Genomic DNA, 115343 nt, shown 5'->3' on the forward strand with positions numbered 1-115343 from the left:
ATGCCCGACGTGGAAAGTTTTTGGCATAGCCTTGAAGAAGCCTATCAAGCGATTTTGTCGGCGCCAAGTTTTGATGCTTGGATTAAAACCACACGCCCTTTGAAATTAGACAACAATCAATTGTGGCTAGAAGTCCCTTCTGCAGTTCATCGTGATTACTGGGAAAAAAATCTTTCGGCAAAAATTGTCGAAACTGGATTTAAATTGACCGGTGCAGAAGTGATGCCCCATTTTGTTGTTGCCGATGAAAAAGACGCAGCACTGGCACAAGAACTCGAAGAACCTGCCGAAGAAGAAATTGTTTTTAGTGAACAAAGTAAAAAAGCGATGCTTAATCCTAAGTACACTTTCGACACCTTCGTTATTGGTAAAGGAAACCAAATGGCGCACGCTGCAGCGCTTGTTGTTGCCGAGGATCCGGGTTCGATTTACAATCCCCTTTTCTTCTATGGTGGTGTAGGGTTAGGGAAAACCCATTTGATGCATGCTATTGGTCATCAAATGTTAGTGAATCAACCAGATGCCAAAGTCAAATATGTTAGTAGCGAAACGTTTACGAATGAATTTATCAACTCAATTCAAACAAAAACATCCGAACAATTTCGGAAAGAATATCGCAATGTTGACTTATTATTAGTCGATGATATTCAATTTTTGGCGGAAAAAGAAGCGACATTGGAAGAATTTTTCCATACCTTCAACGATCTTTACAATGAAAATAAACAAATTGTTTTAACAAGTGATCGCCCGCCGAATGATATTCCAAAATTACCTGAACGATTAGTTTCTCGCTTTGCTTGGGGTTTGTCTGTCGATATCACCCCGCCTGATTTAGAAACACGGATTGCAATTTTGCGCAAAAAAGCAGATGCCGAGCGTTTAGAAATTCCGGATGATACACTAAGTTATATCGCTGGTCAAATTGATTCCAACATCCGTGAATTAGAGGGTGCTTTGGTCCGTGTTCAAGCCTTTGCAACTATTAATGGAGAAGATATTACCACTAGTTTAGCGGCGGACGCCTTGAAATCTCTAAAATCAGTTGGTAGTAAAAATCAATTGTCCATTTTACAAATTCAAGAAGAAGTATCCAAATATTATCATGTGCCTCTTAAAGATTTAAAAGGGAAAAAACGGGTGAAAACAATTGTGGTTCCTCGTCAAATCTCAATGTATCTTGCTAGAGAAATGACCGACAATTCCTTGCCAAAAATTGGTGCCGAATTTGGCGGCAAAGATCATACAACGGTGATTCATGCGCACGAAAAGATTCAGCAATTATTGGAAAAAGATCCAGCGATTCAAAAAGAAGTCAGTGAAATTAAAAATTTATTGAACTCTTAGGATGTGGAAAACTAAACAAAAAAGAACAAAGTTATCCACAACTTATACACAAGTGGATAACTTAGTAAAATCAATGCTCTTTTGACTTTTCCACAGAATCAACATGCCCTATTACTTTTATTATTTATTTATATATAATATACAAAACAGTGGCGTACAAAATTAGAACGTATTGAAAATACTTAAAAAGGAGTTTACATTATGAAATTAACGGTCAAACGAAGTGTCTTTTTACAAGAATTACAAACTGTTCAACGAGCAATTTCTTCTAAAACAACGATTCCAATCTTAACAGGTGTTAAAATTGTGTTATCAGAAGATGGCTTATCACTTACTGGGAGTAACGCGGATATTTCAATTGAAAGTTTTTTAAGTAAAGATGATGAAAAAGCTCAAATGACGATTGAACGCACAGGTAGCATCGTTTTACAATCTCGTTTCTTTGGCGAAATTATTCGTAAATTACCAGAAGATATGTTCACAATGGAAGTTCTAGATAACAATCAAGTTGCAATTACTTCAGGAAAAGCTGATTTTACGGTTAATGGATTAGATGCTGACAATTATCCGCACTTACCAGTAATTGATACTCAAAACCAAATGAAATTACCTGTTCATTTATTGACAAAAATTATTAGTGAAACAGGTTTTGCTGTCTCGATGCACGAAAGTCGTCCAATTTTAACTGGGGTCCACTTTATTTTAGAAAATCAAAAATTACTTGCCGTTGCGACAGATTCACATCGTTTAAGTCAACGTGTGATCCCGACAGAACAAGCAGTAGAAGACTTTAACATTGTAATTCCAGGAAAAAGTTTAACTGAACTTTCTCGTTCATTAACCAATGAAGAAGAAATGGTTGAAATCAGCATTATGGAAAACCAAGTGCTATTTAAAACAGAAACAATGTACTTCTATTCTCGTTTGTTAGAAGGAAATTATCCTGATACCAACCGTTTAATTCCAACTAGCCATAACACGCAAATTGAATTTTATGTACCAGAATTGCTTTCAGCAATCGAACGTGCCTCTTTACTTTCTCATGAAGGACGTAACAATATTGTTCGCCTTTCAATTTCACCAGATTCTGTTGTTTTATATGGAAATTCACCTGAAATTGGAAAAGTCGAAGAAGCGTTAAACTATGAAAATGTTTCTGGTGAAGCGTTGGATATTTCTTTCAACCCAGATTATATGAAAGATGCATTGCGAGCGTTTGGCGATATGAATATTACCGTGAAATTCCTTTCCCCAATTCGTCCGTTTACATTGGAGCCAACCGAAACAGAACTAGATTTCATTCAACTAATTACACCGGTTCGTACAAATTAATCATGTTTAAAAAAGACCTTCGGAAAATCACTATGATCGCCGAAGGTTCTTTTTTGTCGTCTGTTTAAAGCCGATAAACGCTGCTAGATAAGCTTTTTAAAACTGGAATAGCTTTTACGCTAATATGATTGTGAATGTTTGAACTATCGTTTGACGAATAAATTCAGCTTTTTTTTTCATGGATAAAGAAAAAAGCCCTTTAATTTTTCGTTTAAGAGCTGTTCATTTTTTTATGAACATTTCCTAGTGAAAGAAGTTTACGTTGCTTAAAACGACGCTCAGACCTCTACAAGCTACTTTTCTTCAATGCATGCCCTCTTCGTTTGTCTTTGAGTTACCCCAAATTGTTTTTTAGTTAAACGCTACTCGTCATTTCTGCCAAATCAGGCCCCTTTTTTCTCAAGAAAATATCAATTTCCGTTTTAAAATGCTTTTTAAGAGTTTTTTTATCCTAATAATATTTTCGGTCATTTAGAATTAAAATTGCTTAGAATGAAAATTAGACAGATAAATTTGTTTTCTCTTATGAAAAAGGGTATAATATATATGAGAACGTATTAGAAAAAAGAGGGATGCACATTGAAAAAAACGTTTGTTTTAGCAACTGAGTATATAACGCTTGGTCAGTTTCTTAAAGAAATCAACGTCATTGGTAGTGGCGGCCAAGCCAAATGGTATTTGGCAGATAATAGCGTGTTTGTTGATGGCGAGTTGGAAAATCGTCGCGGACGGAAACTTTATGCGGGCATGATGATTGAGATACCTGAAGAAGGTACTTTTTTTATGGTGAAAAACGGAAACGAGTCCGACGATGCGGCTGAATGAGCTGACACTTCAGCATTATCGTAATTATGAAACAGTCAGCTTAGATTTTCCAAAAACGTTAAATCTTTTTTTAGGCGAAAACGCCCAAGGAAAAACCAACTTGTTAGAAAGCATTTATGTTCTAGCAATGACACGAAGTCATCGAACCAGCAATGAAAAAGAATTAATTGGCTGGGAACAAGCAGCAGCTAAAATTAGCGGCGTGGTTGAAAAAAAGACAGGCACCGTGCCGTTGGAAATTTTAATTTCCAACAAAGGACGTAAAACCAAGGTTAACCACATTGAGCAAAAAAGGCTCAGTGCGTACATTGGGCAACTGAATGTTATTTTATTTGCCCCAGAAGATTTATCTTTGGTGAAAGGCTCACCTCAAGTCCGCCGGAAATTTATTGACATGGAACTCGGACAAGTGAGTCCTATTTATCTTTATGATCTTGTCCAATATCAGTCTGTTTTAAAGCAACGGAACCAATACCTAAAACAACTAGCTGAAAAGAAACAAACAGATACTGTTTATCTGGATATTTTGACAGAGCAGCTAGCTGAATTTGGCGGGAAAGTTCTATACGCTCGGTTAGGTTTTCTTAAAAAATTAGAACACTGGGCAAACTTACTCCATCAAAAAATTAGTCATGGACGCGAAACGCTCACCATTGACTACGCATCAAGCATCCCAATTGACAACACGGATCTTTCCTTAGAAGCACTTCAAAATCAATTGCTCCAACAATTAATGAACAATCGTAAGCGTGAATTGTTTAAAGCGAATACTTTTTTAGGCCCTCATCGTGACGATTTGCTATTTATTGTCAATGGTCAAAATGTTCAAACGTATGGCTCACAAGGCCAACAGCGAACGACAGCTTTAAGTATTAAATTGGCAGAGATTGATTTGATGCATTCAGAAACAGGAGAATATCCTGTGTTATTACTAGATGATGTCATGAGTGAATTAGATAATGAACGTCAAATTCACTTGTTAGAAACGATTGAAGGCAAAGTTCAAACGTTCTTAACGACAACTAGTTTAGATCACATAAAAGACAAGCTAACAGTTGAACCAGATATTTTTTATGTTCAACAAGGCAAGATAGAAAGGAATTCAGCGACATGACAGAAGAAGAAAAAAACATGAGAGAACGTGCGCAAGAATATGACGCTAGTCAGATTCAAGTTTTGGAGGGCTTAGAAGCTGTCCGGAAACGTCCTGGTATGTACATAGGTTCTACTAGTGGCGAAGGGTTACACCACTTAGTATGGGAAATCGTTGACAACTCTATCGACGAAGCCTTAGCAGGATTTGCTAAATCAATTCAAGTAATTATCGAACCAGACGATAGTATTACTGTTATCGATGATGGTCGTGGAATTCCAGTCGGGATTCAAGCCAAAACAGGTCGCCCAGCTGTGGAAACAGTGTTTACAGTGCTACATGCCGGCGGGAAATTTGGCGGTGGCGGCTATAAAGTATCAGGTGGCTTGCACGGTGTTGGTTCCTCTGTTGTTAATGCTTTATCGACCAGTTTAGATGTTCGTGTTTATAAAGATGGCAAAGTGTACTACCAAGAATATCGTCGTGGTGCGGTTGTTGATGACCTAAAAGTTATCGAAGAAACGGATCGCCACGGAACCACTGTTCACTTTATTCCAGATCCTGAAATTTTTACAGAAACAACCGTTTATGATTTTGATAAATTAGCAACACGGGTTCGTGAATTAGCCTTTTTAAATCGAGGCTTACACATTTCAATTGAAGACCGTCGTGAAGGACAAGAAGATAAAAAAGAGTATCACTATGAAGGCGGGATTAAGAGTTATGTTGAGCATTTAAATGCCAATAAAGACGTTATTTTCCCAGAGCCAATCTTCATTGAAGGAGAGCAACAAGATATTACAGTGGAAGTGTCAATGCAGTATACAGATGGCTACCACTCAAATATTTTAAGTTTTGCCAACAATATTCATACTTATGAAGGCGGAACGCATGAATCTGGTTTTAAAACTTCTTTAACACGTGTGATTAATGACTATGCACGTAAACAAAAATTGATGAAAGAAAACGATGAAAAATTAACTGGGGAAGATGTTCGTGAAGGCTTAACCGCAGTGGTTTCCATCAAACACCCAGATCCTCAATTTGAAGGACAAACCAAAACGAAATTAGGAAACTCAGAAGTACGGACCGTCACGGATCGTTTATTCTCAGAATACTTTACAAAATTCTTGATGGAAAATCCAACAGTCGGTAAACAAATTGTCGAAAAAGGCATGTTGGCCTCAAAAGCTCGTTTAGCCGCTAAAAGAGCCCGTGAAGTCACTCGTCGTAAAGGCGCTTTAGAAATTAGCAACTTGCCAGGGAAGCTGGCTGATTGCTCAAGTAAAGATCCGGAAAAATGCGAATTATTTATCGTCGAAGGAGACTCGGCCGGCGGTTCAGCAAAACAAGGCCGTAGCCGTGAATTCCAAGCCATTTTACCAATTCGTGGGAAAATCTTGAATGTCGAGAAAGCCAGCATGGATAAAATTTTAGCCAATGAAGAAATTCGGTCATTATTTACAGCTATGGGAACAGGCTTCGGCGAAGATTTCGATGTTTCTAAAGCACGTTATCACAAACTAGTGATTATGACCGATGCCGATGTCGATGGTGCGCATATTCGAACGTTGTTATTAACCTTGTTCTATCGCTTCATGCGGCCAATTGTTGAAGCTGGTTATGTGTATATTGCCCAACCACCACTATATGGTGTGAAACAAGGGAAAAACATCACCTACGTCCAACCGGGCAAACATGCTGAAGAGGAACTAGCAAAAGTGTTAGAAGAATTACCTGCTTCACCAAAACCAAGTGTTCAACGTTACAAAGGGTTGGGTGAAATGGATGATCACCAACTTTGGGAAACAACAATGGACCCAGAAAAACGATTAATGGCGCGAGTGAGTGTCGATGATGCCATTGAAGCTGACCAAATTTTTGAAATGCTAATGGGCGATCGTGTAGAACCACGTCGTGCGTTTATCGAAGAAAATGCCCATTACGTGAAAAACTTGGATATTTAATGTGTCGCAACGTTGTAAGAGACGCTAGAACATATATTTAGAGGGGAAAAAATTCATGAGTGAAGAAATTAAAGAAAACATTCAAGACGTCAATCTGACCAGCGAAATGAAAGAATCTTTCATTGACTACGCAATGAGTGTTATCGTAGCCCGCGCGTTACCTGATGTTCGTGACGGTTTAAAACCTGTTCATCGCCGAATCTTATATGGAATGAACGAATTAGGGGTAACCCCTGATAAACCACACAAAAAATCAGCCCGGATTGTTGGGGATGTTATGGGTAAATATCACCCCCATGGGGACAGTGCGATTTACGAATCAATGGTGCGGATGGCACAACCTTTTAGTTATCGGGCTATGTTAGTTGACGGCCACGGAAACTTCGGTTCTGTCGATGGTGACGGCGCTGCCGCTATGCGTTATACCGAAGCACGTATGAGTAAAATTGCTTTAGAAATGCTACGAGATATTAACAAAAATACAGTCGATTTCCAAGGAAACTATGATGATTCAGAACAAGAACCAGTAGTTTTACCTGCTCGTTTTCCAAACTTACTAGTTAACGGAACAACGGGGATTGCGGTGGGGATGGCAACAAATATTCCACCACACAATTTAAGTGAAGTGATTGATGCAACAAGTTTATTGATGGACAATCCTGATGTAACGACGAATGAATTGATGGAAGTGTTACCTGGACCAGATTTTCCAACAGGCGGTTTAGTGATGGGGAAATCAGGGATTCGCCGAGCATATGAAACGGGGAAAGGTTCGATTACAGTTCGTGCAAAAGTTGAATTGACTGAAATGCCGAATGGAAAAGAACGTATTTTAGTAACTGAATTGCCTTATATGGTGAATAAAGCCAAATTAATCGAACGAATTTCTGAATTACACAGAGATAAACGAATTGAAGGAATTACCGATTTGCGGGATGAATCTTCTCGTGAAGGCATGCGGATTGTCATCGATGTTCGTCGAGATGTGAGTGCCTCTGTTGTGTTAAACAACTTGTACAAAATGACTGCCTTACAAACATCTTTTGGTTTTAACATGTTAGCCATTGAAAAAGGTGTACCGAAAATTTTAAGCTTGAAACGTATTTTAGAAAACTACGTCGAGCATCAAAAAGAAGTCATTACTCGCCGGACGATTTTTGACAAAAACAAAGCAGAAGCACGGGCACATATTTTAGAAGGTCTCCGAATTGCCTTAGATCATATCGATGAAATCATTGCCATTATCCGTGGATCACAATCAGATGACGAAGCAAAAGCAACGTTAATTGAACGCTTTGAATTTTCAGATCGTCAAGCGCAAGCGATTTTAGATATGCGTTTACGCCGTTTAACAGGCTTAGAACGCGACAAAATTGAAAATGAATATCAAGAGCTATTGAAATTCATTGCGGACTTAGAGGACATTTTAGCCCGTCCAGAACGCGTCATTGAAATCATTAAAACAGAGTTAAATGACGTTCGTACAAAATTTGGTGATGCACGACGCACAGAATTATTAGTAGGTGAAGTCTTAAGTCTTGAAGATGAAGATTTAATCGAAGAAGAAGAAGTCGTGATTACGTTAACCAATAACGGCTACATTAAGCGGATGGCAAACTCTGAATTCCGGGCGCAACGCCGTGGCGGACGTGGTGTCCAAGGGATGGGCGTTCATGATGATGATTTCGTGAAAAACCTAGTTTCTTGTTCAACACACGACACGTTATTATTCTTTACGAACACTGGGAAAGTTTACCGAGCAAAAGGTTACGAAATCCCTGAGTACGGTAGAACAGCAAAAGGAATTCCAGTGATCAACTTACTGGGAATTGATTCTGCAGAAAAAATTCAAGCGATTATTTCTGTTGAGGGCAAAGCGGAAGCAGGTAAATACTTGTTCTTCACAACCTTAAAAGGAACCGTCAAACGGACAGCCGTAACAGCCTTTTCTAATATCCGTAGTAATGGATTAATCGCCATTAGCTTAAAAGAAGATGATGAGTTAGTTAACGTGGTAACGACTAATGGCAATCAGAAGATGATTATCGGAACACATGCAGGATACTCTGTCACATTTGATGAAAATACTGTACGTGATATGGGCCGGACAGCATCAGGTGTTCGGGGAATCCGTCTCCGCGAAAATGATTATGTGGTCGGCGCAGCGATTCTGGATGAAAATAAAGAAGTCCTAGTCATTACTGAAAATGGTTATGGTAAGCGTACAAAAGCTTCTGAATATCCAGTTAAAGGACGTGGCGGTAAAGGGATTAAGACAGCAAATATCACTGAGAAAAATGGTCCATTAGCTGGTTTAACCACGGTCAATGGGGATGAAGATATCTTATTGATTACGAACAAAGGCGTCATTATCCGCTTTAACGTTGATTCTGTTTCTCAAACAGGACGCGCAACATTAGGGGTTCGTTTAATGAGAATGGAAGATGGTGCCAAAGTGGTAACAATGGCTGTTGTAGAACCAGAAGAAGTGGAAGAAGAAATCGTTGAAGTTGTAGAAACAACAGAAAACGAAACAACATCAGAAACAGAAGAATAACATAAAAAAGTTTCGCCAGTTGGCGAAACTTTTTTATTGGGGCTTTTCAAAACTATTTCTTGCTTTTGTCCATCAATTAGCATATAATTAGAGATTGTGAACTACCTTTTTAGGTATGTTCTCCTTGCTCTTAGCCAACTAAGAGCCTTGAAGTCCATAGGGAGGTGAAAATCAATGAGTCAAGATACGAAGTACGAAATCATGTACATTATTCGTCCGAACATTGATGAAGAAGCAAAAACTGCTTTAGTAGAACGTTTCGACACAATCTTAAAAGATAACGGAGCAGAAGTTATCGAATCTAAAGATTGGGAAAAACGCCGCTTAGCATATGAAATGAACGGATTCCGTGAAGGCATCTATCATATCGTTAACGTTACTTCTCCATCAACAGCTGGCGCAATCAACGAGTTTGATCGTTTAGCAAAAATCAATGACGATATTATCCGTCATATGATCGTGAAGGTAGAAGCATAATTTGTTTCACATGAAACATTTATTGACGAAAGGAGATGTTTTGAATGATTAATAACGTTGTATTAGTCGGAAGATTGACAAAAGATCCTGACTTACGTTACACCGCTAGTGGTTCAGCTGTTGCGACCTTTACACTTGCTGTAAACCGTAACTTTACGAATCAAAATGGTGACCGTGAAGCAGACTTTATCAACTGTGTGATTTGGCGTAAACCCGCAGAAACAATGGCTAATTATGCCCGTAAAGGTACATTATTAGGTGTTGTCGGAAGAATTCAAACTCGTAACTACGAGAACCAACAAGGTCAACGTGTCTACGTAACTGAAGTGGTTTGTGAAAACTTCCAATTGTTAGAATCTCGTTCTGCTTCAGAACAAAGAGGAACTGGCGGCGGTAGCTTTAATAACAACGAAAATGGTTATCAATCACAAAATCGTAGCTTTGGTAATAACAATGCCGGTTCTGGATTTAATAACAACAACAATAGTTTCAATCCATCATCTTCTCAGTCGCAAAACAATAACGGTATGCCTGATTTCGATAAAGATTCTGATCCATTTGGTGGCTCAGGTTCATCTATCGACATTTCAGATGATGATTTACCATTCTAAACGAATTTGATAGGAGGGAACAAGAATGGCACAACAAAGAAGAGGCGGACGTAAACGTCGGAAAGTCGACTATATCGCAGCAAACCACATCGAATACATCGACTATAAAGATACTGAATTGTTAAAACGATTCATTTCAGAACGTGGCAAAATTTTACCACGTCGTGTTACAGGTACTGGCGCTAAAAACCAACGTAAATTAACGATTGCTATTAAACGCGCACGTATCATGGGATTATTACCATTCGTTAGTGACGAACAATAATTTTATGACAATTTCCAGAACCAAAGAGCTTGCTCTTTGGTTCTTTTTTATCTTGACTAGTGTTTCACGTGAAACATAACAAGGTTCGCAGAATGAAGTGTTTTGTGATAAAATAAAGGATGAAATAACTAGTGAATCACCAGAGCAATATGCTCGTTGGAACAAGTCGCCTCAAAGGTCTGCAGAAAGATTGGAGGCAAAAAAATGCAAAAGAAGAGAATTCAAAAAAACGGTTTCTTAATTGTTGTGGGTCTTCTCTTAGTAGAATTTCTCCTCTATTTCTTACTAACAAATAAATGGCTGCTATTGGCGGTAATTATCGCATTAGATATCTTTCTCTTAGTGGTTATTCGGCTGTTGATTAGAGATGTAGAAATTACAAACGTAGAAAAGATTCAAGAAGCAAGTTCCATTGCTGAACAATCGTTGGATTATGTTGTAAATGAAGTACCTGTGGGAATTATTACGTATAACGGGGAAACACGCGCGGTAGAATGGCTTAATCCTTATGCTGCTTCTATTTTTAATAAAGACAATCAGCTAACGTTAACCGCTAGCCAAGTTACGTCTTATTTAGAATTAGCAGAACGAAACCAAGATATTTTTACGATTGACGAAAATACCTATCGCTTTAGCGTCAATAAAGAACAACATACAATTACTTTTGAAGATATCACTAAAGAAAGTAATTTGTATCAAGAAAAAGTCGAAATGCAAACGGCTATTGGCATTGTGTCTGTCGATAATTATGATGATGTCACCGATACAATGGATGAGAAAGAAATTTCTTATTTGAATAGTTTCATTACGACGATGGTTTCTGATTGGATGGACCAATACAAAGTTTTTTATAAGCGAATCAACGCAGAACGTTATTTTTTCATTGCCCAATGGGAAGATATTCAAAAAATGATGGACGAAAAATTTTCTATTTTGGATACGATCCGTAAGGAATCAGCTAACCATGAAGTAGCCATTACGTTAAGCATGGGGATTGCTTATGGGGGGCCAACCTTAGATCAAACCGGGACCACGGCTCAAACAAACCTAGATACAGCTTTAGTACGTGGCGGCGATCAAGTGGTTGTAAAAGAAGCCAAAGATGAAGCGAAGCCGTTATTTTTTGGTGGAAAAACGGCAGTAACGACGAAACGTTCCCAAGTACGTTCTCGCGCAATGAGCATGGCAATTAAGGGAATTATTGCGGAATCTGCTGACATCTATATTATGGGCCATCGTTATCCAGATATGGATGCGTTAGGTTCAGCATTTGGTGTTGCTCGTTTAGCCTCGTTTAATAATCGAAAAGCGTGGATTGTTTTAGATGAAAATGAAATCATTCCCGATGTCAAAAGAGTGTTAGAGGCGATTAAAGAGTACCCAGAATTAGAAGAGCGCATTATTAGTCCTAAAGAGGCCGTGAAGCGCAAGAAAGAAAGTAGCTTATTAGTTATGGTAGATTACCATAAACCGTCTCTATCGATCTCACAAGAGCTCTATGAGCGTTTTGATAAAGTGGTAATCATTGATCACCATCGACGAGGAGACGAATTTCCAGCAAAACCCTTGCTTTCTTATATTGAATCTTCTGCCTCTTCTGCTTCAGAATTAGTCACAGAATTGATCGAATACCAAAGTAATAGCGCAAATAAACTGCAGGCCTTTGAAGCAACCATGATGTTGGCGGGAATTGTGGTTGATACGAAAAGTTTCAATACACGAACGACGGCGCGAACATTTGATGTGGCTAGTTATTTACGAACTTGTGGAGCAGACTCATCTTTAGTACAATATCTATTAAGTTCTGATCTTACAAGCTATCTGGAAATGAACAATTTAATCTCTAAAAGCGAATATGTCACAAAAGATACCGTCGTTGTTGCCGGGAGTGAAGACAAAGAATATGATAGTGTCACAGCTGCCAAAACAGCGGACACATTACTTTCTATGGCAGGGATTAATGCAGCATTTGTCATTACCAAGCGGACGGATCAACAGATTGGCATTAGTGCTCGGAGTAATGGTTCAATTAATGTCCAAATCATTATGGAAAATTTAGGTGGTGGCGGTCACTTTACTAATGCGGCAGTACAATTATCAAACGTAACAGTAGCAGAAGTAAAAGAGCAACTACTTGATGTAATTCGTCAAAATATTAATGAAATGTATGAACAGGAGTGAAGGAAATGAAAGTCATTTTTTTACAAGACGTTAAAGGAAAAGGAAAAAAAGGGGACGTAAAAGAAGTGCCAACTGGTTACGCCCAAAACTTTTTAATTAAAAATGGTTATGCGAAAGAAGCCAATAAAGGGAGCATGAGTGCGTTAGCGGGTCAAAAGAAAGCCCAAGAAAAACATGAAGCAGAAGTTTTAGCACAAGCAAAAGAAATGCAAGCCTTTTTAGAAGATGAAAAGACTGTTGTAGAGATCAAGGCAAAAGCTGGAGAAGACAGCCGGTTATTTGGCTCAATTCCTTCAAAACAAATTGCAGAAGCCTTAAATAAACAATACAATGTAAAATTGGATAAACGCAAAATCGAATTAGCCAACCCAATTCGTTCTCTAGGTTACACTAACGTACCAGTCAAACTACATCATGAAGTTACAGCGAAAATTAAGGTTCATGTCGTAGCGGAATAATACAATTGATAAAAAAGAAGCCGATTTCTCCGGCTTCTTTTTTATACAAAATAAATTACTGTAATTATTTTTATGAAGTTTAGAAATCAAATGCACAACATTTCAAATTAATAAAAAAATTATATTTTTATTAATTGTGTATTTTTTAAAATTGGAAAGTGAACTAAAAATAGAGAAATCAGCAGAGAAAAAATGTACTTTTTTTAATGAAATTGTGTTAAAATGGATAGACTAAATGAACCAGAAAGTAAGACATCGTGGGAGAGAACAAAATGAATGAATTATTGCAAGATAGGGTACCGCCACAAAATATTGAAGCGGAACAAGCCGTTTTAGGTTCTATTTTCTTAGATGCAGATGTGCTAATAGAAGCGATGGAATATGTGGAACCTAAAGATTTCTATCGTCGTAGTCATCAGTTGATTTTCCAAACGATGATGACCTTAAGCGACCGAAATGAAGCGATTGATGTGGTAACAATCAAAGATCGCCTAGAACAAGAGAATTTGTTAGAAGATGTTGGTGGACTAAGTTATCTGTCAGATTTAGCTTTAGCTGTACCGACAGCTGCCAATGTCATTTATTATGCAAAAATTGTTGAACAAAAATCGTTGCTGCGCAACTTAATCCAAACCGCTACAGAGATTGTAACTAAAGGCTTTGAGCAAGGTGAAGATGTTGAATCTATTTTGGATGATGCAGAACGAAGCATTTTAGAAGTCTCCGAAAAGCGGAATCGTAGTGGCTTTTTATCAATTTCAGATGTTCTAAATACAACTATTGCGAATATTGACCAATTATACCAAAATGATGAAGAGATTACTGGTTTACCTACAGGCTATCAAGCATTGGATAAAATGACTGCCGGCTTGCAAGCGGAAGAGCTAATTATTTTAGCGGCCCGTCCAGCGGTAGGGAAAACCGCTTTTGCATTAAATATTGCCCAAAATGTCGGCACCAAAACAGATAAAGCTGTCGCTATTTTTAGTTTAGAAATGGGGGCAGAATCATTAGTGAACCGGATGCTTTGTGCAGAAGGATCCATTGAGGCCAGCCATTTAAGAACAGGGCAATTATCTGAAGAAGAATGGCAAAACTTAATTATTGCGATGGGTAGTTTGTCCCGTGCGAATATCTATATTGATGACACACCAGGGATTAAAATTACCGAAATTCGTGCGAAATGTCGTAAATTAGCACAAGAAAAGGGCAACTTAGGTCTAATTTTGATCGACTACCTACAATTGATTGAAGGAACTGGAAAAGAGAACCGCCAACAGGAGGTTTCTGATATTTCACGTCAATTAAAAAAATTAGCGAAAGAATTAAAAGTCCCGGTTATCGCTTTGTCACAGCTTTCTCGTGGCGTGGAACAACGTCAAGATAAACGTCCTGTGTTAAGTGATATTCGTGAGTCAGGTTCCATTGAGCAAGATGCCGATATCGTTGCCTTTCTTTATCGTGATGATTACTATGATCGTGGTGAAGGAGAAGACGGCGATCATGAGCCACCAGAAGTTGACAATGTTGTAGAAGTCATCATTGAGAAAAACCGTAGTGGTGCGCGTGGAACGGTCGAATTACTTTTCATTAAAGAATATAATAAATTTTCTTCGCTTTCGCCGAGGACAGAATTTTAAAAAACGAACTCATTTTTTGAGTTCGTTTTTTTGCTTATTAAGGGATTAAAATCAGAGAGTAAAACACGAACAATATTCGTATATTTTATTATTTTACAAAAACATAGCTAAAAATGTTCGTATTTTTGACAGAAACGCTTTTGATTGTGAAAGAATATTCGATTTTTACCCTTGAAAGGGACTGGTTTTACTGGTACAATGATTCAGGACAAAAAAATTATGAACGAGGTGTTCGAATGTCATCAGTAGTAGTTGTTGGAACGCAATGGGGCGACGAAGGTAAAGGAAAAATTACAGACTTTCTAAGTGAAAACGCAGAAGTGATCGCTCGTTACCAAGGCGGAGATAACGCCGGACATACCATTAAATTCGACGGCGTAACGTATAAATTACATTTAATTCCTTCAGGGATTTTCTATAAAGAAAAAATTAGTGTAATTGGTAACGGCGTAGTTGTGAATCCAAAATCTTTAGTAAAAGAATTAGCTTATTTAAAAGAAAATAATGTTGCCACTGATAATTTACGTATTTCAGATCGTGCCCATGTCATCTTGCCGTATCATATTAAATTGGATCAATTGCAAGAAGATGCGAAAGGTGAAAACAAGATTGGGACAACGATTAAAGGAATTGGCCCAGCCTACATGGATAAAGCAGCACGGGTGGGAATCCGTATCGCTGATTTATTGGATAAAGAAATTTTTGCGGAACGTTTGAAAATTAACTTAGAAGAAAAAAATCGTCAATTCGTTAAAATGTTTGATAGCGAAGCCATTGAATTTGATGATATTTTTGAAGAATACTATGAATACGGACAACAAATTAAACAATATGTTACAGATACTTCGGTTATTTTAAATGATGCATTAGATGCTGGAAAACGGGTTTTATTTGAAGGGGCACAAGGTGTCATGTTGGATATCGATCAAGGAACCTATCCATTTGTTACTTCCTCTAATCCAGTAGCTGGTGGCGTAACTATCGGTAGTGGCGTTGGTCCATCAAAAATTAATAAAGTGGTTGGTGTCTGCAAAGCGTACACTTCACGTGTCGGTGACGGCCCATTCCCAACAGAATTATTTGATGAAACAGGAGAAACCATTCGTCGTGTCGGTAAAGAATACGGAACAACAACAGGACGTCCGCGTCGTGTCGGTTGGTTTGATTCAGTAGTTATGCGTCATTCAAAACGTGTATCAGGGATTACGAACTTGTCATTAAACTCGATTGACGTGTTAAGTGGTTTAGAAACGGTGAAAATTTGTACAGCTTATGAACTTGATGGTGAATTAATTTATCATTACCCAGCAAGCTTGAAAGAATTAAGCCGCTGTAAACCAGTTTATGAAGAATTACCAGGTTGGTCTGAAGATATCACTGGTTGCAAAACTTTAGCTGATTTACCAGCTAATGCTCGTAACTATGTGCATCGGATTTCAGAATTAGTTGGTGTGCGCATTTCAACATTCTCTGTAGGTCCAGACCGTAACCAAACGAACGTTTTAGAAAGCGTTTGGGCACAAATTTAAGCAGATTTTTAAGGGAACGTAAAGGATGGCTTATGCCAGTTCAGCCTTTACGTTCTTTTTTAATTTTATATAAAAATGAAAAACTATGGTAAAATAAAAGAAAACATGAAGGGGGCAATTGTCCGTGAATTATCAATTAGTGACAGATTCTTGTTGTGACTTGCCGTATACATACTTAAAAGAAAACCAAGTACCTTTTATTAGCATGAATATTCAAATTGACGGGAAAGAATATCGCGATGATTTAGGCGAAACGTTTGATTATCAGAACTTCTTAACGGCCATTAAAAATGGAAGTATGCCCACTACCTCTCAAGTTAATGTGGGACGCTACAATGAATTTTTCCGTCCTTTTGTGGAGCAAGGGTTACCGGTGATTTATTTAGCTTTTTCATCTGGGTTAAGTGGCTCTTATCAAAGTGCGTTGCAATCAGTAGAGATGTTAAAAGAAGAGTACGATAATGTAGAAATTCATATTATTGACACAAAAGCAGCTAGCTTAGGTCAAGGGATGTTAGTCCGAGAAGCCATTCGATTACAAACAGATGGTCATTCATTAGGAGAAGTTGTTGCCTATCTTGAAGAGCAAAAAATGAAACTTCACTCGTGGGTAACGGTAGATGATTTAAAACATTTAGAACGTGGCGGACGGATTTCTAAAACAGCGGCAGCACTTGGTGGCTTAATGAACATTAAACCAATTATTCGCGTGGATGCGGCAGGCAAACTAGCATCCGTTGGTAAAACTCGTGGACGAAACAAGTCCTTGCAAAAGATTGCGCAAGAAACGATTCAAGGCATTGTAGAGCCAATGAAACAAACACTGTTGATTGCATATGCGGGAACGAAAGATGACGCGGAAAAAGTCAAAGAATTAATTGAAAAAGAAATAGAGGTTAATGAGATACTGATTTATCCTCTAGGACCCACCATTACTAGTCATACTGGAATAGGTTGTATTGCTGTGTTTTCTTTTGGTGAAAAAAGAAAATAAAAAATAGAGAAGTCATTTTTTAATGACTTCTCTATTTTTTTAATAATCTGAACTGAATAAAACGTCCATTTGTTTTTGAATTTCTGGGTTTTCCAAGAATTCATCATAGGTTGTTTCTGCCCGATCAATGACCCCTTTATCAGAAACAGCAATAATTCGGTTCGCTAATGTTTGGATAAATTGGTGGTCATGTGAAGCAAAAAGAATTGAACCAGTGAAAGCCATCAACCCATCATTTAATGCAGTGATTGATTCTAAGTCTAAGTGGTTCGTTGGATCATCTAAAACTAAGACATTGGCTTTGGAAAGCATTAATTTTGAAAGCATGACACGCACTTTTTCGCCTCCGGAAAGAACATTGACTGGTTTTAGTACCTCTTCACCAGAGAATAACATCCGACCTAAGAAACTACGTAAGAACGTATTGTCATCTTCTTCTTTACCAGCAAATTGACGTAACCAATCTAAAATGGTTAATGGCTCTTCAAAGTCTTTGCTGTTGTCTTTTGGTAAATAAGCTTGGCTAGTTGTAACGCCCCAACGAACAGAACCTGTATCGGGAGTAATTTCGCCCATAATCACTTTGAATAACGTAGTCGTTGTAATATCTGAGTCAGCGATGAATGCCACTTTATCATCTTTTGTTAAGTTGAACGAGATATTATCTAAGATTTTTTTGCCATCAATCGTTACAGAGACATTTTCAACTTGTAATAAGTCATTGCCGATTTCACGTTCTGGTGTAAAACCAACGAATGGATAACGACGAGAGGAAGGTTGAATGTCATCTAAGGTAATTTTATCTAACATTTTTTTACGAGACGTTGCTTGTTTTGATTTTGAGGCATTGGCGCTAAAACGAGCGATAAAGTCTTGTAATTCTTTGATTTGTTCTTCTTTTTTGGCATTAGATTGTGCTTGCAATTTTGTCGCTAGTTGGCTTGATTCCAACCAGAAATCATAGTTACCAACGTAAAGTTTGATTTTACTAAAGTCTAAATCTGCCATGTGAGTGCAGACTTTGTTTAGGAAATGACGGTCATGGGAAACCACGATAACGGTATTTTCAAAGTTGATTAAAAATTCTTCTAACCAATTGATTGAGCGGGTATCTAAACCATTTGTCGGCTCGTCTAATAGTAAGACATCTGGTTTACCAAAAAGAGATTGAGCTAATAATACTTTGACTTTTTGACCAGCTGTTAATTCGCTCATTTTTTGATCATGTAATTCTTCTGGAATGTTTAGCCCTTGGAGTAAAACAGCTGCTTCAGGTTCTGCTTCCCAACCGTCAAGTTCAGCAAATTCGCCTTCTAGTTCTGCGGCACGAATCCCATCTTCATCTGAAAAATCTTCTTTCATATAGATAGCATCTTTTTCTTTCATTACTTCGTAAAGACGTTTATGTCCCATAATTACAGTTTCTAAAACAGTGTAGTCTTCGTAGTCAAAGTGATTTTGTTTCAGCGTCGCTAGTCGCTCATTAGGACCCATTGAAACCACGCCAGTTGTCGGTTGAATCTCACCTGATAAAATTTTAAGAAACGTTGATTTTCCTGCACCGTTTGCGCCGATTAAGCCGTAACAGTTGCCAGGAGTAAATTTAATATTCACTTCTTCAAAAAGTTTACGATCTGGAAATTGTAAACTTACATCATTAACAGTAATCAATTGTTTTCCTCGCTTTTAATATATTCTTGAACCTCTCTGCATTATATCGGCTACAGAACCTTTTTTCAAGGAGTTTCAATCTTTTTACAGAAACGAATAAAAAGGTGGGTTTTTTATAGAAAAAAAGGCGTTTTTTTAAAATGTTTCATGTGAAACAGAATTTTTTTTCATGAAAGGGTTTTTAGTGTATTTTTTTAATGATACACTGTATCATGTAAATTAATTAGTGTATCGATTAAAGGAGCCATCAAAAATGAAGCGGATTGAAAAAATCTATCAATATGTTAAAGAGCAAACGAAGAATTTAACGCCAATGACCTTAACAAGTGATGCGGGAGTCACGACACAAGAAATTTCAGAACGTTTAAACATTCAGCGGACCAATGCTAGTAAAGATTTGAATCAACTCGTTCGTGAAGGGCGCTTGAAAAAATTATCTGGTCGACCAGTAAAATATGTCGCGCAGGTGGCGTTTCAGCATCGACCATTAACCAAGCCAGTTAAAAGTTATCGGGAAAAATCAATGGATCACTCCACAAAAACTTTTATCGAACCATTGGTTGAACCAGTAGTCACGACCAGCAAAACCCCAGAAGTTGAAGATATTTTCAAAAAAATTATCGGTTCAGCTGGAAGCATGAAAACGCCGGTTGAACAAGCCAAAGCAGCGATTTTATATCCGCCAAAAGGCTTGAATTGTTTAATTACTGGACCAACAGGTTCTGGGAAAACTTATTTTGCTCATGCCATGTTTCAATTTGCGAAGCTGAACCAAATTGTGGCCAAAGAAAAAGAGTTTGTGGTGTTTAACTGTGCAGACTATGCGCATAATCCAGAACTTTTGATGTCGCATTTATTTGGGTATGTAGAAGGGGCCTTCACAGGCGCTACGAAAGCGAAAGAAGGGATTATTGATGAAGCAGATGGCAGCATTCTGTTTTTAGATGAAGTACATCGGTTACCACCCGAAGGACAAGAAATGATTTTTTATTTTATGGATCACGGCGTGTACGCGCGTTTAGGTGAAACAGTGAAATCACATCATGCGGATGTTCGGATTATTTGTGCTACGACGGAGAATCCTACTTCTTCTTTATTGAATACTTTTGTGCGACGCATTCCGATTATCATTCAATTACCGAACTTTAGTGACCGTCCTGCAAAAGAAAAAATTGACCTCCTAAAAGTGATGGTTTCAATGGAAGCAGCGCGGATTCAACGGCGAATCTCTTTGTCAGAAGATGTGGTCAAAGCGTTAATTGGAAGTGTTTCTTATGGAAATGTCGGTCAGCTAAAATCGAATGTGCAACTTGTGACTGCGCGAGGGTTCCTTAATCAGATGGAACAAGAGGAATTAATGATTACGATGGACGAATTAACGGACAATATTAAAGAAGGCATTATGCAACTTGCCAGTAATCGAGAAGTATTGTCGGAGTTATCGAAATATCTGGAACCGCAATTAGTGGTATCACCAAATGAATCTTTAGTAGCTATTCAGTCAGATGCCTATGAATTGCCTTACAATCTATATGAGATTATTGGAGATAAAGCGGCTCTCTTAAAAGCAGACGGCTTGGACCAAGAACTAATTAATAATTTTATTACAACGGATATCAATGTTCATTTAAAATCTTTCTACAAAGATTATGGATTCACCTTTGATACAGAAAATAAATTGGCCGAAATTGTGGACCAACGAATTATTGATGTCACTAAGAAAATTTATAATTTTGCAGCGAAGCGGTTATCGTATTCGTTTCAACCCAATTTTATTTATGCAATGAGTTTACACATTAGTTCTTTCTTGAAACGCATCCAATTAGGCAAAGATCCTAAGCATCCTTTAAATGAAAGTATTCGAAATATGGTTTTAGATTATCCAACAGAGTTTGAAACAGCGAAAGAAATTAAAAATATTATTGAAAGTAGTTATCAGATGGAGATTCCTGAATCTGAAAGTTACTATTTAGCTGTTTTGCTCATTTCTTTAAGAGAAAATCCTGAGGCTGGCCGGATTGGCATTGTCGTGGCTGCGCACGGAAATAGTACCGCTAGCAGTATGGTACAAGTGGTTTCTCAATTGTTAAATGTTGATAATTTGAAGGCTGTGGATATGCCGTTAGATATGCCACCGAAAGAAGCTTTGCGTAAAATCGTTGAAGCAGTTGGTGAAGTGAATGAAGAAAATGGCGTACTATTATTAGTGGATATGGGTTCATTAAGCACGTTTTCAGAAGAAATTGTACGCCAGACAGGCATTGATGTGCGAACAGTAGACATGGTGACCACGCCAATTGTTCTTGAAGCGGCCCGCAAAACCGCATTAATTGATACGCAATTGGAAACACTTCACGAGTCTTTAAAAAACTTTCATGGCTATGCCGATATTCGCCAAAGTGAAACGAAACAAATCATTGAAAATTGGAAAACAAGAGCAATTATTGCTATCTGCGCTTCTGGAGAAGGAACTGCGCGCCGAATGAAAGAGCTTATTGAGGAAGCTGTCTTGCCACAAATAGACTGGCATTTAGAAGTGATTCCTTTGTCCATTGTAAATATGAAAGAAGTCTTGCCTAAAATTCAAGAAGACTATGAAATTATTGCGACAACTGGGATTACCAATCCCAAAATTGGTGTTCCTTATATTTCCATGGAAAATTTCTTTTCCGGTGAAGCAGAAAAAATTATTCAGCAATTACTAGCAGAGCGGAAAGAAGAAGTAATGAATAAGCCGTTGGACGAAGCGGCAGCAAAAGAAATTTGTCTAAAATATATGGAGCAAAGTTTCACTTTTATTAATGGAAAAAAAATCATTGATCTGTTGTGGTCATTCGCTAAAAATATCCAAACCCAATTAGCGATGCCAGAAGAGTACACATTTTACATCAATTTGATTATGCACACATCGGGCATGTTGGAGCGTATTTTACGGAATGATACACTGACGGTTTCAGAAAAGGAACTTGGTCGATTGGTTCAAGAACCAATTTATCCAGTGATTGTGGCCTCAATTGAGACTATGGAAGAAGCTCTTAATATGGATGTTCCAGCGGAAGAAGTTTATTTTATCGCACAGTTAGTCAAAAATGCCCAGTGTATCGAAGATAAAATCACCGAAATTGATACACTAGATTAATACAGAAAAATCGATACACTATTTATTAGTGTATCGATTTTTTGATTTTCTTAAAAAAACCTATAATTTTCTAGGTTTCGAACCGATACACTAAAGTTGGCACGAAACTTGCTTATAATAAGGTGTCCCTTTTTACCTAAAATTTTTAAGTAAAAAGACAAAGGTCCTAACCTTTAAAAATGAATTTAAAGGAGCATTCCCGATGGTAATGGATATTCGTTTAGCTCGAATTGATGATCGATTAATTCATGGCCAAGTAGCAACTGTTTGGGCAAAATTGACGAACATTAATCGCATTTTAGTGGTTAGTGATTCCGTTGCTCATGACAATTTGAGAAAAGCCTTGTTGGTTCAAGCTGCTCCACCTGGTGTCAAAGTAAATGTCATCACTGTTCAAAAAATGATTGATGTTTACCCTGATCCTCGTTTTGATTCGTTTCGAGCCATGTTGTTATTCACTAATCCTTTGGACGTGAAACGAGTGGTCGAAGGCGGTGTACAACTAACTTCTGTGAATATTGGCGGAATGAGTTTCAGCACAGGCAAGCGAATGATTACGAATGCAGTCGCAGTGGATGCCAACGATTTAAAAGCATTTCTGTTTTTAAATGAACAAGGTATTGAATTGGAAATTCGAAAAGTCGCAGCAGACAGCCAAGTGAATTTGATGGATTTACTGAAAAAAGAGCGTAGCAAAGAAAATAACGCCAGCTGACGTTAATTTTTACAGACGAAAGACATTGAAAGGATGTGGTGGCCTAGGACCAACATCATTGCTTCATGAACTGTATTGATAAAGGCAAGTGCTGATGTTGAAAAAAATCAAGAACTATTGAAATTTTTTCATTTATTTTTGTCAGAATCTGATTTATCTGATTTTTTTCAAAAAGTGAAAGCGTTTAGCAGTACAACCATGAAAAAAAACATCAATTATACAGGAGGTATAAAAATGGTAGGAATTATCCTAGCAAGTCACGGTGAATTTGCTGAAGGGATCTTGCAATCTGGTGCAATGATCTTTGGCGAACAAGAAAATGTAAAAGCAGTTACGTTAATGCCTAGCGAAGGTCCCGATGATGTAAAAGCAAAAATGCAAGAAGCCATTGCATCGTTTGACAATCAAGACGAAGTACTATTTTTAGTTGACCTATGGGGAGGAACACCATTTAACCAAGCGAACTCATTGTTAGAAGATCATAAAGACAAATGGGCAATCGTTGCAGGTATGAATTTACCAATGGTTATTGAAGCATATGCTTCTCGTTTCTCTATGGAATCAGCACAAGAAATTGCGACACATATTCTTGAAACAGCAAAAGATGGTGTCAAAGTTAAACCAGAAGAGTTACAACCAGCAGAAGCACCAAAAGCTGCTGCGACAGAAGATGCACAGCCAAAAGGTTCGTTACCACCAGGTACAGTTGTTGGCGATGGCAAAATTAAATTTGTGCTAGCACGTATTGATTCACGTTTATTACATGGTCAAGTAGCAACAGCTTGGACAAAAGCAACACAACCAAACAGAATTATTGTTGTTTCTGATGCCGTTGCAAAAGATGACTTACGTAAGAAATTAATCGAACAAGCAGCTCCTCCAGGAGTAAAAGCCAATGTTATTCCAATCAGTAAAATGATTGAAGTAGCGAAAGATCCACGTTTTGGCAATACAAAAGCATTATTATTATTTGAAAATCCTGAAGACGTCTTAAAAGTGGTTGAAGGCGGCGTAGAAATCCCAGAAGTAAACGTTGGTTCAATGGCTCACTCTGTTGGAAAAGTCGTTGTAAGTAAAGTATTATCAATGGGTCAAGAAGACGTTGATACGTTTGATGAATTAAAAGCCAAAGGCATCAAATTTGATGTGCGTAAAGTGCCAAATGATTCAAAAGCGAATATGGACGAAATTTTGAAAAAAGCAAAAAATGAGTTAGCAAACGCGTAACTCGCCAAATACAAATCAAAATAGGAGGCTTATCATGTCTGTTATATCAATTATTTTAGTTTTACTCGTTGCCTTTCTAGCTGGTATGGAAGGGATTTTGGATGAGTTCCAATTCCACCAACCGTTAGTAGCATGTACATTAATCGGATTAGTTACTGGTAATTTAGAAGCCGGAATTGTTTTAGGTGGTACTTTACAAATGATCGCGTTAGGTTGGGCGAACATCGGGGCTGCCGTTGCACCGGATGCCGCTTTAGCATCTGTTGCCTCAGCAATTATTTTAGTTTTAGGTGGCCAAGGTGTTAAAGGTGTTCCTTCAGCGATTGCCATCGCAGTTCCTTTAGCGGTTGCAGGTTTGTTCTTAACAATGATCGTTCGGACAGTTGCGGTTCCAATCGTTCACATGATGGATGCGGCTGCTGAAAAAGGCAACATTAAACAAGTTGAAATGTTACACATTTTCGCTGTATGTTTACAAGGTATTCGTATTGCGATTCCAGCAGGTGCTTTACTATTCATTCCTGCTGACACTGTTCGTAATTTCTTAGAATCAATGCCAGCTTGGTTAACTGATGGTATGGCTATCGGTGGTGGTATGGTCGTTGCCGTAGGTTATGCATTAGTAATCAACATGATGGCAACAAAAGAAGTATGGCCATTCTTCATTATCGGTTTCGTAGTCGCAGCGATTTCTCAATTAACATTAATCGCATTAGGTGCTTTAGGTGTCGCTTTAGCTCTTATTTACTTGAACTTATCTAAAATGGGCGGTTCTTCTAACTCAAATGGCGGAGGCAACTCTGGCGACCCATTAGGCGATATTTTAAACGACTACTAATTCTGAAGGAGGAGCAAAGAAAATGGCAGAAAAAATTCAATTAACTAAAAAAGATCGTTTAGCTGTGGCTTGGCGTTCAACATTTATCCAAGGTTCTTGGAACTATGAACGTATGCAAAACGGCGGCTGGGCATTCTCAATGATTCCAGCAATCAAAAAATTATATAAAACGAAAGAAGAACGTTCAGCGGCGTTAAAACGTCACTTAGAGTTCTTTAATACACACCCATACATTGCCTCACCAATTCTTGGTGTAACATTAGCTTTGGAAGAAGAACGTGCCAATGGCGCACCAGTTGATGACGTAGCGATTCAAGGGGTTAAAGTTGGGATGATGGGTCCTTTAGCCGGTGTCGGTGACCCAGTTTTCTGGTTTACTGTTCGTCCAATGTTAGGAGCTTTAGGTGCTTCCTTAGCAATGGGTGGTAACATCTTAGGCCCAATCTTATTCTTCGTTGCTTGGAACTTAATTCGTTGGTCATTCATGTGGTATACACAAGAGTTTGGTTACAAAGCAGGTTCTAAAATTACTGATGACCTTTCAGGTGGTTTACTACAAGATATTACAAAAGGTGCTTCTATTTTAGGGATGTTCGTACTGGCCGCATTAGTTCAACGTTGGGTATCGATTAAGTTCTTACCAATTGTCTCACAAGTTAAGTTAGACAAAGGTGCTTATATCGAGTGGGATAAACTTCCTGCTGGCGGTGAAGGAATGCATAAAGCCTTTGAACAAGTGAACCAAGGCTTGGCGCTTTCACCAACGAAAGTTACTACTTTACAAGATAACTTAGATCAATTGATTCCAGGTCTAGCACCATTACTACTTACATTCTTATGTATGTGGTTATTGAAGAAAAAAGTTAGCCCAATCGTTATCATTCTTGGTTTATTCGTAGTCGGCGTAGTCGGCCACTTAATCGGCTTATTATAAGAATGACGAGGTAAGTTTATTACTTCTAATCAAAAAAAGCGGAAGAGAAGTCGAGAAACTTTTCTTCCGCTTTTTTAAACAAAGATGTAATTTTGTTTGTTTCGATCAGGAAAGAAACGTATAATAAAGTGGAATTAGTCGAATGAAATGGAGCAGATAACATGGTACAATCATTAAACACAAAAGTTGATTTAGTTATAGATGCGACGGCATTTACAGGATTAACAGATTATGGACAAATTATGATAGGTGACCGCGGGTTTGAATTTTACCATGCCAAAGATCCACGTAAGTTTATCCAAATTCCGTGGGAAGAAGTCGATTACGTGTTGGCTTCAGTAATGTTCAAAGGAAAATGGATTCCTCGTTATGCGATTCAAACCAAGAAAAATGGGACGTATACGTTTGCTTCAAAAGAGCCGAAGCGAGTGTTACGAGCTATTCGTGAATATGTTGACCCAGATCATATGGTCCAATCTTTGAGTTTCTTTGATGTCATAAAAAGAGGGATTCTCTCGATTGGGAAAAAGAAAAAATAATTTATAACTGTTACTTTTTTATAAACTAGATGAAAAAGTAGCGGTTTTTTTGTGGGAAAACGATGGACTTATTTATACAAAAAAGGCACAATTGTGCACCAAAAAAGAGACAATCAAGTGATACGTTGTTTTTAATGGAGTTATCATTGAAATGGTTTTCAGAAAGCACGATGAAAATATTTGACACCTTGTAAAATAGTAGTAACATAATAAGTGTAATAAATTATTTTATAGAGGAGTGAGTGTCATGGAACAACGACAACATCATGGAATGGACTGGGGTTCATTAGTATTAGGAATTCTATTTGTTCTGACTGCATTAATTTCTTTCCAAAATCCTGCCGGTAATTTAATTGCCATTGTGATGGTTTTTGCGATTTTTGCTATTATTAAAGGGATTTTCGAAATTTTTGTACGTAATCGTATGAAAGAATTGCTAGGCTACAAAGCTTATGCACCAATCATCTTAGGGATTATTGATATCCTAATTGGTGTTTACTTATTGTTTAACTTAAATATTGGTGTCGCTGTGTTACCATTTGTTTTTGCAATTTGGTTTTTATTCGACTCAATTTTCGGCTTATTTACTTTAGATTTTGCTAAACGAGTAAGCACAGGTTACTTCTGGTTCACATTAATTGTTGACGTTTTAGGGATTATCTTAGGTGTAATGTTATTATTTAATCCATTGTCTTCAGCATTAACTCTAAGCTTCTTAGTTGGCTTCTACTTTATGATGTTTGGTATTAGCAATATTGTATATGCTTTTAGATAAAAGAAGTAAAAAAACAGGTTTTCCGAAAAGGAAAACCTGTTTTTTTTTTTAATAACGACGGCGGCAGTTGCCATTATTTCCCGAAATTGTTCGAACAAGCCACACGATAATCGCTACGGGAACTAAAATTTTTACTGCTAGCCACAATAAGCTTCCCACGATACCGACAACGGCACTAAAGAGTGAACCGACAACTAAAAATAAAAGGACCACTAAAAGAATATTTATAAACATTGGTCGTTGATTATTCATACGTACTACCTCCAAATTTTTCCTGTTTTCTATATACAGAGTATAGCAAGAAAGCGCAACAAACACCTCCATCGGAAGGCTGATTTTTTTCTCTGGCGAATGATGGAGCCGCTGTTGGTTATTTTGGACTTTCTTATTGAAATAATCAGAATATTCTGGTGTATAATTATAAAAAAGGATTTAAAGTGAGGGATTGGATGTCGACTGAGGGATTAATCGCTTTGTTAGAAAAGAAACGAAATCATTTAAGTAAAATTGAAAATCAAGTACTGGATTATATTTTGACGCATATGACGGAAATTAGTTCACAAACCATTTATGAGGTGGCGCAGGCGTTGTTTGTCTCAACAGCCACTATTTCTCGAACAGCAAAACACTTAGGTTATCGAGGCTTCCAAGAATTAAAATACGCGATCGTCCAATCGGTGCAGAGCGAGAGCACAGAAAGCGATAGTCGTAGTTTTCAAGCCATTACACAACAGTTGATCGCCAATGTGCAAGACAGTTTTCAACAAATGGATGAAGCCAAAGTCGCGGAAATGCTTAAAATGATTGAGCGTGCGAATACGATTGAAGTGTTCGGTGTTGGTGGCAGTTTTCCTATTTGTACTGATTTTGCACGAAAGCTAACATTTTTAGGAAAAAAAGCCTATGCACGATCTGATTGGGATGAACAAGCGGCAGCAGTTAAGAATCTGGATGGACAGGATTTAGCCATTTTTGTCAGTTATACAGGAGAAACTAAGGGGATTTTAGCGTATGCACGTGTAGCGCAGGAACAGCAAGTGCCGATGATTAGTTTGATTTCGACTAAAGGAAGCACCTTGGAAAAATTGTCGACGACGACGTTATTTGCCAAAGGGACGACACGTTATCATCAGCGCGTGGATTTAAGTTCAAGAATTGCTGTCATTTGTTTGTTCGATACGGTTTTATTAATGTATGCAGAGGCAAAGCAGCCGCGGTAATTTTATGCAACACCATACTAAATGATGTAAGGGGATACATAAAGAGTGTAGCCTCTTTTTTCTTTGTTTTGGGCTAGTTATAATGAGGGTAATGAATGTAAACGCAATCATTTTTAGTTTTGTAAAGAATGAATGGAGGAGTTAAGAAATGGCAGTAAAGAAAAAGAAAGCGACTTTCTGGGAGTTTTTCCAAGGATTAGGTAAAACGTTTATGTTGCCAGTGGCTTTATTAGCTTTTATGGGGATTTTGTTGGGATTAGGAAGTTCTTTTTCCAGTGAATCCATGATTGAAACGATCCCGTTTTTAGGAAAGCCCGCAGTAAAAATTATTTTCCAATTTATGTCGACAATTGGTGGTTTTGCGTTTGCCTATTTACCTGTCATGTTTGCAATGGCCATTCCGTTGGGGTTAGTTCGGAAAGAAAAAGGAATTGCTGCGTTTTCAGGTTTCGTAGGCTATACGGTGATGAATTTAGCGATTAATTTCTATTTAGTGCAGACGAATCGCCTTGTGGATCCTGAACAGTTGCGGGAAGCCGGCCAAGGAATGGTTTTTGGGATTCAAACGATTGAAATGGGCGTTCTTGGTGGAATTATCGCTGGGCTTATTGTATATAAGTTGCATAATCGATTTTATACGGTACAACTACCAGATAGTTTTGCCTTCTTTTCTGGCGCACGGTTTGTACCAATTATTACTTCATTAGTGATGGCATTCGTGGGCTTAGTAATTCCGTTAGTTTGGCCACTTTTCGCGCTAATGATTATGGCGATTGGCCAACTTATCCAACGTTCTGGTATTTTTGGGCCTTTTCTGTTTGGGTCAGGGGAACGTCTACTGTTACCGTTTGGGTTGCATCATATTTTGGTTTCCATGATTCGTTTTACTGAAGCAGGGGGTTCAGCGGTGGTGGCTGGCAAAGAAGTGTTTGGTGCGTTAAATATTTTCTATGCAGAATTGCAAAATAATTTACCGATTTCACCAAGCGCAACAGCTTTCTTGTCACAAGGGAAAATGCCGACCTTTATTTTTGGCTTACCAGCGGCGGCACTTGCGATGTATCATACTGCAGCTCCGGCGAATCGACATAAGATTAAAGGCTTACTCCTTTCGGGTGTAATTGCTACGGCTATCACTGGCATTACAGAACCAATTGAATTTTTATTCTTATTTATTAGTCCATTATTATGGCTGTTTCATGTCATTATGACTGGTCTAGGTTTCATGGTAATGGCTTTATTAGGTGTTGTGATTGGGAACACTGATGACGGGCTACTGGACTTTGTTATTTTTGGCTTGTTACAAGGAACTTATACAAAATGGTGGTGGGTTCTCATTGTCGGCGCTATCTGGTTTGTTGTTTATTATTTCGTCTTTAAAACAGTCATTGTAACCTTTGATTTAAAAACACCTGGACGAGACAAGGTCTTAGATGAGACTGAATATACCGATCAAGAAGTTCAATATAAGAAAACGGGTGGCTATGATGCGCCTGGGATTTTAGCGGCTTTGGGTGGGCAAGAGAATATTCAAGCTATTGATAATTGTATTACGCGTTTACGTTTAGTGTTAGCAGATGCTAATAAAGTAGATGATGACAAATTAAAGCAATTAGGGGCTTTAGGCGTTGTACATTTAGATGCGCAGAATGTACAAGTGATTATCGGAACCAAAGTGACAACGGTCCGTAATCAATTAGAGATGATTTTAGGTTAGAAAAAAGACAGAAGGTGAAGAGTGTGTCGTTTGATAAAGCAATTGATCGACGAGGAACGTATTGTACACAGTGGGATTTTGTAGAAGACCGATTTGGGGAAGCGGACTTGCTTCCCTTCACTATTTCCGATACGGATTTTGCTGTGCCAGAGGCAGTTCTGGCAACATTACAGGAGCGTTTGAAACATCCCGTATTTGGCTATACGAGGTGGAACCATCCGCAATTAAAAGAAGCAATTCAAACGTGGTACCAGACAAGATTCCAGACGAAGATTGAAGAACACTGGATTATGTATACCCCGACTGTTATCTATGGTATTTCTGCTTTGATTCAATTATTGACTAACGAAGGGGAGGGCATTATTTTACAAACACCTGCCTATGATGCATTTTTTAAAGTTATTCAGGAAAATAAGCGGCAAGTAGTGGCGAATGAACTGCTTTATCAAGAGAAGCGCTACAGCATTGATTTTATTGATTTAGAAAAAAAACTAGCGCAACCAGAAAATCGCTGTTTGCTTTTATGTTCCCCGCATAATCCAACAGGACGTGCTTGGGAGCAATGGGAATTAGAGCGAATGGTTTCATTGTGCCAACAGTATGATGTGTTTTTACTTTCTGATGAAATTCATATGGATATCGTTAATAAAGGCCAAGTTCATCGACCAATTACGCAATTTGGTTATAAAAAATCTGCCATTATTACCAGTGGCACGAAAACCTTTAATTTTCCAGGGCTGATTTTTGCTTACGCCCTAATTCCAGATAACGAATTACGTGACGCTTTTCAGCTCAAATTAAAAAATGCCGATGGTTTATCATCAACAAGTATTTTGGGAATGCTAGCAACCATGACGGCCTATCAAAAATGTGGTACTTGGGTTGACGAGTTGAATGATTATTTAGCGGAGAACCAACGTTACGTGAAAGATTTTTTACAGACATATTTGCCAAAAATTAAAGTGACGGAGCTGGAAGCCACTTACTTAATGTGGTTGGACGTATCAGCGGCAGTTCCAGATGTGGCCCGCTTACAAGAGGCTTTAGTTTCTGTGGGGAAAGTCGCCATTATGGACGGCTCGATTTATGGCGGTAATGGACAGCGATTTTTACGGTTAAATATTGGCTGTTCGCAAGCAAAACTACACGAGGGACTTGAAAGGATGCGCCAAGGTTTTGAAGCTGTTTTACAAAAGGATGGCACAACATCAGCGCTTGGGAATAATTGAGAAAAGATAGCATTCCGAAAATGGTTGCAGTACAATGGAAAAATAGAAACAAATAAAATAACAAAAAGTAACAACTTGTCATTTACTGGGGGAAAAGAAATGAAAACAATTAAAACAAAGCAAGCACCACAAGCAATTGGGCCATATTCACAAGCAAAAATTGTGAATGGTTTATTGATTACTTCTGGTCAGATTCCACTGGATCCTGAAACAGGCAAGGTGGTTGGTACAACGATTAAAGAACAAACCAATCAAGTACTGAAAAATATTCAAGGAATTTTAACAGAAGCTGGTAGTGATTTTGCTCATGTAGTCAAAACGACATGCTATTTACAAAATATGGCAGATTTCACGGCATTCAATGAAGTCTATGCTGAGTATTTTAGTGCGGAATATCCTGCACGCACAACGATTGAAATCTCTAAATTACCGATGGATGTGTTGGTGGAGATTGAGATTATCGCAGAAGTAGTGGCGTAAAAATACAGATAAAAGAGTGAGAAAAAAATCGTCTTAGATTTTTTTCTCACTCTTTTTTTCAATAAAACAATACGATTCAGCCAAAATGTCTAGCCGTGCTGGAAAATTTTCAGCAAATAGGCTACCATGGAAGAAAATCGATAAAACGAAAGTTAAATGAATAGAAAAGAGATATGAAAGAGGCTATAAGATGAAAAAAAATATTAGCCAACTAACGCAGTGGTTGAAAGAACACAGTTTATTATTGAAACTAATTTTTCTTGGTTCTGTATTAGTTTTCGTGGCTAACCAAGTGACACATATCGCTCAAGGCATGACCTGGGCGGATATTTTTTCCACGATGGAACAACAAAGTACGGGGCGTTTAATTGGCATGGTCTTGGCAGGACTGTTAGGGGTTATTCCAATGCTCCTTTATGACTATGTAGTCGTTAAGTTATTGGAAAAAGAAGGTAAGCCACCAATGAAACGAATGGATTGGTTAACTTCGGCTTGGGTCACCAATACCATTAATAACTTAGCGGGTTTTGGCGGTGTGGTTGGGGCAACGCTACGGATTAATTTTTACGGAAAAGATGTACCACGGGGCAAGGTTGTAGCAACGGTCTCAAAAGTTGCTCTGTTCTTGATTTCAGGGTTATCTATTTTATCTTTTGTGGCGTTTGTTGATTTATTTTTTATTCGAACCCAAAATGTTTTTCGTGAATATTGGGTTTGGTTATTATTGGGCAGCCTGATTGCGCCAGCGCTCTGGTTTTTCACGTATTTAAAACGGCGAACATTGTTTAAAACATTTTTTCCAAAAGCAGTGCTCCTATTATTCGGCGCTTCATTAGGTCAATGGCTAGGTGGGATGTTTGCTTTCTTGATGATAGGTCGCTTGATGCAGGTGCCAGTTTCGATGGTTTCTGTTTACCCAATGTTTGTTATCGCTACGTTAATCGGGATGTTGACCATGGTTCCTGGTGGTATGGGAACGTTTGATGTCTTAATGATTTTGGGCTTGTCACAATTAGGGATTGATCGATCACAAGCGGTCGTCTGGTTGTTGTATTATCGTTTGTTTTATTATGTGACGCCTTTTATGACAGGAGTTATTTTGTTCTTGCAACAAGCAGGCATGAAAGTCAATCAATTTTTTGATAATTTACCTCGGTTATTTTCACAAAAAGTGGCGCATTTTATTTTGGTGGCGGCGTTATATTTTGCAGGGATTATGATGGTTCTATTGTCGACTGTGACGAATTTGTCGAATGTCAGTCGTTTATTCCAAGTGTTACTTCCCTTTTCTTTTAATTTTTTAGATCAAACATTGAATTTATTTGTAGGATTCTTGTTATTAGGTTTAGCTCGAGGCATTTCTATGAAAGTGAAAAAAGCTTATTGGCCTACAATTATTTTACTAGGATTTTGTATTGTAAATACGGTGGCACGAACGACTTCGTGGCAGTTAATTGCTGTTTATGCCGTTATTTTATTGGCGGTTATTTTGGCTCGTAAAGAATTTTATCGTGAAAAGTTTGTTTATTCATGGGGCGCTTTAACGGTAGATAGTATTTTGTTTGGCTGCTTGTTTATCGGTTATGCGGTTGCTGGCTATTACGCCGCACGACCAGCTGGTGGCAATCAAGTTATCAATCACTTTTTGTTGTTTCCGTCAGATGATGTTTGGTTTAACGGATTGATTGGTTTAAGTATTTCCTTGATTGGTTTATTCTTTTTGTATCAATATTTAGCCGAAACAACTGTTACTTTAGGTGAGGGGTTTGAGGAAGCGCGGTTGACACACTTTTTGGAAAAATTTGGTGGCAACGAAGGCAGTCAATTTTTATATTTAAAGGATTATGGTCATTTTTACTACCAAGAAGAAGGCGAAGATCAAGTACTTTTTGGGTTTCAAATGAAGTTTAATAAATGCTTTGTCTTGGCGGATCCGATTGGGCAACGAGAGAAATGGACAGCGGCGACACTGGCGTTTATGGATCAAGCTGATTTGTTAGGTTATCAATTAGTTTTTTATCGTATCTCGGAAGAATATGTTATGAATCTTCACGATTGCGGCTTTGAATTTATGAAAGTTGGGGAAGAAGGCTTGATTCAATTTGATGAGCCGTCAACAGTGAATCAAACAGCCAGGACGGAAACAGTGACTGAAAAAATAGCAGCAGAAGCAGCGGATTTTCAGTTTGAATTTTATCCTGAAACGATTAGTGATGCCTTATATCAAGAGTTAGAACGAGTTTCTGCGGACTGGTCACGGAATCAAAAAGAGCGCTACTTTATTGGTGGACGGTTGGATCCCGAGTACTTGAAATGCAGTAGCGTGGGCTTGGTGAGACAGAAACAAACGGTCATCGGTTTCATTACTGGAAAAGAAATGGAAAAAGGCAAAAGTATTTCTTATGATTTGTTACGTATTCGTTCAGACGCACCTGCTTTTACTAGAGAATATTTGTTCACTCATTTTATTGAAACCTATCAACAGCAGGGCTATCAATTAATTGATATTGGGATGGCGCCGTTGGCTAACGTAGGGGAGAGCAAGTACTCTTTCTTAAAAGAACGCTTTGTTAATATTTTTTACAAGTATAGTTATCAAATTTATGCGTTTCAAGATACACGCAAGCGCAAAGAACAATATGTCACTAGTTGGCAACCTCGTTATTTTGCTTATCCTAAGCGGACCAGTGTACTCTTTGCTTTTGTGCAACTCTCCTTATTGATTACGAAAGGAAGACATCAAAGTGTTTCGCTTGTGGAAGAAGCAATGACTGAAATTTAAAAAAATCACGCGATGACTTAGCCATCGCGTGATTTTTTATTTGTCTTCTTTTTTACGGTTTCGTCTAGCAGGAATCAAGGTTACGTAGGCAACGAAACCACCAGTACATAGAACGAATAACACGATGCCAGGAATCAATCCTTCTGGTAAATAAGAGAACTGAATAGTATGGGTTCCAGCGCTGACAGGAACGCTTAGAAAGGCATCTTTAAAGGCTTTTGGGGTAACTTTTTTGCCATCAATTTTGACACGCCAACCTTTGTCATAAGGAATTGTAGTGACGAGTACTTGATCTTTGTCGGCGGTAAAGGTACCTGAAGCAGAGCATTTGCCAGTGGTTAAATCAACGCCTTTTTCTTGCACGGCGGAAATGGCTTTTTCAAATGCATTGGTATTTAAACCAACCACTTGCGGCTGAACAAAACTTACTGCTTTGGTTCCATAAAAACTTACTTTGAAGTTAACAGTTGTATCTTTTGGATAGTAGCCTAAATTATAATATTGGCCAGTAATGCCAATTTGTGATTGCTGACTTGAGCCGTTCACGGTGACCGTCGCAGTGGAACTTTCCAATTGAGCAAAATCTGTTGGGAATAAACTCAAATAAGCTTGCGTATTGGCGGGCACATTGACTGTATAAGAAATCTCTTTGGCTACGTTATGTTGTTTCTCCGTAAAAGTTACGCCAGCTGTATTTTGCGTAATTGTCACGTTATTTTGAAGCGTCATCGTTGGTTGATAAAAGGTAAAATACCGTTCATTAGTATTGGCTAAAGCATTTAGTAAATTTGTTTGACTACCTAAATTATCATTGAGAGGTTGCCGGACATTGTAAATCTCTTTGTCTGCTAAAAATCCTAACGGCAAAGCATTTTCGTTACGATAAAGCTGATATTTACCAGCAGCAGCTTGTCGCTCAAAGCCGAATTTCATTGGATTATTTTCAGCAATATTGTATTTAATGCCCATCAAAGCATCCATTAACAAGGTATTATTTTGGTAACGAATATTTAAATTCGTGCCTCGTGAGCGGAAACCTAAGGCGTTTAGGTATGTTGAAGAATGTCGGTTCCGTACGGAAGAAAACATGCTAATGCCACTGTAGCCATAGTTAATGCCGTCATTGGCCGAAACACCATTTAAATTTTCCAAGCGGTAAAAGGTATCATTTTCTTTTTTTGTTTGATCGACTAGATTTTTTAAGTCAGGATAAGGCTCAGAATACAAGCTTCGTGATGCGTAGTTCCAATCATCTAAAATACCAGTGACCATCGCCCGTGTATTAATGATTGCTTCACCAGAAACGAGCAGCAATAACAAAATCACTAAGTATTGCATAGGCGCTTTTTTCAATTGATAAAAAGCAATCCCGAAAAAGTATAATAGCAAAAAAGTTGCCGTTAATACGAAAGAGGTTAAAGTCACATACGTATAACTAGTAGCACCTTTTGTGCCCATTGCAAGAGCAAAAATTGCTAAAAGAATCAAAATCAAGCCGCTTAAGACGCCGAGATCATCCTTTTCAAATTTCTCCCAACCATAACCAGCAAGCAAAATAACTAGGAATGAAAAGAGGAAACTATAGCGAAAAAGAAACATGTTCGGCGCATGCATGCCGTGCCAGAATAAATTTAAGGGCGTGATGTAAAAGCTAGCAATCAATAGGACAAACAAACTGCCAAAAAGTAGTTTGTTTTTCAATGGAACTTCTTTCGTAACGAAATAGAAGAGACAAAAAATCAAAGGCAACAACCCAATGTAAATAAAAGGAATGGACCCATATTTGGTTGTATCGTAAACGCCAATCATATTTTTTATAATAATATCTAAAAAGGCAGTCGCTTCTGTTTTAAAGGTTGTAATTTCAGAAAGAGTTTCACCATTGGTTCGTAAATCTAAGACAGCAGGTAAGACCATAATCATGGATGCTCCACCAGCTAAAAGAGAAGTAGTAAAATACGCAACGATTCGAGATTTATATCGTTGCCAGTCTGTAAACGTTCGTGCAAAATAGTACAGGAAGGAAAACAACCCAATCATAAAGCCAAAATAATAATTTGTAATGAAAAGCAAGAAATAACTGACAAACAATAATGTCGGTTTTCGTTGGTCCATTAAACGATGAATTCCTAAAATTACGAGTGGCAGATAAATAAAGGCATCCAGCCACATAATTAATTCTGAATGGGCCACAATAAAGGACATTAGCGCATAAGACACACTTAAAGTCACATGGGACCATTTAGGAATCTTAAAGGTTTGTTTTGCCAAGAACCAAAAACTCAAGCCAGCACTCCCAATTTTCAACAACGTTAGGAAATAGAGCGCATCAGGCATGTTTTGATTGTTAAAGAAAAAGACAAGCGGCGTAAATAAGCCACCAAGATAATAGGAAATTAAGGACAAGTAGTTTAGTCCCAAAGAAGCATTCCACGTATAGAAAAGACTTTGTTTTCCATGAAGAACATTGTTAAAGCTTGCGTGAAAATTTGAAAATTGAGAAAAGGCATCGCTGGCTAAAACACTGCGACTACTTCCTGGATAAATCCCAATACTCAAATAGATAATTGCCATAATTAAAAAAGGAATGAAGAAACTGGCTAACATATAAGGCCAGTTGTTTTTTAAAAACTGCCTACTTTTATTTTTCATAAATAACCTCACCTGATTTTTCGAAAGTACCTATAGTTTATCATACTCTTTATTTGATGTACCAATAGAAGAAAAACTTTAAAATTTTATTAGGATCCTAAGGGTGGGGGGAAACGATTTTCCTACACTCAAGCTAGCTTCTAGCGAGGGATTAAAAGACTCTCAAACGGTTATATGAAGTCGATTTTCCAATCACCACATCAAACAACGAATATTCTCCGAAAAATTGCTGAAAACACCCTGTGGATAACTTTGTGCATAACTCTGTTGAAAACCACAAAAAAGCTTTTTATCTCGGTTTATCCACAAGGATAAGTTTTCGAGTTGCTAAAAAAAATAGACGCAAGTTCAGAAGGGCTGCTTGCTAAAAGTAAAGGAGCCCCTAAAGTTGAAAGAAGATGAAAACGTTATTAAAACAACATTTTCATCTTCTTTTCTCTAGAATTTACAAAGATTTAATGTCGAACAAATAAGCACTGTGGAAAAGTTTTTTGGAAAAAACAAGAAATTTCATCCACAAAGTTTTCTGTGGAGAATTTAAAAATGCTTGTCAAGCTTTTTTTGAAAAAATGTGGATAACTTTTTAAAGACACACTTTTTTCCATTTGCGAATTTGCGTTCGGAAACTAGTAAAAGGGGCAACGCTATTAATGTGAATCCATTTCCAAAGAGGCCATTGTGCTTTGGTAGTCGCCCAAGCCCGTTGTTGAGGTAAAAATAATTCGTCTTCGGAAAGCGAGTCAATCCAATGAAGTAATTTTTCTAAGATGTCTTGCAACGCAATCAGCTGACTTTCTAAACTCATTTGTCCATAGGTTTGATAAAATGATTGATAGAGAGCGCCCAGTTGATTCCATTTATAGCCTTCAGCTGGCGTTTGAACGGTCAGACCACGTTGTTCTTGTTCTTCCCAAGAAAGCAGCAAGTTGAGCCAGCCTAATTGATAGGCTAAGTTCTCTGAAGGTGTTTTAGCTACTGTTTCAATTCGGTGATCTTTAAGTGTTTCAGGAATTTCTGCAAATTCAGCTGAATATTTTTGTGAAGCTATTTGAATGGCCTCAATCAAGGCTTCTTTTGATTCATAGGTTCGCATTCTTCGGCTAACGTCCTTTCTTGGTAGGATCTGCTTGTTTTTCTTGAGTAATTTGAGTGACTAAACCAAAAGGATCTTTCACAATCGCATAAAATGTTGCAAATTCATTTTCAATTGGTTCTTGGATAATACAGGATTCGGGATGGCGCGTGAGTTTTTCAAAAATTGTTTTGGCAGAGTGACGGCTATTGACGGTTAAGCTGAGGGTCAATTGTTCTGTGGGCGTGGTATTCATTCCTGCAAACAAAGGATTATCAGCTAGTTGTAATTGAAAAGTGTCCATTTGTAAAATCGAGTGAGAAAGCCAGTGTTCTTCGCCAGCGGGAATGGTCAAAGAAGGATTTAAACGCTCTTTAAATTCTTGATTAGTAATTTTAAAAAGAATATCACCAGCAAAGGCTTCTTGGTAAAACGTCAAGGCTTCCGTTGCTCGTCCGTTTAAGACCATAAAAAGGGCAAATTGTGTGTTTTTCATTGTTTGAACCTCCTAAGATTGATAAGATAAGCATAACAATAAAAGGTGTCAAAAAGTGACACCGATGGAGGGGAAAATGAAAAAATCAGAACGTTTAAATCAGGAACTTTTTTTCTTGAGAACCCATCCTCAGTTTAATTTAAATCAGTTAATGAAAACTTTTGGGATTTCTAAAAGCACAGCTTTGCGGGATATTGAAGCTTTGGAAAATTTAGGCGTGCCGCTATATGTGGAGAATGGTCGTTATGGTGGCTATCGAGTTTTAAACAAACCGTTGTTGCCGCCGATTTATTTTAACGAAAATGAAGTGTTAGCGATCTTTTTTTCGTTACAATTACTGAAATTAGTCGCAGAGTCACCGTTTGGTCATTCCTATCAGCAAATTCAGCAAAAATTATTGCATTCTTTAGATGAACCAACCCAATTTAAAATCAGTCAAATGAGTAAGGTCGTCTATTACGAAGGGATTGAACAAGTAGAAGCACCAGGCAATTTAGAGCAGCTGTTTCATTGTATTTTGGCGCAACAAGTAATTCAGTTTAACTATACCAGATATGAAGCAACAACGAAAAAAATCTTACCAACCCGGTTAACTATTTTAGAAGGATATTGGTATTGTTCAGGCTATGATGTGACTAAAAAGGCTTGGCGTACTTACCGCTGTGATTTTATGGAGGCTATTCAGCAGTTAAACCAAACACTGGATTTTACGACTGAAGAACTGAAAGAATCGTATCGCCATCAACAAACGACGGCACGTACGATTCCATTTAAAGCAATCATTACAGAAAAAGGCAAAGAATTTTTTTATAAACATCGCTTTGACAATATTCAGTTGGAAGAAACGCCCACGCAGTGTTTTTTAGTTGGACAGATTCATCCAACAGAAACACAATTTTTAGCCAACTATTTTATGGGCTTTGGTGAAGAAGTGACAATTTTAGAGCCAGTCCAAGTGAAACAAGCGTATGTAGAAAGTATAATGAGGATTCAAAAAAAATATCAAGAATAGATTGTGGAACCGTGAACAATCTCATGTGTAAAAATGCACATTGGAGAGGAGAAAGAAAAACCCTTGATTTTTAAATCAAGGGTTTTTCTTTCTAAGAACGTGCTTGCCCATTTCCATAAATAACATATTTTGTCGAAGTAAGCTCTGCTAAGCCCATAGGTCCACGGGCATGTAATTTTTGCGTACTAATGCCGATTTCGGCGCCAAATCCAAATTCAAAACCGTCCGTGAAACGAGTTGAAGCATTCGCATAAACAGCGGCTGCATCCACTTGTTGTAAAAATTGTTGTGTGGCAAAGTAATTATCACTAATAATACTTTCAGAATGTTTTGTATTGTAGCGATTAATATGCTGGATGGCTTCGTCCAAAGAATCAACGACTTTCACTGCTAAGATAAAGTCGAGAAATTCCGTTTCCCAATCTTGTTCAGTCGCTGGCATGGCTTCTTCAAAAATTGCTAACGCACATTCATCTGCCCGAAGTTCCACGTGAAACTCCTTCAAGGCTTTTTCAATTGTTGGTAAAAAGGCTTCAGCCACCTCTTGATGAATTAATAACGTTTCGGCGGCGTTACAGACAGAAGGACGTTGACATTTGGCATTGACAATAATTTCAGTTGCCATTGTTAACTGGGCGTCTTTGTCCACGTAAATATGACAATTGCCTGTTCCTGTTTCAATAACAGGAACAGTGGCCGTCGTCAAAACAGTTTTGATTAAGTTGGCGCCGCCACGTGGAATGAGGACATCCAAGTAGTCATTTAAGCGCATAAGTTGTTGGGCTGTTTCTCTAGAAGTATCATCAACAAATTGAATGAGATGGGGAGAAACGGCTTCTTGGATTAGCGCTTCTTGTAAAATTGTCACCAATATCTGATTGGAGTGAAACGCTTCTTTTCCGCCTCGAAGAATAACAGCATTTCCTGATTTGAAACAAAGGCTAGCGGCATCTGTTGTCACGTTTGGCCGCGATTCATAAATGATTCCAATAACACCTAAAGGCACGCGTTGTTGCCCAATTAACAGCCCCGCTTCATTGCGCCACATTTTATCTACTTCCCCAATTGGATCGGGTAGAGTAGCGACTTGACGTATGCCCTCGGCCATCGCTGTGATCCGTTCTTCTGTTAAACGTAAGCGGTCTTGCATTGTTTCAGAAATTCCGTGGGTAGCGGCTTGCTCTAAATCTAATGCGTTTGCTTGTAAAATGCGGGGCGCATTGGCTTCAATGGCTGCGGCCATTTTGTTTAACAAAGTATTTTTTTGACGAGTATCCATCAAGCCTAGCGTATAAGAGGCTTCTTTAGCTTGTTGCCCTAGTTGCTTTAAATCAGTCACTTTCATGCCCTCCTTTAATAAATAACGTACCGATATCTTTTCCTTCTAAAATTTCAAAGATGATTTTTGGCTGCTTTCCGTTTGCTAAAATCATCGCCTGTTGATTAGCTAACACACGTTCAGCGGCTTTTAATTTACTAGACATCCCACCAGTGCCAAAGCGGCTCCCCTTACCACCGGCTAATTGGAACAAGTCTTCATTAATTTCATTGATTTCAGAGAATAACGTGGCTTCTTTGTTGACAGTAGGGTTATCTGAAAAGAAACCATCAATATCTGATAACATAACTAACAAGTCAGCTTGAACAATTTGGCAGACAATGGCAGATAATTGATCGTTATCCCCGAACTTGGTTAAGTGATCCAATTCTTCAATTGCGACAGTATCATTTTCATTGACGATAGGAATAATATTCATTTTTAACAGTTGTTCAAAAGTATTGGTAACATTATTGCGACTTTCAGGATATTCAATAACATCACGTGTTAATAAAACTTGTGCCATTTGTTGGCTATAGGTTGAAAACCGCTGATTATAAATGTTCATTAATTCTGCTTGTCCGACTGCAGCGACTGCCTGTTGTTCTGGAATTGTCGTTGGACGCACAGATAGATTTAATTTATTCAGTCCGACACCAATTGCGCCAGAAGAAACTAAAATAATTTCTTTGCCTTGGTTGCTTAAATCACTCAAAGTAAAGGCTAATTGATCAATTGCTTTTAAGTTAATATTGCCATTGGGATAAATCAGAGAACTGGTTCCGACTTTGATCACAATTCGTTTGGCCTGTTGGAGTTTGTTTCTCATAAGTGCCTCGTTTCTTTTTACAGTAAAATTTGACACTCATTATAACAAAATCAGCGGCTACTAGAAAGTGCTAAATAATGAATAGTAAAGAAAGTTTAATGAAAGTGTGAACTTTTTGAGGGAATCTTGGGACTTTTTGGGATTTGGTCTGTTTATTTTAAGAGAAGATGATAGACTAAAAGAAGGAAAATAAACAAAAATTCTCCTCTTTTTTGCGTAGTCTAGATTAACTGGGCTTTTAGAAATGAGAAACTTACTAAAAACAACCAGAGTATCAGAGATTATGGTAAAATAGGAGTAGTTTAGACAGTAGGGGAGAATGAATATGAAACAACGTGGTTTTGAGATTATTTCTAAGTATCAAGAAGAGGGCTTGAGTGTCCCACAACGAGCAACAAAAGGTGCCGCGGGGTATGATTTTCAAGCAGCCGAAACGGTCGTTGTACCAAGTCTTTGGAAGTTACAACAAGCTGGAGAAAATCCCAAACCAATTTTAGTTAAAACAGGAATTAAGGCGTATATGCCTGATTCTGAATATTTAGAATTGGTAAGTCGTTCTTCGAACCCGCTAAAACGGTTCCTACTTTTAGCGAATGGTGTCGGAGTCATTGACAGTGATTATTATAATAACGAGAATAACGAAGGACATATCATGTTCCAATTTTTAAACTTTGGATATGAAGATGTTGTCATTGAAAAAGGTGAACGAATTGGCCAAGGGATTTTTAAGCCGTTTTTATTAGCGGATGATGACCAAGTCGATGCAGAAAGAACGGGCGGTTTTGGTTCGTCTGGACAAAAATAAAGCCCATTTTTTCAGTAGGCAACGTTATTCAAACCATTTAATAAATGTTAAAATAAACAACAGATAAGGAGATTCTACATGGCAAAAAAAGCAAAAGTTCAATTTGAATGTCAAAGCTGTGGGTATGTGTCTCCAAAATATCTCGGCCGCTGTCCTAATTGCGGACAATGGAATTCGATGGTGGAAGAGGTTATTCAAGATACTTCTGATCGTCGTGCTAGAGTAAGTTTGACTGGTAAAAAGACACAACCACAACGGTTATCTGAAGTCGTACCTAAAAAAGAGCCTCGTGTAAAAACTGAATTAGTGGAGCTGAATCGGGTTTTAGGTGGTGGCGTTGTTCCAGGTTCATTAGTTTTAATCGGTGGCGATCCCGGAATAGGTAAGTCAACATTGCTCTTACAAGTATCGCAACAATTAGCAGCCACAGGTGGCACGGTTTTATATGTTTCTGGTGAAGAAAGTGCTGAGCAAATTAAATTACGAGCGGAGCGTTTAGGCACCGTCAACGAGACATTTTACTTATACGCAGAAACAGATATGCACGAAATATCACGAGCCATTGAAAAATTAGAACCAGACTATGTCATTATTGACTCGATTCAAACAATGACGCAGCCAGATGTTACCAGCGTTGCTGGTAGTGTCAGTCAAGTCCGAGAAACAACTGCCGAATTATTGAAACTGGCAAAAACGAATGGGATTGCCATTTTTATTGTCGGACACGTAACGAAGGAAGGGTCTATCGCAGGGCCACGGATGTTGGAACATATGGTAGACACGGTTCTTTATTTTGAAGGAGATAAGCATCACACCTTTAGAATCTTACGGGCTGTCAAAAATCGGTTTGGCTCAACGAATGAGATTGGTATTTTTGAAATGCAGACACATGGATTGGTTGAAGTTATGAATCCTTCTCAGGTCTTTTTAGAAGAACGTTTAGAAGGAGCCACCGGATCTTCAATTGTGGTAGCAATGGAAGGTTCACGCCCCATTTTGGTGGAAATCCAAGCGTTAGTTACCCCAACGATGTTTGGCAATGCCAAGCGAACGACCACCGGGTTGGACTTTAATCGCGTTTCTTTAATCATGGCGGTTTTAGAAAAACGGGCAGGCCTTTTGTTACAAAACCAGGATGCGTATCTAAAAGCGGCTGGTGGAGTCAAAATTAATGAACCAGCTATTGATTTAGCGTTAGCAATCAGTATTGCTTCTAGCTATAAAGAAAAAGGAACCTCATCTTCGGAATGTTTCATTGGTGAGATTGGTTTAACTGGTGAAATTCGCCGCGTGAATAGTATTGAACAACGAGTGCGTGAAGCGCAAAAACTAGGCTTTACAAAAGTCTATGTCCCTAAAAATAACCTTGGTGGCTGGGAAGCGCCTGAAGGGATTGAAATTATTGGCGTTTCAACAATTGGTGAAACGTTAAGAAAAGTTTTTAAATAATGAAAAAAGTAGAAATAATCCGTTTAGGTTGTTGGTGGCGTATGATTTTTGTACGCCCCACAACACTAGACGTCTTTATTAAATAAACGAGGAGGATGGCTATATGCAAAAACGAATCATCACGTTGCTGATGATCATTGCTGGTGCAAGTTTAGGAATTTCTCTTTTCCCAATGGCTTGGGAAATGGCTAAGCAAGGCAATAACAGTTGGTTAAACAATAACTTTACGAACGGATTAATCGGTGCAATTATTTTCTTTATTTTATCTTTAGGGTTAGCAAAGTATATTGTTTCCGCTGTCAAAAAAATCGAAGCAGCTTTAAATGAAATGAGTTTAACCTATTTATTATTTGGAAGTATTGGTGCCATCATTGGTTTAACAATTGGTGTCATTATTTCCATTCCAATGTACAACTTACAAATTCCTGTCGTGAATAGTTTACTACCAATTCTAGTTATGATTATTCTGGGTTACTTAGGTTTCCGAATGGGAACAACACGGATTGAGGAGTGGAAAAAAGTTTTTACACCTCGCCAAAAGAAAGCAAATACGGAAGACACCGAAGGACAAATGTTGGAACGTAAAGTGGAAGACAACTTCCATAAATACAAAATTTTAGACACCAGTGTCATCATTGATGGCAGAATCTACGATATCGCGAAAACAGGCTTTTTAGAAGGTGTTTTGCTCATCCCTAACTTTGTTTTATATGAATTACAATACATTGCTGATTCTGGAGACAGTTTAAAACGGGTGAGAGGTCGTCGTGGCTTAGATATTTTAAATGCTTTACAAAAAGAAGAAGGTATCTCCGTTGAGATGTATGACGGAGATTTCGAGGATATCTCTGAAGTAGACAGTAAATTAATCAAATTAGCAAAATTATTAGATGGCGTGGTTGTGACCAATGACTACAACTTAAATAAAGTCTCTGAATTTCAAAATGTGCCTGTTTTAAACATTAATGCTTTAGCTAATGCTGTGAAACCAGTGGTGATTCCAGGTGAAACGATGAATGTGATGGTTGTAAAAGCCGGAACAGAGCGTCAACAAGGGGTCGCTTACTTAGATGATGGCACAATGGTTGTGGTAGAAGATGGCCAGCATTACATGAATGAGCAAATCGAAGTGGTTGTTACAAGTGCTTTACAAACCGCAGCTGGGCGTATGATTTTTGCCAAACCGGCGCACGCGGGTCGCGGGATTAATGATCGCAAGGATAACCATCCTAAAAACGATAAAAATTAAGCAAAGTGAGGACTTAGTATGATTCGAATCGGTCAAGGTTTTGATGTTCATCAATTAGTTCCGCAACGACCTTTAATTATTGGTGGGGTTACTCTTCCTTATGAAAAAGGTCTGTTAGGTCACTCAGATGCCGATGTTTTAACACATGCAATTATTGATGCAATCCTTGGTGCCGCTGGTCTGGGTGATATTGGACAACTGTTTCCCGAAACCGATCCGCAGTTCAAAAATGCGAATTCTGTAAACTTATTAAAAAAAGTAAATGAAAAAGTTGGGCGGTCGGGCTTTACTATTGGCAATATTGATTGTACAATTTTAGCGGAAGAGCCAAAGATGAGCCCATACTTGGCAGAGATGAAAAAGAATCTAGCCGCGAGTTGCCACTTAGCGGTCACACAAGTGAACATTAAGGCAACGACCATGGAAACGATGGGCTTTGTTGGTAAAAAAGAAGGAATCGGCGCAATTGCCGTTGCTTTATTGGAAAAATAACTGAAAACGACGTTAAACCGTCTGTTTTTAAAAATGGAAAGAGGAATGAACATGACGAAAGTTCGTGTGCGTTATGCACCAAGTCCAACTGGACACTTGCACATTGGGAATGCAAGAACAGCATTATTTAACTACTTATTTGCCCGCCACAATGACGGAGAATTTATCATTCGTATCGAGGATACCGACCAAAAACGGAACATCGAAGACGGCGAGAAAAGTCAGTTGGAAAACTTAGCATGGTTAGGGATGGAATGGGATGAATCACCTGCTCATCCGGGAGAATATGGTCCATATCGTCAATCAGAACGTAAAGAAATTTACCAACCATTGATTGATCAATTATTAAGTAGCAATCGTGCGTATAAGTGTTATTGTACGCCAGAAGAATTAGAAGCAGAACGTGAAGCACAACAAGCTCGTGGGGAAATGCCTCACTACGCAGGCACTTGTGCGAATTTAACACCTTCTGAACAAGCAGCCAAAGAAGCGGCTGGTCTAGAACCAGTGATTCGCTTCCGTGTGCCACGTAATACAGAATACAAATTTGATGACATCGTGAAAGGTGAAATTACTTTTGAGTCAGATAACATTGGTGGCGATTTTGTCATCCAAAAACGCGATGGGATGCCAACGTATAACTTTGCCGTTGCAGTAGATGATCACTTAATGAAAATTTCTCACGTTTTACGTGGCGATGATCACATTGCGAACACACCAAAACAATTAATGATTTACGAAGCGTTTGAATGGACACCACCTGTCTTTGGCCATATGACCTTAATCATTAATTCAGAAACTGGCAAAAAATTGAGCAAACGTGATGAAACAATTTTACAATTTATTGAACAATACCGTGAATTAGGTTACTTACCAGAAGCCATGTTCAACTTTATTGCTTTACTAGGATGGTCTCCTGTTGGCGAAGAAGAAATCTTCTCACAAGAAGACTTGATTAAATTGTTTGATGAACAACGCTTAAGCAAGTCACCAGCGGCCTTTGATGCGAAAAAATTAGAATGGATTAACAATCAATACATGAAACAAATGGACTTAAGTGAACTAACAGATATGTGTATTCCTTATTTAGTCGCTGACGGTCGTGTTGAAGAAAATCCATCTCCTGAAAAAATCGAATGGTTAAAACAATTAGTTAGCTTGTATCAACCACAAATGAGTTATGCAGCTGAAATTGTGGAACTATCAAACTTGTTCTTTAATGAACATCCAGTTTTAGATGATGCTGCAAAAGAATTCTTGCAAGGAGAAACAGTGCCAACTGTGTTACAGGCGTTTAAAGAACAATTAGAAGCCTTGGACGTTTTCGATGTGCCAAGTATTAAAGCAGCGATTAAAGCCGTCCAAAAAGAAACCGGCGTTAAAGGCAAAAACTTGTTTATGCCAATTCGAATTGCTGTTTCTGGACAAATGCATGGTCCTGAATTAGGCGAAACCATCGAGTTATTAGGCAAAGAAAAAGCATTAGATCATTTAAATAAAGTGTTATAAAAACACAAAGAATAGAAGAAGTAGACAATCAGATGGATTTCAGAGACGCTGTGGGTGGTGAGAACAGCGAGCATCTTTTGTCGAAATGCATCTATGAGTGGCTTCGGTGAAAAAAGTAACCGAAGACGTCGGCAGGCGTTAACTGTATCGAGGCAAGAGCTAGTTCTTGTGAAGAAAAGTGGAACCACGCATGGGCGTCTTTTAAGCAACGTTTTTTTGTTGCTTAAAAGACGTTTTTTATTTTTGTATAATAGAAAGGAGTTCACCCTATGAGTTGGTTGAAACGTAGCGTCGCAGCTGTTAAAAGAAACGATCCTGCAGCGCGGACTACACTAGAAGTTCTTTTAACGTATCCTGGCTTGCACGCCCTGTTTTGGCATCGCTTGTCTCATTTCTTATATAGGCATCAGTTGTTTTTGTTGGCGAAGATTCATGCACAATTTTGGCGTTTCATAACGGGCGTAGAAATTCATCCAGGAGCCACAATTGGTGCGGGGGTTTTTATCGATCACGGCATGGGCATTGTGATTGGGGAAACCGCGGAAATAGAAGAAGATGTTGTTTTGTTTCACGGAGTGACGTTAGGTGGGACCGGTCGTGATACGGGTAAACGCCATCCAACAGTGAAAAAAGGAGCGATGATTTCGGCACGAGCTCAAATTTTAGGGCCAGTTGTGATTGGTGAACGTTCAAAAATTGGGGCGGGTGCTGTTGTTATTTCAGACATCCCAGCAGATGCTACAGCTGTGGGTGTGCCTGCGAAAGTCGTTCGTCTAAATGGAAGAAAGGTGGAAAAAGGGCATGATTAAAATTTATAATACATTGACCAGAGAAAAAGAAGTATTTACGCCAATTGAGGCGCATAAAGTTCGGATGTACGTCTGCGGACCAACCGTGTATAACTATATCCATATCGGTAATGCGCGCAGTGCGATCGCCTTTGATACGATTCGTCGTTATTTTGAATATCGTGGGTATGAAGTGAATTATGTCTCGAACTTTACAGATGTCGATGATAAAATTATCAAGGCAGCTAAAGAATTGAAAATTACTGCGCCGGAAGTGGCGGAGCGTTTTATCAAAGCCTTTGAAGAAGACACGCAAGCATTGAATGTCCAACCAGCAACGTTACATCCTCGGGTGATGGACCACATGCCTGATATCTTAGCTTTCATCGAAGTTTTAATTGAAAAAGGTTTTGCTTATGAGGTCGCAGGTGATGTGTATTATCGCACCCGTAAATTCCCTAATTATGGTAAATTAAGCCATCAATCGATTGATGAATTAGAAGTGGGGGCAAGTCAACGAACTGGCGTTGAACAACAATTAAAAGAAGACCCATTGGATTTTGCTCTTTGGAAAAGTGCCAAAGAAGATGAAATTTCTTGGGATTCTCCTTGGGGGAAAGGACGTCCCGGCTGGCATATTGAATGCTCTGTCATGGCGACAAAACACTTGGGAGAGACGATTGATATTCATGGTGGTGGACAAGATTTAGAATTTCCACATCATGAGAATGAAATTGCACAGAGCGAAGCCAAAACAGGCCATACCTTTGCCAATTACTGGATGCATAACGGCTATGTCACAATTGGTGAAGACGATGAAAAAATGAGTAAATCCCTAGGCAACTTCATTACTGTTCATGAAATGATTCAAAAAGTGGATCCGCAAATTTTACGTTTCTTTATGTCCACCACCCAGTACCGTCGCCCGATTCGTTATAGCGAAAGCACTCTAAAAGAGGCAGCAGCCAATTATCAAAAATTGAAAAATGCGTTTGAAAATTTACGTTTTAGACAAGCAGATGCGGTCGCAAGTTTGCCAGAGGATGAACACTATTTGGCTCAATTAAACGAATTAGAACAACGTTTTATTATGGAAATGGACGATGATTTCAATGCAGCTAACGGGATTACGGTCGTTTATGAATTAGCGAAGATGATGAATCAGTATAGTGAACAAGCGACAGTTTCGGAACCAGTTCTAGTGGCGATGGATAAGCTTTTCAGTGGCTGGTTAGCTATTTTTGGTTTATTCTTTAAAAACGAAGAATTAGTGGATGCACAAGTCGATGCGTTAATTGAAGAACGGAACCAAGCACGGAAAGACCGTGATTTTGCCCGAAGTGATGAAATCCGCGATTTATTAAAAGAACAAGGCATTGTTTTAGAAGATACTCCGCAAGGGACGAGATGGAGAAGAAGTGAATGAGAGATTACAAACAATTAAACGGTTTAGCTTTGGCCTATGTTGGCGATGCGATTTATGAAATTTACATTCGTGATTATTTAGTTTCCTTGGGACAAACGAAACCGAATGTTTTGCATCGCATGGCGACACATTACGTGTCAGCAAAAGCCCAAGCAAGCTTAATGCAAGCGATGTTAGCGGGAGAAATGCTAACGGAGGAAGAAGAAGTGATGTACAAACGCGGTCGGAATGCTAAAAGTCACACCTTTGCCAAAAATGCTGATGTGACGACCTATCGGGTAGCGACCGGTTTCGAATCCTTGATGGGTTATTTACATTTAACACAACAAAAAGAACGTTTAGAAGAATTAATTAACTGGTGTATCAAGAAAGTAGGTGAAACCAATGAAAAATGAAAAATCTCGTCCTTTTAAAAAAGGTAAGAAACGTCCAGAACGTTCAGATAAGCGTTCAAAAGAACGGAACCCACGACCAGCGACAGCAGGTGCTGATGGAACCTCAGAAGAGCTAGCAGATAACTTTGTCTTTGGTTTCCATGCCACTGTTGAGGCGTTGCAGCAAGGACGCGGGAATAAATTGTTTTTACAAGAAGATGCTCGTGGCGAGAAAATTGAGCAATTAAAACAAGCAGCGAAAGAACAGGCTGTTCCAGTTAAATGGGTGCCTAAAGCAAAATTAGATACGATGAGTGATCACGGCGTGCATCAAGGCATGGTTTTAGCAATCACGGCGTATCAATATTTAACTTTAGAAGAATTATTGGAACAAACAAAAGAAAAGACAGAAACACCATTTTTCCTAATTTTAGACAGTCTAGAGGACCCACATAACTTTGGCTCAATTTTGCGAACTGCTGATGCGACAGGCGTGGACGGTATTATCATTCCGAAACATCGTGCAGTGGGAATTACACCAACCGTAACCAAAGCATCAACAGGGGCCGTGGAACATATTCCAGTGGCTCGTGTAACGAATCTAGCGCAAAGTATTGCAACGCTAAAAGAGAATCAATTTTGGATTTTTGGTACAGATATGTCTGGGACGGATTATCGTCGCTGGAATACACAAGGCGCAATTGCCTTAATCATCGGAAATGAAGGTCGTGGCATGAGTCAAGGTCTTCATAAAGAAGTGGATGAATTATTAACGATTCCAATGACTGGACAAGTTCAAAGCTTAAACGCTGGTGTGGCTGCAGGCTTGCTAATGTATGAAGTCTATCGTGGCCGCAACCCATTATAGAAGAAGGCGATTGTATGAAAAAACAATTGTTAATCGTTGATGGCTATAATATGATTGGTGCTTGGCCAGAATTGGTCCAGTTGAAAAAGCAAGAGCGTTTAGAGGATGCGCGTGAACTGCTTCTTAGTCGTCTGTCCAATTATGCCAAATATGAAGGGTTGGAAATCATTGTGGTCTTTGATGCCCAATTAGTCCCAGGTATTCAGCAAACGTACAAAAAGTACCTTTTGACCGTGGTTTTCACCAAAGAAGATGAAACAGCAGATAGTTATATTGAACGTCTAGCTGGTGAAAAAAATGATCGTTTAACGCAAGTAACAGTCGCAACGAGTGATTTGGCTGAACAATGGGTGGTCTTTTCACAAGGTGCATTGCGGACTTCGGCCAATGAACTTTACAAAGCTGTCCAGAAAACAGAAAAGACGATTGCCATTCATGCAACGGATATCCATTTCCAGCAATTTCGTCGAAATTCTCCATGGAACGTGGAGCAGTTATCAAAACTTTCTGAGAAGCTAGAAGAATTGTCTCAAAAAAAAGATTAAACAAATGTTCGCTTAAGTCATAAATTTCTAACATGCTATGCTCTCCTAAATCATTCGATACGTTTATCGAAAAGGAGGGCTTTTTATGTTAGAACAGATTCAACAAGCATTAGCAGGAGACCAAGAACAATTTCAAGCCTTATATGGGCAATATCAGCCAGTGATTTATAAGTGCATGAAAAAATACTATTTAAAAGATTATGATACTGAAGACTGGCTTCAAGAAGGACGAATTGTCTTCTTTCGGACGTTAGAACGATTTGATTCAGAAAAACAAGCATCATTAGGAAAGTTTTTTAAACGAAATTTTGAAAATCACGTACATAGCTTAATTCGCCATCAATGCGCCTATAAGCGGCGAACAGATACCTTGTCTATTTCTCTGGAACAACGATTAGAAAGCGCTGGTGAAGAGTTAGTGGACTATTTAGGGACAGCGGCTACCGACCCATTAGGTCAATTAATGATTCAAGAAAAATTGGCAGCTTTTCCGACACGTCTTTCCTCGTTGGAACAACAAATTTTAAACGCATACTTAAAAGGCTACACGTTAGAAGAAATCGCTAAAGTACGTGGGGGAACTTTTTCAGCTGTCCGAAGTGCCTATGATCGTGCCAAAGCAAAAATGAAATATACATTAGAAAATGAATAAAAATCCGACAAAACAGCCGGTTTGTCGAGCAAAAGTAGTTGCAAACAGACTTCTAGTATGATAAACTTGAAATTTTTTAAAAAAAGTGATATAATGTTTCTCGAGGTGAATGCAATGCCAACAACGTTATCGTCAATTAAGAAAGATTTGGAAGGCCGTATCGGCAGTGAAATTATGTTAGTTGCTCAGACTGGAAGAAAGCGCCAAACAGAACGTAAAGGAATCTTAACGGAGACTTATCCATCTGTTTTTGTTGTTGACTTGGATCCAGACGAGAACTCATTTGAACGTGTATCTTACAGCTATTCAGATGTTTTAACACGCACCGTTGAAATCGAATTCATCGGTCAAGCCGTATAATTTAGAAAGTCCGCTTAGGAGTGAAGGAAGAGCCCTTCGTTCCTAAGCTCTTTTTAATTTCAGCCATCTGTCGTCAGAGAAAGAGCAATCTTCGGTGTACTTCTTCATGGACATATGATAGAATCTAAAAGATTAAAATGTTGGTAGACAAAAGATTAAGGAAGGTGAATCAGGGAACCGATGGAAATAATCGAACGAGCTCCTGCGAAAATTAATCTTGGGTTAGATGTTCTGCATAAACGTGTGGATGGCTATCATGAAGTTGAATCTATTTTTGCAAGTGTAGATTTAGCCGATCATTTAACTTTTGAAAATCTAGAAGAAGACATCATTCGTATTGAAACGGACAGCTCTTTTTTACCCGTGGATCGACGGAATCATGTCTATCAAGCAGTTGACTTATTAAAGCGTACCTATAATATTCATAAAGGAATTAAAATATATATTGAAAAACGTATCCCCGTGGCAGCTGGTTTAGCAGGTGGTAGCAGTGACTGTGCCGCAGCATTACGAGGCTTGAACAAGCTGTGGAATCTGGGGTTGACGATGGACGAACTCTGTGAAATTGGCAGCCAAATTGGTATGGATGTTCCTTATTGTTTAAGGGGCGGAACAGCCTTTGCAAACGGACGTGGGGAGAAAATTGAAGCATTACCGACCATGCCTCAATGTTGGATTGTGTTAGTTAAACCAAGAATTAGTGTATCCACTAGTACCGTTTTTAATGATTTAGCGGTAGATGAATTGCACCATCCAGATATTGCTGGACTAAGAATAGCTATTGAAAATGGTGATTATACTGGGATGACCCAAACGGTCGGCAATGCGTTGGAAAGTGTCACGATTGCCAGACATCCGATCGTGCAACAAATCAAGGATCGCATGCTGAAGTACGGCGCTGATGCAGCGTTGATGAGCGGCAGTGGACCGACAGTCTTTGCTTTATGTGAAAAGAAAACACGAGCACAACGGATTTATAATGGACTTAAAGGCTTTTGTGAAGAAGTTTATTTGGTTCGGACATTGAAATAAATAAAAACAACAGAGCGTGGAGCAAAAACCCAAAGTGATTTTTGTCCCACGCTCTGTTGTTTTTTTAAATTTATTCCTTGACGTCCCGTGATCCATTTGGTACATTATTCCTGGCAAATCGTAAATATTACGGTTTATAATAGGTAAATCGAAAAGAGGACAGAACATGACGAAAATCTACCGCCGTTTGATAATCGGCGTTACTTTAGCAATCAGTGCTTTTCTTTTAGCTAGCTGTGGGCAAACCACACAATCGCCAAAAGAGAAGAAAGAGCTCACGGTAATGACTACTTTTTATCCGATGTACGATTTCGCAAAACAAGTCGTTGGTGATGAGGGAGAGGTTGAGCTGTTGATTCCAGCTGGAACGGAACCACACGATTATGAACCAAGCGCAAAAGACTTAGCGAAAATTACTGATGCGGATGTCTTTGTTTATAATAGTAAAGAGCTAGAAACTTGGGTTCCGAATGTTATTGAAAACTTGGACACGAAAAAAGTTTCAATCGTGGAAGCCAGTCAATCCATTCAATTGATGCAAGGAACAGAAGAGGAAGAATCTGGCGAAGAAGGTCATGAAGGCCATAACCATTCCCACGAACTGGATCCGCATGTCTGGTTAGATCCCGTGTTAGCGCAAAAAGAAGTGACAGCGATTCGGGATGCGCTTATCAAAAAATATCCTGAGAAAAAAGCCGTATTTGAAAAAAATACCGCTGCTTATTTGGAAAAATTGACTGCGTTAGATAAGGAATACCAAGCTGCATTTGCAGGCGCTAAAAATCGGACCTTTGTGACGCAACATGCTGCATTTGGCTATTTGGCAAAACAATATGGTTTGATCCAAGAACCGATTGCTGGGATTTCTCCAGACCAAGAACCTTCGCCAAGTCGTTTAGCCGAATTAAAAAAATATATTAAAACAAACAATGTTTCTGTGATCTATTTTGAAGCATCGGCTTCTACAAAAGTAGCCAAAACATTGGCAGATGAGACAGGCGTCGAATTAGCTGTATTGAATCCTTTAGAGAGTTTAACTCAAAAAGAACAAGAAGCAGGCGAGAACTACGTGTCTGTCATGAAAGAAAACCTCGCTGCTTTACAAAAAAGCATTCATTAATCTGGCAACAGAAAGGAGCCAACTTATGCATTATATTGAAGTCGAAAATTTAACCTTCTATTATGATGATGAACCTGTTTTAGAAGATGTTTCTTATTATGTTGATCCAGGGGAATTCGTTATTTTAACAGGAGAAAATGGCGCTGCCAAGTCAACGCTGATCAAAAGTACCTTAGGGTTATTAAAACCAACAAGTGGCAAAATTACGGTCGCTAAAAAAAATAGTGCTGGTGAAAAAATCAGCATTGGCTACATTCCACAACAAGTCGCTTCTTTCAATGCGGGCTTTCCTAGCACCGTCATTGAATTAGTACGTTCAGGTCGCTTTCCCAGAAATCGTTGGTTCAAACCGTTGACGAAAAAAGATCATCTTCATGTGGAAAAAGCTTTGAAATCAGTGGACATGTGGGAAATGCGCCACAAACGAATTGGCGAGCTTTCTGGAGGGCAAAAGCAACGAATTAGTTTAGCACGAGTGTTTGCGACCGATCCAGATTTGTTTATTTTAGATGAGCCAACAACAGGTATGGATGAACAATCGCGAAACGAATTTTATCAATTGTTGCAACACAGTGCGCATGAACATGGAAAAGCTATTTTGATGATTACGCATGATCATGAAGATATCAAAACCTATGTAGATCGTCAAATTCGTCTTGTCCGCAAAGAAGATTCGAAATGGCGTTGCTTCCATATGAGTGAAGAATCGTATACGTAAATTTTCCAATAAAACGTTATCTGGCTCGATCATAACGAAAGCCAAGGAACGGCTTAAAGAAATGTTGGAAAAATTTAAAAAATAAGCAGGAATTAAAAAATTAATTCGCTTAAACGTCGCTACAATGGTAGTGTTCATTTTAGCGGTAAGGAGTGAATCGTATGGCAGAAATGCTTTCTTATGCATTTATGCAAAAGGCCTTTTTAGCAGCACTGTTTATCTCAGTGATTGCCCCAATGCTCGGCGTCTTTCTAGTTATTCGCCGACAATCTTTAATGGCAGATACCCTTTCACATGTGTCATTAGCCGGTGTGGCACTAGGCTTCTTTTTTAATTGGAATCCTAATTTAATGACCTTAATTGTCGTGATTGTGGCTGCAATCATTCTAGAATATTTACGAATGATTTATAGCACCTATTCAGAAATTTCGATTGCTATTTTAATGTCAGGCGGTTTGGCTTTGGCGTTAGTTTTGATGAATTTAACAGGAGGCAATTCAGCTGCTAGTATTCAATCGTATTTATTTGGTTCCATCGTCACGATTACGTGGGATCAAGTGGTTATGTTGGCAATTTTATTCGTAGTTTTAGTTCTATTGTTTATGTTATTTAAACGCCCGATGTATGTTTTAACATTTGATGAAGATACTGCTCATGTTGACGGGCTACCTATTCATTGGATGTCGATGCTTTTTAATGTAATTACTGGTGTGGCGATTGCTGTGATGATTCCGATCGCGGGAGCCTTGTTAATTTCAGCAATTATGGTCTTACCAGCTGCGATAGGTATGCGAATTGGTAAAGGCTTTAACACGGTGATTATTATCAGTGTGTTTATGGGCTTGATTGGCATGCTAACAGGGTTGACTAGCTCGTATTATTTGGAAACACCACCGAGTGCAAGTATTACCCTAATTTTTATTGGTTTATTCTTATTAGTCAATATTTATCGCCGAGTGGTTGTTATGGTCCAACGAAAACAAAAAATGCAAAGAAACTAAGGAGAAAAACGAAAGTTTTTCTCCTTTATTTATTTTTTTTAAAAGAAATGGCGAACTATTTTCAGTTATTTGAAAAAAATCCTCGAATTTTTCGGTTAAACCCCTTATAATAAGGAACGATAGAATGAAAAGGAGTGACGAATTTGAAAATTCGGAGAAGTGAACGATTAATCGATATGACCCAATATCTTTTAGATCATCCCCATACATTGGTTTCTTTGACATATTTTGCTGACCGATACCAATCTGCCAAGTCTTCCATTAGTGAAGATTTAGCAATTGTTAAAAAAACATTTAAAGAACGTGGAACAGGTATTTTAGAAACGATTCCAGGCGCTGCAGGCGGTGTCCGCTTTATCCCTGAAATTCCTTATGAGGAAGCGGAGCAGTTGATTATGGATTTATGTGATCGTTTGTCAGAACAAGATCGCTTATTACCTGGGGGCTATGTTTATCTTTCAGATTTACTTGGGGAACCGAATTTATTAAGACAAGTGGGCCGGATTATTGCTTCTAAATATTTAGGCAAACAAATTGATGCGGTAATGACCGTTGCGACCAAAGGAGTACCAATTGCGCAAGCAGTGTCTTATTACTTAAATGTTCCGTTTGTGATTGTTCGTCGCGATTCTAAGATTACTGAAGGTTCAACGGTGAGCGTGAACTATGTATCAGGGTCTTCAGAACGTATCGAAAAAATGGAACTTTCAAAACGCAGCTTAAAACGCGGCTCAAAAGTTTTAGTCGTGGATGACTTCATGAAAGGCGGCGGCACCGTCAATGGTATGAAGAGTATGATTGAAGAATTTGAAGCAGAACTTGTGGGCATTACCGTTTTTGCTGAGTCAAAATTCAATGGCCGTCGTGCAATCGATGACTACACTTCGCTATTATATGTGGAAGATGTGGATACACAAACAAAAACGATTAGCGTAGTCCCAGGAAACTATTTCACAGAGAAATAATTTGAAAAAGAACCTGAAAATGGTCCATTCTATTTTCAGGTTCTTTTTTTCTGTTTTATTCCTTTAAAAAAAGATGAGAAAATAAATTGGTCTACCTTTTAAATGCCTTATTTTGTTGAAAAAGACAAAAGAGTAAGATAAACTAGAAAAGGTATAATGAGGACGATTTAGAAGAAAATCAAACAATTTAGTTAATTTGAGGTGGCAAACGTGGAAAATAGATACGCAATTATTTTAGCAGCTGGTAAAGGAACACGCATGAAATCTAAACTTTATAAAGTATTGCATCCAGTTGCTGGTAAACCAATGGTCGAACATATTTTAGATCAAGTAGAACAAACAGAACCAACAGAAATCGTGACAATCGTTGGACATGGGGCGGAAATGATTAAAAGCCATTTAGGCGAACGTAGTCAATATGCCTTACAAGCTGAACAATTGGGAACTGGGCATGCAGTCATGCAAGCACAAGAGTTATTAGGTGGTAAACAAGGAACAACATTAGTTATTACAGGGGATACGCCGTTATTAACTGCAGAAACCTTGAAAAACTTATTCGATTACCATCAAGGTAAGAATGCAAGTGCGACTATTTTAACAGCGCATGCGGAAGACCCAACAGGCTATGGGCGAATTATTCGTGACCATGTGGGCATTGTTGAACGAATCGTGGAACAAAAAGATGCCAGTGAAGAAGAAGCACGTGTTCAAGAAATTAATACAGGAACCTTCTGTTTTGATAATGAATCATTGTTTGAAGCGTTAGCGAAAACAGATACAAACAACACACAAGGGGAATACTATTTAACAGATATCATTGAAATTTTGAAAAAAGAAGGCAAAGCTGTCGCTGCTTATCAAATGGCAGACTTTGACGAAGCAATGGGTGTAAATGATCGTGTCGCTTTATCCACTGCTAATAAAATTATGCATCGTCGTTTAAATGAAATGCATATGCGAAATGGTGTTACATTTATTGATCCAGATACAACGTATATTGATGAAGGCGTGGTAATTGGTTCAGACACAGTCATTGAAGCGGGAGTCACTATCAAAGGAAAAACAGTGATTGGCGAAGATTGCTTGATTGGCGCACATTCAGAAATCGTTGATAGTCACATCGGCAATCAAGTGGTTGTTAAACAGTCTGTGATTGAAGAAAGTGTGGTTCGCGAGGGGGCCGATGTGGGTCCGTATGCACATTTACGTCCTAAAGCAGATGTGGGGGCAAACGTACACATTGGTAACTTCGTGGAAGTAAAAAATGCAACAATCGATGAAGGCACAAAAGTGGGCCATTTAACATACGTTGGTGATGCTACATTAGGCAAAGATATTAATGTCGGTTGCGGCGTTGTTTTTGTTAATTATGATGGCAAAAATAAACACCAAACAGTCGTGGGTGATCACGCGTTTATTGGCTCTGCAACGAACATTGTTGCGCCAGTCACGATTGGTGATCATGCGGTGACTGCTGCTGGTTCAACCATCACAGAAGATGTCCCTTCAGAAGATTTGGCGATTGCCCGGGCACGTCAAGTGAATAAAGAAGGCTATGCTAAAAAGTTACCTTATATGAAGGATTAACCTCAAATAAAAAAGAACGCTCTTTTGCTTAAGCAAAAGAGCGTTCTTTTTCCTCCTTCTTAAAGACTAGACCAATTGCTGCTAATATTTGTTTAGAGGTATTCAAGGACTAGACCAATGCTGTTTATTCGGTATTTTTAGTTATTTTTTTCAAAAAAATAGTTTTTGTTCCGCTTTTCCAATATAAAAAGACTTTCTTTTTTATAAAGTTCGTGTTTTGGTCAAAATTACTATTTTTTTCACAAACAAATCCGCTATATTGTCCAAAAATAAAAACAATTTACAGGAAAAACATCTTATTTTAACGGAATTTACTGTTTTTTATTTAACGGATATATTATGATAGGAAAAGAAGAGCAGCGTGATGGGGGAAGGCTCTTTTTGTTGTTTGTTACTTTGACAATTGTTTGTTGCAAATGGGTTGAAACACAAGGAGGAAATTTGTGAAAAAGTTGAGCTTTAAAAAAGTGAAGTGGGGCATGCATTTTTTAATGGCTGTTGCGTTGATAGCGCCAAGCGTTACTAGTACGGCATATGCAGTAGAAACAACGAGTCAACAAAGTTCAGAAGCAGTAACAAGTACCACCGATTCAAGTAGAAAACAAGAACCAGTCATTACACAGGAAACAACAGACATCAAACAAGAAGCACCAAATCAGGCTACGAGTGACAGTGTCAAGCAGTCACAAGAAACCACAGCACCAACAGAGACGACGAATTTAGAAACGTCAATCGCTGAAAAAGAAGAAACGAGCACGCCGCAAAAAATAACAATTTTAGGTACGTCAGATGTTCATGGTCAATTATGGAATTGGTCTTATGAAGATGATAAAGAATTACCAGTTGGTTTGTCCCAAGTAAGTACAGTCGTCAACCAAGTCCGGGCACAAAACCCAGCAGGCACCGTTTTAATTGATAATGGCGACAATATTCAAGGCACTATTTTAACAGATGACTTGTATAATAAAGCGCCTTTAGTGAATGAAAAGACCCATCCAATGATCACCGCCATGAATGTGATGAAGTATGATGCAATGGTTTTGGGAAATCATGAGTTTAATTTTGGTTTACCGTTAATCAAAAAAATTCAACAAGAAGCCACTTTTCCAATCTTGTCTGCGAATACCTACAATAAGGAAGATGGTCTTCGTTTTGTTGAAGGGACTACCACGAAGGAACTTGATTTTAATCAAGATGGGCAGCCAGATTTAAAAGTTGGGATTATCGGCTTAACAATTCCGCACATTCCTTTGTGGGATGGCCCTCGTGTTACTTCGCTTAATTTTTTACCTTTGAAAGAAGAAGCAGAAAAAGCAGTTACTGAGTTGAAAGCTAACGATCAGGCTGACATTATTGTTGCCTCGATTCATGCGGGACAACAAAATAGTGATCCGGCTGCCAGCGCCGACCAAGTAATTGAAAATATCGCGGGGATTGATGCGTATATTCTGGGTCATGACCACCTTTCTTTTACCAAGCAAGGAGCAGCGCCGAATGGAAAAACTGTACCGGTAGGGGGATCGAAAGATACGGGGACAGAGGTTGTCAAAATTGATCTTTCAGTTGCTAAAAATGCCGATAAGTGGGAAGTGCAAGAAGGTACAGCAACGATTGTACCAACAACGAATGTTCCAGCAGATGAAGCAGTTAAGGCAGCGACAAAAGAATACCATGAGCAAACGCGAGCGTTTATTCAGGAGGAGATCGGCACAGCAACAGCTGATTTTTTACCAAAACAAGAAATTAAAGGAATTCCCGAAGCACAATTACAACCAACAGCGATGATTTCTTTAATTAATAACGTTCAAAAAGAAGTGACAGGTGCACAATTAAGTGCGGCAGCGCTGTTTAAATACGACAGTAAATTACCTGCGGGGAAGATTTCCTATGCCACGATTTTTGATATCTACAAATACCCGAATACCTTAGTGAGTGTTCCCATTAACGGTGAAAACTTACTGAAGTATTTAGAAAAACAAGGGGCGTACTATAACCAAACACAGCCAGATGATTTGACCATTAGTTTTAATCCAAACATTCGTGTATATAACTATGACATGATTTCTGGAGTGGACTACAAGATTGACATTTCAAAACCAGTGGGTGAACGAATTGTAGATGCGAAAATTGACGGCCAACCGTTGGATCCTGCCAAAGAATATACGCTTGCTATGAATAATTATCGTTACGGCGGTTTAGCTAGCCAAGGGATTCAAGTAGGGGAACCTATTAAAAATTCTGATCCAGAAACCTTACGAGGAATGATTGTTGATTATATTAAGAAAAAAGGAACGCTTAATCCAGAACAAGAAATCGAACGAAATTGGTCAATTATTGGGACAAATTTTGATGAAAAATGGCGTGCCAAAGCAATCGAATTAGTGAATGACGGCACTCTTCAAATTCCGACTTCTCCTGATGGACGTACACCAAACGCCGCCGCTATTACGAAACAAGATGTCCGTAATGCGGGCTTTGATTTAGATAATGCATATACCATTATGCACACAAATGACGTTCATGGACGACTAGAAGCAGGGAAAGGCGAATTAGGTATGGCGCGTCTAAAAACTTTTAAAGACCAAGAAAACCCAACCTTGATGGTGGATGCAGGGGATGTTTTCCAAGGATTACCAATCTCCAATTTCTCCAAAGGCGCGGATATGGCCAAAGCAATGAATGAAGTTGGTTATGATGCCATGGCGGTGGGAAATCACGAGTTTGATTTTGGTTTAGAGATTGCACTAGGTTATAAAGACCAACTGAATTTTCCGATTTTATCTAGTAATACGTATTACAAAGATGGCAGTGGAAGGGTTTTTGATCCGTATACAATCGTAGAAAAAGCCGGGAAAAAGTTTGCCATTGTAGGTGTGACGACCCCAGAAACAGCAACGAAAACACACCCGAAAAACGTGGAGAAGGTGACATTTAAAGACCCGATTCCAGAAGTAGAAGCGGTGATTAAGGAAATTAAAGAGAAGTACGCGGATATTCAAGCTTTCGTGGTTACTGGGCATTTAGGCGTAGATGAAACGACGCCGCATATCTGGCGTGGTGATACGCTAGCAGAAACCCTTAGTCAAACATATCCTGAGTTAGATATTAATGTGATTGATGGACATTCGCATACAGCCGTCGAAAGTGGCAAACGTTATGGCAAAGTGATCTATGCTCAAACAGGTAATTATTTAAATAATGTTGGAATTGTCACAGCACCAGAGAATGAACCAACTAAGAAAACAGCAAAATTGATTCCAGCAGAAGAGTTGCTAGGATTGCCAGAAAACCCGGCAGTTAAAGCCATCGTTGATGAAGCACGAACGAATTTTAACGCTGAAAATGAAAAAGTAATTGTCGATTATATTCCATTCACATTGGATGGACAACGGGAAAATGTGCGCACACGAGAGACCAACTTAGGGAATTTGATTGGTGATGCGATTATGTCATATGGCCAAGACGCGTTTAGTCAACCTGCTGATTTTGCAGTAACTAATGGTGGCGGCATTCGCGCTGATATTAAGCAAGGACCGATTAAAGTTGGGGATGTCATTGCTGTGTTACCTTTTGGCAATAGCATTGCGCAAATTCAAGTAACCGGTGCTCAAGTTAAAGAAATGTTTGAAATGTCTGTTCGTTCGATTCCACAAAAAGATGAGAATGGCACAATTTTACTAGATGATGCTGGCCAACCAAAACTTGGCGCAAATGGTGGTTTCCTACATGTTTCAAGCTCCATTCGTATCCACTATGATTCCACAAAACCAGGTACTCGCTTGGCTAGTGACGAAGGCAATGAAACAGGACAAACGATTGTCGGTAGTCGCGTATTAGTAATAGAAATTAAAAATCGGCAAACGCAAAAGTTTGAACCATTGGATGAGAAGAAACAATACCGGATGGCTACCAATGATTTCTTAGCTGCTGGTGGTGATGGTTACGATATGCTAGGTGGTGAACGAGAAGAAGGGATTTCACTAGATGCTGTCTTAATTGAATACTTGAAAAGTGCAACCAGCTTGCGGTTGTATCGTGCAGCAACGACGATTGATTTAGCACAATATAAAGAACCATTCCCAGGCGAACGAATTGTTTCTATTTCGGAAGAAGCTTACAAAGAGTTAATCGGTGGAGGAGAGACGCCAACACCAGATCCGAAACCAGATCCAACACCAGATCCAACACCAACACCAGAAACACCAGTAGCAACCAATAAACAAAACCAAGCGGGAGCAAGACAGAGCAATCCATCCGTAACACAGAAGAAAAAGTATGGCGGCTTTTTACCTAAAACAGGTACAGAAACAGAAGCGCTTGCGTTATATGGTTTACTGTTCGTTGGACTTTCTTCTTCTGGCTGGTATATTTATAAACGACGTAACAAAGCTAGTTAGTCATTTTTTAAGAACCGTCCTTCGGGATTGGTTCTTTTTTTATTTTAATGCTTGCCATTTGTTTTTAATTTTAGTATTATAAGAATATTCTAAAAATTAAAAATTGAAGAGTTTTTTCTGTGAAGGGAGAAAGGCATGAAAAGTAAACGTATAAAAGGACTTATCGGGTTAAGTTTAACAACGCTGTTAGTTTTAGCTGCTTGTGGTGGTGATGGGGGAGCTGGCGCCGAAAAAGCAAAGGGCGGATCAGAGAAAACTGCCGCTAAACAAGAATTTAAAGTAGTAGTTCAACAAGAAATGCCTTCTGCAGATTTATCTTTAGGAACAGATACAATTAGTTTTACGGCACTGAATAATGCGTATGAAGGAATTTATCGTTTAGATGATAAAAGCAAGCCGCAACCAGCAGGGGCTAAAGAAAAAGTGCAAGTCAGTGATGATGGTCTGACGTACACAGTGAAACTAAGAGAAGAAGCAAAATGGTCCAATGGTGATCCTGTCACAGCTGCCGATTATGTTTTTAGTTGGCAACGTACAGCAGATCCTCAGACTGGCGCTGAGTATGCTTATTTTCTAGAAATGATTGAAAACGGTGCAGACATTGTAGCTGGTAAGAAACCAGTTTCTGAATTAGGCATTAAAGCAAACGGAGATTACGAGCTAGAAATTAAACTGGCAAAACCAACACCATATTTTGATTATTTACTGGCCTTTCCACTATTTTTCCCGCAACATCAAGCAACCGTAGAGAAATATGGCAAAGATTACGCTGCTTCCAGTGAAAAAGCAGTCTATAATGGTCCGTTTGTCTTAGCTAACTTTGAAGGGGCTGGCTCAGATACCAATTGGACTTTGGAAAAAAATGAAAACTATTGGGATAAAGACAATGTCAAATTAGATAAAATCAATTTTGATGTTGTCAAGGAGGCGCCAACTGCCTTGAACTTATTCCAAGATGGCCAGGCAGACGATGTTATTTTAAGCGGCGAATTGGCCCAGCAAATGGCGAAGGATCCAGAATTGGTTATCGAAAAAGAAGCACGAACCAGCTATTTGGAATTTAATCAGCGAGATAAAAATTCACCGTATAATAATGTGAATTTACGCAAAGCAATTTCAGCAGCGATTGATCGCAACGCATTAGTAGATAAAATTTTAGGTGACGGCTCAGTAGTCGCTACCGGCTTAATTCCAGAAGGGATGTCTTATTCGCCGACAGATGACAAAGATTTTGCTGATGAAAATAAAAAAATTGTTGAATATAGCCCAGAAAAAGCAAAAGAATATTGGGCAAAAGCGAAGAAAGAATTGGGCATAACAACACTCAAAATGGATATTGTTGCCGATGATGTCGATTCTACGAAAAAGTTAGCGGAATATATTCAAGGTACGTTAAAGGATACTTTAGAGGGCATTGATGTAACAGTGAGCCCAGTGCCGTTTTCAGTTCGAATTGATCGAGGTAGTCGCGGCGATTTTGAGACAATCTTAGGTGGTTGGGCTGCGGATTACGCAGATCCCAGTAGTTTCTTAGACCTTTTTGTTACTGGTAATAACTATAATCGCGGGCGTTTTTCAAGTAAAGCCTACGATGAGTTGATCGAGGCTTCAGCCACAAGAGATGCTTCAGATCCTGAAAAACGTTGGGAAGATATGGTTAAGGCTGAGAAGTTATTGATTGGTGAAGAGACCGCTTTAGCACCACTTTATCAAAAGGCGACTGCCCATCTACGCAGTAAAGAAGTGAAAGGCGTCGTTGCCCATGGTGCTGGCGCACAATATGATTATAAGTGGACATATGTAACAGAAGAGTAGTTAAAAGAGACACAGAATAGTCAAATCGACTGTTCTGTGTCTCTTTTAATCAAAATATTTCTGCTGTTCTTCTTTTAATTTTTCTGGGGTTACATCTTCACCAGTAGGATCATAAATAGTGACGCCCATTAATGTTTTATTGAATTGTTCACGAATGGTCCGCAAATATTCTTGTCGCAAATCGACACGAAGAGCTTGTTCTTCAGATGTTAAACCTTGTTCACGCTCTTTTTGTGCAAGCGTATTAATTCTTTTTAAAACCTCTAACATTTCTCATTTCCTTTCTATAATAATTCTTTTGCTAGGCGTTCAAATGATTGAAAGCGCGTTTGTTTGTCATAACCTGGGGTGATTAGCATCGCTTCTGTCAACCCTAGTTCTTCTTGTTGGTGGAAAAACTCCGCAACTTCTTGGCTACTGCCAATGACAAAGCGTTGTTTATTTTGTTCTAAAACCAGTTTGTCCATTTCACTGTAAGGGAAAGCTAGGGCTTCTTCTGGCGATAAAAATTTATTTGGAAGCCCATGTTCGGTGGCAAAGATATAATGCTCGAAACTAGCCGCATGGTATTCTGCTTCTTCTTTCGTGTCGGCGGCAAAAGTGAAATACGCAGCGCTCACTTGCGGCTCTTGTTGTTCAATTACTGGTCGGAAATGCTTGTAATATGCTGACAATACTTCTTTGGGCAAATGTCCATGAATAAACTGAGCAAAGGAAAAATTAATGCCATATTCACCAGCTGAACGTGCGCTTTCTTTGCTAGCACCTAGTAACCAAGGTTGTGGTAATAGAACTTCCCGCGGAACAGCTGAAATTTTAGAATATAAATGATCTTCAGGAAATTCCTCTCTTAAAAAGAGTAAAATTTCAGGTAATTTATCAAATTGGTCTAGCTGTGGTGGCTGACCATTATTTAACGCCAACGTAGTTAAAGGGCTGCCACCAGGCGAGCGGCCCATGCCTAAATCGATTCGATCAGGATATAAAGCTGCTAACGTTTTAAACGTTTCTGCGACTTTAAATGGCGCATAATGCATGGTCATGATGCCACCCGCGCCAACACGAATTTTTTCGGTGGCACTAGCAATATGTGCAACTAAAATTTCTGGCGTTGCACTGGCAAAGGCGTCTGAACCGTGATGTTCGGCATACCAAATTCTTGTGTAACCAAGTTTTTCCGCTAATTGAGCGAGCTCTTTGGCTTCTTGTAATGTGTCGCTTGCTGATTGATTTTTAGGAACCGTTAATTGATCTAAGATACTTAATTTCATGTATGTAGTCTCCTTTTTGGTTATTTTTTTGAAGCTACCGCTATTATTACGCAAGCATGTCAAAAAAAACAGTACGCACTTTTTAATTCCCTAGTGAGCGAAAAGTAACAAATAGATGTAGCCAAGGTCGATGATAAAAAATTCTCCGCTATGGCTTTTTGATGCTTTGTGTTAAAATGGAACATATGTACGCAATCAGCAATTGGAAAGGTGACAACATGTACGAATATATTATTGGAAAAGTAACGTTTGTTAGCCCATACTATATTGTCGTTGAAACAAATGGCATTGGCTATCAGATTTCAGTCGATAACCCGTATCGCTATTCAGGAAAAATGGATACGGATATTAAACTATATCTTCACCAAGTCGTGCGGGAAGATGCACAACTTTTATTTGGTTTTGGCAGTTTAGAAGAAAAACAATTGTTCTTAAAATTAATCAGTGTCTCTGGAATTGGCCCTAAAAGTGGCTTAGCTATCATGGCTTCTGTGGCTGATCATGGTGGTTTAATCAATGCAATTGAAGGGGAAGATGTTACATATTTAACGAAGTTCCCAGGTGTTGGCAAGAAAACAGCCCAACAAATGATTTTAGATTTAAAAGGAAAATTAGGCGAATTAGAGTCTTCCGAAGCAGCGGTGGCGGCCATGACCGCAACCGAAGTGGTGACAACAAGCAATCAAGCATTGGCAGAAGCGTTAGAAGCATTAAGTGCCCTAGGCTACAGTGACCGAGAGATTAAGCGTATCACTAAGCAATTGGAAGCGTTAGGTGAGACAACGACAGATGTTTATTTGAGCAATGCGTTAAAATTCATGATGAAACGCTAAGGAGGAATAACGATGACAGAAGAAGAACGGTTGCTTTCAGCTGCAAGTCAAGAAGCAGAAGCTTCAATTGAAAAATCGTTACGTCCACAATTTTTAGCACAATATATTGGTCAAGACAAAGTAAAACAAGAACTAACGATTTATATTGAAGCGGCGAAAAATCGGAATGAAGCGTTGGATCATACCCTTCTTTATGGTCCGCCAGGTTTAGGGAAAACGACAATGGCGATGGTCATCGCCAATGAAATGAATGTGAACATTCGTACCACAAGTGGACCAGCCATCGAACGGGCGGGAGATTTAGTCGCTATTTTGAACGAATTAGAGCCTGGTGATGTGTTATTTATCGATGAAATTCATCGTTTGCCGCGAGTTGTGGAAGAAATGCTGTATTCCGCAATGGAAGATTTTTACATTGATATCATGGTTGGTCAAGGAACCACGGCACATCCCGTTCATTTTCCATTACCGCCTTTTACTTTAGTGGGCGCGACCACACGGGCAGGGATGCTTTCAGCGCCATTACGAGATCGTTTTGGGATTATTTCTCACATGGAGTATTATCAAGAGCAGGATTTAAAAGAAATCGTTCTTCGTTCCGCGGATATTTTTCAAACGGAGATTTTTGAGGAAGGTGCCTTTGAAATTGCGCGCCGCTCAAGAGGAACCCCCCGAATTGCTAACCGTTTGTTAAAACGTGTCCGTGATTTTGCCCAAGTTCAATCAGATGGCAAAATCGACCGAGCGATTGCAGACAAAGCGTTAACCTTACTGCAAGTGGACCATCAAGGCTTGGATTATGTCGATCAAAAATTGTTGAAAACAATGATTGATTTATACGGCGGCGGTCCGGTTGGTTTAAGTACCTTGTCTGTAAATATCGGTGAAGAAACCGAAACGGTGGAAGATATGTATGAACCCTATCTTATTCAAAAAGGTTTCATTAAACGAACACCGCGAGGACGAATTGCAACGCCATTTGCGTATGCACATTTTGGGTATGATTATTTAGAGGGTCGTAAAAATTAAAAATAAGTCAAAAGAAAGCAAGCCTTAACCGTTTGCTTTCTTTTGTTTCACGTGAAACGTTTGTTCTTATTTAGAAGAGTGGCATATTTCAGCTGTTGTAGGTATACTGTGTTTGTAATCGCTTTTAAATTGGAGGGATCAATGTTGAATAAAGAAATCAAAGGGGCATTAATTGTTTCTTGCCAAGCGTTGGCAGACGAACCGTTGCATAGTTCTTTTATCATGTCCAAGATGGCTTTAGCCGCTAAACAAGGAGGGGCTAAAGGTATTCGAGCAAATTCTGTGGTAGACATTCGAGCAATCCGGAAAGAGGTTGATTTACCAATCATTGGGATTATTAAACGAGATTATCCTGGCGCAGAAGTATATATTACCGCAACTATGCGTGAGGTAGATGAATTAATGGCTGTTCAGCCAGAAATTATCGCTCTCGATGCAGCCCATTCGAAACGACCAAATGGCGAAACGTTAGCCACATTTTTCAAAAGAATAAAAGAAAAGTATCCTAACCAAGAATGGATGGCAGATTGTTCCACGCTGGAAGAGATGATTGAAGCGGCGGAGTTAGGTTTTGATTATATTGGCACAACGTTAGTCGGCTATACGCCGCAAAGTGAAAATCAGCGGATTGAACAAAATGATTTTGAACTGTTAAGAGAAGCAAAGAAGCATTTTACTACACCAATCATTGCAGAAGGAATGATTGATACGCCAGCAAAAGTCCAACGTGTTCTGGAGCTAGGTGCTTATAGCGTGGTGGTGGGATCTGTTATTACACGACCGCAAAAAATTACTGAAAAATTTGTAGAAGCTACGAAAATAAAACAGAATCAAGCATAAACTAAATACACTATCGATACACTCGTTGTTTTTTGATAAATACACTTCGATACGGTCGCTTTTTTTCTAGAGAAAGCTGAATCTTTCAATAATGAAAAGGGATACACTCCGTTTGGCATAGTCCTTGCTGATAATAAATCAGTGTATAAAGCGCTATCATTTTTATAGGAGGGGTTTTATGAAGGGTTTATCAAAAAAGAAACGGGTGTCTACTTGGTTAGCGTTAGGAATCACCGTAGTCAGCTGTTTTGCGTTAAGCGGGGAAGTGCAAGCAAGTGTTGAAAGAACAAAAGTTGATGAATTTGCAAATGTTTTAGATGTGAGTGCATCACCAACCGAACGGACGAATGGCGTATACGATACCAATTATTTTAATAATTTTTCTGATTTAGGTGCATGGCATGGCTACTATTTACCTGAAAAAAGCAATAAAGAGCTACTGGGTGGTTTTGCGGGGCCATTGATTATTGCGGAAGAATATCCGGTAAACTTGGCGGCAAGTTTAAACAAATTAACGGTCAAAAATAAAAAAACGGGAGAAACCTATGATTTAAGCCAAAGCAACCGCATGGACCTGTCTTATTATCCTGGGCGCCTAGAGCAAACCTATGAATTAGACGATCTAACGATTCATTTAGCTTTAATTTTTGTCAGCAATCGAACGGCGCTTATCCAAACGACACTTGAAAACACTGGTGAAGAGCCCTTGTCACTTGAAGCAAGCTGGACAGGTGCGGTCTTTGATAAAATTCAAGAGGGAACGGAAACCTTAGATATTGGCACTCGTTTAACTGCTAAAGACAATGATATTCAAGTGAATTTTGGTGAAGTCAGAGAAACGTGGAATTATTTTGCTACGAAAGACACAAAATATACGATTCATCACGCGGATAAAGTTTCAACAAAAATTGATAATCGGAATTATACAGCGACCGCTGAACCTATTGAATTGAAGCCTAAACAAACGTACAACACCTATACGACAGAAAGCTATACTTTTACAAAAGAAGAAGAGGCAAAGGAACAACAACAAGCACCCGAATATACCAAAAATGCGGCACGCTATTTCAAAGAGAACAAGCAAAGATGGCAAGGATATCTAGATAAAACGTTTGATCAAAAGAAAACAGCAGAATTTCCTGAATATCAAAATGCGCTAGTCAAATCGATTGAAACGATTAATACCAATTGGCGAAGTGCGGCAGGTGCCTTTAAGCATGACGGGATTGTTCCGTCCATGTCTTATAAATGGTTTATTGGTATGTGGGCTTGGGATTCGTGGAAAGCGGATGTAGCAACGGCTGATTTTAATCCTGAGTTAGCTAAAAATAATATGCGGGCCTTGTTTGATTATCAAATTCAAAAAGATGATACCGTACGTCCACAAGATGCAGGAGCGATCATTGATGCTGTCTTTTACAATCAAGACAGTGCGCGTGGTGGTGAAGGTGGCAACTGGAATGAACGAAATTCTAAACCACCATTGGCTGCATGGGCAGTTTGGCATATTTATCAAGAAACCAAAGATAAGGAATTTTTAAAAGAAATGTACCCCAAACTTGTAGCTTATCACAATTGGTGGTATACCAACCGAGACCACAATAAAAATGGGATAGCAGAATATGGAAGCATGGTCAGTGATGCCCACTGGCAAAAAGACGACAAGGATCAAATCATTAAAGATAAAAATGGCCAACCTAAAGTGGACGATGATGCTGTTATTGAAGCAGCCGCGTGGGAAAGTGGTATGGATAACGCTACACGGTTTGACAAAGAAGGTGTGGGCAAAGGCGATGACGGAGTTAAAGTTTTTGAAAATAAAAATAAAGGAAAAGTAGTGGGGTATTCGATTAATCAAGAATCAGTGGATTTGAATGCGTATCTCTACGCTGAAAAGGGCTATTTAGCTTCGATAGCAGAAGAACTAGGCAAAAAAGAGGACTATAAGAACTATCAAAAAGAAGCGAAGAAACTAAAAAAATATATTCAAGAAAATATGTTTGATGAAAAAACGGGCTTCTTCTATGACTTACAAATAAATGAAGACGGCTCGAAAACAAAATTGTTAGTCAATCGTGGCAAAGGAACAGAAGGCTGGTTGCCGCTTTGGGCAAAAGTAGCGACCAAAGAACAGGCGGCGGCAGTTAAGAAAAACATGATGAATCAAGAAATGTTTAATACCTTTATGCCATTCCCAACGGCATCCAAAGACAATGAAAAATTTGCTGCAACGAAATATTGGCGGGGACCAGTTTGGCTTGACCAAGCCTTGTTTGGTGTAGAAGCTCTTCAAAACTATGACTATACAAAAGAAGCAAAAGAAATGACACAAAAATTCTTCTTACATGCCGAAGGATTGATGGGAGAAGGCCCTATTCATGAAAATTATGATCCACTGACAGGGAAGGGCTTAAGTACGAAAAACTTTAGTTGGTCAGCAGCAGCGTACTATTTATTGTATAAAAACACCTTATTAAGTAATAACCCCACAACGCAAACCGCTTTTGAGATAAAATAGAAAAACAGCTCTTGAGAAAATATCACTCAAGAGCTGTTTTTTTCTTCACTTGCTACAATCTCTTCCCCTCTGATTTAATTAAATGTAATTTATTTGTTTAAATAAATATATTTCATTTAATTAAAGTGAATATCTAAAAATAAAAAGATATGTACTTTTATTAAAAGTGTTATTTAATAAAAATGAAATAGATATTCAATGGGATTGATTGTACAATGGTTAATGAAGAGTGGGTTTAACGGAACCGAGTAATAAGAAATAAACTAATATTGAAACCAAACATTGCGACACCTCCTGCTCTAAGTTATATTGAATTTCATTATAAGACAGATATCTTAGTTTCTTCAAGAACGAATTAGAAAAGTTTTTTTTAAATTTGTTGACGTCTAACAATTATAATGTGCAAAAAAATAATTCAAACAAATATATTATTCGATTATTTGATAATATTAAAGTTTATAGAAATAATTTTTTAGAAAATATTATATTTTAGTTAATAAAAAAATAATACTTAATATTAACTTATTAATAGAAAGGAGCATATTATGGATGTGTTAGAGGCATTAAAGTATTTTAGAAAAAAGAAAAAAATTGCTCAGAAAGATGTTTTACCAAAAAAAGGGAAACAAACCTATCGAAGAATCGAAATTGGTGAAGCCAAGCTAAGTTACGAGGATTTAATGACAGCATTACAGTCACTAGGGATTACCTTTAATGAATTTTTTCATATGGTCTCTGAAACAAGAAGTACGGCTTCATCTAAAATTATGCATCAAATTGAATGTTGTCAAATGGGAGTGAACAATACAAGTGAAAAAAAGAACCTGATTCATTACTTTTATCAATTAGAGCGCAATCCCCACAAAAACGCAGTAGAGATGTCTATTTATACAGATATTAAGCTAACTTTCAGTAATGATTGGGAGGAAATTCCAGAATTTGATGAAACTGATCGAATGGCAATTCTCGCACTTATCTCTAGCAAAAGCTACTATACATATTACGATTATCAAATGGTGACTAATACAGGGGCGTTATTTTCTGAAAACGAAGACCTTCAGATTCTTGAGCAGATGTTTCCTGTCAAAGATGCTGAATTACGTGATACCCAAACACTAAATGTTGCCTATGGTTTTTACCTAAATATCATTACTGGGGAACTTTATAAGAAAAATTATGCGAAAGCTCGGGAGTATTTAGCGCTAATGAGTGTTACCACGATTCCTGCCGAAATCTACTATATTCATTTTAACTTACGTTATTTAAAAAATCTTACGTATTATCTGTACACTGGCAAAATGAGATATTATAAAGAAGTAATCACCGTTATTGATATGATTGAAAGTTTTGGGGATGCACGTTTGGCGGAAGGCATGAAAAAAGAAATGCTTCAGCTGACGGCTGGTCGGACATTTAATTTAGATTATGGACAATTTCCTGTGAATATTGTCACTGAAAAATAAAAAGCGCCCCCCGCAAGGTCAAACTTGCGGGGGTGCTGATGTTAAACAATAATGTTATCTCTAATCATATCTAAATCTTTAATCAAAATTTTGCGGTTACGTAGTTCAATTGCCCCTAACTCTTTTAGTTGCTGCATCATCCGGTTAACGCTACTAGCAGAAGTTATCCCACAAAAATGCGCAATTTCTTCATTGGTCACCACGAAATCAATTAAAATACCTTCCTCTGTTTCTACGCCAAATGAATCGTACATTTCATAGATTTGTGTACAAACGGCCCCAAATTTGCCATTCATCAACATTTGCTGCATCTTTTTCATGGAATGCATTAAACGGTCCCGATAGTATTCTTTGACATACATTTGCAAGTCTTTACTATTATTGATATCCCGCCAAAATTGAACACGGTCGATTTGGTAAAGTTCTGCTTGTGGAGATTCGATGCGAATATTAAAAGGTGCATCAATAAACTCTGAATATTCATCACGTAGCAATGAAACAATTTCCGAATTGTTGATATAACGTAAATTAAATTCACGACCGTCTTTGGAAATAACGCTAGTTTTGATGATGCCACTTTTTAAAATATAGGCATAACGATCTTGCAGTCCTTCATAAGTTAAATAATTTTTCTTCTTTTTTACAACGACTCGAAAGGAATGTTCATCTAAGTAGTCTTGTAAAACATTTCTCATTGGCGGTAACTCCTCAATTATCTCTAAATATTTTTGTTTTTGCCTGTTGGGCTTCTTTCTTATTTAAGCGAATTGGACATCATATGTCAATAACAAATGTTGATAAAAAAGGTCAATTAAACGCTATTTTGAAAAATAAAATCAGCTTTTAGATAATTTTGCCAAAAATTTCGCTTAATGAGTATTAAAAATATTTTTTTTATTTTATGTGCTCAAATATTTTTCAAAAAGAAAAAATTGTATTAAGGTAATAGTAGAAAGGGAGGAGATTTAATGACAGAACCAAACTTAAAAGACCAAAGAAAGTTATTTTATAGTGATGGATTTCCGCAACAAGATCAAGAAACTCCCGCATTACAGGACAAAATGGTCCCTAAACCAGATTGTGGGGAAGACAGCTATGTCGGAAATCACAAATTAGAAAATCGTCGGGTATTAATTACAGGCGGTGATTCTGGGATTGGACGAGCGGCGGCGATTGCTTTTGCTCGCGAAGGCGCAGATATCGCCTTACATTTTTTCCCAGGTGAAGAAAAAGACGCCGAAGAAGTGGCGCACTATATACGAGAAGCTGGCCGAAAAGTCATTCTTTTGCCAGCAGATTTAAGAGATAAACAGGCACCTGAAAAATTGGTTGCACAAGCTCATGAAGCATTAGGCGGCTTGGATACCCTCGTTTTAAATGCAGCCCAACAAATTTCCTGTGCCGCTATTGAAGAATTGCCAATGGAACAAGTGATAGACACTTTCCATGTCAATATTATTGCGATGTTTGGCATTGTCAAAGCAGCAGTGCCTCACTTGCCTGCCGGAAGTAGCATTGTGACAACTACTTCCGTCCAAGCCTTTAATCCCAGTGAGCATTTGTTGGATTATGCAGCAACGAAGGCATCAATTGCCAACTTTACCGTTGGTTTAGCAAAACAACTGGCACCAAAAGGCATTCGGGTAAATGGCGTGGCTCCAGGACCAATCTGGACACCGTTACAGTTAGATCATGGACAACCAATTGAAGAGTTGCCAGAATTTGGGCAACATTCTTTACTGGAACGTGCGGGTCAGCCTGCTGAATTAGCCCCTGTTTATGTTTTCTTGGCGTCCAATGATGCAAGTTATGTTACGGCTCAAGTTTATGGCGTAACTGGTGGAGAAGCAATTAATCTTTAGGAGGGATGTTCCGTGAATAAAGTTGTTAAAATACTTTTGCTTCTAGGTTCACTGATTTTAATGGCATTATTTGGCGCGGTGGCCATCACCACTTGGTCAGCCGATACAGCTTGGCAACCACCAGATAATGTCCAATGGTTCTTGCAAGACAACGAGTACGCACGTCAAGCAATCTTTTGGGTAGCGCTGGTTTTACTAGGAATTATGCTCTTTCTCTTTTTATTCATTCTTTTATTCCCAAGAAGAAAAGGCACGTTTGAATTAAAAGAAGAGCAAGGAAAGTTAGTGTTACACCGTAAAGCCATCGAAGGATTTGTACGCTCTAGCTTGCAAGACAGTGACTTTCTGGAAGCACCAACCATTCGTGTAAAGGCGACAAAACGGCGCATTAAGGTCAATGTCAAAGGCACACTGAAACGAACGGCAGATTTAATTGGACAAACAGAAGCTTGGTCAAAAACAATGGAAGAACGGCTTGCTCGTTTGGTGGGAACTGGTCACAAGATTACGATTGATGTTCATTTTGAAGATATTCAATCAATGAAACGACCACAACAACAGCAAACACAAGCACGTGTGGAGTAGGAGGGATGTACAATGGTTGAATGGATAAAACAATATGCCGTTCCGTTAATTGGTGGCCTAGTCGGCTTGGTTTTTGCAATCTTGTTTCTGTCAATCGGCTTCTTTAAAACATTGTTAGTAGTACTCCTGACAGGACTAGGTATTTGGCTAGGTTTGTATTTGGAACAGACAGGCATTGTCAAAAATTATTTTCATCATAAATAGGAGGTTTTGGCTATGGAAAATGCAAATGTATCGATTGTTAAAGGTGAGTTGACGTTTGAGGATAAAGTAATCCAAAAAATTATTGGCATTGCTTTGGAAGAAGTCGACGGTTTGTTAACTGTGGACGGTGGTTTTTTCTCGAATTTACGAGATAAAATGATTAATAGTGAAGATGTTACAACAGGCATTCACACCGAGGTCGGCAAAAAACAAGTCGCAGTGGATATGGACATTGTAGCCGAATATGGGAAAGATATCGAGACCATTTATGATCAAATGAAAGAGGTTATTACTCGTGAAGTCCAACAAATGACTCACTTGGAAGTAATCGAAGTCAATGTCAATGTAGTAGATATCAAAACACAAGCAGAGTACCAAGAAGAAAGTGAAACGGTCCAAGATAAACTTGGCAACGCCGCTGAAGCGACAGGTAGTTTTATGTCAAAACAAACCAACAAAGCCAAACATGCGGTAACTAAAGGTAAGACAAAAGTCAAAGAAAATACGGCACCTCGTGTTCAATAATTGGTTATTATTTTATTAAAAATAAAGCAATAATAGAAGAAACTAGGAGGAATGAACCATGAGTAACGAAAAATTCAATAATGTACCAAAACCAGCAGGAAACGGACCACACACACCAGAAGATCATGCAATCAAAGGTGAATTAACATTTGAAGATAAAGTCGTTCAAAAAATTATCGGTTTAGCCTTAGAAAATGTCGATGGTCTATTAACAGTCGATGGCGGCTTTTTCTCAAATATTGCTGAAAAATTAGTAAACACAGATAACGTCACAGCGGGTATTGATACCGAAGTTGGTAAAAAACAAGTCGCTGTTGATATGGATATCGTGGTAGAATACGGCAAAGATATTCAAGACATTTACGAAAAAATGAAAGAATTAATCAGCCGTGAAGTGAAAAAAATGACCCACTTAGATGTGATTGAAGTGAATGTTAACGTAGTTGATATCAAATCAAAAGAAGAATACGAAGAAGATAGCGAAACGGTTCAAGATAAAGTCACAGGCGCTGCCAAAAGTACCGGTGAATTTGCTTCTGAACAAACAGAAAAAGCAAAAAAAGCTGTGAATAAAGGAACAGAACAAGTCAAAGAAAATATGGAACCACGTGTAGAATAAACGGTTAAAGGGAGGAAACAATCATGGGCTTTATTTGGGCATTAATTGTCGGTGGTGTCATTGGGGCAATCGCTGGAGCAATTACTAAAAAAGGATCATCGATGGGCATTATTGCCAATATCATTGCAGGGTTAGTTGGTTCAACAATTGGTCAAGCCATTTTAGGCACATGGGGACCAAGCTTAGCTGGGATGGCTATTGTGCCATCGATTATCGGGGCAGTGATTTTAGTTGCCATCGTTTCATGGATTTTAGGACGAAAATAGAGAAGATTTTTCAGAAGAGTTTGGGCGATTGTCCAAACTCTTTTTTTTATATTCTTTAATATCATTCAGTTTATTAAAATTGGATTAAATATAACTTTCCTTTGATAGGTGGTTTTGTTAAAATTTAATTAAAAAGTCGTTGCGTGGCAAAAAGGAGGTGAATCAGTGAAACATAGGAAGCAATGGTTAATCGGATTACTCATTATCTTAATCATCGGAATTGGAGGGAAATGGTACATGGACGAACAAGAAAAAGCGAAACTACACGAAATCCAAACAGATTTAGCAAACTATTTGTATAATAACTACCGGCTTTACACAGTAGATGAAGCAAAGGATGAACAGCTAAATAAGGAATACAACAGAGGGGAAGGTAGTTTAACTACGGAAGAATTTCTAAAAAAATCAGATGAATTAAAAGAATACAGCGATATTAAAAAAGTAGAATTTACCAGTTTTGCAGTAGGGCCAATGAAAGGTTTAGAGGTCGAATTTATTATTAACGATGTGTATGAAGATAATACAACATTAAGTACTATCTCAGCAGAAACAGGAAAATTTCGCTATAGTTTGGATCCAGGAAATACGAGAAATAATTATGTTTTAGAAGAAAAAGAACAGCCAACTTCTGTAACAATGCCCAAGAATAAAATTGTGTATTATGAAGGAGGGATAAAGTAATGGATAACTATCGTACATAAAGAACAAGGAGGTGAATCAGTGAAACATAGGAAGCAATGGTTAATCGGATTACTCATTATTTTAATCATAGGAATTGGAGGGAAATGGTACATGGACGAACAAGAAAAAGCAAAACTACACGAAATCCAAACAGACTTAGCGAACTATTTGTATAATAACTATCGGATTTATACGAGAAATCAAAAAAAAGTCGAAGAGATTTATCAAGAGTTTAATAAGGGAAAAGGAAGTATTTCAGAAGAGGAGTATTTTAATAAATTAAGTGCGTTAAGAGAATACTCCGACATTACCAAAATAGAATTTACAAGTTTTTCAATAGGACCAATGAAAGGTTTAGAGGTCGAATTTATTATTAACGATGTGTATGAAGATAATACAACATTAAGTACTATCTCAGCAGAAACAGGAAAATTTCGCTATAGTTTGGATCCAGGAAATACGAGAAATAATTATGTTTTAGAAGAAAAAGAACAGCCAACTTCTGTAACAATGTCCAAGAATAAAATTATGTATTATGAAGGAGGGATAAAGTAATGGATAACTATCGGAAATTTTCTGAAACAGTATATGGAGTGCAGAAAGAAACAACAAATTCAGGAGATGTTATTAAATACAAAGGGGCGAAGTACCTTGTAATCAATACCATCGATACTGATAAAGATACCCTCGGATACGAACATGAACCAAGAAGTAACAGCATGCAAGCCATGACAGTAGCAGAACTCAAAGATGAATACAAGGGTAAAGAAGAGGTTGATTTAAAAAATGTACCAGGCTATCCCCAATCCGTAATCAACCAAAATCTAACCATTGTCTACGCTGGTACCAAATCATGGCAAGATTGGAAAACCAATTTTCGAGAAATTGGTTTTAATGACAAACACCAAGCTGGAGCGTTCCAATCTGCTTTAACATATGCCAGTCAGATTGAGCGCCAATATTCTCCTGGAGCTGGCTATACAATTAACACGACAGGCCATTCTCTTGGTGGTGCCGAAGCAATTTACGTTGCGGTTTTGAAAGGCTACAATGCCATCACGTATGGTGCGGCTGGTTCAGGATTGACAGACGAACAAATTAAAAACTACAAAGGTCAAATTATTAATTTCTATGATACTTCAGATGCGGTCACCAGCAGTTTTGTAACAGGTGGACAAGGGAAAATTCCTTTTTATAGTTTTGGAGTTGATAATTATAGTGGCGTAATTGTCGGCTGGGTTAAAAAGACGTTCGGCCATGATTTGGATATGTTTAAAACTGATGATGACGGAAATTATATTGATAAATGGGGCGACATTGCTGTCTATTCAGATGGGCATGGTGGCGTCGCAATCGAGCAAACCATCCTGGCGCAGCAGATTTTAGAAAATAAAAATAGAATCCGTGGGCTGGAGACTTACGACGGCACGAATCCTGAGACATTGGCAGAAATCAACCGTTTAAAAAAAGAAAACAAATGGCTTCAAGAACAACTGAAACAATTTAATCAGTTGAATGAATTACGTGTTTCTTTAACGGCGAGCGGTGGCGGATTATCTAGTAATGAACGGATTTATTTAGAAGATAGTCAAGCCTTAGCGGTTGTTAAAGTCGCCGCATCACAATTTGATGTAGCGATGGAAGAGTGCCTACATATTTACAAAAAAGTGATGCAAGAATTACAAGAAGATTGGGAAAACGGATTGCAACTCATTCAACGACATACACCAGAACTTTCGTATGCAGAAATGAGAGAGGCGATGGATCAAGTCCAATGTACGAAACAAACGATGGTTGACCAAGATCTGGAATATTTCCAGAAAAAATTCAGCAAAATCAATCGTATTAGAACTTCATTTGTTCAATTAACCCAACAAATTACCGCTAAAATAAATGAATTGGTTCAGAGAGATCAAGAATTAGCGAACCAACTGAAAGGAGCCTTAACATGACGACAGCCGATGAGCTAGAAAGATGCCGCAGACAATTGCGGGAGTTAGATGAGCAAGAAATGCTCTTAGCTTCTTATCAGAGAAAAAGCCACCAACTCGCTGAAGAAACCTATTATAACATTCAGTCTGCTATTCGAATGATTGCCGAAAATCAGCAACCACTACAACAAGCGAGACAAGCGCTTGGCCGATTAGAATATGACTTTTCAGAAGAAGTAAGTCATGCTAAGAGAAAACTTTACCGTCAGAGGGAAGAGTTAGAAATAAAGTATAGAAAATTAAATGCACAGCGGGAAAGTTAACGAAGGAGGATGTTCATGGAGTTATTGGAGAAATTATGGAAAGAATACCAAAAGAATCTGCAAAAAGTAACAGCGCAGTCTCTCGGTTTATCGCTGTTACAACAACAGAGTAAAAAAGTACAGAAAAGCAAGCGAAGGGAAAAAAATGCTTTAGGACAAGCCAAACGCTCAATAGAAAATGCAAATACTGGCTTAGAAAAGTCGGTCCAAGGACAATTTGGTAAAAAAGTAACCGATGTCTTAGACATACAGAGTCAAACTATAGACAGTTTGTAATAGATGTGAACTTATTTTTAATTAAAAGAAAGAGTCCTCAACCATTCGATATTTTGAGAATAGTTGAGGACTCTTTCTTCAACAAAAATCAACAACATTTGTTGAAGTTATTTGTAGATAACGTTTATCATTCACAAATTTACATTTTTTTGTAACGGATATCTCGTATAGTAATAACTGCAAATGAATTTCAGAAAATTTTTTGATAAGTCATCAAAGTGAGGGGATAGTGGTCTTTTATTGAAAAATAGCAACACAAAATAAACAGAACAAAAGAGAGAGGAATCCAAAGAATTATGACAGAACAAACACCAACAAAGCTTTTGAATAAAGGCTTTATCAGTATTACAGTGATTAATTTCATTGTCTATCTTGTTTATTATTTATTAATGGTTATTATTGCGGTGATTGCGCAAGATAGCTTACACGCTACTTTAGGTCAAGCGGGTTTGGCCTCAGGAATTTACATCATCGGGACATTGCTTGCACGACTTTTCATGGGGAAACTCCTTGAACTGATTGGGCGCAAACAAGTCTTACGTTATGGGGCTTTGTTTTATCTTTTAACGACTGTTGCGTATATGTATATGCCAAGTATGGGCATTCTTTATCTGGTCCGTTTTTTAAATGGGTTTGGTTACGGAACCGTTTCGACAGCGACCAACGCAATTGTTACCGCCTATATCCCTAAAAACAAAAAAGGGGAAGGGATCAATTATTATGGTTTGAGTACTAGTTTGGCAGCCGGCATTGGGCCATTTATTGGGATGTTATTGTTAAATGTTTCCAACTTCCATGTCATTATTAACTTTTCAATTATTTTAATTTTGTTAACAACCATTGCTTGCTTCATTTTCCCAGTGAAAAATATTGAGTTAACACCTGAACATCGTGAAGCTTTATCTAAATGGAATTTTGATAGTTTTGTTGAAAAGAAAGTTTTATTTATTACATTTATCGCCTTTTTAATGGGGCTTGCTTATTCAAGTGTCTTATCTTTCTTATCTTCTTATGTCAAAGTAATCGATTTAGTTGACGTCAGCACCTTCTTCTTTATCGTCTATGCGGTCGTGATTACCTTAACACGTCCATCGACAGGTCGGATTTTCGATGTCAAAGGGGAACGCTACGTCATGTATCCGAGCTACATTTTCTTAACACTAGGCTTGTTCTTATTAAGTATGACTACGTCTGGTTGGATGTTATTAGTCTCAGGTGGGTTAATTGGCTTAGGTTATGGTACCTTCATGTCAAATGGCCAAGCGGTTTGTCTTCAAGAAAGCCCAAGTCCTCACCGTATCGGGATTGCTTTATCGACTTATTTCATCGGTTTAGACCTTGGATTAGGGGTTGGTCCGTACGTTTTAGGTGAATTACGTAACTTTATGTCATTCCAACAAATGTACTTCTTAGCAGGCTGTATCCCAATCGTTTGTACCATTTTATATATGGTCTTCCACAAAGCTAAAAATGATGCCAAAGATTTGTCTCTTGAAACGATTGAAGAGATTGAACACGGCTCAGAACTATAAATGGACAAGGAGTGATTTCAATGCCTAACGATGAACGGATTTTAAATGTTTTACAACAAACACTAACGGAAATTCAACGCATGAACACGCGTTTAGCTAAAATTGAAACAGAGTTAGCCGATGTCGATCAACATCACGCGACTTTGGATCATTACTTGCAAGAGCTAGAATTGGTGACAGAAAATAACAACGTCATGTAAAGTGAGTAGTTAGTAAATGAATGTTCTACGTTTCGGTATCACTAGAGTGGAACATTGAAAATTTTCGTAAAAAACGCCAAAAGGTAGCAGTTTTTCTGCTACCTTTTGGCGTTTTTTGTAATTTTTATCACTTAAAATGTTTCACGTGAAAACTTTTAAAAGTGGCGTGGACTTTGTTTGGTGACAATTTGTGTATTTAAGTTTTCTAAGCTCTGCGCTAGTTCACCAATGCTAGCGGAAAAGTCAACATAATAAGTAGGAATCGTTGATTTGACACTAATTTCTGAAAAGATATTTGTAATAATTACATCGAAAGGCTTTTCTGGTGAAGCGACAAAAATTAATTTTTTATCCACGGCTTTACTTAGCTTTTCATAAAGGGTATCTAAAATTAAGTTACTTTGGTTGGTCCGTACTAAGACACGAATCGGTGGTAAAGATTTCGTTTTCAGTGTACAGAAAAGAATGAACAAGCAGTCAACTAACAATTTTTCATTGCCCATCAATGTTGGAAGCATTTCAAGTGTAAGTCGCTTCACATCTTTGTAGAGACTCGGATTTTTTTGAAGTGCTTCTTTTAAAAAGCTTTCTTGCACAAATGGATTGGCAATCGTAACAAAGGTCTTAAAAAAGACACTTAAATTTTGGATAGAAGTATATAGATAAAGATACTCGTGAAATGTCAATTTAATTTGATAAAAAGACGTCAGTTGATAAATAATCTCTTTAATGGGCGAGCCTAACAGCTGGACCATATGCATCCGAGCTGCTGGAATTTCCAAGACCTCTTGTGTGGCGTAGCTGACACTAATCGTTAATAAGAAAAAGGCAAAAAGTCCTTCTTTTTGTATAAATTTTGTTGGAACTTGGTGTAAGGCTTCTTCTTTAAAAAACAATTCAAATTCACTCAGATTAACAAAGGGATTAACAATCGCTTCTTCCTCCAAGAAAGTTTCTTTGATAAAAAAGCCCTCTTTCCAACGCGCTAAAATCACAGCAGAAAAAATCAAGTCTTTTGTAAAATCTTGTGTTGTATTGAAGGAAACAGAATGTTTTAAACGTCGAAAGAGACTATGGACCTCTTTTTTAGTGATCGTGTGCAACGGCCAATCCCCTTCAGAGTAATTGTTCCAAAAAAGCATCATAAAGAAAATTCGGATATCTTTTTCTTTGCCCACCAACACATTGGTACGTTTTAAATTGATTTCAATCTGATATTTTTGGAGCCATTGGTTTAATTGTCCAATTTTTCGCGTAAAGGTTGATGAAGAAATTTCTAGGACTTTTTCAAAATGTTTGCTATCAATTGCATTATGGTTAAAGGCATAGGTCAGTACTTGATACGCGAAACTTTTTTTGACAAAGTAGGGCATCAAGAACGATAGTTGGAAATAGGGTGCAAACCAAAATGTGATTTCTTTGGCGTTTGCCGACAAAGAAAATAAGTTTTCCCAATCGTTCTTTTCAATTTCTGCTTGGAGCAAAGCTACAGATTGTAGAATGGTATTTTGTTGCATTTTTAATTGAGTCGCTAAAGTAGAAATCGCCAATGTTTGTTCTTCTGCTTCACGACGTTCGAGTAACTCTTCTAAAAGAGCAAAACTTTTACGATAAGGTACATCAAGTAACCCTGTTAACATCCGATTCCCTCCAAACTGTTTTCCCCACGCAATTTGGCAAAATAAATTTTGCGAACTACTTGTTTTAGGTTATAGTATTCGTCTAAATAAGGAACGGGATGCCAATAAAAAGTTTTACTGGCGTGAAAAAGCGGATTATTTTTGTCAGTAATGACTAAGTCAGGCACTTCTTGAATATGATTGACGAATTTCAAAGGAACATCACAATAATTATTGATTTCCTTTGCTAACCAGTTTTCTTGTATCTGATTAATAGATGAATGAAGCAAAATTTTAACAGGAATTTGTTTGTTTAATAAAACACTCCGAATAATTAAAAAAATGGTTTCTTTAAATAATGCATCTAGTGGGTGCTTTTTGTCAAAAGGCAAACGTTTTAAGAAATAGTTGGTTGTTCGTGAAACGTTTGGGTATTGTTTTTCATACAAAGAGACATTAGCAACCTCATAGCTCAATTCCTCTTCCACAGGGAAATGAATCAGTCGTTCACTGGCATTGGATAAATTAACCAACAAAAAGACCACTTCTATTGCGCTTAAATCCAACTGTAATTGCGTACATTTTTCAAAAATCCAGGTGACATGGGGACTTTCATCCATGCCCATAATCGCTAAGTTGGCAAAGTTGACCGTTTCTATTTGTTCAAGTGAATACATCGTTAATGTACTGAAAAAATCATAGTAGAAACGAATTTCAGCCCGCCATGTGTCGGGTTCTTTTTGTTCATTAATAAAACAATCATTCACTAATAATTGAAATTCTGAATAAGGAAAGGCTAAATTGATAGTAGCAATTTCAGGATAATCGCTGATTGTAAAATCAGATTGGTAACGGAGTAAACCTATGGACATAATTAATTTTAATTTGCGTAAATCGGTATATGTAAAGTAAGGATAACGGTTTTTGATGATTTCAATAAAATTCTGCAATTGCGCTTGATTGGTTTTAGATAAAAAAGGAACGAGAGAAGTTCCTGAAATGAAAAATAAGGAGTAAAAGAAACTACGAAAATCTTTCTCTTTGCCACAAATTTTTTCTCGCCTTTTTAAATTTAAATAACAATTAAATCTAGCTAGATAATTGTTTAAACGGTCACTGACTTGTTTGAAAATAGAAAAGTTAATGAAATGCTCTTCACAAAAATCTTTGGCTGAAGTATAGCGTTTTAAAAGTAAATCTAAGGCTAACATATAAGTTAATGACCCGCGAACTACGGCTTCTTTCATTAACTCAATCGGGATATTTTCATCGGCGACTAATTCTATGGACTGTTGATTATTAATAATGCGAATATGTACATTTTCATGTGTATTGACTCGAGAAATTAATAAAGTTAATTGATTCAATAAATTGTTGATATTGTAATGGGAAAATTCATATTTTCGCCGGAGTACTTGCATGGGGACTTTTTCTTTACTGTCATACAAGTATTCAATTAGGGAAAGTAACTGAATTTCCTGTTTGGTTAATAAGTTATGCATAATAACCACCTTTCTAATTGGTTACGCTTGTTTGATTTTTCAGATAATACAGATAAAACATTCTTTTCTAAGCGACATTGACAATTGCCAGTGAAAGAACTAGTTGTTCTTATGCTACTGTATCTATTCTTAAAAATCAAGAAGAACTAAATGTGTTAAATAGAAGAAAATGCGGATAAAAAATGATAGAGCAAAAAATTATTAAGAAAAACAAATGGTTTATATAAAACATTTAAATAACAAAAATGACAATTTGAGTCTGTTGATTTTTTAGCTTAAATAGCTTATACAAATAGGCTTTTTTGTCTGGTTAGTTCTTATGAAAAAAATTTTAAAAAACGGTATAGTGGAAGAAGGAATAGTAAAAATAAGAAAGGATAAGGACGTGTTTTCATAAAGATGAAAAGGGTTTCTGGGATTTCATCAACTTTTTCTATTTGGAGGAGAAGTTGTTGATAATTTTTGCTGAAAAATCCCGTTATACTCTTCTTATTCTTATAGAAGGGTCTATAGGAATAAGCAGAAAATGAATCCGCATTCGAAGCAAGAGTGCGTTTTGAGGAGATAAAAAGAAAAGGTGTGTTGGCTGTCTGTTTTAGCAAGGAAGAAAGACAACAGAAGAGCACTCACTTATTTGGTTTAAAATAAAAAATTGGTACGAAGTGAACGTTCTCTTCTATGTGTCGTTAGTAGAGGAAGGATGAAAGAAATGAGAAAGAATGGTCCAATGGTAAACCGTTGGCTCTACGGGTTGATGTGTTTGTTACTTGTTCTAAATTATGGCACACCACTCATGGCTTTGGCGGAAGATGTTAACAGCGATGGCCAGTTAACGTTAGGAGAAGTGAAGCAAACCAGCCAGCAAGAAATGACCTTAGCGCTTCAAGGAAAAGCACAACCAGCAACACAAGAGGTTGTAGTGCATTATAGTGCCAATGTGTCACTCAAAGCTGCACATTGGGCAGCACCCAATAATACGCGCAAGATTCAAGTGGATGACCAGAAGAAACAGATTCAAATTGAATTGAATCAGCAAGCGTTAGCAGATACGTTAGTCTTAACGTTGAACCCTACAGCTACAGAAGATGTGACGTTTTCTTATGGACAACAACAACGAGCGTTGACGTTAAATACCGGTACTGATCCGACAGAATCAACGGCAATCACGAGTTCGCCAGCCGCATCAGCGAATGAAGGTTCAACAGAAGAAGCATCTACAAACTCCTCTGTTCCTCGTTCGTCCGAAGAAACTGTCGCCAGCACGACAAAAGCGATAGAAAGTAAAACAACTGAATCGACGACTGTCAAACCGCGCGTAGCAGGACCAACAGATATCAGTGACTATTTTACAGGTGATGAAACAACGATTATCGATAATTTTGAAGACCCGATTTATTTAAACCCTGATGGGACACCGGCAACCCCACCGTACAAAGAAGATGTGACCATTCATTGGAACTTTAACTGGTCAATTCCCGAAGATGTGCGGGACCAAATGAAAGCGGGCGATTACTTCGAGTTTCAATTACCTGGAAATTTGAAACCTAATAAACCAGGTTCTGGTGATTTAGTTGATGCGGAAGGCAATGTTTATGGAACGTATACGATTAATGAAGATGGCACTGTGCGTTTTACCTTTAATGAGCGAGTGACTTCTGAAAGTGAGATTCATGGCGACTTTGCTTTAGACACGCATCTGGATGATTCAGATGGTCGTGGCCCTGGTGATTGGGTGATTGATTTTCCTACCAATGACCATCAACCGCCTGTTGTCATTCCTGTGAGACCCAATACGGAAGATCAGATTGATAAACAAGGCCATTTTGATCGCACACCCAATCCTAGTAGTATTACTTGGACGGTGGATATCAATCAAGCAATGAAAGATCAAACAAATCCAACGGTGACAGAAACGTGGCCAGCGGGAAATACTTTTAAGTCTGTGAAAGTCTATGAATTAGTCATGAACCTTGATGGCACGGTTGAAAAAGTTGGTCGTGAACTTAGCCCAGATGAGTATACCGTCGATAAAAATGGCAATGTGACCATTAAAGGAGACACTAACAAAGCGTACCGTCTTGAGTATCAAACCACGATTGACGAGGCGGTTATTCCAGATGGCGGCGGCGATGTGCCTTTTAAAAACCACGCAACGTTGACAAGTGATAATAATCCAAGTGGGTTAGATGCTGAAGCAACTGTTACGGCAACTTATGGCAAAATGCTAGACAAGCGCAATGTAGATTACGATGAAGCCAACTAAGAATTTTCTTGGGAAATTAACTACAATTATGGCGAACAAAACATTCCAAAAGACCAAGCAGTCATTACAGACACAATGGGCGATAATTTAACCTTTGAGCCAGACTCTTTACATTTATATTCAGTGACGTTTGATGATAAAGGAAATGAAGTCGTTGGGGCAGAACTTGTGGAAGGAAAAGATTACAAAGTGGTTGTCAGCGGAGATGGCTCCTTTGAAATTGACTTTTTGCATGATGTGACTGGCGCAGTCAAGATTGATTATAAAACTAAAGTTGCTGGAATTGTTGAGGGCGATGTCGCCGTGAATAATCGTGTGGATGTCGGCACTGGCCAGCATTCAGAAGGCGATGGCACGGCTAGTCAACAAAATATTATTAAAGGTATTGGCAAGCCAGACTATAATAACTCAACGATTGGGTGGACATTGGATGTCAATAACAACGGGTATCAAATGATTAATGAAGTCATTAAGGATGAATTTAGTCCGGTACCAGGCTTAACATTAATTGCGAGTACCTTAGTAATTACGGATCAAACGACAGGGGCAACCTTAGTGTTAGGTCGGGACTTTGATTTACATGTTGAACAAAATGCTGCAGGCGCTGAAACGGGCTTTACACTTACGTTTAAAGGGCAATATGCAGATACATCAGATAAATTTCATATCGAATACTTAACGAACTTTGATGTCACACAACTTGATTCAGATGGCAATGAAGGAGGACCAAATCAATTTACCAATAGTGCCTCCATTGATTGGACAGATGCAAATGGTGATTCGCATCATTCTGATGATACCAAGCCATTTAAACCATTACCGCCCTACGCGCTAAATGCCCAAAAAAGTGGTGTTTATAATGCAGTAACGAAAGAAATTACTTGGACCATTGCTGTGAACTTAAGTAATAACCCGCTGATTAATGCGACTTTAACGGATCCAATTTTAGAGAATCAACAGTACGTTGGTGGTAGTTTGAACGTTTACGAAGGAGAAACCTTAGCAGACGGAACTGTTGCGAAAGTCAATCCGAATCAACCAGTGAACGACCAAATGACTCATGTGATTGAACCAAGTGAGAGCAATCAGAATACAGTGGACGTTGCTTTTCCAAATCGAGCAACACCAAGAGATACCAAAACCTATATAGTTGAATTCAAAACGTCCATTGATGACATGGTGATTGAAGAGGCTCAAAAGTATGACAACATCGCTTCGTACACCAATAATGGCCAAAGTCGTGATGTGACTGGTAAAGTTTCCATTAACCATGGCGGTGAAACGGTCGCTAAAACTGGGGAAGTTGATCCTGCTGATCCTAACTATGTCGATTGGCATGTAACAATCAATGGTTCACAATCCGTTTTAGATGATGTAGTAGTGACCGATACGCCTTCGCCAAACCAAGTCGTTGACCAGGCATCAATTGTGATTTACGGAACGAAAGTTAGCGAAGATGGCACCATTACGCCAGATAAATCAGTGATTTTAGAAGAAGGAAAAGATTACACCTTAGACGTTACAACAGATAATGAAACAGGACAACAACAAATCGTTGTGAAAATGGCTCACATTGAAGTACCGTATTATTTAGAATATCGCAGTTTAGTCACCTCTTCGGCTGCAGGGAGCACGGATACTGTGTCCAACCAAGTGGATATTACAGGGAACGGTTCAAAAATTATTCATGGAGATGATAACGGGGATGTGGTCGTTGACATTGATCACAGCGGCGGTCACGCTAGCGGAACCAAAGGTAAAATTCAGTTGAAAAAAACAGCGATGGATGGCACAACCATTTTAGCTGGTGCCCATTTCCAACTTTGGAACAAAGAACGGACGCAAGTTCTTCGTGAAGGCACGGTGGATGCCACAGGTGTGATTACATTTGGCGGCCTCCCACAAGGGGAATACATTTTGGTGGAAACGAAAGCGCCCGAAGGTTATACAGTTTCGGACGAACTAGCTAAAGGCCAAACCATCACCATCAATGAAGAAACCTCAGCCGAAGGAGCACAACCAACCATCATCAAAAATGATGTCAGTAAAGTAATTTTAGAAAAAACAGATGAGAAGGGCAAAAAATTAGTCAATGCACGCTTTAAATTAGAGCATGCCGTAACCACGCCGTTTACTCATTGGGAAGAAGTTCCCCTTGCGCCGGATCGAACCAACGCAAATGGCCAGTTAGAGGTGGATAGTTTAAAACCAGGGCTTTATCAGTTCACAGAAATCGAAGCACCGACAGGCTATCTTTTAGACACGACACCCAAACGATTCATTGTGACACAAAATTCGAGTGGACAAATTCATGATGTTCATGTCAAAATGCTGAATTACCAAGGGTCTGCTGAGCTAATTAAAAAAGATCAAGCAGGTAATCCATTGGCAGGGGCTGAATTTTCGGTCCTTGATGACACAGGAAAAGTGGTTCGAAAACACTTAGTTTCGGATGCAGACGGAAAAGTCACAGTAACGGATTTAGCCCCAGGCAAATATCAATTTGTGGAAACTAAAGCGCCAGCAGGGTACCTTTTGAACACTGAACCAAGTGCTTTCACGATTGCAGCAAGCGATCGGGGCAAACCAGCAACAGTTATAGCAACGGCTAACTTTGTTAACTATCAAGGTGCAGCTAAATTAATCAAAAAAGATGTGAAGGGACACTTGTTGAGTGGTGCGACATTTAAAGTGCTCGACGCGAAGGGAGAAACGATTCAGGCAGGCTTGACGACAAATAATCAAGGGGAAATTGTTGCAGAGCACTTAGCCCCAGGTAAATATCGCTTTGTAGAGACCAAAGCGCCAACAGGCTATTTGTTAAATACCACGCCAGTCCCATTTGAAATTGCTGAGAAAAATGCTGGTAAACCAGCGGTCGTGGTTGCTAGTGACAACTTTGTGAATTACAAAGGGGCTTTCCAAATCGTGAAAACGAATAGCGCAAACCAACCATTAGCAGGTGCTGTTTTTGAACTATATGATCACAATAAACAATCATTAGGGATTACAGCAACGAGTGGCAAAGATGGCAAAATTATCTTTAGAGACTTGGCGCCAGGTACCTATTATTATAAAGAAATCAAAGCACCAAAATTACCAGATGGCGCAGATTATATTATTTATCCTGAATTAGTAAAAGTAGAAATTCGTGGTGATTTCAAAGGTGATCCGGAGATCTTCCAATTAGGAGCCTTCGCCAATTTCAAAGGACGCGCCGTCTTTAAGAAAATTGATGCCAATGCGAATCCACTTCCAGGAACAATTTTTAAATTGTATCGAATCGAAAACGGGGGAAAAATCTTTGAAAGAGAAGTAACTGCTGAAAAAGATGGTTCATTGGCTATGGACGATTTAGGCGCTGGTAGCTATGAATTAGATGAACTGGATGCAACGGATGGCTATATCGTCAATAAACAACCCATTTATTTTGTAGTGAAAAAGAATTCAAATGATAAACAACCACTAGATGAGTTAGAGTTTGTAAATTATCAAGCGGAAGTAACGGGACGTAAAGTCAACGAGCAAGATCAAACCTTAGCGGGTGCAGTTTTTGCAATTTACAACGCCGATAATCAGAATCAGCCACAAGGTTCACCAATAACATTCTTGAATCGTGCAGGAGAGAAAGTTTCTGAAATAACAACGGACAAGACTGGCGAAATTTACGCTAAAGGGCTAAATGAAGGGCATTACGTTTTAGTGGAAACGAAAGCACCAACAGGCTATCTGTTAGACACAACGCCACATCCATTTGATGTAACCGCCCAATTAGGAAAAGAGCAGCCAATTGCTTTAGGCGATCTTATCAATTATCAAGGAACTGCTCAATTAACCAAAGAAAACGAAACAGGTGAAGCATTGGCAGGTGCGGTGTTTAAGGTCATTGATGAAACAGGGCAAACCGTAGCTGGACAAACCAATCTGATGTCTGACAAGCAAGGCAAAGTCATTGCGAAAAACTTAGCACCGGGAACGTATCGTTTTGTGGAGACACAAGCGCCAACTGGCTATCTTCTTAATGAAACGCCAAGCGCAAGCTTTACGATTGTGAAAGACAACCAAGGCAAACCAGCCACTGTGGTACTTAAAGCACCTTTTATTAATTACCAAGGTGCTGCCAAGCTGGTGAAAATTGACCAGCAAAAGAATGCCTTAGCAGGTGCTGAATTTAAAGTGACAGATGTAGAGACAGGGCAAACTGTCGCTCGTTCATTACGTTCTGACAACCAAGGGTTAGTTCAAGTGAACCACTTACAACCAGGAAAATATACCTTTGTGGAAACAAAAGCACCGGATGGTTACCAACTGTCTAAGCAAGCAGTCGCATTCACTATTGCGGCAACAGCGAAAGACAAACCTGAACTCGTGGATGCGGGCACGTTTGTTAACGAGAAACAACCTGTATCCAAAAAAACAAAACCAAATCAGCCAACAACGAAACATGCAGCTAGAGAGACAGGTTGGCTTGGTTTACCGAAAACCAACACACAAGTCAATTACTTCTTTGTCTTTATCGGCCTCCTGTTGGTCGGTTTGGCAAGTTGGCTCTTCTATAAAAAGAGCAAGAAATAAGCAAAAGCTATAAAAAAACAGGCCATCCGTCCTTTCGACGGATGGCCTGTTTTTTCATCTTAAGCTAATCAACTGAACAAAAGTAGCTCCTTCTTATTGACATTCTCAGGTATCCCTTCATCTCAGTTTAGCCTTTGAACAGAACTTACTGGATTCTTGGAGATAACCGCTTGTGCCTCAGCCGTTGTTTTTCGATGCTATCTTTAGGTATTTTGGCTAAAATATTGTACACTTTACATGTGCAAGAAATTTAGTTAGAGATATGAGGATAGAATGATGAAAAAGATGATGGTTTTATACAACGAAACTTCAGGAAGTAGTGAAAGTAAAGAGATTGCAGAACGCTTTAAAAAAGCTGCAGAAGCGAAAGGGGAAGCGGTTATTTTGCAACCTTCCAATCCAGACATTGATCCTGAAGAAATGCGGAAAAATGCCAAGGAAAATCAAGTGGGTGTCTTGGTCGTCATTGGTGGTGACGGGACCATTCATCATGCCGTTCAAAATTTTAAAGACACCATTCGTGACTATCAAATAGGGATTATTCCAGGTGGAACAGTCAATAATTTTGCACGTGTGTTAAGTATTCCTTTGAAAGAAGAAGACGCCTTTGAGACCATTTTGGCAGGACAGACCACGCCAGTTGACTTTGGGATGGTAAATCAAGATGTGATGATTTCGACCTTAACGATTGGACTATTAGCAGATACAGCAGCAAATGTGACCCAACAGGAGAAACAAAAATATGGTCCTTTAGCCTTTACAAAGCAATTTTTCCGCTTATTAATGAAAAAGAAAAAATACAAACTAAAAATTGATGGCGATGAAAGACGTTGGCATGGCAAAGCCCAATTGTTAACGATGACCATGACGAATTCTGCTGGCGGCTTTACCAATTTCGATGCCAATGCCACGCCAGATGACGGCGAAGTCCACATTATCATTTTACCTAAGTTAGTTTTTTACAAGTTTGTCTATTATTTACCTAAAATTATCAGAGGACAATTAAATGAAATTCCTGGTGTCGTGTATTTCTCTGGGAGTCAATTTAAAATTAGTGGCGAAAAAGACAAGAAAGTCCAAACACGAACAGATGGCGACCCTACCGATGATTTACCGATTAAAGTAACGGTGGAAGCTGGGGGACTCAACGTGTTTGTTCCTGAAACTTCCACATCTACGAAAGAATAAAAGAAACAACTGTTATTTTTTCGTGGAATAGATTTCTCATTTTGTGTACAATAGAACAGAAGAGAGGCAGTTGAGTGAACAGTGAAATGGGATGAATATGTTGATATATTCGATACAGATGTCGTTTCTAAAATTATTATTTTAAGAAACTTGCCAATTAATGAAGGCTGGATTGACATCAATGAGTTAGCAGAAGAATTACAATTAAACAAAAAATCAGTCAAAAAATACGTAGAACTTCTAAAAGATGACATTACGTATTATGCTGTGGATAATGATGCTTCTTTGGCTTTTGAAAAGGGGCATGGCTATCGCTTGAACTTGGCGTCTAGCCAAGCGTTCCAGAAACTTTATACAGCAATTTTTCGGGATAGTTTAACTTATCAAGTAATGGAAGATTTATTCTGGGGTCGATTTAATGGAATTGTGCCAGCGACAGCAAAATATCATACCAGTGATGCCACGATTCGGCGCTTGCTTAAAGGGTTTACAGAAATTTTAGCGCCATTGGGGTTAGTGATTAATAAAAGCACCTGGAAAATTGAAGGCAATGAAGCGTATTTGCGCCATTTTGCTTACACTATTTTTATGGACTTAATCCGTGATACTTGGCCTTTTGACTATATACAAGAAACGGAAGTCGCACAAACTGTCCAAAAAATGATGGCTTTTTTCAACGTAGAAGTTGCGGAAACGGTGATACGCCGAGTTAAATATATGGTCGCTATCTCAAAAGTCCGGAGTGCGCAAGGCGCCGAATATCGACCTTCAGCCGAGCAAGAAACTTATTTAGAAGGTAATAAACATTACCAAGCTTTTATAGAAGAGATGACAGCTACAACCCTTTTCCTTAATAAAAACGACTTGACCTTTGTGTACTTTTTCTTGTTGGCCAATGACCAATTTTATCAAGACGAAGCCACTGCACAAGCTATTTTAGCGCATTTTGATGAGTCTGAAGCGCCTGTTTACATGTTGACTCATTTAGTCCAACATTTCTTATTAGAAGAAATACACATGACGCCGCAATTGGAGAAAATTCGTCCGCAAATTTTTTATTATTTGTTTGCTACACATTTATTTGCCGAACTTTACTATGTCCAAAATGTGAAAATGTACAATGTCTTTTGGAATAAAATCAAAGAAAAATATCCGGTTCTTTTAGCAGAGTTAATTCAAGGTTTAAATCAACTTTACGAACAAACAGGCAATGAATTATTTACAAATAAAGAATTTTTGGCTTTGCGTTATTCTAGTGTTTTGGCGCTTTCCAATGATTTAATTCATCGCGAACAAAAAATTGTTTTAGGGTTAAAATCAGGCTTGCCAGTACTGGAAGAAGAACGGGTGAAACTTTCGATTGAAAATAATTTTCGTCGGTTTTATGCATTGGAAGTTTTACGATACAGTGAAGCAAGCAAAGAAGAATGGCAAAATATTGATTTACTATTAGTGACTTCTTTGGCAGATGTGGAAACGGGCCATCCAGAGATCTTTTTACTTTCAAGTGAGTTAACGTTTGAGCAATATAATCGTTTGAACCAAAAAATAGTAAAAATTAACGAGAAAAGAACCACGTCACTTTAATAAAAAAATAGGCTATTTTGATGCACATATCTGATAAATTGTAAAAAAATTTTTCTAAAAAGTAAAAAAAGACAAGAAGAAAACGTCAATAAGTAGGTGATCAACACCTACTTATTGACGTTTTCTCGCTATTTTTTAATAAATACTGCGTCAATTCTTCTGAAAGTTATGTCAAAAAGGTGCTTTTTTTATCGTAAATAATAGATGGTTAGCTATTGATAGTAAAGGAACTGTTACTTTTTTTAACAGGTAGTTAAAAAATATTGAGGTTTCTCACAAGAATTTTTCTATATAATAGAAAGAGCAAGGGAAGGAAGGAGGGATAAGATGAAAAAACGGATGGAACAAATTGAAGAAATCTTAAGTTGTGAAGAAAATAGTGCCGGTGTTCGCTTAAAGGAATTGGTTGAGGCCTTAGAATTAGAAGTCACAAATCAAAACTTGTTAAAGGTAACAAGTATCTTACATATGAATCCAAAATTCAAAAAAATTTATGCATACGAAGACAGTCGTGTTATTACGCTGTATCAACTTTTACAAAATAAGCCGTTGGAAGTAACGGAATGAAAAGAGGGAAACACATGAAGAAAACAATGCTCATTCTTCTATTTGGTTTATTGACAGTGGTTGGTCTGCCAATGGTGACCGAAGCGGTTGAACCAGTTAACGCAACAGATACAACGATTTTTGGTGCGCAAGCGATGGTGCCTAATAGCACAGAGGATCAAACAGATAAGTTACAGACGTTGCTGAGTCAGACAGCAAAGGAAGGACGGGCATTATTTTTACCACAGGGAAGTTATGCTCTGTCAAAAGATATTGCGATTTCTTCAAATTATCAATTAATTGGCGATACAACAGGAGCCACTATTTTACATAATGCTACAGGTGCACCGATTCAGCTAACAGACACAACGTACGGGACGAAAACCAATGTACGACTTCAAAATATTGCTTTTGACGGCATCAATGTGACCTTAAAATTGACGAATCAATTAACGCTAGCAAACAATATCTTTTATAATCCATTAAAAGGATTCGTGGTCAATTTAAATGCAGACATTGGCGTTAAGATTTCAGGCAATATTTTCATGCGAGACACGGCACATATGCAATCGGGAGGTGATTTTAACCGAGCGATTTACATTGGTGGTTATTCAACGCCAAGTCGCTTCCAGTATATGTCAGATGTAGACATCGTGGACAATCTATTTGGTTTAAAAGTGACAGAATTAGATGCGATTAAAAGTACCAGTCGTTCAGACTTAGCAGCGACTATTACACGTTTGCAAACAGCCATTGAAGTCGGTGCTATTTCAGTACCTAATGAACAAAACTATCTATCCACCGGGGTTAATTCTTTTAATATGCTGAAGGATGTAACTGTTCAACATAATTTTTTCTATTCACCTTATGATAATGAAGACTTGAATGGTCTGGTGGGAGATCATGCAATTTATTTCCGTGGTGCTCAAAACATCACGGTGGTGGGGAATCATTTACGCGGACTACAAAATGGTCCAGCTGGCGGATTTAAGTTTAAATCAGGCCGTAATATTACGATTATGAATAATTATTTGCGAAATACAGGTCTCATTATGTATGGAACACCAGAGATCGGTTTGGCAGAAACGCAAGCAGAGGGGGCTATTTCAGAACTCTCTAACTGGTTAGTGGCTAATAACATTTTTGATTGGAAGTATTGGGACAATCAATATGCAATTGGGATGGAATACAATCGACATACAGGAAATAACAATGTGTTCAATGGCGTATTTATCAACAATCAGTTTGTTAACTACCATAATATTCCGCAAAACCGACGTCGGGAATTGTTAATCGCTAGTGGCGGTGGGTTCCGACCAGAAACGAGTTTTGTGAAAGACAATACTCGAGATGATGGCCTTAAAAACGGCCAATTATTGGTAGAAAATTGGACAGAGGCGGACTATCGCTTAATGCCAGCAACATGGGAATCATTAATTTCACCAACGCTTTATGAGCAATATAAAAATACGCCAATTCCGGTTAGAAATACTTTAGCAACCCCTGTGGCTACAACGATTGTGCAAGGACAATCAATCGATCCGCAGCAACTGGTTGCTAATACAAATGACGCGGATGAAGCAGTCCCAACTGCTAAAATCGTCAATCCAGAGGTCTTAAATGAAATCGGCCAACAAAAAGTGACTGTTCAATTAACTTATGAAACAGGTTCATTGGTAACAGTGAACGTACCGGTGACGGTAGAGGCCCCGGCAAAAAAGCTTGATTTGTCCCAACTACAAACCGTTTATGCTTCGATTGGTGAAGCAAACCAATATACGGTCTACTCTTGGCAGTTATTCACTGCCATTGGGCCTAAAACGATTGTTCCTTCCTATTATCAGCAGGCGACACAATTGTTAGCAGAAGGTCAGGAGAGTGGGGACAAAACCCAAGAACAAGTGGATCAGTTAACAGCTAATTTGCAATCTGCAATGAAAGTATTAGTCAAAAAAGCCGATATCACGCTAGAGCGTGCAGAAGCAGAAACTAAACTGGCAATCGTCCATAAATTAGACGAATCTGTATATACCACAGACTCTTGGCAAGCCATGCAAGAAACCTTAATAGATACAACAACTGGCGAAGAAAGTCCTAAACAGTTAAAAAAATTGCTTGCTTGGTCAGATGAAGAATTATTGGAGCCAACACTTGGTGACTTTAAAACGCCTGCAGATGCACAAAAGCGTATTAATCAATTAACACAAACCATAAAAACGGCGTTACTTCTGTTAGTTGAAAAATCAACAGAGACAACTAGTAACACAAGCGAAAGCAGCACCTCAAGCACAACCAGCGAAACCAGTAAAACAAGTAGTACAAGTGAGAGTAGCACCCCAAGCACTGTAAACGAAAGCAGCCAAAACAAAGGCCAGAATTCTGTCATTTACGCGGAAGAGTCGAATCAAGATCCTAATGACGCTCAAAGTAATTCAAAGCTCTCTGTCAAGGCTAGTCAAAAAAAGGAATCTGCAGCAGAAAACCAAACAACTAGACAGATACAGACGAATCAAGAATCGTCAGGAACAGTCAAAAAAGCGGATAATACGACCAAAATTGCCAAGAAAAAATTCCCCAAAACAGGGGAACAATCTTCAGCAGTTGGGAGCTTCCTAGGCCTGAGCTTTTTATCGTTAGCCATAGCAACCTATTGTTTTAAAGTGAAAAGATAACTCTTTAAAAACGGATAAGTAAACATCCTGAAACAAGAAATGGGACTTGTTTCAGGATGTTTTTATATAAAATTAAAAGAACTACAGTTTTTAGTGAAAAAATACACAAAAGTACTTGAATTTCTGTGATATAAGGGTAAAGTAAAGGAGGACAAAAAACAAAGGAAGTGAAATGTTTGTATACACCAGATGAAATTTTAAGTATCAGTATTGAAAATGGTCAGAAAAAAATTCAAAAGCCTTTGGTAGCAAAACTCATTTTAGGATTTATCGGCGGGGCTATGATTTCCCTCGGCTATTTGGCTTATGTGCGTGTTTCCGCCTCTATTCCAGCAGATTTAGCCAGTGTTCAAGCTTTAGTGGGAGCTGCGGTTTTCCCAATTGGTCTAATTGTTATTTTAATGGCTGGTGGTGAGTTAATCACAGGAAACATGATGGCGGTGAGTACGGCTTGGTTTGCTAAAAAGGTTTCTTTCAGAGAATTGATCGTGAACTGGGTCACAATTACATTGGCAAATATGGTTGGCGCCCTATTTGTTGCCTATTTTTTTGGCCATTATTTAGGTTTAACCAGTAGCGGCGCCTATTTAAATCAGGTTCTTTCTCTTGCAGAACATAAAGTTGCAGCAACTTGGCTTCAAGCAATTATTTCAGGTATTGGCTGTAACTGGTTCGTAGGTCTGGCCTTATGGCTTTGTTATGGTGCGAAAGATGCAGCGGGGAAACTATTAGGCATCTGGTTTCCAGTAATGATTTTTGTTGCAATTGGCTTTCAGCATAGTGTGGCGAATGCATTCATCATTCCAGCCGCAATTTTCGAAGGCGGCGTTCAGTGGGGAGACTTTTTCCGTAATTTTATTTTTGTTTATTTAGGTAATATCATTGGTGGCGCCATTTTTGTTTCTGGCTTTTACTATTTAAGCTATCGCAAACATTAAATCCATTTAGCAGATAAAAGCCTGCACAAAGGCTAAACGCCTTTGTGCAGGTTTTTTCTTTTTAAACAAAAAGGAAAACGGTTGAAAAATTATTGCTAGATTTTTAAAACAATGTTACATTAATGTTACAAAAAGATTTCTGGAGGTAACGAAAAATGAAAAAAATGGCTTTGTTCAGTATGTTAACGTTCAGTGTATTGTCTTTAAGTCTAGCAGGATGTGGAAACAAAAAAACAGCAAGCACAAATGATTCTAATCCAAAGCAAGAAACAAAGAAAGCCACGCAGAAATCCTCTAGCCAACAAGAAATGAAAAATAGTCATTCGTCTGTCGCGGGTCAAAATTCTAATGTGGCAGGGGAAAATCCGTCAGAAAATGTCACGCAGCCTTCTGCAGGAACTGATGAAACGAATGAAGTCCCTCAAAACCAAGCACCTGATACAAACATTACAATTACCAATGTTGTTTTCAATCCTGAAAGAAATGAAATTAATGGTACTACATTACCTAATGCAACCATTACAGCAACGGTAGTCGGTGATGCTTCTGCACAAGCAGGTGTTTTTTATGCGGATGCCAATGGCAATTTTACAGTAATTAGTCCCAGAGCGGGAGCGACTACTCAATTAATCGCAACCGTTGATCAACGGAATAGTGCACCTGTCCAAATTGATATTCCAAGTTCAGGACAAGAAGCAGCGCTTTCTTTTAGCAATATTACGATTGATCCGAAACAAGGGACAATTTCTGGTAAAACAGCACCGAATGCAACTATTTTAGTGTCGCGTGCAAATGATGCGCGGGTGATTTTAGCAAGTTTTACTGCGGATGCCCAAGGGAATTTCACAGCCAGTAATTTAGTTCCCGGCACAAAAAATCGCTTAGATGTTACGTTAAATGGAGAAATAGGGACACCTTACTTGTTTGATTTACCAAATTAAAATAGAAGAGAAGTGATCAAAGCCACCAACGCTAACTAGCGTTGGTGGCTTTGATGGTTTAAGCTTCTTCTTTTTTATGATTGCGGATATGTAAATAGATGGTATTTTTTGAAATACCTAATCGATCGGCAATCTTTATGACAGAATCTTTGAGATTAAAAATTCCTTGATCATATAAACGAATAACAATTTCTTTATTTTGATTCAAATGTGATACATTTGGATCGCTTTCTACTGCTTGTTTTACTTTTGTCAGTGAAGTAGTGATTAATTCGTCAATATTGTCAGAAAAATGTTCAGAATTTTTAAGCTCTTGGGACATATCATTTTGTTGTCCTGAAGGTAATAAGTCTTGCAAGTAATCAATTAATGGCATTTCTAAATGCATATTGATACAGATTAATCCAATAATACGATCATTTTCACCGATAACTGGAATGGTGGAAGATTTTAAAATAACCCCTTTTTGATTTTTATTGTAGTAGGGTTTCACAGCGTAATCATGTTCCGACTCTACTTGACTTAACATTTTTAACGCCATATCAGTAATGGGGGCACCTTCCTTGCGGTTACTGAAATGGCCATTGATGACTTTGATAGCTGAACTTTCCAAATTTTCTAAACTATGGAGAATGACTTCATGGGTACTACCAAAGAAGTTCCCTAATCCATCAAGCATTAAGGCATGTGAATGTAAGATTTGTTTATCTACTTCACTTAAACGTAAATATGACTCCAAGTGATATCCTCCCCTACACTGAAATTAATTTTAGTGTAATACTTTTTTAATGGAAAAGCAATAAGATTCTTTACGTTAAAAAAATACATTGACTAAACTTTTGTTTAGTCGTATACTCTGAATGTGGAATGAAATTTTTGTTACTCATTGTACTTTAGTTCATCGGAATGCTCGCTCATTCTTTCACTTGTTGAGCAATAAAAATTTTATTCAGGAGTACCATCCGTTATAAAAAAATATAGTTGGAGGCAAAAAAATGAAAACGTTATCAGGAATCTTGATGTTAGTCTTAGTTTTATGTGGCATGTCCCTATTCTCTTTTAAAGCACCGCGAGGGAAAAAATCTTTAAGTGCTTTGTCTGGTGCAGCTTGTGCCACCTTTCTACCAGAGGCGTTTTTGCGGTATGCAGTAGGCGGCGTTTTTCATTTAGATTATGTGTCGCAAATTGGTGAAACTATGGGTAGTCTAGGTGGTTTAGCAGCTGGAGCTCTTGTGCCGCTCGCTTTCGGGATTAGTCCAGTTTTTTCAATTATTTTAGGTCTGTCATTGATTAAAGTCAGCTTGTTACCAGCCTTTATTACCGCATATCTTTTATCTTTTGTTGTTGAGCAGATGCAAAAACGTATTCCAGAAGGGATTGACTTATTAGTCGTTATTTTAGTCATTCCAGTCGCAGCCTCGTTAGTTGCTGGTTTTATTCAACCTGTTGTATTAGGTGTCCTAGAAGTTATTGGGGGCACGATTTTAAGTGCAGTAGATGGCAATCCATATGTGATGGGCGCAATTTTAGGTGCTATTATCCCGATTGTTGGTATGACACCGTTAAGTTCAATGGTTTTAACTGCCTTGATTGGTTTGACTGGTGTACCAATGGCTGTCGGTGCGTTGACTTGTTACGGCAGTTCCATTGTCAATGCGGCGCTATTTAAAAAGTTAAAACTAGGCACAGCTTCAACCCCGTTAGCTGTGGCAATTGAGCCATTAACACAAGTCGATATCATCAGCTCCAATCCAATTCCTATTTACGCAACGAATTTATTTTCAGGAATGGTTAGTGGTATTGTAGTGACTTTCTTTGGCTTAAAAGTACCTGTGACAGGAATGGCAACGCCGTGGGCTGGTTTACTTGTGACATTAGGTAACAATGCCATTCAAACGACTTTACTAGCAGTAGCGATTATCACAGTGGTCAGTCTGATGTTTGGATTTTTAGGTGCGCTGGTCTTTAAACGTTACAGAATTGAAGCGGTGGATAATACACCAGAATTTGAAGGAACGACGGAAGTAACCAGTGAAAAAGAAAAAGAAGCAGTAAAAACCAAAGGAGGAGTTACGTATGAACACAGCTATGGCCATCAATAAACCTAAAAAAGTGAACAAAGTAATGAACTACAAAAGTTGTTTTGACATTATCGGTCCTATTATGATTGGTCCTTCTAGTTCGCATACAGCTGGGGCCTTAGCAATTGGCTTAGCGGCAAGAAAGTTATTCGGCGGAACGCCAGAAAAAATTGTGATTAAATATTATGAATCTTTTGCAGACACGCATAAAGGACATGGGACTGACTTTGCAATTATTGGTGGAATTCTTGGACTAGCAGCAGATGATGCCAACGTAACACAATCCATTGAACTTGCGGAAGAACAAGGGATCGAGATTCAATTTTTAGAAATGAGTGAAGAAAGTCCAGTGAAGCATGCTAATACAGCATGTGTGACACTCAGTGATGCAACGCACGAAATTCATTTAACAGGAATTTCTGTAGGTGGCGGCACTATCGAGGTGAAATATATTGAATTAGATGGTTTCAATGTCCAACTACATGGTCCTTTACCTATTTTGTTAGTCATTAATCAAGACGAGCAGGCGATGCAAGCTTTTAAAGATACGTTACAAAAAAATAATATTCAAGTGAATGCGGTGTCTCGTTATGTGGAAGGGAATCAAATTTTATTCATCTTTGACTTAGATTCGGCACCAATTTCCTCGGTGAAAGAACAACTGTTTTCACTAGATGACACATCGAAAATAATCTTATTATGATAGGAGTTTGACATATGTACCTTTCGATTGAAGAATTTATCGATAAAGCTGAAAAAACAGGAAAAAAAATCTCTGATTTGATGATTGAGCAAGAAATGGAGCGTAGCCAAAAAAGCTATGAAGAAATTTGGACACAGATGGGTCAAAATTTGGATGTCATGGATGCTGCTGTCAAACGCTCGCAAGAAGGAGCAGGCGTTTTTTCTCCTACTGGGTTAACGGGCGGTGATGCGTCGCGTTTAAAAAAATACCGCGCAGCTGGCAAAACGTTATCAGGTGATTTAATGATGTCTGCAGTTCAAGCCGCACTAGGTACTAATGAAGTCAATGCAGCAATGGGCGTTGTTTGCGCAACGCCAACCGCTGGTGCAAGTGGCACCTTACCAGGGGTTTTAACAGCGATTAAAAACACCTTGAATTTAACGCGTGATCAACAAATTCGTTTCTTGTTTACCAGTTCTTTATTTGGAATGGTCACAGCCAACAATGCGATGATTGCTGGTGCTGTTGGTGGATGTCAAGCCGAGGTAGGCAGTGCTTCAGCGATGGCCGCCGCTGCAGCTGTTGAAGCGGCTGGCGGAACACCACGCCAATCTTCTGAAGCTTTTGCTATGGCTTTAGGGAATTTATTAGGTTTAGTTTGTGACCCAGTGGCTGGGTTAGTCGAAATTCCTTGTGTCAAACGAAATACAGTAGGTGCAGGCAATGCGTTAATCGCTGCAGATATGGCTTTAGCTGGAATTGTAAATAAAATACCAGCAGATGAAGTGGTGGAAGCCATGAATAAAGTTGGCCGTCAATTACCACGAGAATTGAGAGAAACGGGTTTAGGTGGCTTAGCTGGCACAGCGACTGGCCAACGAATGAAGAATGAAATTTTTGAAAAAGTAAAATTCACCATTGTTTAAAATTTAATCATGAAGAGGGAAATAAGATGCTGGATATGAAAAAAATTCGCCAAAATGTAGAAGTAGTGCAGAAAAAGTTAAAAACACGTGGTGTGGACGAGGAAGTTTTATTACGCTTTTTGGCTTTAGATGAAGAACGGAGAGCGTTACTTGTTAAAGTTGAAGAACTGAAAAAACACCGTAATCAGGTGTCAGGAGAAATTGCACAATTAAAGCGTGCACAAAAAGATGCTTCACAACAATTGCTAAATATGCAAGAAGTTAGCGAGCAAATTAAAGTTTTAGACCAAGAAGTTGTTCATTTGCAAGAACAATGCACAGCAATTGCAGAACGTCTGCCTAACTTACCTCATGAGAGCGTGCCTGTTGGCGCAGACGAAGCCGCCAACGTAGAAGTTCGGCGGTGGAGTACGTCGAAAACTTTTTCATTTGAACCGAAACCACATTGGGAAATCGGTGAAGCCTTAGGAATTTTAGATTTTGAAAGAGGCGCGAAAGTATCTGGTAGCCGTTTTCTTTATTACAAAGGCTTAGGGGCTCGTTTAGAACGAGCGGTCTATAATTTTATGTTAGATCAACATGTTAATGAACATGGGTATACCGAGGTGATTCCTCCTTATTTGGTCAATAGCAAAGCAATGTTTGGCACCGGTCAGTTTCCTAAGTTCAAAGAAGATGTCTTCCAAGTTGCAGAAAGTGATTTGACGCTGATCCCCACAGCGGAAGTCCCGTTAACTAACTACTATAATAACGAAATTTTAGAGGCGCAAGAGTTACCGATTTATTTTACTGCTTTAAGTCCTTCTTTTCGTTCGGAAGCGGGTAGCGCAGGCCGTGATACCCGAGGATTAATTCGTTTACACCAGTTCCATAAAGTAGAAATGGTTAAATTTAGTGATGCAGAACACTCCTATGAAGAATTAGAAAAAATGACCAACAATGCTGGAGACATTTTAGAAAAATTGGGCCTCCCTTATAGAGTGATTACTCTTTCGACAGGTGACATGGGCTTCTCGGCAGCGAAAACCTATGATTTAGAAGTTTGGATTCCGGCACAGAAAACGTATCGAGAAATTAGTTCTTGTTCAAACTGTGAAGACTTCCAAGCACGTCGGGCGTTGATTCGTTATCGTGATAAAACGGGTCAAGTTCAATATGCCCACACACTTAATGGGTCAGGACTTGCTGTTGGTCGAACAGTGGCGGCCATTTTGGAAAATTATCAAAATGAAGATGGCACCGTAACGATTCCAGAAGTTCTACGTCCTTATATGGGCGGTTTAACGAAAATAGATTAAAAAAGAAGGTTGATGTCACAACATCAACCTTCTTTTTTAATTCGTTAAATCCGTTAACCAATGCCCAATTTCTTGAAAAACTGTAGCTTTTTCCGTTTCTAATAAAATTTCATGACGCAATGTGGGAAATAGTCGTAACGTCACGTGCTGAAAACCTGCATGCTTTAATTGCTTTTGAATTTTCGCTGGCCCCTTGCTGAAATCACCAACTGGGTCTTCAGCGCCACTAATGATTAAAATAGGCAATTCTTTTGGGATCGATTGGTACCAATTCCTTTGGTTGGCTCGTTTAACAAGCGAAAAAAGGGTAGCAAAACCATTATTGGTAAATACGAAACCCATTAATGGATCATTTTCATAGTCAGCCACATTGGCTTGATTTTTAGAAAGCCAATTAAAGGAACCTGCTTCAGGAAATTTTTTGCTAAAAGAACCAAATGCCAGCTTATCAATGAACGGAGCTGTTTTTTTCGGCTGTTTCTCGGCCATTTTTTTAATAAAAGGCAATGCTGCGGTTAAAGGTAACGGACTTGTTCCAGTGCCCATGAAAATGACTCCTTGCATAGTCACAGGATAGTCTTGCAGATAGTTGCGCAAGGCGAAAGACCCCATGCTGTGACCCATCATAAAATAGGGCAATTGTGGATAGCGATTCACAGCCCATTGTTTCACTTGATGAATATCTGTAACGACATTTTCAGGCCCTTGTTCTCCAAAAAAACCATAGATCGGTGCGCTTGGTTGTACAGATTCGCCATGACCTAGATGATCATGACCAATTACGGCAAACCCTAATTGATTTAAAAAACGAGCAAATTCATCATAACGTTGGATATGCTCTGCCATGCCGTGAATCAATTGAACTACGGCTTTGGGTGAAGGACAGGGCCAATGACATACATTGAGCTGAGTTTGTTGATCGTTTGAAGTGAGTATGAATTGTTCAGTCATAAGAAACCCTTTCTTTGCTTTTTGATTATTATACAAAAAAAAGAAGGTGTTCAAAAGAAAAACTCATGAGAAAACGCCTCAGCTTTCACTGAGACGCCTTTTTTTATTTATCTTTAACAAAAATAGCAATGATGTCAAAAAATAGTCGATTTCACTAAGTGACGAATTATGGGTGGTACAAATACTGCTGGAAATAGTTGTTAACTTCAAGGGCATCTTCTTTATTTTTTGAAAGAATTAAGATGGTATCATCCCCAGCGATGCAGCCTAAGATATGAGGGTTGTGGATACGTATGCGATCAATTAAAACCCCAATGGCTTGCCCGTTGCCAGGTAAGACGGTTAAAAGATTTGTGAACTCTATTTGTGTTAAAGAAACACCAGTTTCAATAATAATGTCAACAAGACGTTCTTCATCTGTTTTATATTTTGGACGAAGGGCAGAATTATTCAAGATACGGTAATAGGCTTCTCCTTGACCATTGTCTACTTTGTTTAAATTCAGCTCACGAATGTCACGAGAAATAGTTGCTTGTGTGGTGTGAATATTTTCTTTCTCCAATAATGCTAGTAATTCACTTTGTGTATGGATTTCATTTTCTGTGACCAATCGCTTAATCATCGTTTGGCGTTTTAATCGGTTCATTACTTTCCTCCAGTTCAGTTAATCATGCAAAAAAACATCATTGCTGTTATTTAAAACGGTGCCAGTAATTCCCTAAAATCACTGTACAACGTTTTACTAAATTGTGCAAGTCTCACTTTTTTAAATGAGAAATATCCGACAAAATCAATGAGAACCTTTTAGCTAAACGACCCTTTTTCTATTCTAATTAGAGAGATTCTGCTAGTATTGCTTTGTAAATGTCTGGAGGAAGGGTGTTATTTGTGAATAAGCAAACACGCCAAAGTTTGATTAAAGAAATCATTCAAACAACCGTAATTCATAGTCAAAATGAGTTGTTAAGAGAATTAAAAAAGCGCGAGATAAATGTCGCACAAGCAACGATTTCACGGGATTTATGGGAATTAAAAGTCGTCAAAGCATTAGATGAGTCTGGCGAGATGCGGTTAACGATTTTTGAACAATTCACTTCTTTAGAAGAACGAAAAAAAGAACAGTTGATACAAGCAATTCGTGAGGTAGTGACCAAAGTTGAACGTGTCGCCTTTTTACTAGTGGTTCATACATTACCAGACAACGCAACATTGTTTTCAGCTGTACTTGATGAAGTGTCTTTGTGTGAAAAGAAATGTTCTGTCGCTGGCTTCGACACTGTTATTATTGTTTCATCATCCGAGGAAAAAGCACAAGAACTAGAGCAGTATTTTCAACAATTTATTCAGCCAACACCTTTGTCAAAAAGTAACGCATAAAAGGAAGTGAGCCAGAAGTCGTTTTGACTTCTGGCTCACTTCCTTTTACCTCTATAAGATTATAACTTTATGAAGTGTATGGAGAAATAATTTTTTTTTGAATAAATGCATTTTTTTTTATTTAATTATGCATTATTTTTTTAGAATATCTATGAAAGCGCATTCTTTTAGGCTGGAAATATGCATAAGAAAGAATACCGTTGTATATTTGGTATTTTGTTTGGCAAATGGCTCACGTCCTAGGTTAATCAGGTCTGTTATTCTGTGTTTGTAATTAAGTTGAGGAGGTTATTTCACATGAGTCATCCAATTAATGTATTTTCTGAAATCGGGAAATTGAAAACAGTGATGTTGCATCGTCCAGGTAAGGAATTAGAAAATTTAATGCCAGATTATCTGGAGAGACTGTTGTTTGATGATATTCCGTTTTTAGAAAAAGCACAAGCAGAACATGATGCATTTGCAGAGTTGTTACGATCAAAAGATATCGAAGTGGTCTATTTAGAGGACTTAGCTGCTGAAGCGTTGATTAATGAAGAGGTCCGCCGACAATTTATTGACCAATTCTTAGAAGAAGCCAATATTCGCAGTGAATCAGCAAAAGAAAAAGTTAGAGAGTTAATGTTAGAAATTGACGACAACGAAGAACTGATTCAAAAAGCGATTGCAGGCATTCAAAAACAAGAATTACCTAAATATGAGCAAGAATTTTTAACAGATATGGTTGAAGCGGATTATCCATTCATTATTGATCCAATGCCTAACTTATACTTCACACGTGATAACTTTGCGACAATGGGCCACGGGATTTCTTTAAATCATATGTATTCAGTAACTCGACAACGGGAAACCATTTTTGGGCAATACATTTTTGATTATCATCCTCGTTTTGCTGGAAAAGAGGTTCCTAGAGTCTATGATCGTTCAGAATCAACCAGAATTGAAGGTGGCGATGAATTAATTCTTTCAAAAGAAGTAGTGGCCATTGGGATTTCTCAAAGAACGGATGCCGCGTCAATTGAAAAAATTGCGAGAAATATTTTTGAACAAAAATTAGGGTTCAAAAATATCTTGGCTTTTGATATCGGTGAACATCGTAAATTCATGCATTTAGATACCGTTTTTACCATGATTGACTATGATAAATTTACGATTCATCCAGAAATCGAAGGTGGTTTGGTTGTTTACTCGATCACTGAAAAAGCAGATGGAGACATCCAAATTACAAAAGAAAAAGATACATTAGATAACATTTTATGCAAATACTTGCATTTAGACAATGTTCAATTAATCCGTTGCGGCGCTGGAAATTTAACAGCAGCAGCCCGTGAACAATGGAACGACGGTTCAAATACATTAGCAATTGCCCCTGGGGAAGTTGTTGTTTACGATCGGAATACGATTACGAATAAAGCGCTAGAAGAAGCAGGCGTGAAATTGAATTACATTCCAGGAAGTGAACTAGTACGTGGCCGTGGTGGCCCTCGTTGTATGAGCATGCCACTTTACCGTGAAGATCTTTAAAAAACACCCAAAAATAGGAGGAATCATCATGAATTCAGTATTTCAAGGACGTAGTTTATTAGCAGAAAAAGATTTTACAAGAGCAGAATTAGAGTATTTGGTAGACTTCAGTATTCACTTAAAAGAATTGAAGAAAAAAGGGATTCCACATCACTATTTAGAAGGAAAAAATATCGCTCTTTTATTTGAAAAAACTTCGACACGGACACGTTCTGCATTTACTACAGCAGCGATTGATTTAGGGGCACATCCTGAGTATTTAGGCGCCAACGATATTCAATTAGGTAAAAAAGAATCTGTTGAAGATACAGCGATTGTTTTAGGTAGTATGTTTGACGGGATTGAGTTCCGTGGGTTTAGTCAAGAAGTAGTGGAAGATTTAGCGAAATATTCTGGTGTTCCTGTTTGGAATGGTTTAACGGATCAATGGCATCCAACACAAATGATTGCGGACTTTATGACAGTGAAAGAAAACTTTGGTCGTTTAGAAGGAATCACTTTAGTATATGTCGGCGATGGCCGTAACAACATGGCAAACAGCTTGTTAGTGACAGGTGCTATTTTAGGCGTAAATGTTCGCATTTGTGCACCAAAAGAATTGTTCCCTTCTGATGAAGTCGTTAATTATGCAAAAGAATTTGCGAAAGAATCTGGTGCAGAATTAATGATTACAGACGACGTTGCTAAAGGTGTTAAAGGAGCCAACGTGTTATATACAGACGTTTGGGTGTCCATGGGTGAAGAAGATAAATTTGAAGAACGTGTCAATCTGTTGAAACCTTATCAAATTAATATGGCTATGTTAGAAAAAACCGAAAACATGGATGGCGATTTAATCGTATTACACTGTTTACCAGCCTTTCATGATACGAAAACACAATACGGAGAAATGGTTGCTGAAAAATTTGGCATTACTGAAATGGAAATTACGGATGAAGTCTTCCGCAGTAAATATGGTCGTCAATTTGAAGAAGCAGAAAACAGAATGCATTCCATTAAAGCAATCATGGCAGCTACTTTAGGCAACTTATTCATTCCTCGTGTGTAGGAAGCAACTGAAAAAACATTGAAAAAAGAATAGTTGTTTCGCCCTTTAAGAGTTTCTTTTGAAGGGCGGCCTATTCTTTATTATGATAGGAAAGAAGGATTTGTAATGGGGAAAAAAATGGTCGTTGCACTAGGCGGAAATGCCATCCTTTCAAATGATGCTAGCGCACATGCACAACAGCAAGCATTAGTTCAAACATCTGCCTATTTAGTTCATTTAATTAAACAAGGGCATCGGTTGATTGTTTCACATGGCAATGGTCCACAAGTCGGAAATCTATTATTGCAACAACAAGCAGCTGATTCTGAAAAAAATCCAGCGATGCCGCTAGATACGTGTGTTGCTATGACACAAGGAAGTATCGGCTACTGGTTGTCCAATGCGCTTAATCAAGAATTAAACAAAGCAGGAATCAAGAAACAAGTGGCTACTGTTTTAACACAGGTGGTGGTGGATCCAGAAGATGAGGCATTCAAAAATCCAACAAAACCGATCGGTCCATTTTTAACAGAAGCTGAAGCCAAAGAAGCAATGCAAGCAGGTGCTATTTTTAAAGAAGATGCAGGACGTGGCTGGCGCAAAGTCGTTCCAAGTCCTAAGCCAATTGACATCCACGAGGCTGAGACTATTAATACCTTAATAAAAAATGATATAATTACCATTTCATGTGGTGGTGGTGGCATCCCTGTCGTAGGACAAGAATTAAAAGGTGTCGAAGCAGTAATCGATAAAGATTTTGCTTCTGAAAAACTGGCAGAATTAGTGGATGCGGATGCACTAGTTATTTTAACTGGCGTGGATTATGTGTGTATTAATTATGGCAAACCAGATGAAAAACAATTAACCAATGTCACTGTAGCAGAGTTGGAAGAATACAAACAAGCGGGTCATTTTGCACCAGGTAGTATGTTACCGAAAATTGAAGCCGCCATTCAGTTTGTAGAAAGCCAACCCAATAAACAAGCAATTATCACTTCTTTGGAAAACTTAGGAAGTATGAGCGGCGATGAAATCGTAGGAACGGTTGTGACAAAATAAAGTATAGTATTTAGGAGAATTAAGATGATGATAGAGAAAATAATCACTAAAAATAATCAAGATTTTCAATACTTTTCTGAATCAGAACTAACAGAATTGCGCAACGAGAGTTTCGTTCGCTCCTATAAAAAAGGCCAAGTCCTTTTTTATCCAGGTGATCCGAGAAATCATTTGATTTTATTGGTTTCAGGTGTCATTAAAATTGAAAAAAATGATCGCAGTGGTAATTTTTCCTATCTGCATTTTATGAAAAAGCAGGCTCTTTTTCCGAGAATCGGACTGTTTCAAGATGAGGTTCATTACGACTCCGCGATTGCCTATACGGATATTGAGGTTGTGTTTGTGCCAGTTAAACTGTTTGAGCGTTTTCTCCAAAATAATCCCCAGCAATTGATTCATTGGATTCAAGAACAATCGGTCCTTTTAAAAGAAAGCATGATCAAAATCCAAAAAGGAACAACCAATGATGCATGTGAACGGATTGTGACATCACTGGCGATGTTATTAAATGATTTAGGAGAACGAATTGACAACAGAGAACGCGTTGCAATTACTTGTCCAATTACCATTAATGACATTGCACGAATGAGTGGAACTACGCGGGAAACAGCAAGCAGTGTTATGAAAAAATTAGTCCAAATGAACCGTATTAGCTACAGTCATAAATTCTTAACTTTTCTAGATACGCCATTCTTTATTGATCGATTGAGTAATTAATCATAGAGAAGGGAGATACAGGAAAGTAGGTTCCTGTATAAAAGGATATGGCAGAAAAAAAGAAGAAAAACAAAAAACAGCTTTCGTCTTTTAGTATTTTATTTATTATTTTAATTGTTTTAGGTATCGTAACGGTCTTGCTAAATGGCCAGCCATTTACCCCAAGAGAAATTGATGGCAAAATGGTTGACCACGTGGTAGGGGCCAAATTATCGGATATTATCATGGCTCCATTCAATGGGTTTAAAGATGCCATTGAAATTAATATTTTTATTTTAGTACTCGGTGGCTTTTTAAATATTGTGACGCAAACTGGGGCTCTTGAAGCAGGGATTCAATCAGTCGTTAAAAAGTTAAAAGGGAACGAATTGAAAATCATTCCGATTTTAATGATTTTATTTTCTATTGGTGGTTCGACTTATGGAATGGCAGAAGAAACAATTCCTTTTTATGGTTTATTGAGTGCCACCATGGTCGCCGCTGGTTTTGATACGTTTGTCGCAGTGGGTACTGTGTTATTGGGTGCAGGATCAGGTGTTATCGGTTCAACGGTTAACCCTTTCTCCACAGGGGTAGCGATGGATGCGTTGCGAGGTATTGGCATTCAGCCGAATACAGGAATTATTTTAATTGTCGGTGCTATTTTGTGGGCGGCCTCTACTAGCTATTCTATTTTCATTGTGATGCGTTATGCGAAAAAAGTGAAGGCTGACAAAGGTTCAACAATTTTATCTTTACAAGAACAAGAGGATATGGAAAAAACGTATGGACAAGCAGCGTCGAAAGAAATGCCATTTACGAATCGTCATAAAAAAATCTTAATGGTATTCGCTTTCTGTTTTGTCATTATGATTGTTTCCTTAATTCCATGGAACGACTTTGGAGTGACGATTTTCAAAGGCTGGACGTCTGTTTTAACAGGCAACAGTTTCGGTGACTGGTACTTTGGCGACTTAGCGATGTGGTTCTTCCTTTTAGGTATCATTGCTGCCTTGATTGGTCGCTTTACTGAAAAAGAAACCATTGAAGCATTTATCGACGGTGCCAAAGATATGTTATCCGTTGTTTTAATCATTGTAGTTGCTCGCGGGGCATCTGTTTTGATGTCTAAAACGTATTTAGATTCATTTATCCTTGATAAAGCGGCAGGCTTATTACAAGGACTCTCCCCAGTCTTATTTGTCATCGGTGCCTTTGTTTTATACTTAGGTTTATCTTTCCTAATTCCTTCAACTTCTGGTTTAGCGTACGTTTCTATTCCTGTAATGGGTGCGTTAGCTAAAAACATTGGTTTAAGTCCAGAAGTGATGGTTATGATTTTTGCTTCAGGTTGTGGCTTGATTAATTTGATCACGCCAACATCTGGTGTCGTAATGGGTGGTTTGGAAATTTCCAAAGTTCAATATGCCACTTGGACAAAATTCATGGCCAAACCAATGATTGTCTTAGGCTTAATTAACCTAATTATCTTAATTGGCGCGATGTTACTCTTTAGCTAATCAAAAATTTTTTATGTTAGGGCTTCGGCTTTCGGAAAAAAGAAGAAGCAATGAAACAACAGCGACTACCTAAAAGTAGTCGCTGTTGTTTCATTTTGATAGTTGTTGAATTAACAATCTTGCGACAGCGCGGACAGAAAAAGGATTTTGCCCAGTGATTATACGGCCATCTTGATACGCAAATTCTTTATAGGGACGCTTTTTCGCAAAAGTAGCACCATGTTCTTTGGCAATTGTTTCGTTTAAGAAAGGAACAACTGCTTTTTTCATGGCTAAAATTTCTTCTGCAGTAGTGAAGCCAGTAATGGTTTTATCTGCAATCAAATAATTTCCTGACGCATCTTTGACATTTAAAAGGCCAGCAATTCCGTGACAAACAGAAGTTAGGTACTTGCCCTGTTCGTAAAGGCTACGAGTGATTGCTTGCAACTGAGGATTATCAGGAAAGTCCCACATAACGCCATGGCCTCCTGTAAAGTAAATTGCTGCGTATTCATCTGGCTCAATTTCTTCAAGAGAGAGGGAATGTGCTAGCGCTCGTTCTTGAAAATCAGCACTTTCATAAACTGCCATAATGGATGAATCTACATATTTCATACTCCGGGGATCCAAAGGGACATAGCCTCCTTGGGGACTAACATAGTCAACTGAAAATACTGCTTTGGTTACTTCTTCCACGAACTCCGTGGCTTCACCTAGCCAGAGGCCCGTTGGTTCTTCGGTGCCGTGATAACGGGAAACGTTTGTGAGGACCACGAGAATTTTTTTCATGCTTGCTTCCTCCCTGGCATAATCGACGTAATGTGGGTCAATAGTTGTTGGAGTTGCTCAATTTTGGTGGTATCGTGAGAAAGTGAGTAATAATTTTTAGTTCCTTCACTGCGACAATCAATTAATTTGGCTTGTTTCAAAATTTTTAAGTGGTGAGAAACAGCGGGACGTGAGAGTTGTGTCGCCTCTGTTAACTCAGTGACACGACGGCCAACACAGGCCTGGTCTTCTAACAGTGCAATAATAATTGCTTGGCGTTTTTCATCACCCAATGCGATTAAAAAATCACTAAGCGCAGTAAATTCTGTTTGAATTTCTTCTAATTCTTTCATATTCTTTCGCCCCTTTGGTTCGCATTTTTAAACGATTAAACCATTTTTCGTGTTTTTTGTCAATGAAATACGCTAAGGGCTGAAACTTGACGTGGATTCCATTTTTCGTTAAGATACTAATTGATTAATGGTTTAAACTTTTAAACCAATAAAAGGGATAGAAAGAGAGGAAAGATTCAATGATGAAAGCCGCTTTAATTCATAAATACGGACAAAAAGAATTAGCAATCGAGGAGGTGCCCTTACCCACCATTCATGACAATGATGTTTTGGTCAAAATTATCGCTGCCAGTATCAACCCGATTGATTTAAAAACAAAAGATGGCAAAGTAAAGATGCTTTTAAATTATCAAATGCCACTGATTTTAGGCAGTGATTTTGCTGGGATTGTTGTCTCTGTTGGAAAAAATGTTCAAAATTTTAGGCTGGGCGATGCAGTTTACGGACGAGTACCCAAAAATCGCGTGGGAACTTTTGCTGAATATATTGCTGTGGATCAAGCGGCTGTAGCTATGAAGCCGAAAAATTTAACGTTTGAAGAAGCTGCGGCCATTCCGTTAGTCGGTTTGACAAGTTATCAAGCGCTACATGATATTATGAATGTACAGCCAGGCCAGAAAGTCCTGATTCAAGCAGGTTCAGGAGGGATTGGAACCATTGCGATTCAATTAGCAAAACTAGCGGGCGCTTACGTTGCCACCACAACGAGTAGTAAAAATAAAGAATGGGTTCAAGCGTTGGGAGCAGATGAAGTGATTGACTATCGGACACAAAATTTTGAAGAAGTTTTATCCGACTATGATTATGTGTTTGATACAATGGGGGGGACAATCTTAGAAAAAGCTTTCTCAGTGGTTAAACCTCAGGGAAAAGTTGTTACATTGTCAGGCATTCCCAACGAACGTTTTGCTAAAGAGTATGGCTTGCCGCTTTGGAAACAATGGGCCTTTAAAATAGCTACCCGCAAGATTCATCGATTGGAGCAAGACACAGATGTTAGTTATCATTTTTTGTTTATGCGTCCCGATGGCGAGCAATTAGCTTTACTCACTGAGTTCATTGAACAGGGGAAATTACAGCCGATAATTGACCGAGTCGTACCTTTTAGCCAAATTCAAGAAGCGGTGGATTATTCACTGACAGGACGAGCACAAGGGAAAATTGTTGTGAAAATCGCCGATGTTGATCACGACTAAGTAAAGGAGACTTGCAAGAAAAATAGGCCTGTTTTTCTTGC

The 115343-nt window shown here is 38.4% G+C and carries 99 protein-coding genes, 1 pseudogene and 1 other annotated feature; of the genes and pseudogenes, 83 read left to right on the forward strand and 17 right to left on the reverse strand.

Annotation, left to right across the window (positions count from 1 at the left end):
• From dnaA to IGJ41_RS00070, 14 genes are all read left to right on the forward strand, one after another.
• Complete coding sequence (gene dnaA / locus IGJ41_RS00005) at positions 1-1344, forward strand: chromosomal replication initiator protein DnaA (RefSeq protein WP_010707915.1); 1344 nt, start codon at positions 1-3, stop codon at positions 1342-1344.
• A gap of 201 nt (positions 1345-1545) precedes the next feature.
• Complete coding sequence (dnaN, locus tag IGJ41_RS00010) at positions 1546-2676, forward strand: DNA polymerase III subunit beta (protein WP_002356014.1); 1131 nt, start codon at positions 1546-1548, stop codon at positions 2674-2676.
• Between the two features lie 579 nt (positions 2677-3255).
• Positions 3256-3501, forward strand: coding sequence for a S4 domain-containing protein YaaA (gene yaaA / locus IGJ41_RS00015; RefSeq protein ID WP_002356015.1), 246 nt, complete (start codon positions 3256-3258; stop codon positions 3499-3501).
• Positions 3488-4615, forward strand: a complete 1128-nt coding sequence (recF, locus tag IGJ41_RS00020) for a DNA replication/repair protein RecF (protein WP_002356016.1) — start codon at positions 3488-3490, stop codon at positions 4613-4615. The genes yaaA and recF overlap by 14 nt, the downstream gene beginning before the upstream one ends.
• A complete protein-coding gene (gene gyrB, locus IGJ41_RS00025; RefSeq protein WP_002359210.1) occupies positions 4612-6561 on the forward strand; it encodes a DNA topoisomerase (ATP-hydrolyzing) subunit B in 1950 nt (649 codons plus the stop codon). Before recF ends, gyrB begins: the two co-directional genes overlap by 4 nt.
• A 55-nt stretch (positions 6562-6616) precedes the next feature.
• Positions 6617-9118: a DNA gyrase subunit A gene (gene gyrA, locus IGJ41_RS00030; protein ID WP_002361457.1), complete on the forward strand. Its 2502-nt coding sequence runs from the start codon at positions 6617-6619 to the stop codon at positions 9116-9118.
• 174 nt (positions 9119-9292) lie between these two features.
• Positions 9293-9595 (forward strand): 30S ribosomal protein S6, encoded by a 303-nt coding sequence (gene rpsF, locus IGJ41_RS00035; RefSeq protein ID WP_002356019.1) that lies wholly within the window; start codon positions 9293-9295, stop codon positions 9593-9595.
• A gap of 44 nt (positions 9596-9639) precedes the next feature.
• Positions 9640-10206: a single-stranded DNA-binding protein gene (gene ssb / locus IGJ41_RS00040; protein WP_002364599.1), complete on the forward strand. Its 567-nt coding sequence runs from the start codon at positions 9640-9642 to the stop codon at positions 10204-10206.
• A 25-nt stretch (positions 10207-10231) separates the two neighbouring features.
• The gene (gene rpsR / locus IGJ41_RS00045; protein WP_002356021.1) at positions 10232-10471 is read left to right on the forward strand and encodes a 30S ribosomal protein S18; all 240 of its coding nucleotides are present in this window, start codon (positions 10232-10234) and stop codon (positions 10469-10471) included.
• Between the two features lie 156 nt (positions 10472-10627).
• Entirely contained in the window at positions 10628-12652 is a 2025-nt protein-coding gene (locus IGJ41_RS00050; RefSeq protein WP_438713612.1) for a DHH family phosphoesterase, read from the forward strand.
• A 5-nt stretch (positions 12653-12657) separates the two neighbouring features.
• Entirely contained in the window at positions 12658-13110 is a 453-nt protein-coding gene (gene rplI, locus IGJ41_RS00055) for a 50S ribosomal protein L9 (protein ID WP_002356023.1), read from the forward strand.
• Positions 13111-13382: 272 nt separating this feature from the next.
• The gene (gene dnaB / locus IGJ41_RS00060) at positions 13383-14750 is read left to right on the forward strand and encodes a replicative DNA helicase (RefSeq protein WP_002381331.1); all 1368 of its coding nucleotides are present in this window, start codon (positions 13383-13385) and stop codon (positions 14748-14750) included.
• Positions 14751-14986: 236 nt separating this feature from the next.
• Complete coding sequence (locus tag IGJ41_RS00065) at positions 14987-16279, forward strand: adenylosuccinate synthase (RefSeq protein ID WP_002376293.1); 1293 nt, start codon at positions 14987-14989, stop codon at positions 16277-16279.
• Between the two features lie 124 nt (positions 16280-16403).
• Complete coding sequence (locus IGJ41_RS00070) at positions 16404-17273, forward strand: DegV family protein (RefSeq protein WP_002359214.1); 870 nt, start codon at positions 16404-16406, stop codon at positions 17271-17273.
• 39 nt (positions 17274-17312) lie between these two features.
• Here the strand turns inward: IGJ41_RS00070 and IGJ41_RS00075 are convergent, their stop codons facing one another.
• Entirely contained in the window at positions 17313-18944 is a 1632-nt protein-coding gene (locus tag IGJ41_RS00075) for an ABC-F family ATP-binding cassette domain-containing protein (RefSeq protein ID WP_002359215.1), read from the reverse strand.
• A 253-nt stretch (positions 18945-19197) separates the two neighbouring features.
• Here IGJ41_RS00075 and IGJ41_RS00080 point away from each other — a divergent pair, with 253 nt between their 5' ends.
• The 7 genes from IGJ41_RS00080 (at position 19198) to IGJ41_RS00110 (ending at position 27111) form a co-directional block, all read left to right on the forward strand.
• Positions 19198-22083, forward strand: coding sequence for a sigma 54-interacting transcriptional regulator (locus IGJ41_RS00080; protein WP_002356028.1), 2886 nt, complete (start codon positions 19198-19200; stop codon positions 22081-22083).
• Positions 22084-22285: 202 nt separating this feature from the next.
• Complete coding sequence (locus IGJ41_RS00085; RefSeq protein WP_002385473.1) at positions 22286-22798, forward strand: mannose/fructose/sorbose PTS transporter subunit IIB; 513 nt, start codon at positions 22286-22288, stop codon at positions 22796-22798.
• A gap of 234 nt (positions 22799-23032) precedes the next feature.
• Entirely contained in the window at positions 23033-24025 is a 993-nt protein-coding gene (locus tag IGJ41_RS00090; protein ID WP_002356030.1) for a mannose/fructose/sorbose PTS transporter subunit IIA, read from the forward strand.
• A 34-nt stretch (positions 24026-24059) separates the two neighbouring features.
• Positions 24060-24863 (forward strand): PTS mannose/fructose/sorbose transporter subunit IIC, encoded by an 804-nt coding sequence (locus IGJ41_RS00095; RefSeq protein WP_002356031.1) that lies wholly within the window; start codon positions 24060-24062, stop codon positions 24861-24863.
• Positions 24864-24885: 22 nt separating this feature from the next.
• Positions 24886-25797, forward strand: coding sequence for a PTS system mannose/fructose/sorbose family transporter subunit IID (locus IGJ41_RS00100; RefSeq protein ID WP_002356032.1), 912 nt, complete (start codon positions 24886-24888; stop codon positions 25795-25797).
• A 161-nt stretch (positions 25798-25958) separates the two neighbouring features.
• Entirely contained in the window at positions 25959-26336 is a 378-nt protein-coding gene (locus tag IGJ41_RS00105) for a DUF956 family protein (RefSeq protein WP_002356033.1), read from the forward strand.
• 247 nt (positions 26337-26583) lie between these two features.
• Complete coding sequence (locus IGJ41_RS00110) at positions 26584-27111, forward strand: HdeD family acid-resistance protein (RefSeq protein WP_002356034.1); 528 nt, start codon at positions 26584-26586, stop codon at positions 27109-27111.
• A 48-nt stretch (positions 27112-27159) separates the two neighbouring features.
• On the opposite strand, the gene IGJ41_RS00115 is transcribed toward IGJ41_RS00110, so the two are convergent.
• The gene (locus IGJ41_RS00115) at positions 27160-27363 is read right to left on the reverse strand and encodes a hypothetical protein (protein WP_002381332.1); all 204 of its coding nucleotides are present in this window, start codon (positions 27361-27363) and stop codon (positions 27160-27162) included.
• A 197-nt stretch (positions 27364-27560) separates the two neighbouring features.
• Here IGJ41_RS00115 and IGJ41_RS00120 point away from each other — a divergent pair, with 197 nt between their 5' ends.
• The 5 genes from IGJ41_RS00120 (at position 27561) to mprF (ending at position 34539) form a co-directional block, all read left to right on the forward strand.
• A complete protein-coding gene (locus IGJ41_RS00120) occupies positions 27561-28331 on the forward strand; it encodes a MurR/RpiR family transcriptional regulator (RefSeq protein WP_002387434.1) in 771 nt (256 codons plus the stop codon).
• Between the two features lie 148 nt (positions 28332-28479).
• Positions 28480-30048, forward strand: coding sequence for a maltose/glucose-specific PTS transporter subunit IIBC (gene malX, locus IGJ41_RS00125; protein ID WP_438713615.1), 1569 nt, complete (start codon positions 28480-28482; stop codon positions 30046-30048).
• 14 nt (positions 30049-30062) lie between these two features.
• The gene (locus IGJ41_RS00130) at positions 30063-31277 is read left to right on the forward strand and encodes a MalY/PatB family protein (RefSeq protein WP_202524402.1); all 1215 of its coding nucleotides are present in this window, start codon (positions 30063-30065) and stop codon (positions 31275-31277) included.
• Between the two features lie 99 nt (positions 31278-31376).
• On the forward strand, positions 31377-31757 hold the full coding sequence (locus IGJ41_RS00135; protein WP_002356039.1) for a RidA family protein: 381 nt from the start codon (positions 31377-31379) through the stop codon (positions 31755-31757).
• A gap of 190 nt (positions 31758-31947) precedes the next feature.
• Positions 31948-34539 carry a bifunctional lysylphosphatidylglycerol flippase/synthetase MprF gene (gene mprF / locus IGJ41_RS00140; protein ID WP_108119752.1) on the forward strand — a complete coding sequence of 864 codons (2592 nt, stop codon included), beginning with the start codon at positions 31948-31950 and terminating at the stop codon, positions 34537-34539.
• A gap of 36 nt (positions 34540-34575) precedes the next feature.
• Here the strand turns inward: mprF and IGJ41_RS00145 are convergent, their stop codons facing one another.
• From IGJ41_RS00145 to IGJ41_RS00155, 3 genes are all read right to left on the reverse strand, one after another.
• Positions 34576-37191, reverse strand: coding sequence for a YfhO family protein (locus IGJ41_RS00145; protein ID WP_289855313.1), 2616 nt, complete (start codon positions 37189-37191; stop codon positions 34576-34578).
• A 583-nt stretch (positions 37192-37774) separates the two neighbouring features.
• Positions 37775-38284 (reverse strand): ClbS/DfsB family four-helix bundle protein, encoded by a 510-nt coding sequence (locus IGJ41_RS00150; protein WP_156248593.1) that lies wholly within the window; start codon positions 38282-38284, stop codon positions 37775-37777.
• A gap of 7 nt (positions 38285-38291) precedes the next feature.
• The gene (locus IGJ41_RS00155) at positions 38292-38759 is read right to left on the reverse strand and encodes a VOC family protein (protein ID WP_002364587.1); all 468 of its coding nucleotides are present in this window, start codon (positions 38757-38759) and stop codon (positions 38292-38294) included.
• A 64-nt stretch (positions 38760-38823) separates the two neighbouring features.
• Between IGJ41_RS00155 and IGJ41_RS00160 the strand changes: the two genes are divergently transcribed.
• Entirely contained in the window at positions 38824-39771 is a 948-nt protein-coding gene (locus IGJ41_RS00160; RefSeq protein ID WP_002385468.1) for a helix-turn-helix transcriptional regulator, read from the forward strand.
• Positions 39772-39862: 91 nt separating this feature from the next.
• Here IGJ41_RS00160 and IGJ41_RS00165 read toward each other — a convergent pair whose 3' ends face one another.
• Together IGJ41_RS00165 and proB are read right to left on the reverse strand one after the other, a co-directional pair.
• Entirely contained in the window at positions 39863-41116 is a 1254-nt protein-coding gene (locus IGJ41_RS00165; RefSeq protein ID WP_438713619.1) for a glutamate-5-semialdehyde dehydrogenase, read from the reverse strand.
• On the reverse strand, positions 41103-41918 hold the full coding sequence (proB, locus tag IGJ41_RS00170) for a glutamate 5-kinase (protein ID WP_002389550.1): 816 nt from the start codon (positions 41916-41918) through the stop codon (positions 41103-41105). Before proB ends, IGJ41_RS00165 begins: the two co-directional genes overlap by 14 nt.
• 319 nt (positions 41919-42237) lie before the next feature.
• On the opposite strand from proB, the gene IGJ41_RS00175 reads away from it, so the two are divergent.
• The 20 genes from IGJ41_RS00175 to IGJ41_RS00270 all read left to right on the forward strand — a co-directional run bounded on the left by IGJ41_RS00175 (position 42238) and on the right by IGJ41_RS00270 (position 65070).
• Positions 42238-42723: a dUTP diphosphatase gene (locus IGJ41_RS00175; protein WP_002367569.1), complete on the forward strand. Its 486-nt coding sequence runs from the start codon at positions 42238-42240 to the stop codon at positions 42721-42723.
• Between the two features lie 78 nt (positions 42724-42801).
• Positions 42802-44172, forward strand: coding sequence for a DNA repair protein RadA (radA, locus tag IGJ41_RS00180; RefSeq protein ID WP_002356050.1), 1371 nt, complete (start codon positions 42802-42804; stop codon positions 44170-44172).
• 103 nt (positions 44173-44275) lie between these two features.
• On the forward strand, positions 44276-45421 hold the full coding sequence (locus tag IGJ41_RS00185) for a PIN/TRAM domain-containing protein (RefSeq protein WP_002368622.1): 1146 nt from the start codon (positions 44276-44278) through the stop codon (positions 45419-45421).
• Between the two features lie 18 nt (positions 45422-45439).
• Positions 45440-45913, forward strand: coding sequence for a 2-C-methyl-D-erythritol 2,4-cyclodiphosphate synthase (gene ispF, locus IGJ41_RS00190; RefSeq protein ID WP_002367570.1), 474 nt, complete (start codon positions 45440-45442; stop codon positions 45911-45913).
• Between the two features lie 51 nt (positions 45914-45964).
• On the forward strand, positions 45965-47422 hold the full coding sequence (gene gltX, locus IGJ41_RS00195) for a glutamate--tRNA ligase (protein ID WP_010707928.1): 1458 nt from the start codon (positions 45965-45967) through the stop codon (positions 47420-47422).
• Positions 47421-47627, forward strand: a binding site (T-box leader). Its footprint overlaps the gene before it by 2 nt.
• A gap of 64 nt (positions 47628-47691) precedes the next feature.
• Positions 47692-48231 (forward strand): serine O-acetyltransferase EpsC, encoded by a 540-nt coding sequence (gene epsC, locus IGJ41_RS00200; RefSeq protein ID WP_002356054.1) that lies wholly within the window; start codon positions 47692-47694, stop codon positions 48229-48231.
• Complete coding sequence (gene cysS, locus IGJ41_RS00205) at positions 48224-49636, forward strand: cysteine--tRNA ligase (protein ID WP_438713622.1); 1413 nt, start codon at positions 48224-48226, stop codon at positions 49634-49636. Before epsC ends, cysS begins: the two co-directional genes overlap by 8 nt.
• Positions 49633-50031, forward strand: coding sequence for a Mini-ribonuclease 3 (locus IGJ41_RS00210; protein WP_002356056.1), 399 nt, complete (start codon positions 49633-49635; stop codon positions 50029-50031). The genes cysS and IGJ41_RS00210 overlap by 4 nt, the downstream gene beginning before the upstream one ends.
• On the forward strand, positions 50021-50878 hold the full coding sequence (gene rlmB, locus IGJ41_RS00215; protein ID WP_153853737.1) for a 23S rRNA (guanosine(2251)-2'-O)-methyltransferase RlmB: 858 nt from the start codon (positions 50021-50023) through the stop codon (positions 50876-50878). The genes IGJ41_RS00210 and rlmB overlap by 11 nt, the downstream gene beginning before the upstream one ends.
• A gap of 14 nt (positions 50879-50892) precedes the next feature.
• Complete coding sequence (locus IGJ41_RS00220) at positions 50893-51423, forward strand: NYN domain-containing protein (protein WP_002356058.1); 531 nt, start codon at positions 50893-50895, stop codon at positions 51421-51423.
• An 85-nt stretch (positions 51424-51508) separates the two neighbouring features.
• A complete protein-coding gene (locus IGJ41_RS00225; RefSeq protein ID WP_002356059.1) occupies positions 51509-52075 on the forward strand; it encodes a sigma-70 family RNA polymerase sigma factor in 567 nt (188 codons plus the stop codon).
• Positions 52076-52132: 57 nt separating this feature from the next.
• Positions 52133-52435: a Veg family protein gene (locus IGJ41_RS00230; protein ID WP_002383497.1), complete on the forward strand. Its 303-nt coding sequence runs from the start codon at positions 52133-52135 to the stop codon at positions 52433-52435.
• A 180-nt stretch (positions 52436-52615) separates the two neighbouring features.
• Positions 52616-53467: a 4-(cytidine 5'-diphospho)-2-C-methyl-D-erythritol kinase gene (ispE, locus tag IGJ41_RS00235; RefSeq protein ID WP_002356061.1), complete on the forward strand. Its 852-nt coding sequence runs from the start codon at positions 52616-52618 to the stop codon at positions 53465-53467.
• 166 nt (positions 53468-53633) lie between these two features.
• Entirely contained in the window at positions 53634-54587 is a 954-nt protein-coding gene (locus IGJ41_RS00240) for a metal ABC transporter substrate-binding protein (RefSeq protein WP_002408158.1), read from the forward strand.
• A gap of 25 nt (positions 54588-54612) precedes the next feature.
• Positions 54613-55305, forward strand: a complete 693-nt coding sequence (locus tag IGJ41_RS00245) for a metal ABC transporter ATP-binding protein (protein ID WP_002356064.1) — start codon at positions 54613-54615, stop codon at positions 55303-55305.
• A gap of 161 nt (positions 55306-55466) precedes the next feature.
• The gene (locus tag IGJ41_RS00250; protein ID WP_002383493.1) at positions 55467-56306 is read left to right on the forward strand and encodes a metal ABC transporter permease; all 840 of its coding nucleotides are present in this window, start codon (positions 55467-55469) and stop codon (positions 56304-56306) included.
• A 143-nt stretch (positions 56307-56449) separates the two neighbouring features.
• The gene (gene purR / locus IGJ41_RS00255) at positions 56450-57271 is read left to right on the forward strand and encodes a pur operon repressor (protein ID WP_002381336.1); all 822 of its coding nucleotides are present in this window, start codon (positions 56450-56452) and stop codon (positions 57269-57271) included.
• Between the two features lie 201 nt (positions 57272-57472).
• Complete coding sequence (gene glmU, locus IGJ41_RS00260) at positions 57473-58858, forward strand: bifunctional UDP-N-acetylglucosamine diphosphorylase/glucosamine-1-phosphate N-acetyltransferase GlmU (RefSeq protein ID WP_002356067.1); 1386 nt, start codon at positions 57473-57475, stop codon at positions 58856-58858.
• Between the two features lie 443 nt (positions 58859-59301).
• Positions 59302-63255, forward strand: a complete 3954-nt coding sequence (locus IGJ41_RS00265) for a 5'-nucleotidase C-terminal domain-containing protein (RefSeq protein ID WP_438713625.1) — start codon at positions 59302-59304, stop codon at positions 63253-63255.
• A gap of 135 nt (positions 63256-63390) precedes the next feature.
• Positions 63391-65070: a peptide ABC transporter substrate-binding protein gene (locus tag IGJ41_RS00270; RefSeq protein ID WP_002361487.1), complete on the forward strand. Its 1680-nt coding sequence runs from the start codon at positions 63391-63393 to the stop codon at positions 65068-65070.
• Positions 65071-65115: 45 nt separating this feature from the next.
• Here IGJ41_RS00270 and IGJ41_RS00275 read toward each other — a convergent pair whose 3' ends face one another.
• Together IGJ41_RS00275 and IGJ41_RS00280 are read right to left on the reverse strand one after the other, a co-directional pair.
• The gene (locus tag IGJ41_RS00275; protein WP_002356070.1) at positions 65116-65340 is read right to left on the reverse strand and encodes a DUF896 domain-containing protein; all 225 of its coding nucleotides are present in this window, start codon (positions 65338-65340) and stop codon (positions 65116-65118) included.
• A gap of 14 nt (positions 65341-65354) precedes the next feature.
• Entirely contained in the window at positions 65355-66341 is a 987-nt protein-coding gene (locus IGJ41_RS00280) for an LLM class flavin-dependent oxidoreductase (RefSeq protein ID WP_173963743.1), read from the reverse strand.
• Positions 66342-66559: 218 nt separating this feature from the next.
• Here IGJ41_RS00280 and ruvA point away from each other — a divergent pair, with 218 nt between their 5' ends.
• The 5 genes from ruvA (at position 66560) to IGJ41_RS00305 (ending at position 73024) form a co-directional block, all read left to right on the forward strand.
• On the forward strand, positions 66560-67174 hold the full coding sequence (gene ruvA / locus IGJ41_RS00285; protein WP_002361491.1) for a Holliday junction branch migration protein RuvA: 615 nt from the start codon (positions 66560-66562) through the stop codon (positions 67172-67174).
• A 12-nt stretch (positions 67175-67186) separates the two neighbouring features.
• Positions 67187-68203 carry a Holliday junction branch migration DNA helicase RuvB gene (gene ruvB, locus IGJ41_RS00290; protein WP_002381340.1) on the forward strand — a complete coding sequence of 339 codons (1017 nt, stop codon included), beginning with the start codon at positions 67187-67189 and terminating at the stop codon, positions 68201-68203.
• Between the two features lie 141 nt (positions 68204-68344).
• Complete coding sequence (locus IGJ41_RS00295; RefSeq protein WP_173963742.1) at positions 68345-69043, forward strand: N-acetylmannosamine-6-phosphate 2-epimerase; 699 nt, start codon at positions 68345-68347, stop codon at positions 69041-69043.
• Between the two features lie 178 nt (positions 69044-69221).
• Positions 69222-71561, forward strand: a complete 2340-nt coding sequence (gene ygjK / locus IGJ41_RS00300; RefSeq protein ID WP_252671910.1) for an alpha-glucosidase — start codon at positions 69222-69224, stop codon at positions 71559-71561.
• Positions 71562-72106: 545 nt separating this feature from the next.
• Positions 72107-73024 carry a helix-turn-helix domain-containing protein gene (locus IGJ41_RS00305; RefSeq protein ID WP_438713628.1) on the forward strand — a complete coding sequence of 306 codons (918 nt, stop codon included), beginning with the start codon at positions 72107-72109 and terminating at the stop codon, positions 73022-73024.
• Positions 73025-73065: 41 nt separating this feature from the next.
• Here the strand turns inward: IGJ41_RS00305 and IGJ41_RS00310 are convergent, their stop codons facing one another.
• On the reverse strand, positions 73066-73719 hold the full coding sequence (locus tag IGJ41_RS00310) for a Crp/Fnr family transcriptional regulator (RefSeq protein ID WP_438713630.1): 654 nt from the start codon (positions 73717-73719) through the stop codon (positions 73066-73068).
• Positions 73720-73992: 273 nt separating this feature from the next.
• On the opposite strand from IGJ41_RS00310, the gene IGJ41_RS00315 reads away from it, so the two are divergent.
• The 13 genes from IGJ41_RS00315 (at position 73993) to IGJ41_RS00375 (ending at position 82028) form a co-directional block, all read left to right on the forward strand.
• Positions 73993-74886: an SDR family oxidoreductase gene (locus tag IGJ41_RS00315; protein WP_438713632.1), complete on the forward strand. Its 894-nt coding sequence runs from the start codon at positions 73993-73995 to the stop codon at positions 74884-74886.
• Between the two features lie 12 nt (positions 74887-74898).
• On the forward strand, positions 74899-75471 hold the full coding sequence (amaP, locus tag IGJ41_RS00320) for an alkaline shock response membrane anchor protein AmaP (protein WP_002381343.1): 573 nt from the start codon (positions 74899-74901) through the stop codon (positions 75469-75471).
• Between the two features lie 12 nt (positions 75472-75483).
• Positions 75484-75675: a DUF2273 domain-containing protein gene (locus IGJ41_RS00325; protein ID WP_002356087.1), complete on the forward strand. Its 192-nt coding sequence runs from the start codon at positions 75484-75486 to the stop codon at positions 75673-75675.
• 12 nt (positions 75676-75687) lie between these two features.
• Positions 75688-76200, forward strand: a complete 513-nt coding sequence (locus IGJ41_RS00330) for an Asp23/Gls24 family envelope stress response protein (protein WP_002383483.1) — start codon at positions 75688-75690, stop codon at positions 76198-76200.
• A gap of 58 nt (positions 76201-76258) precedes the next feature.
• Positions 76259-76819, forward strand: coding sequence for an Asp23/Gls24 family envelope stress response protein (locus IGJ41_RS00335; RefSeq protein ID WP_002356090.1), 561 nt, complete (start codon positions 76259-76261; stop codon positions 76817-76819).
• A gap of 23 nt (positions 76820-76842) precedes the next feature.
• Positions 76843-77085, forward strand: a complete 243-nt coding sequence (locus tag IGJ41_RS00340; protein ID WP_002356092.1) for a GlsB/YeaQ/YmgE family stress response membrane protein — start codon at positions 76843-76845, stop codon at positions 77083-77085.
• A 165-nt stretch (positions 77086-77250) separates the two neighbouring features.
• A complete protein-coding gene (locus tag IGJ41_RS00345) occupies positions 77251-77766 on the forward strand; it encodes a hypothetical protein (RefSeq protein ID WP_104855935.1) in 516 nt (171 codons plus the stop codon).
• A 39-nt stretch (positions 77767-77805) separates the two neighbouring features.
• On the forward strand, positions 77806-78321 hold the full coding sequence (locus IGJ41_RS00350) for a hypothetical protein (RefSeq protein ID WP_033594356.1): 516 nt from the start codon (positions 77806-77808) through the stop codon (positions 78319-78321).
• Complete coding sequence (locus IGJ41_RS00355; RefSeq protein ID WP_002408169.1) at positions 78321-79718, forward strand: DUF2974 domain-containing protein; 1398 nt, start codon at positions 78321-78323, stop codon at positions 79716-79718. The genes IGJ41_RS00350 and IGJ41_RS00355 overlap by 1 nt, the downstream gene beginning before the upstream one ends.
• Positions 79715-80020, forward strand: a complete 306-nt coding sequence (locus IGJ41_RS00360) for a hypothetical protein (protein WP_153853730.1) — start codon at positions 79715-79717, stop codon at positions 80018-80020. The genes IGJ41_RS00355 and IGJ41_RS00360 overlap by 4 nt, the downstream gene beginning before the upstream one ends.
• A 9-nt stretch (positions 80021-80029) precedes the next feature.
• Positions 80030-80296, forward strand: a complete 267-nt coding sequence (locus IGJ41_RS00365) for a hypothetical protein (RefSeq protein WP_002356100.1) — start codon at positions 80030-80032, stop codon at positions 80294-80296.
• Positions 80297-80592: 296 nt separating this feature from the next.
• Positions 80593-81828 carry an MFS transporter gene (locus IGJ41_RS00370; protein ID WP_002356101.1) on the forward strand — a complete coding sequence of 412 codons (1236 nt, stop codon included), beginning with the start codon at positions 80593-80595 and terminating at the stop codon, positions 81826-81828.
• Positions 81829-81848: 20 nt separating this feature from the next.
• Complete coding sequence (locus IGJ41_RS00375) at positions 81849-82028, forward strand: hypothetical protein (RefSeq protein ID WP_002381345.1); 180 nt, start codon at positions 81849-81851, stop codon at positions 82026-82028.
• A gap of 155 nt (positions 82029-82183) precedes the next feature.
• Here the strand turns inward: IGJ41_RS00375 and IGJ41_RS00380 are convergent, their stop codons facing one another.
• Together IGJ41_RS00380 and IGJ41_RS00385 are read right to left on the reverse strand one after the other, a co-directional pair.
• On the reverse strand, positions 82184-83668 hold the full coding sequence (locus IGJ41_RS00380) for a helix-turn-helix domain-containing protein (RefSeq protein WP_438713635.1): 1485 nt from the start codon (positions 83666-83668) through the stop codon (positions 82184-82186).
• Positions 83662-85149, reverse strand: coding sequence for a helix-turn-helix domain-containing protein (locus IGJ41_RS00385; protein WP_104855554.1), 1488 nt, complete (start codon positions 85147-85149; stop codon positions 83662-83664). The genes IGJ41_RS00380 and IGJ41_RS00385 overlap by 7 nt, the downstream gene beginning before the upstream one ends.
• A gap of 709 nt (positions 85150-85858) precedes the next feature.
• Between IGJ41_RS00385 and IGJ41_RS00390 the strand changes: the two are divergent.
• From IGJ41_RS00390 to IGJ41_RS00420, 7 genes and pseudogenes are all read left to right on the forward strand, one after another.
• A pseudogene (locus IGJ41_RS00390) lies at positions 85859-91987 on the forward strand (SpaA isopeptide-forming pilin-related protein).
• Between the two features lie 273 nt (positions 91988-92260).
• Positions 92261-93175, forward strand: a complete 915-nt coding sequence (locus IGJ41_RS00395; protein ID WP_002407569.1) for a diacylglycerol/lipid kinase family protein — start codon at positions 92261-92263, stop codon at positions 93173-93175.
• Positions 93176-93256: 81 nt separating this feature from the next.
• On the forward strand, positions 93257-94762 hold the full coding sequence (locus tag IGJ41_RS00400; RefSeq protein ID WP_002376347.1) for a helix-turn-helix domain-containing protein: 1506 nt from the start codon (positions 93257-93259) through the stop codon (positions 94760-94762).
• Between the two features lie 327 nt (positions 94763-95089).
• A complete protein-coding gene (locus IGJ41_RS00405) occupies positions 95090-95329 on the forward strand; it encodes a hypothetical protein (protein WP_002356115.1) in 240 nt (79 codons plus the stop codon).
• Positions 95326-97980 (forward strand): glycosyl hydrolase family 28-related protein, encoded by a 2655-nt coding sequence (locus IGJ41_RS00410; protein WP_438713638.1) that lies wholly within the window; start codon positions 95326-95328, stop codon positions 97978-97980. The genes IGJ41_RS00405 and IGJ41_RS00410 overlap by 4 nt, the downstream gene beginning before the upstream one ends.
• Positions 97981-98156: 176 nt before the next feature.
• Positions 98157-98918 (forward strand): formate/nitrite transporter family protein, encoded by a 762-nt coding sequence (locus IGJ41_RS00415; RefSeq protein WP_153853727.1) that lies wholly within the window; start codon positions 98157-98159, stop codon positions 98916-98918.
• A gap of 155 nt (positions 98919-99073) precedes the next feature.
• Positions 99074-99859, forward strand: a complete 786-nt coding sequence (locus IGJ41_RS00420) for a hypothetical protein (protein WP_104855562.1) — start codon at positions 99074-99076, stop codon at positions 99857-99859.
• A gap of 58 nt (positions 99860-99917) precedes the next feature.
• Here the strand turns inward: IGJ41_RS00420 and IGJ41_RS00425 are convergent, their stop codons facing one another.
• On the reverse strand, positions 99918-100538 hold the full coding sequence (locus tag IGJ41_RS00425; protein ID WP_002383467.1) for a helix-turn-helix transcriptional regulator: 621 nt from the start codon (positions 100536-100538) through the stop codon (positions 99918-99920).
• A gap of 316 nt (positions 100539-100854) precedes the next feature.
• Between IGJ41_RS00425 and IGJ41_RS00430 the strand changes: the two genes are divergently transcribed.
• From IGJ41_RS00430 to serS, 4 genes are read left to right on the forward strand one after another with little or no spacing between them, the layout of a single operon-like run.
• On the forward strand, positions 100855-101961 hold the full coding sequence (locus IGJ41_RS00430; RefSeq protein WP_002383466.1) for a PTS sugar transporter subunit IIC: 1107 nt from the start codon (positions 100855-100857) through the stop codon (positions 101959-101961).
• Complete coding sequence (gene sdaAB / locus IGJ41_RS00435) at positions 101948-102643, forward strand: L-serine ammonia-lyase, iron-sulfur-dependent subunit beta (protein ID WP_016616693.1); 696 nt, start codon at positions 101948-101950, stop codon at positions 102641-102643. Before IGJ41_RS00430 ends, sdaAB begins: the two co-directional genes overlap by 14 nt.
• 14 nt (positions 102644-102657) lie before the next feature.
• Entirely contained in the window at positions 102658-103551 is an 894-nt protein-coding gene (sdaAA, locus tag IGJ41_RS00440) for an L-serine ammonia-lyase, iron-sulfur-dependent, subunit alpha (protein ID WP_104855563.1), read from the forward strand.
• Positions 103552-103577: 26 nt separating this feature from the next.
• Positions 103578-104849, forward strand: a complete 1272-nt coding sequence (gene serS / locus IGJ41_RS00445) for a serine--tRNA ligase (RefSeq protein WP_010827078.1) — start codon at positions 103578-103580, stop codon at positions 104847-104849.
• 36 nt (positions 104850-104885) lie between these two features.
• On the opposite strand, the gene IGJ41_RS00450 is transcribed toward serS, so the two are convergent.
• Both IGJ41_RS00450 and IGJ41_RS00455 read right to left on the reverse strand, forming a co-directional pair.
• The gene (locus tag IGJ41_RS00450; protein WP_025191067.1) at positions 104886-105836 is read right to left on the reverse strand and encodes an alpha/beta hydrolase; all 951 of its coding nucleotides are present in this window, start codon (positions 105834-105836) and stop codon (positions 104886-104888) included.
• A gap of 130 nt (positions 105837-105966) precedes the next feature.
• A complete protein-coding gene (locus IGJ41_RS00455) occupies positions 105967-106446 on the reverse strand; it encodes an arginine repressor (protein ID WP_002356125.1) in 480 nt (159 codons plus the stop codon).
• A gap of 218 nt (positions 106447-106664) precedes the next feature.
• Between IGJ41_RS00455 and IGJ41_RS00460 the strand changes: the two genes are divergently transcribed.
• The 6 genes from IGJ41_RS00460 (at position 106665) to IGJ41_RS00485 (ending at position 113003) form a co-directional block, all read left to right on the forward strand.
• Positions 106665-107177: an arginine repressor gene (locus tag IGJ41_RS00460; RefSeq protein WP_002387472.1), complete on the forward strand. Its 513-nt coding sequence runs from the start codon at positions 106665-106667 to the stop codon at positions 107175-107177.
• Positions 107178-107474: 297 nt separating this feature from the next.
• Positions 107475-108701, forward strand: coding sequence for an arginine deiminase (gene arcA, locus IGJ41_RS00465; protein WP_002356129.1), 1227 nt, complete (start codon positions 107475-107477; stop codon positions 108699-108701).
• Between the two features lie 25 nt (positions 108702-108726).
• On the forward strand, positions 108727-109749 hold the full coding sequence (argF, locus tag IGJ41_RS00470; RefSeq protein ID WP_160747730.1) for an ornithine carbamoyltransferase: 1023 nt from the start codon (positions 108727-108729) through the stop codon (positions 109747-109749).
• A gap of 105 nt (positions 109750-109854) precedes the next feature.
• Positions 109855-110787, forward strand: a complete 933-nt coding sequence (arcC, locus tag IGJ41_RS00475) for a carbamate kinase (protein ID WP_010822022.1) — start codon at positions 109855-109857, stop codon at positions 110785-110787.
• A gap of 24 nt (positions 110788-110811) precedes the next feature.
• Positions 110812-111504 carry a Crp/Fnr family transcriptional regulator gene (locus IGJ41_RS00480; protein ID WP_002356133.1) on the forward strand — a complete coding sequence of 231 codons (693 nt, stop codon included), beginning with the start codon at positions 110812-110814 and terminating at the stop codon, positions 111502-111504.
• Positions 111505-111551: 47 nt separating this feature from the next.
• Positions 111552-113003, forward strand: coding sequence for a YfcC family protein (locus tag IGJ41_RS00485; RefSeq protein WP_002356134.1), 1452 nt, complete (start codon positions 111552-111554; stop codon positions 113001-113003).
• A 90-nt stretch (positions 113004-113093) separates the two neighbouring features.
• Here IGJ41_RS00485 and IGJ41_RS00490 read toward each other — a convergent pair whose 3' ends face one another.
• Both IGJ41_RS00490 and IGJ41_RS00495 read right to left on the reverse strand, forming a co-directional pair.
• Entirely contained in the window at positions 113094-113774 is a 681-nt protein-coding gene (locus IGJ41_RS00490; RefSeq protein WP_010827080.1) for a type 1 glutamine amidotransferase domain-containing protein, read from the reverse strand.
• Entirely contained in the window at positions 113771-114106 is a 336-nt protein-coding gene (locus IGJ41_RS00495; protein ID WP_002356136.1) for an ArsR/SmtB family transcription factor, read from the reverse strand. The genes IGJ41_RS00490 and IGJ41_RS00495 overlap by 4 nt, the downstream gene beginning before the upstream one ends.
• A 179-nt stretch (positions 114107-114285) precedes the next feature.
• On the opposite strand from IGJ41_RS00495, the gene IGJ41_RS00500 reads away from it, so the two are divergent.
• Complete coding sequence (locus IGJ41_RS00500) at positions 114286-115302, forward strand: NADP-dependent oxidoreductase (protein ID WP_010827081.1); 1017 nt, start codon at positions 114286-114288, stop codon at positions 115300-115302.
• Positions 115303-115343 lie beyond the last annotated feature (41 nt).

The sequence above is a fragment of the Enterococcus sp. DIV1537a genome, assembly GCF_051712085.1.
Lineage (GTDB): Bacteria > Bacillota > Bacilli > Lactobacillales > Enterococcaceae > Enterococcus > Enterococcus faecalis.

Excerpts from the sequence above, each read along its gene's own strand:
- IGJ41_RS00085 (WP_002385473.1), top strand. The coding sequence starts at position 22,286 with ATGGTAATGGATATTCGTTTAGCTCGAATTGATGATCGATTAATTCAT.
- ssb (WP_002364599.1), top strand. The coding sequence starts at position 9,640 with ATGATTAATAACGTTGTATTAGTCGGAAGATTGACAAAAGATCCTGAC.
- IGJ41_RS00330 (WP_002383483.1), top strand. The coding sequence starts at position 75,688 with ATGGAAAATGCAAATGTATCGATTGTTAAAGGTGAGTTGACGTTTGAG.
- IGJ41_RS00275 (WP_002356070.1), bottom strand. The coding sequence starts at position 65,340 with ATGTTAGAGGTTTTAAAAAGAATTAATACGCTTGCACAAAAAGAGCGT.
- IGJ41_RS00495 (WP_002356136.1), bottom strand. The coding sequence starts at position 114,106 with ATGAAAGAATTAGAAGAAATTCAAACAGAATTTACTGCGCTTAGTGAT.
- IGJ41_RS00420 (WP_104855562.1), top strand. The coding sequence starts at position 99,074 with ATGAAAAAAATGGCTTTGTTCAGTATGTTAACGTTCAGTGTATTGTCT.
- IGJ41_RS00380 (WP_438713635.1), bottom strand. The coding sequence starts at position 83,668 with ATGTTAACAGGGTTACTTGATGTACCTTATCGTAAAAGTTTTGCTCTT.
- IGJ41_RS00395 (WP_002407569.1), top strand. The coding sequence starts at position 92,261 with ATGATGAAAAAGATGATGGTTTTATACAACGAAACTTCAGGAAGTAGT.
- malX (WP_438713615.1), top strand. The coding sequence starts at position 28,480 with ATGGCAGTAAAGAAAAAGAAAGCGACTTTCTGGGAGTTTTTCCAAGGA.
- IGJ41_RS00220 (WP_002356058.1), top strand. The coding sequence starts at position 50,893 with ATGAAAAAACAATTGTTAATCGTTGATGGCTATAATATGATTGGTGCT.
- IGJ41_RS00295 (WP_173963742.1), top strand. The coding sequence starts at position 68,345 with ATGTTGAATAAAGAAATCAAAGGGGCATTAATTGTTTCTTGCCAAGCG.
- radA (WP_002356050.1), top strand. The coding sequence starts at position 42,802 with ATGGCAAAAAAAGCAAAAGTTCAATTTGAATGTCAAAGCTGTGGGTAT.
- ispE (WP_002356061.1), top strand. The coding sequence starts at position 52,616 with ATGGAAATAATCGAACGAGCTCCTGCGAAAATTAATCTTGGGTTAGAT.
- rplI (WP_002356023.1), top strand. The coding sequence starts at position 12,658 with ATGAAAGTCATTTTTTTACAAGACGTTAAAGGAAAAGGAAAAAAAGGG.
- IGJ41_RS00245 (WP_002356064.1), top strand. The coding sequence starts at position 54,613 with ATGCATTATATTGAAGTCGAAAATTTAACCTTCTATTATGATGATGAA.
- recF (WP_002356016.1), top strand. The coding sequence starts at position 3,488 with ATGCGGCTGAATGAGCTGACACTTCAGCATTATCGTAATTATGAAACA.
- dnaN (WP_002356014.1), top strand. The coding sequence starts at position 1,546 with ATGAAATTAACGGTCAAACGAAGTGTCTTTTTACAAGAATTACAAACT.
- mprF (WP_108119752.1), top strand. The coding sequence starts at position 31,948 with ATGAAAAAAAATATTAGCCAACTAACGCAGTGGTTGAAAGAACACAGT.
- rlmB (WP_153853737.1), top strand. The coding sequence starts at position 50,021 with ATGAAAAATGAAAAATCTCGTCCTTTTAAAAAAGGTAAGAAACGTCCA.
- IGJ41_RS00460 (WP_002387472.1), top strand. The coding sequence starts at position 106,665 with ATGTCTGGAGGAAGGGTGTTATTTGTGAATAAGCAAACACGCCAAAGT.
- IGJ41_RS00225 (WP_002356059.1), top strand. The coding sequence starts at position 51,509 with ATGTTAGAACAGATTCAACAAGCATTAGCAGGAGACCAAGAACAATTT.
- IGJ41_RS00500 (WP_010827081.1), top strand. The coding sequence starts at position 114,286 with ATGATGAAAGCCGCTTTAATTCATAAATACGGACAAAAAGAATTAGCA.
- gyrA (WP_002361457.1), top strand. The coding sequence starts at position 6,617 with ATGAGTGAAGAAATTAAAGAAAACATTCAAGACGTCAATCTGACCAGC.
- IGJ41_RS00230 (WP_002383497.1), top strand. The coding sequence starts at position 52,133 with ATGATAAACTTGAAATTTTTTAAAAAAAGTGATATAATGTTTCTCGAG.
- epsC (WP_002356054.1), top strand. The coding sequence starts at position 47,692 with ATGAGTTGGTTGAAACGTAGCGTCGCAGCTGTTAAAAGAAACGATCCT.
- sdaAB (WP_016616693.1), top strand. The coding sequence starts at position 101,948 with ATGGCCATCAATAAACCTAAAAAAGTGAACAAAGTAATGAACTACAAA.
- serS (WP_010827078.1), top strand. The coding sequence starts at position 103,578 with ATGCTGGATATGAAAAAAATTCGCCAAAATGTAGAAGTAGTGCAGAAA.
- ruvA (WP_002361491.1), top strand. The coding sequence starts at position 66,560 with ATGTACGAATATATTATTGGAAAAGTAACGTTTGTTAGCCCATACTAT.
- IGJ41_RS00490 (WP_010827080.1), bottom strand. The coding sequence starts at position 113,774 with ATGAAAAAAATTCTCGTGGTCCTCACAAACGTTTCCCGTTATCACGGC.
- IGJ41_RS00315 (WP_438713632.1), top strand. The coding sequence starts at position 73,993 with ATGACAGAACCAAACTTAAAAGACCAAAGAAAGTTATTTTATAGTGAT.
- dnaA (WP_010707915.1), top strand. The coding sequence starts at position 1 with ATGCCCGACGTGGAAAGTTTTTGGCATAGCCTTGAAGAAGCCTATCAA.
- IGJ41_RS00410 (WP_438713638.1), top strand. The coding sequence starts at position 95,326 with ATGAAAAGAGGGAAACACATGAAGAAAACAATGCTCATTCTTCTATTT.
- IGJ41_RS00250 (WP_002383493.1), top strand. The coding sequence starts at position 55,467 with ATGGCAGAAATGCTTTCTTATGCATTTATGCAAAAGGCCTTTTTAGCA.
- rpsF (WP_002356019.1), top strand. The coding sequence starts at position 9,293 with ATGAGTCAAGATACGAAGTACGAAATCATGTACATTATTCGTCCGAAC.
- arcA (WP_002356129.1), top strand. The coding sequence starts at position 107,475 with ATGAGTCATCCAATTAATGTATTTTCTGAAATCGGGAAATTGAAAACA.
- ygjK (WP_252671910.1), top strand. The coding sequence starts at position 69,222 with ATGAAGGGTTTATCAAAAAAGAAACGGGTGTCTACTTGGTTAGCGTTA.
- IGJ41_RS00150 (WP_156248593.1), bottom strand. The coding sequence starts at position 38,284 with ATGCGAACCTATGAATCAAAAGAAGCCTTGATTGAGGCCATTCAAATA.
- ispF (WP_002367570.1), top strand. The coding sequence starts at position 45,440 with ATGATTCGAATCGGTCAAGGTTTTGATGTTCATCAATTAGTTCCGCAA.
- IGJ41_RS00240 (WP_002408158.1), top strand. The coding sequence starts at position 53,634 with ATGACGAAAATCTACCGCCGTTTGATAATCGGCGTTACTTTAGCAATC.
- gyrB (WP_002359210.1), top strand. The coding sequence starts at position 4,612 with ATGACAGAAGAAGAAAAAAACATGAGAGAACGTGCGCAAGAATATGAC.
- rpsR (WP_002356021.1), top strand. The coding sequence starts at position 10,232 with ATGGCACAACAAAGAAGAGGCGGACGTAAACGTCGGAAAGTCGACTAT.
- cysS (WP_438713622.1), top strand. The coding sequence starts at position 48,224 with ATGATTAAAATTTATAATACATTGACCAGAGAAAAAGAAGTATTTACG.
- IGJ41_RS00305 (WP_438713628.1), top strand. The coding sequence starts at position 72,107 with ATGGATGTGTTAGAGGCATTAAAGTATTTTAGAAAAAAGAAAAAAATT.
- IGJ41_RS00355 (WP_002408169.1), top strand. The coding sequence starts at position 78,321 with ATGGATAACTATCGGAAATTTTCTGAAACAGTATATGGAGTGCAGAAA.
- IGJ41_RS00185 (WP_002368622.1), top strand. The coding sequence starts at position 44,276 with ATGCAAAAACGAATCATCACGTTGCTGATGATCATTGCTGGTGCAAGT.
- IGJ41_RS00135 (WP_002356039.1), top strand. The coding sequence starts at position 31,377 with ATGAAAACAATTAAAACAAAGCAAGCACCACAAGCAATTGGGCCATAT.
- IGJ41_RS00210 (WP_002356056.1), top strand. The coding sequence starts at position 49,633 with ATGAGAGATTACAAACAATTAAACGGTTTAGCTTTGGCCTATGTTGGC.
- IGJ41_RS00335 (WP_002356090.1), top strand. The coding sequence starts at position 76,259 with ATGAGTAACGAAAAATTCAATAATGTACCAAAACCAGCAGGAAACGGA.
- IGJ41_RS00365 (WP_002356100.1), top strand. The coding sequence starts at position 80,030 with ATGTTCATGGAGTTATTGGAGAAATTATGGAAAGAATACCAAAAGAAT.
- IGJ41_RS00100 (WP_002356032.1), top strand. The coding sequence starts at position 24,886 with ATGGCAGAAAAAATTCAATTAACTAAAAAAGATCGTTTAGCTGTGGCT.
- IGJ41_RS00110 (WP_002356034.1), top strand. The coding sequence starts at position 26,584 with ATGGAACAACGACAACATCATGGAATGGACTGGGGTTCATTAGTATTA.
- IGJ41_RS00425 (WP_002383467.1), bottom strand. The coding sequence starts at position 100,538 with ATGCTTGATGGATTAGGGAACTTCTTTGGTAGTACCCATGAAGTCATT.
- IGJ41_RS00115 (WP_002381332.1), bottom strand. The coding sequence starts at position 27,363 with ATGAATAATCAACGACCAATGTTTATAAATATTCTTTTAGTGGTCCTT.
- IGJ41_RS00090 (WP_002356030.1), top strand. The coding sequence starts at position 23,033 with ATGGTAGGAATTATCCTAGCAAGTCACGGTGAATTTGCTGAAGGGATC.
- dnaB (WP_002381331.1), top strand. The coding sequence starts at position 13,383 with ATGAATGAATTATTGCAAGATAGGGTACCGCCACAAAATATTGAAGCG.
- IGJ41_RS00095 (WP_002356031.1), top strand. The coding sequence starts at position 24,060 with ATGTCTGTTATATCAATTATTTTAGTTTTACTCGTTGCCTTTCTAGCT.
- IGJ41_RS00370 (WP_002356101.1), top strand. The coding sequence starts at position 80,593 with ATGACAGAACAAACACCAACAAAGCTTTTGAATAAAGGCTTTATCAGT.
- IGJ41_RS00325 (WP_002356087.1), top strand. The coding sequence starts at position 75,484 with ATGGTTGAATGGATAAAACAATATGCCGTTCCGTTAATTGGTGGCCTA.
- gltX (WP_010707928.1), top strand. The coding sequence starts at position 45,965 with ATGACGAAAGTTCGTGTGCGTTATGCACCAAGTCCAACTGGACACTTG.
- IGJ41_RS00375 (WP_002381345.1), top strand. The coding sequence starts at position 81,849 with ATGCCTAACGATGAACGGATTTTAAATGTTTTACAACAAACACTAACG.
- proB (WP_002389550.1), bottom strand. The coding sequence starts at position 41,918 with ATGAGAAACAAACTCCAACAGGCCAAACGAATTGTGATCAAAGTCGGA.
- IGJ41_RS00430 (WP_002383466.1), top strand. The coding sequence starts at position 100,855 with ATGAAAACGTTATCAGGAATCTTGATGTTAGTCTTAGTTTTATGTGGC.
- IGJ41_RS00485 (WP_002356134.1), top strand. The coding sequence starts at position 111,552 with ATGGCAGAAAAAAAGAAGAAAAACAAAAAACAGCTTTCGTCTTTTAGT.
- IGJ41_RS00175 (WP_002367569.1), top strand. The coding sequence starts at position 42,238 with ATGAATATGAAACAACGTGGTTTTGAGATTATTTCTAAGTATCAAGAA.
- IGJ41_RS00065 (WP_002376293.1), top strand. The coding sequence starts at position 14,987 with ATGTCATCAGTAGTAGTTGTTGGAACGCAATGGGGCGACGAAGGTAAA.
- ruvB (WP_002381340.1), top strand. The coding sequence starts at position 67,187 with ATGACAGAAGAAGAACGGTTGCTTTCAGCTGCAAGTCAAGAAGCAGAA.
- IGJ41_RS00360 (WP_153853730.1), top strand. The coding sequence starts at position 79,715 with ATGACGACAGCCGATGAGCTAGAAAGATGCCGCAGACAATTGCGGGAG.
- IGJ41_RS00145 (WP_289855313.1), bottom strand. The coding sequence starts at position 37,191 with ATGAAAAATAAAAGTAGGCAGTTTTTAAAAAACAACTGGCCTTATATG.
- IGJ41_RS00280 (WP_173963743.1), bottom strand. The coding sequence starts at position 66,341 with ATGAAATTAAGTATCTTAGATCAATTAACGGTTCCTAAAAATCAATCA.
- IGJ41_RS00405 (WP_002356115.1), top strand. The coding sequence starts at position 95,090 with ATGAAAAAACGGATGGAACAAATTGAAGAAATCTTAAGTTGTGAAGAA.
- IGJ41_RS00480 (WP_002356133.1), top strand. The coding sequence starts at position 110,812 with ATGATGATAGAGAAAATAATCACTAAAAATAATCAAGATTTTCAATAC.
- IGJ41_RS00160 (WP_002385468.1), top strand. The coding sequence starts at position 38,824 with ATGGAGGGGAAAATGAAAAAATCAGAACGTTTAAATCAGGAACTTTTT.
- IGJ41_RS00310 (WP_438713630.1), bottom strand. The coding sequence starts at position 73,719 with ATGAGAAATGTTTTACAAGACTACTTAGATGAACATTCCTTTCGAGTC.
- IGJ41_RS00080 (WP_002356028.1), top strand. The coding sequence starts at position 19,198 with ATGAAGCGGATTGAAAAAATCTATCAATATGTTAAAGAGCAAACGAAG.
- IGJ41_RS00105 (WP_002356033.1), top strand. The coding sequence starts at position 25,959 with ATGGTACAATCATTAAACACAAAAGTTGATTTAGTTATAGATGCGACG.
- IGJ41_RS00165 (WP_438713619.1), bottom strand. The coding sequence starts at position 41,116 with ATGAAAGTGACTGATTTAAAGCAACTAGGGCAACAAGCTAAAGAAGCC.
- sdaAA (WP_104855563.1), top strand. The coding sequence starts at position 102,658 with ATGTACCTTTCGATTGAAGAATTTATCGATAAAGCTGAAAAAACAGGA.
- IGJ41_RS00270 (WP_002361487.1), top strand. The coding sequence starts at position 63,391 with ATGAAAAGTAAACGTATAAAAGGACTTATCGGGTTAAGTTTAACAACG.
- IGJ41_RS00120 (WP_002387434.1), top strand. The coding sequence starts at position 27,561 with ATGTCGACTGAGGGATTAATCGCTTTGTTAGAAAAGAAACGAAATCAT.
- IGJ41_RS00455 (WP_002356125.1), bottom strand. The coding sequence starts at position 106,446 with ATGAACCGATTAAAACGCCAAACGATGATTAAGCGATTGGTCACAGAA.
- IGJ41_RS00385 (WP_104855554.1), bottom strand. The coding sequence starts at position 85,149 with ATGCATAACTTATTAACCAAACAGGAAATTCAGTTACTTTCCCTAATT.
- arcC (WP_010822022.1), top strand. The coding sequence starts at position 109,855 with ATGGGGAAAAAAATGGTCGTTGCACTAGGCGGAAATGCCATCCTTTCA.
- IGJ41_RS00340 (WP_002356092.1), top strand. The coding sequence starts at position 76,843 with ATGGGCTTTATTTGGGCATTAATTGTCGGTGGTGTCATTGGGGCAATC.
- IGJ41_RS00155 (WP_002364587.1), bottom strand. The coding sequence starts at position 38,759 with ATGAAAAACACACAATTTGCCCTTTTTATGGTCTTAAACGGACGAGCA.